Source organism: Faecalibacterium sp. Marseille-P9590 (assembly GCF_017377665.1).
Classification (GTDB): domain Bacteria; phylum Bacillota; class Clostridia; order Oscillospirales; family Ruminococcaceae; genus Faecalibacterium.
This window is the reverse complement of the sequence record NZ_JAFREF010000010.1, coordinates 1-109,636: the sequence shown is the minus strand read 5'-3', so window position 1 is coordinate 109,636 and position 109,636 is coordinate 1. Positions and strand designations below refer to the sequence as shown.

The following is a 109,636-nucleotide window of genomic DNA, read 5'->3' as shown; positions in this document are numbered from 1 at the left end:
TGATGAGCTCAAAACCGAACTCCTCGGTGATGGCGAAGTGGCGGTCATAGCCGGGTACCGGGCAGAGGAACTTGCGCTTCTCTACCTGAGACCAGGGACAGGGAGACTCGGGGAAGCCGAAGCAGTAGCCCATAGAGATGAGGTTGTACATGATCTGCAGGCTGGAGTTGCCGCCCACAAAGACTTCCTCAGGCTTGACACCCATCACGTCGCCGAACAGCTCACGGGCCTCGTGCAGGCCCTCAAGGTCGCCGTAGTTGCGGGCATCGGTGCCGGCGTCGGTGGTGTAATCGGTCATCTGCAGCAGACCCATTGCCAGGTCCATCTGGTGAGGGCCGGGCTTGCCACGGGCCATATTCAGCTTCAGGCCCATTGCCTGAAATTTCTTGTACTTTTCTTCCAGAGCTGCCTTCTCAGCAGTCAGTTCGTCGCGGGTCATCTCAAAATAATTTGCCATAACACACACTCCTTTATCGTACTTTCTGTTTCCCACAAAATGTCCGGCGCTGCCATCCGCAGAGCAGTCCCATGCCAGTGGACCGTCCCGGTATTCCCCTCGCAGTTCCAGACTTTTATAGTTTACTACAAATTGGTCTCGGAAACAAGTCAGATGGCACAAAAAAGCCCCGCCAAAAAGCAAAAAGCTTTCAGCGGGGCTGCTCTTCCCTACTGTGCGCTGACGCTCAGCTCAGGGAAGTCTGACTCTTATAGCGCTTGCGCACCGCACCGTACTCCATGTGCGCTTCGCCGCCCTCCACGGTGTCCTCGTCGATGGTGACGCGGATGATGGTGGGGTCGTTCGGCACATCGTACATGATGGGCATGAGGATGTTCTCCATCACGCTGCGCAGGCCGCGGGCACCAGTCTTGCGCTCAATGGTCTTGCGGGCGATGGCATGGAGAGCCTCGTCGGTGATGTCCAGCTCCACATTGTCCATCGACAGCAGTTCTTTATACTGCTTGACCAGACTGTTGCGGGGCTCCTTCAGCACGCGCACCAATGCATCCTCGTCCAGGTCGTCCAGCACGGTGATGACCGGCAGACGGCCGATAAGCTCGGGGATGAGGCCGAACTTGACGAGGTCGTGGGGTTCGACCTTCCGCAGCAGGGCCTTTTCAGCCTCGCTGGAGTTATCCTTCAGCGCACTGCCAAAGCCCAGTGCGGACTTGTCGGTGCGGCGGAGGATATACTTATCCAGACCGTCGAACGCACCGCCGCAGATGAAGAGGATGTTGGTGGTGTCGATTTGGATGAACTCCTGCTGGGGGTGCTTGCGGCCGCCCTGCGGGGGGACATTGCTGACGGTGCCTTCCAAGATCTTCAACAGAGCCTGCTGCACACCTTCACCGCCCACGTCGCGGGTGATGGAGGGATTCTCACTCTTGCGGGTGATCTTGTCGATCTCATCAATATAGATGATGCCGATCTGAGCCTTCTGGACGTCGAAGTCTGCGGCCTGGATGAGCTTGAGCAGGATGTTCTCGACGTCCTCGCCCACATAGCCGGCCTCCGTCAGGGTGGTAGCGTCTGCGATGGCGAAGGGAACGCCCAGCATCTTGGCCAGCGTCTGGGCCAGCAGGGTCTTGCCGACACCGGAGGGTCCCAGCAGCAGGACGTTGGACTTCTGCAGTTCAACGTCTGCGCCCTTGCCGCTCAGGATGCGCTTATAGTGGTTGTAGACCGAGACAGCCAGCACACGCTTGGCCTCGTCCTGACCGATGACATACTGGTCCAGACCCTCCTTGATCTCTGCGGGGGTCTTGATATTGATGGCGAGATCATCTGCGGGCTGGATACGCGCCCGGCTGGCGCTGCCGCGGCTGGGGCGGGAGCTGTTGCTGCCCGGATGATCCGGCTTGTCCGAGAGCAGGTCGGCGCAGAGGCCGATGCATTCGCTGCAGATGTTCACGCCGGGGCCGATGATCATCCGCTCCACTTCGTCCTGATGTTTGCCGCAGAAGCTGCAGACCAGATCCTTTTCGTTTTTATCTCTGCCGGAATTGTTATTAGCCATAACCGTTTTTCCTTATCCTGGGTGTATTGCTTTCTGCCGCTCAGCGGTGGGTGATGACCTCATCAATGAGGCCGTATTCTTTGGCCTCCTGCGCAGAAAGGAAGTTGTCGCGCTCGGTATCCTGCTCCACCTTTTCCAGCGGCTGGCCGGTGTACTCGCTGAGCAGCCGGTTCATCTTGGCGCGGGTGCGGATGATGTGATCCGCGTGGATCTTGATGTCGGTAGCCTGTCCGGACAGACCGCCGCCCTGACCGCCTGCAATCAGCGGCTGGTGGATCATGATCTCAGCGTTGGGCAGAGCGAAGCGCTTGCCCTTGGTGCCGCTGGCCAGCAGGAATGCGCCCATCGAGGCAGCCATGCCCATGCAGATGGTGGAGACATCGCACTTGATATACTGGATGGTATCGTGGATGGCCATACCTGCGCTGATGGAGCCGCCGGGGCTGTTGATATACAGGCTGATGTCCTTATCGGGATCCTGCCCTTCCAGATACAGCAGCTGTGCCACGACAAGGCTGGCAGAGGTGTCGTTGACATCCTCGCTCAGCACAATGATGCGGTCGTTCAGCAGACGGGAGAAAATATCGTAGGAACGCTCCCCGTGCGCCGACTGCTCGACAACGTAAGGAACAAAACTCATAGGGTTCGCCTCCTGAATGAAAATTATTGTATTTGCAAAATTGACCGATACGGCAAGCGCACATGGGCCGTAGCCGTATCGGTCAATTTCAACAACCTTAGCTTACAGAGCCGGAATTACTCCCTGCCCTGTGTGACCTTGTGCGCCAGAATTACTGAGCGTCCTCGGTCTTCTCGGCCTCAGCGGCCTTCTCCACGACGTTAGCGTGGCTCTTGATGAAGTCAATAGCCTTGTTGATGGCCAGGTCGTGCTTCACCTCATCGACATTGATGAGCTCGCGGACCTTGTCCTCTTCCATCTTGTACTGGTCAGCGATGCGCTTGACCTCTGCGTTCAGCTCGTCCTCAGAAGCCTCGATGTTCTCGGCAGCTGCGACAGCCTCCAGAGCCAGACGGATCTTGACCTGCTTCTCAGCCTGAGGCATGAAGGAAGCACGGAACTGGTCGATGGACTGACCCATATACTTCAGGTAGTCCTCGAGGCGCAGGCCCTGCTGCTCCATGCGGAAAGCAAAGTCGTTGACCAGCTCGTCCATGCGGACATCGTACATAGCCTGGGGGATCTCAGCCTCCATGCCGTCGATGACCTGATCGACCAGAGCGTTCTCGACAGCCAGGTCATCCTGCTTGTCCAGCTGCTCCTGGTTGTTCTTACGGATGGAAGCCTTGAACTCGTCCAGAGTGTCGTACTCGGAGCAGTCCTTAGCCAGCTCGTCGTCCAGAGCGGGCAGCTCCTTGTACTTGACCTCGTGCAGCTTGATCTTGAAGACAGCGGGCTTGCCAGCCAGCTCAGCAGCCTGATACTGCTCGGGGAAGGTGACGTTGACGTCGAACTCCTCGCCAGCAGCGTGGCCGACGATCTGATCCTCGAAGCCGGGGATGAAGCTGCCGCTGCCCAGGGTCAGGCTGTAGTGCTCAGCCTTGCCGCCCTCGAATGCGACGCCATCCACAAAGCCCTCGAAGTCGATGTCCACGATGTCGCCGTTCTCAGCAGCACCCTCGCGGGTCAGCTCACGGGCGTTGCGCTCCTGCACACGCTTCAGCTCGGCCTCAACAGCCTCGTCAGAAACAGTATGGACAGTCTTCTCAACGGTCAGACCATTGTATGCGCCGATCTTGACTTCGGGCTTGACAGCGACCTTGACGGTCAGGGTAGCGCCCTCAGCCTCGCTGGCGGAGTCAACGCTGACCTCAGGACGGCCGACCGGCTCGATGCCGGCAGCCTTGACAGCCTCTTCGTAAGCTGCGGGGAACAGCTCGTTGATGGCGTCGTAGGTAAAGACATCAGCGCCGTACATCTTCTCGATAAGAGCCTTGGGAGCCTTGCCCTTGCGGAAGCCCTGAACAGGGTACTTCTTGCCCTCCTTCTTGAAAACATCGGCAACTGCAGCCTTGAAAGCCTCAGCGTCGATGGAGAACTGCAACTCTGCCATGCTCTTCTCGAGCTTTTCGCACTTGATGAAATTCATTTGTGTATCCTCCACTCAAATATTCTATTGCGTTGGGGCAGCGGGAAAACTGCCGCCTGCAACCGCGCACCGCGTCCTTGCTGTTTGCGAAATGCGGGGACGCGCGCGCTCAAATTGGGTGCAACAATCGCGTCACAACCTATTATAGCACGGTCGTGATAGAATTGCCACCCCAAATTTTGACTTTTTGTCATTTCTGCTATTTTGGTCTCTGCCTCAGTTGATGCGGTAGGGGCAGAACCGCAGACCATCAGCGCTGACAAGCTTGTAGCGGATGCCGTCCACATCGCCCTGCACCGCATAGCGGATGGCATTGCCGTGCAGATGGCCGTAGTAGCAGGTCCTGATGCCGTAGGCTCTCAGCGTCGCCACGATCTCGGGGGCGCTGGTGCCGGTGTAGACCGGCGGGTAATGCAGGAACACCAGCTTTTCCAGCCCGGGTTCTGCGGCGTCGAGGCTCATCTTCAAGCGGCCTATCTCCCGATTCATCACCTTTTCGTCGTGAGGCTCCCCCACATCGAACAGCCAGCCCCGGGTGCCGCAGATGGCGTAGCCCTCCACAGAGTAGGAGTTGTTGTGCAGGATGTGGAGCGTATCGAAGCCCTCGGCTTTCAGGTAGGCGTTCATCTTGTTGGCGGTGGTCCACCAATAGTCGTGATTGCCCTTCATGATGAGCTTCTGGCCGGGCAGCTGCTGCAGAAATCCGAAATCTTTGCGGGTATCGGTGAGACGCATGGCCCAGCTGATGTCGCCTGCAAGGACAATGGTATCCTCGGGCTTTACGAGCTTGCGCCAGTTGGCCTCCAGCCGTTTCACATAGCCGTTCCAGCCGGGGAAAACGTCCATCGGCTTGGAGCCGCCCAGGGAAAGGTGGGTATCGCCAAGCACAAAAAGTGCCATAGTTTATTTACTCCTGTTCTGGTTTTCGTCATGCCTGACAGCCCAGTGCCACCTCTGCGATCTGAGCCGGGTCGATGACGGTGCTGAACCGCTCGGCCTTCTGCCGCAGGACGGCGAGACTTGCGGGAGCGGTGCGGCCGGTAGCCTCTTCCAGCGCCTGCATGGCCTCGAAGTCGTTATCCGGGGCAGTGTGGCCCAGAGCTTCCAGCACGCTGCGCGGGAACTTGAAGGGCGAGGCGGTGGAAAGCACCACCATCGGCACGCCGTCCCGTTTCTTCTGAGCGGCAACATGGAAAGCCACCGCCGTATGGGTATCGCAGAGGTAGCCGTCCTTCTCGTAGCGGGCGCGGATCTCCCCTGCCACCTGTTCCTCACTGCTCCAGCCGCAGTCGAAGCTCTCCTGAATGGCCTTCAGCGTCTCGGGACGGACGGTGTAGCGGCCCGTCTCGTTCAGGCTCTTCATCAGGCCGGCCACTTCGGCATCGCTGCCGGTGACGTGGTAGAGCAGGCGCTCAAGGTTCGAGGACACGAGGATGTCCATGCTGGGCGAAGTAGTCTTATAGAACTCCCGCTTTGCAGTGTAAGTGCCGGTGGAGAGGAAGTCGGTCAGGACGTTGTTCTGGTTGGAGGCGCAGACCAGCTTGCCGACGGGCAGGCCCATCTGCTTTGCATAGTAGCCGGCCAGAATATCGCCGAAGTTGCCGGTGGGGACGCAGAAATCGACCTTGTCGCCAAAGCTGATCTTTCCCGCCTTGAGCAGCTGGGCATAAGCGGCGAAGTAATAGACGATCTGCGGCACGAGGCGGCCCCAGTTGATGGAATTGGCACTGGAAAGGCGGATGTTCCGCTCGGCCAGTCTGGCCGCAATGGCTTTATCACCGAAGACCTTCTTCACGCCGGTCTGGGCGTCGTCGAAATTGCCGCGCACGGCATAAACGGCGACATTTGCACCCTCCTGCGTGGCCATCTGCAGACGCTGGATCTCGCTGGTGCCGCCCGTGGGGTAGAACACGGCGATCTCGACGCCCGGGATGTCATGGTAGCCGTCCAGTGCGGCCTTGCCGGTGTCGCCGCTGGTCGCCACGAGGATGAGGGTCTTTTCGGTGCGGGAGAGGTTCTTCTTTGCTTCCACGAGGAGTTTCGGCATCAGCTGAAGGGCATAATCCTTGAAGGCGCAGGTCGGGCCGTGCCACAGCTCAAGGGCATAGGTATCGCCCTCCACCGGGGCCAGATAACCGGCCTTGCCGCCAAAGGCCTCACCATAAGTCGTGCGAGCAGCCTCAGCGAGGAAGTCTTTCGAGTAGTCGGTCAGATATTCGCTGACGACGGCAGCGGCCAGCTCCGGATAATCCAGCTGGCACAATGCCTCCACGTCCACCTGCGGAAAGCTTTCCGGGACGAACAGGCCGCCCTCATCCGACAGGCCCTGTGCGATCGCCTGAGAGGCGGTCACAATGCGGGAATGGTCTCTCGTGCTGAAAAATTTCATCGTTATCGCTCCTTTTTGCCAGAAGGCCCATCACTTGGCCTCGTCGTGCGGCAGCGGCCCAGAGCCTTTTTCTGCCTTTTCCCACCGGCACTTCCTGCTATTTCGCGCAAAAAGCACCCTTTATAATATGTACCATCCAGCGCCCGCTGTCAAGAGGGACGACTTCGGCCACGTCGAAACGCACCGGCTCGTCGCTCTGATGGGTGCTTTGGAGATACCATGCGGCGGATGCGATGATACGGCGCTGCTTGGCGGCGTTGACCGCCGCAGCGGGGGTATCCAGAGAGTCTTTGGCGCGGGTCTTTACCTCGCAGAACACCAGTGTTCCGTCCGGTTCCCGTAGGATGAGGTCTATCTCCCCCATCCGGGTGTGATAATTGTGGGTGATGAGGGCCGCGCCCTGTTTCTCGTAGAAACGCGCGGCGGCTGCTTCTCCCCTGCGGCCTGTCTCGGCCCGGTCCATCACTTGCCCTCGGGCCAGTAGCCCTGCTTTTTGAGGAAGCTGCGGCGGTAGAACGGCTGAATGCCGTACTGGGCAATGAGCTCGTAGTGGAGCTTGGTGCCGTAGCCCTTGTGCTTTGCCAGCTGATACTGGGGGTACTGCTTGTCCAGCTCCAGCATATAGCGGTCACGGCTGACTTTGGCCAGAATGGACGCTGCGCCGATGCTGGCGCTGGTGGCGTCGCCCTTCACCACCGGCTGTGCGGGCATGGTCAGCCCGGCCGGGATGCGGTTGCCATCCACAAGGACGAGGTTCGGCACGATGTCCAGCCCCTCCACGGCCTGACGCATCCCGCTCATGGTGGCATTCAGGATATTGTCGCGGTCGATGATGTCGGGGCCGACGAAGACGATCTTGTAAGCCAATGCCTTTTCAACGATTTGGTCGAAAAGAGCTTCCCGCTTTTTCTCGCTCAGCTTCTTGGAGTCGTTGATGCCGTAGACCGGAGCCTCCGGGTCAAGGATGCAGGCGGCCACACAGACCGGGCCGCACAGCGGGCCGCGGCCTGCCTCGTCTACGCCCGCAAAACAGCCGTACTGTGCCCGGATGTCGGCATCGTAGGCGTAGAGCGGCGCGGAGATCTCCTCATCCGTCCGGCGCTTCATTCCTCATCCTCCTCGGCAAAGTCGGCCATGTCGTCCCGCTGCGGCGGGCGTTCGAGGGAGATGCGGCCCCACTTGCAGGCGCGGAACTCATCCACCAGCATCACGGCACAGCGCTCGGTGTTCACCTCGCCGCCCCGCACCAGCAGACCGCGCTTGCGGCCGATGGCTTCCATCAGCTCGTAGGGCGGCAGAGCCAGCGTCTCGGCATCCAGCTTGTAGCGCTGGGCCACGAGGTCGGGATAGTTGCGGCGCACCTCATCCAAAAGGTTCATGGCCAGCTCCTCGACATCAAGGATGTCATCCTTGATGGAGCCGATGAAGGCCAGATTCGAGGCGATGGTCTTAGAATCGAACTTCTTCCAGAGCACACCGGGCATATCCAGCAGGTCGAACTTTTCGGTGCTGACCCACTGCTTGCCCTTGGTCACGCCGGGACGGTCAGCCGCCTTGGCGCGGGCAGAGCCTGCGAAGGTATTGATGAAGGTGGATTTGCCCACATTAGGGATGCCGCAGAGCATGACCTGCGTCTTGGCACCGGCCATGCCGCGGTTCTGGCGGCGTGCCAGCAGGCCGGACAGTTCCTTTTCGATCGCGGCCTTGACAGCGTTTGCGCCGCCTTTCTGCTTGGCGCTGATGGCGACACAGCCCGCGTCTGCCTCGTGGAAGTAGCGTATCCACTCTTCCGTCACGGCGGGGTCGGCGAGATCCGCTTTATTCAACGCATAGAGCTTGGGCTTGCGGGCCGTGATGCGCTCGATCTCCGGGTTGAGGCTGGACAGCGGGATGCGGGCGTCCAGCAGTACAAGGCTTGCGTCAACGTGCTGGATCTCCTGCTCCATCATCCGCAGCGTCTTGGCCATATGGCCCGGGAACCACTGGATGGCATATTGGTTTGCAAACCGGGTGTCCTGATTGTTCATTTTACTACTCCAAAATCCGAAAAGGGCAAAAAGCAGAGCAGCACTTTGCCCAGTATATCCTGTTCGTCGATGCAGCCGACATAGCTCGAGCGGCTGTCCAGCGAGGCGTTGCGGTTGTCTCCCATCACGAACACCGTCCCCTCAGGCACAGTGTACGGGAACTCCACATCATAGCCCAGATAGGTCGGCTCTGCGATGTAATCCTCTTCCAGCACCTTTCCATTGACCTCTACCGTTCCGGTGGCATAGTCGATGGAGATGGTGTCGCCGCCTTTGGCGATGACACGTTTGACCAGGGGGCGGCCATAGCTGGTGTAGCTGTCCACGATGACCACATCGCCCCGCTGAGGCTCATAGCCTGCGCCCCAGACGACGAGTTTATCGCCGTTTTCCAGCGTAGGCACCATCGACTCGCCGTCCACCTGAATGATACGGAAGAAAAAGGAAAACACCAGCACCAGCACCAGCGCCGCCGAAATAAGCGCTTCGTACCATTCCAGCAGGCCCTGACCACGGACAGCAGGCTGTGACTGTTCCATATCCGATGCACCTCTTTATCCGGGCTTCTGCCCGTTTTTATTTTCTTTGTCTCTGCTCCAAAAGCGCCGTATAACAGAAAAAAGGGGACAAACGAGTTGTCCCCTTTTCTCCCGCTTTGAAACGGGGAATCATCAAATATCGCTCTTGACCTTGGCAGCCTTGCCGGTACGACCACGCAGGTAGAACAGCTTTGCGCGGCGGACCTTGCCCTTACGGACAACAGTGACCTTCTCGACGAAGGGGCTGTTGATGGGGAAGACACGCTCGATGCCGACGCCGTAGGAAACGCGGCGAACGGTAAAGGTCTCTGCGACGCCGCCGTGCTTCTTAGCAATGACGGTACCCTCGAAAGCCTGGATACGCTCGCGCTCGCCTTCCTTGATACGAACATCAACGCGGACGGTATCGCCGACGTTGAACTGGGGCTTCTCAGCCTTGATGCTGCCTTCAGAAATAATCTTCAGTGCGTCCATTTTGAATTCCTCCATTTGTTTTTAGACGTTCATACACGGCGGACTGCCGTCAGAGGACCGCCCGTTTAATGATATGTGTCATTAACCCCGCTGTGGTCTCAGCGGACACTAACGCCTTAATAGGATAGCACAAACCGCCCGTAAAAGCAAGCGTTTCGGGCAAATTTATGCAAAAATTTTCGCTCTGGCTTTGATAGACCGTTCTTACTCGAACTTCCGCTTATCTGCCGTCAGAAATTCGGTGCGCAGGATAGAGGCGTTCGCCGCCGGGACCCCGAATTTTGCTTCCAGCGCCGCCGTCAGCAGCGAGGGGTTCAGGTTCAGGTCCTGCGAGGCAGGCAGGCAGACCGCAAAGCTTACGTTCTCCCCTTCCGTCTCAAGCTCGAGAGTGGGGACATATTCCTTCATCTCGACCATCCTGACGCCGCGCTTGCTCTTTTTCTCCACCGGCACGCTGTCGAGGGAGTTGTACTGCGCAAGCTTTTCCGCGGCGTATGCCGGGTAGCGGATGCGGTAGCAGGCGTAAGCGATGGCGTCGGCCTTCATCTTCACCGGTTCCACGCGGTAGACCTCGATTCCGGCAGGCATGATGGCGTTCAGCGCCGTCTGCCACTGGGCAAAATCGGGGTTTTCGGCCTCGGTCTTGACATCCACGCACTCGCACTGGCTCTCCTGCCCCAGCGAGAGCGGGCAGGCAAAAGTCATATAGATGTGGGGATTAAAGCCCAGCGTATGCCACACCGGCAGGCCGCTGCGCTTGAGCACCCGCTGCATCACCCGCTGCATATCCAGCAGGGAGATGTAGGAGGCTTCGTTCATCTTCTTAAACGAGATCCTTACTGTAATCAAAGCACGGTCCTCCTAACAGATGGTTTGCGCCGCAGCCGTGGCAGGCACGGTTGCAGGGCTGAGTGGTCTGAGCCGCGAGGGCCTTGTTGTACTCCCGCACCAGATATTCGTGGGTGACGCCGTAGTCCATGTGGCTCCACGGGGTCACTTCGTCCAGACCGATCGCGCGCTGGCAGTAGAACTTGGGGTCAATGCCCATGTCCTCGAAGACCTGCATCCAGGTGTCGTACTTGAAGCACTCTTCCCAGCCGTCAAAATAGCAGCCGCGCTTGTAGGCCTCGAGGATGACGGGAGCCAAGCGGCGGTCGCCCTTGGCAAATACGCCCTCGAGGAAGCTGGTGGTGCTGTCGTGGTAGTTGACCTTGATTTTGCGGCTGTGGACGCTTTCGAGCAGGTGCTTCTGCTTGGCCTGCAGCATCTCTTCGGTATCCATCGGGACGAACTGGAAAGGGGTGTGGGGCTTCGGCACGAAGCAGGCGCAGCTGATGGTCACCTGCACGCCGCGGCCCTTGGCGTGCTTGGGATTGGAGTAGAACAAATCGACCACTTTCTGAGCGGTCTCGGCGATGCCCTCGATGTCCTCCATCGTCTCGGTGGGAAGGCCCATCATGAAGTAGAGCTTGACGGAGGTGTAGCCGTTGGCAAAGGCCAGCGAGCAGGTCTTTTCGATTTCGTCCCAGGTGACGTTCTTATTGATGACGTCGCGCAGGCGCTGGGTCCCGGCCTCAGCGGCAAAGGTCAGGCCGCTCTTGCGCACCTTGGTGGTTTTTTCAATGAGGCTCTGGGAGAAGTTGTCCATCCGCAGAGAGGGCAGCGAAAGGCTGACGTGCTCTTTCGGCGCCCACTCGTTCAAATCGTCCAGCAGCTCTTCGAGCTGGCTGTGGTCAGAGGTGGACAGGCTGGAAAGGCTCAGCTCCTCGTAGCCGGTGTTGGCGCAGAGGTCCTGTGCGGCCTTGTTCAGCAGGCTGGCGTCGCGCTGGCGCATGGGGCGGTAGAGGAAGCCTGCCTGACAGAACCGACAGCCGCGCACACAGCCGCGCAGCACCTCGACGCTGGCGCGGTCCTGGATGGCACCCACCATCGGGACGACGAAGTTGGTCGGGGGCGCAAAGTCGTTCAGGTTCTTGATGATGGCCTTGGTGATGACCGCCGGGATGCCCGGCTCGTTGGGAGTGATGGACTTGACGCGGCCATCGTCGTAGTATTCGATGTCGTAGAAAGCCGGGATATAGACGCCGGGGATCCTTGCAATGCGGAGCAGCAGCTCTTTCTTGGAGACGCCGCCCTCTTTCTTGGCCTTTTCGATTTCGGCGCAGATGCCGGGCAGCTGGTTTTCGCCCTCGCCCAGCTGGACGACGTCGAAGAAGTCGGCGATGGGCTCGGAGTTGCAGGCACAGGGGCCGCCTGCCACGATGAGAGGCCAGCTCTCGTCACGGTCTTTCGAGTAGAACGGGATGCCCGCCAGATCCAGCATGGCGAGGATGTTGGTGTAGGACAGCTCATATTGGAGCGTAAAGCCCACAGCGTCGAAAGCCGTGAGGGGGTCTTTGCTCTCCATCGTGTAGAGGGGCAGGCTCAGGCGCTCCATCTCAGCCTTCATATCCAGCCACGGCATAAAGGCGCGCTCACACCACCAGTTTTCGTGGCTGTTCAGCAGCTCGTAGAGGATTTTTTCGCCCAGAAAGGACATGCCCACTTCGTAGGTGTCCGGGAAGCAGAACGCGAAGCGGACGTCTACCTCGTCTTTATTTTTATAGACGCTGCCCGGTTCGCCGCCGGTGTAACGGCCCGGCTTCTGCACCCGGGACAGCGCTTCTTTCAGTTTCGGATCAAACATCAAGTTCCTCCATTTAACAACACGGATTGTATATTTATATATATTACCCTATTTGGGCGAAGATTGCAACAGACATCGCAGCATTTGAGCTCCATCCAGCGGTGGGACAGGCAGAAGGTTGAACGCCCCGGTGAGCAGATTGGCCGCAAGGAACGCACTGCCCCGGATGGTCGCACACTGCTCCATTCTCATTGCCCAAATGGCGGCCAAGAGGCCATTCATGCCCGGCCCGGCGGCAGCGAGCAGAAAGGTCTGACCCCGGGTGAGGGTCTGACCCCATGTCCGCATACAGAAACCGGTCATGGTCACTTCGATGACGGGAAAACGCCGGAACAGGAGCAGATAGACGAAGATATGCCCCATTTCGTGGAGGATAGCGGCGCACAGACCGATGCGCAGGAAGCCGCTGGCGTCGAACCAGAGCAGCAGATACAGCGCCCCGCAGAGCAGCAGCGGGTCACGGAACACCAGCGGCCCCAGCCGGACGAGCCGCCTCATGGCAGGCCCAGCAGAGCCCCCGCATCATAGCGGACGCCCTGTTCCAGAAGCTCAAAATGAAGGTGCGCCCCGGTGGAGCGGCCCGTCTCCCCCGCTGTCCCCAGCGGCTGACCTGCCTGCACCACCTCTCCGGCCCGAACGAAGAGGTATTGCAGATGGGCGTAAAGCGTCTCCTGCCCGCCGCTGTGGCTCAGGCAGAGGTAGTTGCCGTAGGTCGCGCTCCGCCGGGCGGCAATGACGACGCCGTTCATTGCGGCCAGCACCAGCGTGCCTTCCGAACATGCAAGGTCCGTGCCGCGATGGAACGCCTCTTCGCCGGTGATGGGGTCGGTGCGCCAGCCGTAGGCGTCCGAGACCCGCCATGCCGTCGTACCCAGCGGGAAGCAGGCCGTCTGCGCGGGCCTTACCCGTTTCAGCGAACAGCCCTCAGGCGCGGCTTTTGCGGCACAGGCCCGCAGAGCGGCCACGCAGAACAGGACAGCGCAGAACACCGCAAAAATCACCCATCCCTTTGTTTTATGCTGTCTTGTCCCCATCGGCGTCCCTCCTGTTTCCTGTACTGTATGCGGCAGGACAATATAAAATGCCGCCAGCCTTGCAGGCCAGCGGCATCGGGGATTATTTCAGGAAGTGCTCGAGCAGGCGGCTCAGCAGACCGGTGCGTCGGGGGCGGCTCTCGGTGACGACGATGGGCATCGGGGCGGGAGCGGCCTTTTCCGGCTGTACTGGCTGTTTTTCCGGTTCTACGGGTTGAGGTACTGCCTTTGCCGGTACGGCAGGCTTTTCCGGAGCCTTGACGGGCTGGGGCTTCGGCGTCTCGACGACAGAGGCCGGTGCAGGCGCTTTGTCGCGGGCCGTCCAGTCGTCGCGGAGAAGGTCGTACATTCCCATCTGGCTGTTCACCAGCGGCTCGCCGGGGGCGGGCTTGACTTTCTGGTAGCTGCCGTCCGGCTGCATCTCGCGGGCGTTGACGTTGTCGCTGAGCTGGAGGCGGAGGATGCTGTCGAGTTTCTCCTTCAGCACGGGGTCTTCTACCCGGACGCCGACTTCCACGCGGCACTCGGTGTTGCGGGTGAGAAAGTCGCCGGATGCGATATAGATGCGGGTGTTCACGCCGTCATAGAAGCTGTAGATTCGGCCATGCTCGAGGTAGCGGCCCACGAGGCTGCGGATGTGGAGGTTTTCGGTCTTGCCCGGCACACCGGCACGGACGCAGCAGATGCCGCGGACGATCATGTCGATGCGGACACCGGCACAGCTGGCTTCCTCGAGCTTTAAGATGATGTCACGGTCAGAGATGGAGTTGTTCTTCAAAATCATGGAAGCCGGGCGGCCCAGACGGGCAGCGTTGATGACCCGGTCCATCTCATCCAGCAGCACGCTCTTGAAGCGGAGGGGTGCCACCAGCATTTTTTCGCTTTCTTCCGTCAGTTTCTGCACGGCAAGGTTCTGGAAGACGTTGGACGCTTCCTCGCCGATGCCGAGGTCGGCGGTGATGAAGGAGTAGTCGGTATAAAGCTCACTGGTCTTCTCGTTGTAGTTTCCGGTGCCGATCTGGGTGATGTAGGAGTAGCCGTGGGCGCTCTTTTTGGTGATGAGAGTCAGCTTGGAGTGGACTTTGTAGTCGTCAAAGCCATAGATGACCGTACATCCGGCCTCTTCAAGGTGCTTCGACCAGTCGATGTTGTTCTGTTCGTCAAAGCGGGCGCGCAGCTCCACCAGCGCCACGACTTCCTTGCCGTTCTCGGCGGCTTCCACGAGGGCCTGTACGATTTGAGACTCGCGGGCCATGCGGTAGAGCGTCATCTTGATGGAGATGACGTCGGGGTCCTGCGCGGCCTTTTTCAGCATCGCAATAAAGGGGCGGATGGACTGGTACGGGTAACTCAACAACACATCGTGCTTTTCCACCTCGGCGGCAAGTTCATAGTCCTGCGGGGGCAGCATAGGCCGGGCAGGCGTATAGAACAGCTCGGGGTGGCCGTCGGACTCCATGCGGGAGGTGAGCTTGTAGAAGAAACTCAGGTCAAGAGGACTCTTCTGGACGAAGACCCGCTTGTGGGTCAGCTCGAGACGGCTGCAGAGCAGCTGAGCGACCTGCGGTGCGGCGGGGATGACCTGCAGACGGACGGCGGCCAGCTTGCGGCGGCGCTTGAGCAGATCGGCCATGATCTCGCGGTAGTCGATGTCATGGTCCATCATGCCCTCTTTCACGTCGATGTCGGCGTTGCGGGTGACCCGGAAGAGGCACTTTTCCTGCACGTTCTCCTTTCCGAAGATGAGGGCCGCATAATGGAGCACCAGCTCCTCCGTCAGGGCAAAGCAGGTCTCATTGTCCTTCCGGACGAAATGCATCCGCTCCATCTGGCTTGAGATGGGTACGATGCCGAGGGTATGCTCCGAGGTGTGTTTTTCGTGAAGGAGGACGCCAAGATAGATTTCCTTATTGCGCAGGAACGGGAACGGGTGGCGGCTGTCCACGATCTGGGGGCTGAGGATGGGGAAAAGCTCGCTCTGGAAATACTTTTTCCAGAAGTGCTCGTCCTCTTTGCTCAGCTTGTCGAAATCCACCTTGCGGTAGCCGCAGGCGGCCAGATTTTCCAGCGCTTTGGCGTAGTATTTGTCGCAGTCCTCCTGGAGCTGAGCGGTCTTGGGCATGATGGCGGCAAGCTGCTCTTCCGCCGTCATGTTCGTCTTGTTTTCCCGCTTTTCCTTCTTGCCGCGCATGAGGTTGGCGCGCTCCTGGAGCGAGCCGACGCGCACCATGAAGAACTCGTCCAGATTGGAGCCGTAGATGGCCAGAAACTTGAGCTGTTCGGCCAGCGGGACATTTTTATCCTTGCCCAGCACCAGCACGCGGCGGTTGAAGTCCAGCCAGCTCAATTCCCGGTTGATAAAAATGCTCTCTTCACTCATGATAACTCCTTTTTCCCGAGAAGGTCTCCCCTCTCAGCTCACATAGGCGAGGCCCTGCCATTCGTCTATCATATCCTGCGTAACGCCCGGCACCTGTGCCACCTCATCGAGGCTCTGGAACCGGCCATGGGCAAGACGATGTTCCAGAATGGCTCTCGCCTTCTTCTCCCCGAGGCCGGGCAGTGTGGTCATAGCGTCCACCCCGGCGGTATTGAGATCTACGCGGAAGGACTCCCGCAGAGGCTCGACCACCACTGACGAAGCCTGCGCCGGGGATGGCGGCACGGCATACCAGAACGCCAGACTGACAATGCAGACCGCCGCTGCTGCCGCCAGTGCCAGAAAGCGGCGCTCACCAGGGCTTAACATAGTTTCTCTCATTGTACTCGAAATCCTTCCAAAAAGAAAGTCTCCTGCGGAAAATTTGCAGGAGACTTTACACAATCTTTACGATGCGGCTTCGGCACTTCGCACAAGGCCATAGAAAAACTCTGCGGCTGCGCCGGTGTCGTGGTCGGTCAGGGTCGTCTGGCTGGCAGCAAGGCGCAGCTCCACCGGGGCATCTGCCGGAACGACGCTCTGCTTGGCCTGACGGACCAGCTCGAGCATCTGGCTGCACCCGGCGGCGACGGTGAGCTGGTCAGCCGTGCAGTTGACGGGCAGACAGACCGCGCCCAGCATAGCTTCCGCCGAGACGGCACCCGGTGTCAGCACCATGACATCCATGCCGGTGCGCTCCGAGCGCAGCATGGCGGCATTGTCCCCCAGTGCCTTTTCCAGCAAGGCCTGAATGGGCAGCTGCTGACGGTCCTGATAGAGCAGGATGCGCAGCACGTCCTCGCCCTTGACGTCGGCGGGACTGCACAGCGTAAAGGGGGTGAACTCCCGGCGCAGATGGCGCTCGAGGGCGGTGCTCATCCGCAGCACACGGGTAGAGCCGTCGGCCATCTGCAGCGCAATGCCGAGGCCCACAGCTGCGGGCAGCTTTTTGAAGATGGATTCCTCACAGCCCGCGAAGCTGCACAGCGGCTGGCCGCTGCCCTCCGAGAACCGGTAGGCCAGCGTACCGCCGCAGGTGAGCGCGGGCGCAGCAAGGCGCAGTCCACCCAGCACGGCGCGGACGGCCCGGGGCGAACGCTGGCTGAAGACCGTCAGCCTGCCGCCCCGGCTGGAAAACAGCTGGAGCACATCCCGCACGACCTGCGGCATGTTGCCGTCACCGGCCAAAAGGAGATGGTCCAGATCGCAGAGTACGAGCGTAGAATCGAGAAGTTTCGTCATACAGTCCCCCTCCTGAGCGATGCAATAAAGTGGGTGAAATACTCCGGAAGCTCCGAGTCGAAGCGGAGATGTTCCCCTGTGATGGGGTGGATGAAGCCCAATGTCTTTGCGTGGAGACACTGGCCGTGGAGCTTGGTGATGCAGTTGTGGGGGCCATACACCGGGTCGCCCGCCACGGGATGCTGGATGGACGCCATGTGGACGCGGATCTGATGGGTGCGGCCCGTCTTGAGGCGGCATTCCAGCAGGGTGAAGCCGCCGAAGCGCTCCAGCACCTTATAGCCGGTGTAGGCATACTTGGTGTGGGGCTCGCTGGCCGGGTAGACCGCCATCTTCTTGCGGTCGGTCTTTGAGCGGCCCAGATTTGCTTCCACGAAGCCCTCGTCCTGTGCAAAGCCGCCGTAAACAACGGTCTGGTAGGCGCGTTCCACGCTGTGAACCGCCATCTGCTGGGACAGGCCGATGTGGGTGGCGTCATCTTTCGCCACCACCAGCAGGCCGCTGGTGTCCTTGTCGATGCGGTGGACGATACCGGGGCGTATCTCACCGCCGATGCCCGAGAGGCTGCCCTTGCAGTGCCAGAGCAGGGCGTTCACGAGCGTGCCGTCCGGGTTGCCCGGGGCCGGGTGGACGACCATGCCCTTGGGCTTGTTCACCACCAGAAGGTGGTCGTCCTCGTACACGATGTCCAGCGGGATGTCCTGCGGCACAGCCTCGATAGGCTTTGCGTCAGGAATTTCCAGCAGGATGGTGTCCCCCGCCTTGAGTTTGAGGCTCTTGGCGATGCTTTTGCCGTTGCAGAGCACATGACCGTCAGCCACGAGGCCTTGCAGCGCACTGCGGGAAAGGCCGGTGTCCTCCCCGCTGAGGAAGCGGTCGATGCGCTGGCCTGCGGCCTCCGCTTCCACGATAAATTCACGCTGTTCCATGGTTTACTGCTCCTTCGAGGGCTTATCTTCCACTTCTTCCAGCAGGATGACCAGCACCCAGAGCGCTACACCGACGCAGACGAGAATGTCGGCAAAGTTGAAGACTGCAAAGTCGATGAACAGCGGGTTGATGTAGTCCACGACCTCACCGTTCAGCACACGGTCGATGAGGTTGCCGATGCCGCCGGCCAGCACGAGGATGAAAGCGATCTGCTGCAGGAGCTTGCCGCGGCTGCGGAAGAACAGCAGATAGGCTACGAGCAGCAGCGCGGCGCTGGTGGCGAGGATAAGGAAAAGCTGCTTTCCGCTCAGCAGGCTGAACGCCATGCCCTGATTGAGCACGAAGCGCAGCTCCACCACATGCGGGATGACGGTGATGGCCTCCACAGGGGCCAGATACTGGGTAGCCCAGAGCTTGATGGCCTGGTCGATGCCCACCAGCGCGGCCACACAGACCAGATTCAGAATGACATATGCCATAGTTTCTCCTGATTTTTTGAAAAAGGCGGCGCCCCCTTTTGCGCCGGGTGCGCCGCCAGAGATACAAAATGGTTTAGCCCTCCACAACAGCGGCACAGCGTGCGCACAGGGTGGGATGAGCAGCGTGGGTGCCGATGTCTGCGGAGTACTTCCAGCAGCGCTCGCACTTGTCGCCGGTGGCGTGTGCAGCAGCAACGCCCAGACCCTCGACGGCGCTGGCTGCGCCGCCTTCACCCTTGACCAGCTCCACATGGGAGACGATCATCAGGTCGGCCAGCTCGTCCATCGGGATGCTGTTGAGCAGGTCGTAGACGGCGTCATTGCAGTACAGGGTGACGGAAGCCTCGAGAGAAGCGCCGATCTGCTTATCTGCACGGGCCTGCTCGAGGACCTTCTTGACCTCGTCGCGGACAGCGATGAGCTGCGCCCACTTAGCCTTGAAGGCATCGTCAGCTGCGTACTGGCCAGCCTTCGGCATATCCTCGAAGACGACGTACTTGTTCATAGCCTCGGTCTTGGGCAGGAAGTCCCAGATCTCCTGGCTGGTGAAGCAGAGGATGGGAGCGATGATCTTGTCCAGAGCGACGAGGATCTTGTACATCGCGGTCTGCGCAGCCTTGCGGCCAGTGCCGTTGGTGCAGTACAGGCGATCCTTGGTGACGTCCAGATAGAAGTTGGACATGGCCACGACACAGAAGTTGTAGACAGCGTGGTAGACCTTGTTGAAGTCATACACAGCATAGCCAGCGTTGGTGTTGACGATGAGGTCGTCCAGCGCAGCCAGAGCCCAGCGGTCGATGTCCTGCAGCTGGTCGTCAGCCACACAGTCGGTGTTGGGGTCGAAGCCGTCGAGGTTGCCCAGAATGAAGCGGGCAGTGTTGCGGATCTTGCGGTAGGCCTCGCTCAGCTGCTTGAAGATGTTCTTGCCGGCACGCACATCGACGGTGTAATCGGAAGAAGCCACCCACAGGCGGATGATGTCTGCGCCGTAATCCTTGATGATCTCGCTGGGCTCGACGCCGTTGCCGGCGCTCTTGTGCATCTGCTTGCCCTGCTCGTCCACGACCCAGCCGTGGCACAGAACGGACTTATAGGGTGCGCAGCCCTTGCTTGCGACACTGGTCAGCAGGCTGGACTGGAACCAGCCGCGGAACTGGTCGCCGCCCTCCATATACATATCGGCCGGGAAGCGCAGCTCGGGGCGCTCTTCCAGAACGGCAGCATGGGTGGAGCCGGAGTCAAACCAGACGTCCATGATGTCGGTGTCCTTCGTCCACTCGGAAGCGCCGCACTTCTCGCAGACTTCACCAGCGGGGATGATCTGCTCAGCGTCGTACTTATACCAAGCGTCGGAACCCTCCTTGCGGAACAGGTCGCTGACGGCCTTGATGGTGGCGTCGGTGATGTGGTAAGCGCCGCACTTCTTGCAGTAGAAGGCCGGGATAGGCACGCCCCAGGTGCGCTGACGGCTGATGCACCAGTCGTTGCGGTCGCGCACCATGCCGTGCATACGGTCGTGGCCCCAGTCGGGCATCCAGGTCACGGTGTCGATGGCCTTGTAGACGTCCTCACGGAACTTGGCGATGGAGCAGAACCACTGCTCGGTAGCACGGAAGATGATGGGATTATGGCAGCGCCAGCAGTGCGGATACTGATGCTTGATGTGCAGCTGGCCCATGACAGCGCCGGCGGCGGTCAGGTCGGCCAGAATGGTCTTGTTGGAAGCCCAGACGCGCTGGCCTGCGTACTTGCCGGCCTGCTCGGTCAGATAGCCGCCGTCGTCCACAGGGACGGTGATGGGGATCTGGGGGTACTTCTGGCAGACGTTGAAGTCATCGACGCCGTGGCCGCCGGCGGTGTGAACACAGCCAGAGCCGCTTTCCAGCGTGACGTGGTCGCCGAGGATGACCCAGCCTTCCTTGGGCAGATAGACGTGGTTATAGCGCATCAGCTCGAACTCTGCACCGCTGACAGGCTCACCCACCACCTCATACTCGGTGATGTGGCAGGCATCCATGACGCTCTTGACGAGGTCAGTGGCCATGATGTGGAACTCGTCGCCGATCTTGACGAAGGAGTACTCGAACTGGCCGTTCAGGCAGATAGCCTCGTTGGCGGGCAAGGTCCAGGTGGTGGTGGTCCAGATGACGAAGTAGGTCTTCTCCATCGGGATGCCGTGCTTTGCCAGAACGCCGTTGGGGTCCTGAGAGACGTGGAAGCGGACGAAGATAGAGTCGCACTCGTCCTCGCCGTACTCGATCTCGGCCTCAGCCAGAGCGGTGCGGCAGTCGGGGCACCAGTAGACAGGCTTCAGACCCTTGTAGATATAGCCCTTCTTGGCCATCTCGCCGAAGATCTCGATCTGACGGGCCTCAAACTCGGGCTTGAGGGTCAGATAGGGATGCTCAAAATCGCCGATAACGCCCAGACGCTTGAACTGGTCGCTCATAATGTCGATGTGCTCGGTGGCGAACTTCTCGCAGATCTGGCGCAGCTCGAGCTTGGAGATGTCCTTCTTCTTCTCGCCGACGGAGGACAGGGCCTTCAGCTCAATGGGCAGGCCGTGGGTATCAAAGCCGGGTACATAGGGAGCCTGGAAGCCCTCCATGTTCTTCTCACGGATGATGATGTCCTTGATGATCTTGTTCAGCGCGGTACCCATGTGGATATTGCCGTTGGCATACGGAGGGCCATCGTGCAGGATGAACTGAGGTTTGCCCTCGTTGTGCTTCATGAGCTGGTTGTACAGGTCGTTGTCGTCCCAATCCTTGAGCATGACCGGTTCCTTCTTGGGCAGGCCGGCGCGCATCTCAAACAGGGTCTTGGGCAGGTTCAGAGTACTGTCGTACTGAGACTTATTCTTAGCCACTGGTTTTACACTCTCCTCTATTGGTTTTGCAATCGCAAATAGCGCAGCTACGCGCTTATTTTATCAAAACAGCTTTACGGCACACAAATGATGCCTTGCTGTCGATGCTTAGGGAATTATTCGCTGAAGTTCACGCCCTGAAAGGCAGCGTTGGGGTCTGCCGGGGGCGGGTCGAGCTTGAGCTGAGATTCGTCCTTCTCCCAGAAGTCCTCGCTGGCCTTCTCGGGGGCGGCGTCTTCCGTCTCGGCAGCGTCCGCAGCGGGTGCTGCTTCCTCGGTGGTATCGGCATCCTCGGTTTCGGGCAGCTCAGCCTCGGCATCCTGTGCGGGGGCCTCCTCCTTCTGCTGGAACTCCGGCAGACGGCTCAGGGACTCCACATGGGTGCGGTAAAGGTTCAGCACGTCGGACTTGAAACGGGTGACCTCGAGACGAACGCGGTCATACTCGCGCTCTTCGGCCAGCTTTTTGTCGTTGGCCTCGCTGATGATCTCGTCGGCGCGGTCGCTGGCCTTCTGCAGCAGCTCGTTGGCATCCCGGATGATGTCGTCGCCGCGCAGATTTGCACGGTGCAGGATGTCTTCGGCCTTCTGGTTGGCCTCGCGGATGACGTTTTCGCCCATGCGCTGCGCATTGATGAGGGCGCTCTTGAGCATATCGCCGTCTGCCTCATAGCTCTGCATATTGCGGCGCAGGGTCTCGTTCTCGGCAGTCAGGTCGGCTACCTGCTTGCGCAGGGCCTCCATCTGTTCCGCATCCTGCCCGAGCTGCTGTTCTACCTTATCCAGAAAGTGGTCAACATCCTCGGTACGGTAGCCGCGGAGGTTCTTTTCGAATTGGACAGAGCGCACGTCCTGCGGTGTCAGCATAATGATCTCCTCCATTTTATCCAGTTGTCCTTCTCAATATTGGAAGAACTCAATGATTTGTCGGTCTTTTTTGCTCTTGCCCGGCAGAGCTGTGAGGCGGAAGCGCCCTTTGCCCCGCACTGTGAACACATCAGATTCGTATACCGGCGCATGGGCGCTGGAAACGGGCAGATGGTTGATCTCTACCCTTCCCGCTGCCACAAGCTCTGCGGCCATGCCCCGGCTGCACCGCAGCATAGCGGCAAGTACGGCATCCAGACGCAGCGACGATACGGTCGCGGTCTGTAACCGGCGCTCTGCCTGCGCAAACTCCGGTACTTCGTCCAGCGCCAGCTGCTGAGCCGTCACCTCGGTGCGGCCCACACTGCGCAGCTCCTGACAGATAAGGGCTGCAGCAGGCTCCAGCGCGAACAGATAAGCGGTACCCGGCTCCTCCGGCGGCAGGACGATGTCGCCCAGCGCCTCACGGCGAAGCTCAAGTCCCATCAGACTGCCCAGATAATCCTTATGGACGGGCAGCTGCGCCCCGGCCAGCGCACGACACCTGAGCCGGACGCAGCAGACAGGGCTTGCAGGGTAACAGTCTTCCGGCTCGAGGCAGAGCACCCGGCGCTCGGCGTCGGGCCAGCCGCCCTCGAAGCGGCAACTTTCCTCCGGCGCACCGGCACGGTTGAGTGCCGCCTGCGCCAGCTGCTGTTCCCTGTCGCTCAGAAACGCCGAATAACGGGCGATGCCCCGGCCAAAAGCGGCGCGGGCCAGGTCCTCGACATGACGCATGAGGAAGCGTTCCTCATCGTTCTGCGCCGGGACGAAGCCCCGCACGGCACTTTGCTGGGTATCAATAGAACGCGCCATTGTTCTCCAGCTCGTCCAGCAGGTCGCCCATGATGTCAACATTGTAGGGAGTAATGATGAAGGTGCTGTTGGCCACCCGCTTGATCTGGCCGTTGTTGGCGTAGGCCACACCGGAGAGGAAGTCCACCAGACGGCGGGAAACTTCCTTGTTGGTGGATTCCAGATTCAGCACGACGGTGCGCTTGTTGTTCAGGTGGTCTGCAATCGTGCTGGCATCCTCGAAGTGCTCAGGCTTGACCAGAACGACCTTGAGCTGGGTGGTAGCATGGATGTTGACCACCTTGCCGTTCCGCTTGGGGGCTGCACCCTCTTCGGGCTCGTCCTCTTCCTCGTTGCCTGCGACGCCGAGACCGCTGTTGTTATTCACCATCTGAGGACCGTCGTCCATATACTGATCGTCGTAATCGTCCTCACTGCCGAAAAGCCCTTTTTTCAGGCTGTCCACAAAAGACATAGAAACTTGCTCCTTTCATTCGGGCAGCTCACGCTGCCTGGCACCCCTTTGTGAAAAAGAGTTGCTAATAGCTTTTTCTATTATCTGATTTTTTGCGTCAGATGTCAATAACTACAAAAGCTTTCCATCATACAAATTTTGTCCGGAGACGATGATCTCGTCGTAAAGGCGGACTTCGCTGACGGTTTTTGTCTTATCCGAGCTGCTGGGCATGACGATGCGGTACTCGCCGTCCGTCACCAGCGGATGGTCATTATCCACGGGGTCGATCTTGCAGAAACGGGCAAGATTGCCGTATTTGACATAGACGCCCGGGATGTAGTTCTCGCCCTGCGTCTCAGACTCGGTGCCGTCCTCTTTCAGGTAATGGATAGCGTCGATGGGGACGCGCAGGCCGGTGGTCTCGCCCACGATGATCTGGGCGCTGGCCCGGTTGAGCCGCAGCACATCACCGTTGATGATCTCGCAGGTGATGACGAAGCGGGCCAGACCGGTCGCTTCGTCGATGGTCACCTCGGAGACGGAGGCTTTGAGGGGCGTTTCCATCTGGCCGGGGAACTTTATCTTCACCGAGCGGGTCAGGGGCTTGCCGTTGTCGCCCAGCAGCTTCTCCCCTTCCTTGGCCGAACAGAGGCCGACATACCGCCACGCAAAGCCCGAGACGATCTTGCCCGCGCAGCCGTCCAGCGGCAGTTCGGGGTCAGAATTCAGATATGCCTGCAGGTCGGTGGTGTTCAGCGCGAGGATGTCGTCTGCCCCGGCGTTGAGCCGCCCGGTGGCAGAGCTGCGGATGAAGTAACCCGTCTGAGGGGCGGTGATCTGGGTCGGCTCTCCCAGCTGGGCCTGCACCTGCGCCGACTGCTCAGTGAGGGAGGCGATCTGGGCCGAGAAGTCCGAGACTTCACCCGTGATGACCCAGAGCTTGTTCTGAGCGAGGATGTAGTTTTCTTCGCCCTGGGCTGTCTCGTCGTAGGCAGAGCTGTCCAGCGCATCCATCATATCATAAAGCGCGGAAGCCCGCTCTTTTTTCAGAGAATCCAGCTGGGTGGCGGTGGTATTCTGAGAGCGCTGCAGAAGCTCGACCTGGTCGTTCAGGCTCGTGAGCTGCTGGCGGAGGCCCGCCTGCTCCGGGCTGCTGTAGATCTCCGCTACTGCAGCCCCCGCCGAGACGCGCTCGCCGTCGGCCGCGAGATAGCCCAGCGTTCCGCTGCCGGGAACATAGACCTCATCGAAGAGGAGAACTCCGTCGGCGTCCACCGTATCCGCCACGGTGGCAAGAAGTGCCGTCTCATAGGTGTTGGGCGGGAAGAGCACCTGCAGGGCCTGATAGCCCACATAGATGCCCGCCAGCACCACGACGGCGATGACGAAGCCTGCCAGCTTGCCCAAAGCGCTGGACGCGCCGGGATCAGAGCGTGGTCTATCCATCATAAAAGGTCACCCTTTCGCTAAAAATTCTTGGGTCAGCTGCACAGCCCGGGCTGTAACATCCGGCGCAGAGGCGTCCAGCCAGACCACGCCGTCCATATGGCGGAACCAGGTCAGCTGGCGCTTGGCGTAGTTGCGGGAGGCCTGCTTGAGCTTTTCGGTGCAGGCATCCAGCGGGGCCGTCCCCTCAAAATAGGAGAAGAGCTCCTTGTAGCCGATGGCCTGCGCTGCCGTGCGGTAGGTCTGGCGGTGGTCATAGACCAGCTTTGCCTCATCGAGGAGGCCGGCGTCCAGCATCTTGTCCACCCGCAGGTCGATGCGGCGGTAGAGCTGGGTGCGATCGGGAAAGTCCAGACCCAGCACCAGCGAACGATAGGGCCGCTCCGGCGGGAGTGACTGGGCTTTCTGCTCGCTCAGACGCTTGCCGGTGGCGCGGAAATGTTCCAGCGCCCGCAGGACCCGCACCTGATTGTTCGGATGGATGGCGGCGGCGGCTTCCGGGTCGGCAGCCTGCAGCTCTTTGTACATGGCCTCTGGGCCTTTTTCAGCCAGCTCAGCGGCCAGCTGTTCCCGCAGGCCGTCCGGCGTCTTCTCGGCGGCAAAGCGGACACCGTACAAAAAGCTCTGGACATAGAGGCCCGTGCCGCCCACGAGGATGGGCAGACGGCCCCGGGCGGAAATGTCAGCCTCGAGCGTTCCGGCCAACGTCACGAAATCCGCCACGCTGAAGAGCTCATCCGGCTCCAGAATATCCACCGCATGGTGCGGGACGCCGTGGGTCTCGTCGGGCGCGACCTTCGCCGTACCGACGTCTAATCCTTTATAGATCTGCATCGAGTCGGCGCTGATGACTTCGCCCTCGAAAGCTTCGGCCAGCGCCACGCCGAGAGCGGTCTTGCCGGTGGCAGTGGGGCCGACGACGGCCAGCACCGGATGCTTCTGATTTTTATCACACGATTCGGCCAAACTGCTTTTCCAGCTCCTTTCGGGTAAGTTTGAGAACGCAAGGGCGCCCATGGGGGCAGAAAGGCGGCACTTCGCCGGAAAGAATTTTTTCGGCCAGCGCCATCAGCTCCTGCGGCGAGGTGTGGTCGCCCGCCTTGATGGCGGCGCGGCAGGAGATGGAATGGAGCACCCACTCTGTCCGCTCGTTCAACGCGTCGCGGCTGCCGTGGGCCAGCTTTGCCGCCAGCTCGACCAACAGATCTTCGGCACTGCTCTGCTCCACATCAGCGGGGACCGAGCGCAGGCAGACCGAGCTGCCGCCAAAATCGCTCACCTCGAGGCCGGCGCTTTCCAGCAGATCGAGATTGGCCAGCAGAGCGGTCTTTTCCTCGGCGGAGAGCTCCACCACCAGCGGCTCCAGGAGAAGCTGACTGGGGACATCGCCGTAGTGGGCGGCCAGCTTCTCGAAGAGCTGGCGCTCATGGGCGGCGTGCTTGTCAATGATGCAGATCTCGTCGCCCCGCTCCGCGAGGATATAGGTGCGGAAGATCTCGCCCACATACCGCAGAGGCTCCGGGCCATCCTGAACGTCAAAGCCCAGCTGCTCCGGGGCTGCGCTCTGCTGAGGTTCATCCGAAGCCTCCGGCAGCGGCGGACGCTCCGGTTCTTCCGAGACAGGCTCCCACGCGGCCATGTGATCGCGAGTGACATCCGGCAGGTCGATGTCTGCCTCGATGTCCAGCTGTGACTCACTGGATGCAGCCCGGAAGGGCGGCGGCTCAAGGACACTTTCCTTCTGCGGCGGCTCAGGACTGTGAAGGGCAGCGTTCATCGGAAGAGGCTCGAAGGCCGCAACCGTTGTCCATGTGTGTTCCGATGCCGGCGCAGCCTTTTCCGGGGCTTTTACGGGCAGCGGGAGGATGTCCCGCTCCGGGGCAGAGGGCTGTGTCGTGCGGGGTGTCACAGACGCTGCCGGTGCCGCTGGGCGGAGAGGTTTTTCCTCCGGGTGCGGCAGGCTTCCCGGCTCTGCCTGACCCGAAATCACCGCCGAAAGTCCTGTAAAGTTATTGTTCTTTACAGCATTTTCTTCTTTATTTTCGCTATTTTCATGTTTGTTGGATACATTATTCTCTTTCTCACTGTCAAAGACGAACTGTCTCTCCCCTGTACCAGGCTGGCTCAGCGCCAGCTTGACAGCATGGTAGACGAGGTCGAAGATGTCGTTTTCCCGGGCAAAGCGGACTTCTGTTTTTGCCGGATGGACGTTGACATCCACAAGGTCGGCAGGCATCTCAAGAAGCAAGATCCCTCCAGGAAACTTGCCCTGCATCGTGGTACCCTTGAACGCCATCTCCATGCCCGCCATCATGGTGCGGTTGCGGACATATCGGCCATTGATATAGAAATACTGCATACTGCGGCTGGCGCGGCAGCTGCGGGGCTGGGTGATGAGCCCCCAGACCCGGTAAACACCCTCACGGTTATCAACCTCCACGAGGTCACGGCTGAACTCCCGGCCCAGCACGGCATAAGCCGCGCTGCGGAGCTGGCCGTCACCGGGGGTGACATACTGCAGTTTGCCTTCGCGGATGAACTTGAAGCTCACCTCGGGGTGGCTCAGGGCCACATGGCCCATGATGTCGGCCACGAAAGTACCCTCGCTGGAATCCTTTTTGAGGAATTTCATCCGGGCAGGAGTATTGAAAAAGAGGTCACAGACCCGGATGGTGGTGCCGACGCCTCGCGCACCCGGCTCGATGGGCTGCTCTTCCCCGCCCTCAATACGGTAGAGGGAAGCGCACTCGTCGGCCTCGGTGCGGGTGAGCACTTCGACGCGGGCCACGCTGGCGATAGAGGCCAACGCTTCGCCGCGGAAGCCCAGCGTGTGGATACTGGTGAGGTCGTCTTCCGTCCGAATCTTACTGGTGGCATGGCGGATGAAAGCCGTGGGGATGTATTTTGCCTCGATGCCGGTGCCGTTGTCGCTGATTTCAATCAGACGAACGCCGCCCGACTCGATCGAGACGGTGATTTGAGACGCACCGGCGTCGATGGAGTTTTCCAGAAGCTCCTTGACGACCGATGCGGGCCGCTCAACCACCTCACCGGCGGCAATAAGTTCTGCCGTGTGCTTGTCGAGAACGTGTATCTCTGCCATTCGTTTCCCTCCGTTTCAAATAAAATCAGCCATTCAGGCTGCCGCTCAGGGTCTTTTTCAGCTCATACAGGAAATTCAGTGCCTCGATGGGGGTCAGGGTCTCAACGTCCAATGCCTCGAGCTTTTCCATCATCTCGCTGGGGACGGCAGGCGAAGAATACTCCTGCAGGGCGTCGAAATCCATCTGCTCCACCTTGTTCTTCGGAGCAGACGCTTCCAGAGTGCGCAGCACCTCGTGGGCGCGGCGCGTCACGGTGCCGGGCAGACCGGCCAGCTTCGCCACCTCGATGCCGTAGCTGTCGTCGGCGGGGCCGCGAATGATGCGGCGGAGGAAAGTGATGTCCTCTCCCCTCTTTTTGACCGCGATGTTGTAGTTTTTGACGCCCTCGATGGCCCCTTCCAGGTCAGTCAGCTCGTGGTAATGGGTGGCGAAGAGGGTCTTGCAGCCGAGGCCCTTGGCCGGGTCGGAGATGTGCTCCACGACGGCCCGGGCGATGCTCATGCCGTCGAAAGTAGAGGTGCCGCGGCCAATTTCGTCCAGCACAACGAGGCTCTTGGGGGTGGCGTTCTTGAGAATTTCGGCCACCTCGGTCATCTCGACCATGAAGGTGGACTGGCCGGCGGCAAGGTCGTCCGATGCGCCGATGCGGGTAAAGATGGCATCCACGACGCCCACATGACAGCTGGACGCTGGGACGAAGGAGCCGATCTGTGCCATCAGGGCGATAAGGGCGTTCTGGCGCATATACGTCGATTTGCCTGCCATATTCGGGCCAGTGATGATGAGACAGCGGTCAGTGGTGCAGTTGAGCCTGGTATCGTTGGGGACGAAGAGGCTGCCTTTCAGCATCTGCTCGACCACCGGGTGGCGGCCCTCGGTGATGGTAAGCTCGTCGCTGTCATCCACCACAGGGCGGCAGTAGTTATTTTCAGCGGCCACCTGCGCCAGCGCCGCCAACACGTCCAGCTCGGCCACAGCATTTGCCGTCCGCTGGATGCGGTCGAGCTGACCGCCGATAGTTTCCAGCAGTTCCGAGAAGAGCCGGTGCTCCAGCGCAATGAGACGCTCATGCGCACCTAAAATCTTGCTTTCCAGCTCTTTCAGCTCCTGGGTGATATAGCGCTCACCGGAGGTGAGGGTCTGCTTGCGGATGTAGGTCTCGGGGACCATGGATTTATAGGAGTTGCTGACTTCGATGTAGTAGCCGAAGACGTGATTGTAACCAATTTTCAACTTGGGGATGCCGGTCTCCTGCCGCAGGCGCGTTTCCAGCTGAGCGAGGACGCCCTTGGTGTTGTCCCGGATGGAGCGCAGCTCGTCTACCTCGGGGTGGTAGCCTTTGGCGATGACGCCGCCGTCCTTGAGGGTGGAGGGCGCTTCCGGGTCGATGGCGGCGAGGATGGCCGTCTTCACATCGTCCAGCAGGTCGATTTGTCCCGCAAGCGCAGTCAACTCCGGGCAGCTGCAGCTCTCGGCCTGCGCCCGCAGTTCCGGCAGGCGCTCACAGGTCTGGGCCATCGTGTAGATCTCCTTGGGGGTGGCGGAGCCGTAGACCGCGCGGGTCATCAGGCGCTCGAGGTCGGCGATGTAGTGGAGCTGTTCGATCAAATCGCCCCGCTGCATGGTCTGGTTCACAAGGCTTTCCACCGCGTTGAGGCGGCGGTTGATGGCGGCGCTGGAAATGAGCGGCTGCTCGATCCAGCTGCGGAGCATCCGCTTGCCCATGGCGGTGCTGGTCTTGTCCAGCACCCAGAGCAGCGTTCCCCGCTTTTCGCGGCCCCGCAGCGTCTCGGTGAGCTCGAGGTTGGCCCGGGTGACCTGCGACAGCCGCATGAACTGGGCTTCATTATACGTGATGACCGTTTTCAGGCGCTCGACGCCTTTAATTTGCGTATCATGGAGATATTCCAGCAGCGCGGCCATTGCAAAGCGGACAAGGCCGTCTTCTGTGATACCGGTCTTTGCGGCCCAGTCGCGGCCAAACTGGTTCTCGAGGGAGATGGCCACGAGGCCCGGGGCGTACCGCTCCTCTTCCACCAGCTCGACGGCGCAGTTCATATTCTTTTTGATGTAGGCAGTGATTTCCCGGCAGTCCAGCAGGCCCGGATTCATCAGCACCTCGCTGGGGTTGTAGCGGCAGAGTTCCGCAATGACCGCCGGGGCGATCTTCTCCCGCTTGAGCTCTGTGATATGGGCCGTGCCGGTGGAAACGTCCGCGAAGCAGAGGCCTGCTGCGCCGCCTTTCAGGAAAACACTCGCAATGTAGTTGTTTTTGTCATCCTGAAGCATACTGCTCTCAATGACGGTGCCGGGCGTGACCACGCGGATGATGTCGCGCTTGACGAGGCCCTTGGCCTTTGCCGGGTCTTCCACCTGCTCACAGATGGCGACCTTATAGCCCTTCGAGATGAGGCGGGCCACATAGCCCTCGTAGCTGTGGAATGGTACGCCGCACATGGGCGCACGCTCTTCAAGGCCGCACTGCTTGCCCGTGAGGGTCAGATCCAACTCCCGCGAAGCTGTGAGCGCATCGTCGAAGAACATCTCGTAGAAGTCACCGATGCGGTAGAATAGAATCTCATCCTTATGTTGTTTTTTGATTTCCAGATATTGCTGCATCATGGGCGAAAGCTCTGCCATGACCGTTCACCTTCCTCCCCTAGTTGTCGGTTTGCCATCTAAAACCGCCTGTTGCAAGCAAAACGCGGCCCTGCATTGCACAGCCGCGTTTTGTGTTTCATGGTTTAAGCCTTAGTGGCAGCCGCCGCAGGTGGAGCAGCTACCGGTGCAGGAAGCGGAAGGCTCCTGCACGGTCATGGGGTCGCCGCCGTTCATTGCAGTGTTGATGATGGCGTCGATATAGTTCACGAGGGCCTCACAGTCGCGCTTTGCCTCGTTGTAGGCCACCATGCCGTCATCGGCCATAATCTTGCCGTAGAGGTCGTTCACCTTCTGGTTCAGCTCGGCGATGCGCTCATCGCTGCGCTCGGGCTTGCCGATCTCGTTGTTCAGGTCCATACGGGCCAGATTGAACTCACCGATGAGGTTCTGCAGTTCCTCGTCCTTGTCGTTCATCTTGCGGGCCTGGTCCATAGCCAGATAGCGGGAGTCGGTCTGAAGTGCCATGGCGGCACGCTTGAAAAGGTCGATGCAATCCATTGTAATAGTCTCCTTTTATCGTTCCTGTGTTATATATTAGGATGGTGTATCCAGAATATCATGATTCAACCAATTCGCCCAGCAGGACGGTGGCACGGGCGCCCGTGAGGCGCACCATCGCATAGCTGCCCATGAGGGCGGGGTCAGCCTTGAACTCGACGGTAAGGTTGTTGTCGAGACGGCCCGAGAGGGTGCCTTCATTGCGGCCATAGCCCTCCACGAGGACGCGGACGGTCTGGCCTACCTGAGCCTTCACGAGGGCCATTGCGATGTCGTCCTGAACTTTGAGCAGGCGGGTCATACGGTCGGTCTTCTCCTTGCGAGGGGTGGGGTCGGGCATATCTGCCGCCTTGGTGCCGGTGCGCTTGGAGTAGATGAAGGTGAACAGCTGCATATAGCCCACCTTCTGCACCAGCTCAAGGGTCTTCTGGAAGTCCTCTTCGGTCTCACCGGGGAAGCCCACGATGATGTCGCTGGAGAAGGTAATGCCGGGGACCTTCTTCCGGGCATACTCGATGAGTTCGAGGTAGTGCTCCACGGTATAGTGACGGTTCATCTGGACAAGCAGACGGTCAGATCCGCACTGCACCGGCAGATGCAGATGCTTGCAGATCTTCGGCTGGGCCGCGATGGTGTCGATGAGCTTGAAGCTGGCGTCCTTCGGGTGGCTGGTCATGAAACGGATGTGGTAGTCGCCCGGGACGGTGCAGAGCAGGTTGAGCAGGTCGGAGAAATCCACCTGCTCCTCGAGTCCCTTGCCGTAGCTGTTGACATTCTGGCCCAGAAGGGTGATTTCCTTATATCCTGCCTCCACGAGACTCTTGAACTCGGCGAGGATGTCGCCGGGCTTGCGGCTCTTTTCGCGGCCGCGGACGTAAGGCACGATGCAGTAGGTGCAGAAGTTGTCACAGCCATACATGATGGGCAGCCAGGCACGGAACTCGCTCTCACGGCGGATGGGGATATTCTCCACGATGACGGGGCGCTGAGCCGGCTCCATGAGCACCCGCTTGTGCTTCTGCAATTTCTGAGCGATGAGCTGGGGCAGCGTGTCGATGCCGTCCACACCGAACACGAGGTCCACGTAGGGGTAGCTCTGGCGCAGCTTTTCTACAACGTGCTTCTGGTTGGCCATGCAGCCGCAGAGGCCGATGATAAGGCCGTGCTTCTTCTCTTTCAGGCCCTTGAGAGCGCCCACGTTACCGAAAACACGCTGCTCGGCGTGCTCACGGACGGCGCAGGTGTTGAAAAGGATGAGGTCGGCGTCCTCAGGTTTGTCACACAGGCCGTAGCCGATGTCCATCAGCACACCCTTGATGCGCTCGCCGTCGTTGACATTCTGCTGGCAGCCGTAGCTGTGGACGAAGGCCAGCGGCGGGGTGTCATAGGCCAGCTTGACCAGCTCTGCCGCCGCGTTGTTATGTTCAAATGCTATGTACTCCAATGAAACCATCCTTCTCTGCCGCTGGGGACACACCTCCGGCAGCAGACATACTGATACTATAAAGAAAGCTCTTTATAGTATACCCTTTTTGGCCTTGGAGGGCAAGAGTTTATTTTTACTGAGCCTGCTTGCCGGCGCACGCCTCGCACAGGCCGAACAGCACCACGGCGCAGTCCTGCACGACGCCCTTCTGGTTGCGCACCAGCTTCATCACCTGCTTTTCGTCCACGTCAGCGTCCACGACGCCGCCGCAGCAGTTGCAGTAGAGGTGGCTGTGCCAGCCCAGAGTGTGGTCGAAGCGGTCAGCCTTGCCCGGGATGGAGACGCGGCGGACGCGGCCTGCATCTACGAGACTGTTGAGGTTGCGGTAGACGGTACCAAGGCTCAGGCCGGGACATTCCTTGGCTGCGAGGTCGAAAATCTCCTCGGCAGTAGGGTGGTCGCAGAGCTGCTCCACTTTCTGCAGTACCAGCTCGCGCTGTTTGGAATAACGCATGGTCTTTCTCCTTTTTATGATGGGGTGTGTATCGGGATAAAGGCCGGGTTCAGAGCTTGTCTTCCCCCTTGATCTTCGCCCAGTAGGCCCGGGCGGCCTGTTCGGTGCGGTTGTCGCCGAACGTATAGTATTTCACGTCCTTGAGCAGGTCGGGCAGATATTGCTGGTCCACCCAGTGGTTCTCATAGTCGTGGGCGTACTTGTAGTTCTGGCCCTTGACGGCAGCATCTTCGCCGTCAAAGTGCTTGTTCTGCAGCTGGCGCGGGATGGGGCCGGTACGCCCCGCCTGCACATCGGCGATGGCCGCATTGATGGCGTCGTGGGCGCTGTTGGATTTCGGGCTGGTTGCCACGAGAATGACGGCATCGGCCAGCGGGAGCCGGGCTTCCGGCAGACCCACCATGTTGGCTGCGTCCACTGCCGCCTTGACGATGGGGATGATCTGCGGGTATGCAAGGCCCACGTCCTCACAGGCGCAGACCATCAACCGGCGGCAGGCCGAGGGCAGGTCGCCCGCTTCCAGCAGACGGGCCAGGTAGTGGAGGGCGGCGTTGGGGTCGGAGCCGCGCATGGACTTCTGGTAGGCCGACACGATGTCGTAGTGGTCGTCGCCGTCCCGGTCGTACCGCATGGCCGTGCGGCGGGTGACCTGCTGTATCATCTCGAGGGTGATGTGCTTTCCGGTTCCGTCCACGGGGGCCGCCGTCACCACGAAATCGAGACAACCCAGCGCCTTGCGCAAGTCGCCGCCCGCACTCTCGGCGAGGTAGGCGCAGGCGTCCTCGTCCATCACGACAGGCTGTGATTCCGACTCCGAGAGCTTTTTCAGGGCGTTGCGGATGCCCCGCTCCACATCGGCGGCGGAGAGGGACTTGAACTCGAACACCGTACAGCGGGACAGCAGTGCATTATAGATGTAAAAGTAAGGGTTCTCGGTGGTGGATGCAATGAGGGTGACAGAACCGTCCTCGATGCACTCCAGAAGGCTCTGCTGCTGCTTTTTGTTGAGGTACTGTATCTCGTCGAGGTAGAGCAGGATGCCCCCTGCCCCGGCCAGCGTGCCAATGTCCTTCAGCACTGCTTTGATGTCACCGGTGCCGCAGGAAGTGCCGTTGAGCTTATGGAGGGTCATGCCGCTGTTCTCGGCGATGATGCGGGCAACGGTGGTCTTGCCCGTGCCGGAGGGGCCGTAGAAAATCATGTTGGGGATACGTCCGCTCTCGATGGTGCGGCGGAACACCTGTCCCTCGGCCAGAAGATGCTGCTGGCCGCAGACATCAGCCAGCGTTTTGGGGCGCAGACGCTGCGCCAGCGGTTCGTTCATGGGTCTTCCCTCCAAAAATGATCATGAGAATCCTTCTCTTTTATAGTATAGCGCATTTTGCACGCCGCGGCAAGAGAAATAATGAAAATGATTCTCAGATAAACGGCAAAGCATTTACAAATTTCGCAAAACATGATATGCTTGTGCCATTCCAATCAAGAAACGAGGGGAAACGTATGCGCGGAAAGAACGTCTCCGCCGAAGACCTGACGGCCAAAAAAGAGCTGGCTCTGGAGGTCATCCGGCGGCTCAAGGCGGAGTATCCCGACGCAGGCTGCACGCTGGACTACGACCACGCCTGGCAGCTGCTGGTGAGCGTCCGGCTGGCGGCCCAGTGTACCGACGCCCGGGTGAATATCGTGGTGCAGGACCTGTTTGCAAAATATCCGTCGGTGGCCGCGCTGGCCGAGGCAGAGCCCGAGGACATCGAAGCCATCGTCAAACCCTGCGGGCTGGGCCGCAGCAAGGCCCGGGACATCTCGGCCTGTATGCGGATGCTGCGGGACAAGTATGACTGCAAGGTACCTACGACCTTTGAGGAACTGCTGGCACTGCCCGGCGTGGGCCGCAAGAGTGCAAATCTCATCATGGGCGACGTGTTCGGCAAGCCCGCCATCGTCACCGACACCCACTGCATCCGCCTGTGCAACAAGATCGGCCTTGTGGACGGCATCAAGGAACCGCAGAAGGTGGAGATGGCGCTCTGGAAGATCGTCCCGCCCGAAGAGGGCAGTGATCTGTGCCACCGTTTCGTGATGCATGGCCGGGCCGTCTGCAATGCCCGGAAGCCGGAGTGCGAAAAATGCTGTCTTTCGGACATCTGCCGCTACGCGCGGGAGGAAGCATCCAACGTCTGATTTTACATATTTCAGGAGGTTTTTCTTATGTTTAGTTTTATCTTCAGCCTTCTCATCGGTGCGCTGGCCGGTTCCATTGCAGGCCGCATCATGGGCAGTGAGACCAGCGCCCTGCGCAACATCGTGCTGGGCATCCTGGGCAGCTTTGTGGGCGGCATCCTCTTCGGCCTCGTGGGTCTGTCCGCTACCGGCCTCGTGGGTGAGATCATCGTCTCGGTCATCGGAGCCTGTGTCTGCATCTGGGCTGGCCGCAAGCTGTTCAAGTAAGCAGTCCATCTTGAAAATGCCACAGCTTTCAGGGGTGAAAGCTGTGGTTTTTTCGTTTCAGACCGATGTCATTTTCTCTCGAACTATGCTATAATAGGGTTTGTGTTTGAAATTGGAAAGGAGCTTTTCTCATGGAAACTACGCATGAGTCGTCGAAACAGACTCTCTGCTCCGCACAGCCCGCCAAACCCTACGCTTTCAGCCGCAAAGTGTTCTGTGAGGGGATGCGGGACGGTGTGCCGATCGCGCTGGGGTATTTTGCGGTGTCGTTCTCGCTGGGCATCGCGGCCCGGACAGCGGGCTTTACACCCCTGCAGGGCTTCGTGGCCAGCCTGCTCAACAATGCTTCGGCGGGCGAGTACGCCGCCTTTGCCCTCATTGCCAGCGGCGCGACCTATCTCGAGGTAGCCATCATCACCCTCATCGCCAACGCCCGCTATCTGCTGATGAGCTGTGCGCTGGCCCAGCGGTTCGCCCCCGGTACACCGTTTTTCCACCGGCTCATCATCGGCTATGACGTCACTGACGAGCTGTTCGGCATCACCATCGCCCGGCCGGGTTATCTGAACCCCTTCTACACCTACGGTGCCATCGCGCTGGCCGCGCCGGCGTGGGCTTCGGGTACGGCGCTGGGCATCATCGCGGGCAATCTGCTGCCCCTGCGGGCCGTCAGCGCACTGAGCGTGGCGCTCTACGGCATGTTCCTCGCCATCATCATTCCTCCGGCCCGGAAGGATAAGATTGTGGCCGCGCTGGTGGCCATCAGCTTTGCGCTGAGCTTTGCCTGCACCTATCTGCCGGGCATTTCCGCCCTGTCGGACGGCACCCGCACCATCATCCTGACAGTGGCCATTTCCTGCGCAGGTGCGCTGTTATTCCCCGTCAAGACCCAGAGTGAGGAGGCTGAACAATGATTCGCAGCAACTGGCTTTATATCGCAGTGATGTTCGCCGTATCCTACACCATCCGCATCCTGCCGCTGACCCTCATCCGGAAGCCTATCAAAAACCAGTTCATCCAGTCGTTCTTGTACTACGTCCCTTACGTCACTCTGGCGGTCATGACTTTCCCGGCCATCGTCAACGCCACCCAGAGTCCGGCAGCTGGTGCGGTGGCGCTGGTGGTAGGCATTGCGGCGGCATGGTTCGGAGCCAGCCTGTTCCAGGTGTCGGTGGCCTGCTGCGCCGTCGTCTTCGTGCTGGAACTTTTCCTTGTTCACTGAGGTGACTGCCCTATGAAACGCGTTCTAGTGACCGGCGCAGGCGGCTTTGTGGGCGCGCGCATCCTCGATATGTGGCGGGGGAAGTTTGCGCTCTGTGCCTTCCCGTCCGACGCCCTGCGCACTGCCGATGAGAGCGCGGTGCTGCGCTTCATTTTGAAGGAGCACCCGGACGTCATCGCCCACACGGCGGCCCTCTCCAACACCCAGTACTGCCAGCAGGAGCCGGAGGGCTCCTTCCGCGCCAACGTCCTGCTGCCCGAGTGGGTAGCGAAGGGAGCGGAGGAGGTGGGCGCAAAGCTGCTCTCCTTCAGCTCCGACCAGGTGTATGCAGGCGTGACGCAGCGGGGGGCGCTGGCGGAGACGCTGCCCCTCTCCCCTTCCAACGTCTACGGACAGCACAAGCTCGAGGCCGAGGCCCGGGTTCTGGCCCGCTGCCCGGATGCTGTGGCGCTCCGCCTGCCCTGGATGTACGACCTCCCGGGCTATCATCTGCCCATCCGAGGCAACCTGCCGCTGAACATCCTGAAAGCGGCAAAGACCGGTGAAATGCTGCGCTTTTCGCGCAATGACTACCGGGGCGTGAGCTATGTGCGGGAGGTCATCGAGAACCTCGTCCCTGCGATGGAGCTGCCCGGCGGCGTCTACAACTTCGGCAGCGAGTGCGACGGAGATATGGTCGAGACAGCACGATGCTTCGCCAATTTACTGCAAGTGGATGTAAAGATTGAGGAATCCGATCTCACCCGCAACCTCGCGATGGATACCGGGAAGCTCCGGGCTCAAGGCATCGAGTTCTCCTCAACGTGGGGCGCACTTCGGGTGTGTCTCGGAGATTACCGGCTTGGATATTTGATGTAAAAAAGGGAAGGGACTGCCCAAGGCAGCCTCTTCCCTTTTTATTATTTCCACAGATTTGCCGCGATCAGCTCCAGCACACTTCCCGCAATGCAGCGCGCCTTATCGGAGATGAGGAAGCAGTTTTCCAACTCCTCCCGGCGGGGGTCCACGTCAGCCACCTTGAAGCCGGGCGTGACGGGGTAGCCATCCCGCAGCAGGCCGCGCAGGATGCCCGCAATGCGGGTCGTCACCGGAGTGCGGATGCCGTCCGGCGTTTCGATTTCCGCGATCGTTTCACCCTCCGGCACAATATCTCCGATGGCACACACATTCCGGAAGACACCAGCCTTTTCTGCGTGGATGACACGCTCAGCGCCATAGCCGCCGATGACTCCGGGGACGCCCGTGTTGGGGATGGCCGCACCCTCCCGGATGATACGGCCCAGACGGTGGCCGCGCTTGGTCTCCACCACGAAATCAACATCCACACCGGCGGTAAAACCCGGGCCGAGCGCGATGGTCAGCGGAGCCATATCCCGCGTCGTTCCGAGATTTTTCTTTGCAAGGATGGCATCAACGAGCGCGGCAGGCCGCACCTGCGGGATGAGCTCCCCTTTCGGGTCCACCATCACCGGCACGTCGCCGCGATGCCAGACCACAACGGCCTCATCCAGCGTTTTTACAAGGGCAGCGCGCATTCCCTCCACGACAGCCCCGCCCTCATACACGGCCTCACTCACCGAGACCTGGCGGCGGATGGCGGCAGGATGCTCTGCCTCGAGCACAAGCACTTTCAATCCCGCCGACCACAGCCGATGGATGGTGCCGGTGGCGAGGTCGCCGCCGCCGCGCACCAGGATGACGTCATCACGCTTCATTATTTTCTTCCTCCTTGAGCAGCTGCAGGAACACGTTCATCGAGCCGCCGCAGGCAGCCAGCGCCGCATCGTCCTCTTTTGCGCTGGCCGAATACTCTGCCAGCTGGCAGGGCGCAGCCTCGCCTGCCTGCATTTTTGATGCAAGCTGCTGCACACGGTATTCCATAATGCCGCCGCCCACACTGCCCACGGATCTGCCGTCCGGCAGCACCAACATCTTTGCTCCCACCTCCCGGGGGGTCGAACCGTGGCGGGAAACGATGGTCACAAGGACAGGAGCCTTCCCCTGTCCCGTGCAGGCATCCAGCGCATTCAGCAGCTCGGGCGGGAAGCCTTCCGTCTGCTGACAGCCATTTTTCACTTCAACGATCTCCGCGAGGATGGATAGTGCGATTTCCTGCGCTGTCTGCGCCTTGATGGCAAGACCGATGGGGGCGTGGAGTGACTCAGCCTTTTCCGGGGCAGTTCCGGCCTCGATGAGCTGGCGGCGGACAAGGGCCGACCGGCTTCGGCTGCCCAGCATACCAACGTAGGCAAGTCGTTTCTTGTATATTTCGGTAAGACATTCCACGTCGAAGGAGTGGGCGCGGGTGGCGACAACAAAGTAGGTCTCCGCACTGCCCTCCACCTGCGTGAGATTTTCGGCATAAGGACCGCAGAGGACCTTTTCGGCCCCGGCACGGCGAAGGGCGTCAGCGTACTCCGGCCGCTCCTCGAGGCCGGTGACGGGCAGGCCCAGCATCACGGCCAGCCGGACGACGGACTCGGCCACATGGCCTCCGCCGCAGATGACGAGCCGGGGCGCGCCTCCGAATTTCTCGACGAAGATCCGCTTATTTTCCAGAGTCAGGATGCCGCTTGCACCACATCCGGCCAGCGCCGGGAGATTCCGAGCCAGCAGCCCCTCCGGTCTTGCGGGCCAGACGGGTACGCCTTCACAAAGAAGAAGCCTCGCTCCGCTTTCCGGCCCTTCCAGTACGGAGGCCAGCGTATGCTGCCCCTGTGTGCTGCGCAAAGCGTCCAAAAACTCACGAATCAACATAGAATTTCTCCATTATGGTTTATTGCTCCACCGGTGTGGCAGCATCGTAGCCCGCATCGTTCAACTGAGACTGCCACGCCTGCCAGTCCTCGGGCAGCATCCGCCAGCCGAGCCCGCAGCCTGCCGTGATCTCACTGGGCAGCGGGATGAGCCGCCCCGGGATACCCCGGGCGGCGCACTCTTTCTCCCAGCCCATCGCGCGGGCCGTAGAAGCAAATGAAAGAACGATGTATTGTCTTTTGCGGCGCATATCAGCCCTCCTCGGCCAGCTCACAGACCGCCTCGGTGGCTTTGAGCACCTCGGCCTCTGTGTTCTGATGGGAGAAGCTGAACCGCACCATCCCCTGCTCCACGGTGCCGAGGGCTTTGTGGATGAGGGGCGCACAATGAGCGCCCGCCCGGACACAGATGCCGTAGTCCTCCCAGAGAATGTCGGCGGCACGGGCTGCGTCCTCATCCCCGAAGTTCAGGGAGACGATGGGCGCGCGGTCTGTTTCGGCGAAACTGCCGTAGATTTTCACGTCGGGAGCATGGACGATTTTCTCATAAAACAGGCGTGTCAGAGCCATTTCTTTTTCATGCAGAACCTCGACGCCCTGCGAAAGTATCCACTCCACACCTGCCCCGAGGCCCGCGAGGCCGGGAACATTCAGCGTCCCCGCTTCCAGCGCTGTGGGCATCTGAGAGGGGTGTGTTTCATCAAAACTGTGGATACCGCTGCCGCCCACCACAAGGGGGGCCATGGTCAGCCCGGGGCGGACATACAGCCCGCCGGTCCCCTGCGGACCCAGCAGCGCCTTGTGTCCGGTGAAACAGAGAACATCCACCCCCAGCGCCTGCACGTCGATGGGCCGTGCGCCTGCGGTCTGGGCCGCATCCACGACAAGCGTAAGACCGTGCTTTTTTGCAAAAGCGGAGACGAACGCAAGGTCCGTAAGATTGCCTGTGACGTTGGAAGCATGCGTCACCACGACAAGGCGGGTATTGGGGCGGAGAAATTTTTCGAACTGCTCATACCGCAGCCGCCCGTTGTCGTCCACCTCCACAAAACTCACTTCTGCCCCCTGCTCCCGCAGGCGATAGAGCGGCCGCAGCACTGAGTTGTGCTCGCAGACCGTTGTAATAACATGGTCGCCGGGGCGGACGAGGCCGCAGAGCGCTGTATTGAGCGCCTGGGTCACGTTGGCCGTGAAAGCAATGCAGTCCGGGCTTTCCGCATGGAGAAGTGTTGCAAGTGTCTCACGGGCATGGTAGACGATACGGGCCGCGTGAAGGGTCGGCTCATGCGCCCCGCGGCCCGGATTGCCCGCATGTTCCAGCGCATCCAGCATAGCCTGGCCCACGCAGGGCGGCTTTTGCAGGGTGGTGGCGGCGTTGTCGAGGTAGATCACGGCTTGACCACGTTCCCGGCGTTCAGCATCTTCTCGGCGATAACGTACATATTCGTCACACCGCCCACGGCCAGCTTCTCGGTCAGGCCGTAGAAGTTCAGGCAGGTGCCGCAGGTGAGGATCTCGACGCCCTCAGCCTCCAGCGCCTTGAGGTCGTCCAGCATGGGCGAACCCTCGCAGGTGAGGTGCGCACCGCCGTTATAGAGGAGGATGGTCTTGGGCAGCTTGTCCTGCTGGGTCAGCGAGAAGATAAAAGCCTTCAGCAGGGTCTTGCCCAGCTCCTCAGCACCCTCGCCCATCTTGTCGGACGCGATGACCACCACCGTATCGGTGCGGGCGTCAGGGGTGCAGGCCGGAGCTTCCTCTTCTTCTGCCGCAGGCTCACCCACGGTGAACAGGACGCGGTATTCCCGCTCGGCCAGCTTTTCGGCGGCAGACCGGTAGCCCTTCTGCTGGGCCATTTTGGTGAGGTTCTGGACAGCGATCTCGTTGTCCACGAGCACTTCGACTTCGCCTGCGCCATTTAGTTCCGCAATCGCTTTCTTTGCCTTCACTACAGGCAGCGGGCAGGCGTCCCCTCTGGCATCAACTTTCAGCATAGTTTTCCCTCTCTATCGTATGTTTTATTCAGGATAGGACACAACTATTTCGGTGTCCTGCTTCTCTGTGATTTCTCCCACAATTTGTGCGGGGATGCCGGCTTTTTGCAGCTCGTCCCGGAGGTGTTCAGCCTCTTCCGGAGCCACGGCAAGCAGCAGTCCGCCCGAGGTCTGGGGGTCGAACAAAATTTCCTGCATGGCAAACGGCACATTTTCGAACCGGACGAAAGGCCCGGTGTGGTTTCGGTTGCGCTGACCGGCGGCGGTATAAAGGCAGTCGTCAGCGGCCTGCCACGCACCCGGCAGGACCGGCACAGCGCTGCCGTCGATACGGCAGGACAGCCGCCCGCCCATCATCTCGTGGAGGTGGCCGAGGAAGCTGAACCCGGTCACATCCGTGGCCGCGTGAACATCATAGCTTCGACTTATCTCGGCGGCAGACTTGTTCAGGGTCGTCATGGAGGCCACGGCGGCGTCCATGGCGCCGGGGGCAGCTTCGCCCACGCGGTTGGCCGTGCAGATGAGGCCCACCCCCAGCGCCTTGGTGAGGATGAGCTTGTCGCCGGGCTTTCCCATATCATTGGCAGTGAGGCGGCGGGGGTCCACGAGACCGGTGACCGACAGGCCGTACTTCACACCGGTGTCGGCGATGGAGTGGCCTCCCGCGAGGATGCCCCCCGCCTCGGCCACTTTTTCTGCGCCGCCGCGCAAGATCTCACCGAGGATGTTCAGATCCATGCTCTCAGGGAAGCAGACAAGATTTAGTGCAGTCTTCACCTCGCCGCCCATGGCGTAGACGTCACTGAGGGCGTTTACCGCCGCGATCTGGCCGAAGGTGTAGGGGTCATCCACCATCGGCGGGAAGAAGTCCACCGTTTGCACCAGCGCGATGTCGTCGGTGATGCGGTAGACGGCCGCATCGTCCCGGCTGTCGTAGCCCACGAGAAGGTCAGGGTCTTTCTCACCCCGGGGCAGCTTTTCCAGAATATGGCTCAGCACTCCCGCGCCGAGCTTGGCGGTACAGCCGCCGCCCGTGCAGAAGACGATTTTGTCCTCTTTTGCCATCAGGCTCTCTCCCCTTTCTCAAAGTGTGTCAAATATCCTGTTACATCGTAATTTTCTTTCAAGATGGCAAGTGTCTGTTCCCCTGCTGCACGGCGGGCTGCGTCGTCAGCCTGGTTGAGGACGGTGTAGAATTTCCGCGTGCCTACGCACTTTCTTCCACCTGCTTCACTTGCCAGCAGTTTTGCCAGCAGCGCGGGCGTCAGGGGCGTCTCGGGCGGCACGGCCAGCAAGGTGCAGGCCGCTTCGAGGCGGAAGCAGACGTCTTGCAGTGGTTTCCCCACCGCCGACAGCCCGGCTGCCGCCAGCACGATGTCGCTTGACCGCAGGAGCACCGGCTCATGAGCGGCCGGGGCCTTGCAGGGGTGGTGCTTCGCGCCGTCAGCTTCGAGCAAAACAGTGTCGGCCTCAGCCATCCAGTCGTCCAGATAGGGCGGCATGGTCAGCTTCCCGCCTTCGGCAGGCACCCCCGCCACGGCGTAGGTACAAGCCTGCCAGAGGGCGTCCCGCGCCGCCTCATCGGGGGCGTAGTTCGCGTCCGGACGCTGGATGTGGGTCGTGGTGGAGACGAGCACCCGCTGTCCCTGCGCCGAATACCAGCGGGCCAGCGCATAGAGCAATGTTGTCTTTCCGCCGCCGCCCACGAGGGAGATAACATGTCCAGTTTCTCCGAGGAATGGCAGAGCCTCGAGGCCGGTCATCAGACCGCACCCTCTTTTTCGGCCACTGCCATTGCGATTTTTTCGGGCGTGATGGGCAGCTCGTAGAAACGGGTGCCGATGGCGTTGTAGATGGCATCCGAGATGGCAGGAAGCGGCGTGTTGATGACCACTTCGCCGATGGATTTCGCACCAAACGGGCCGTTGGGCTCATAGCTGTTCTCGAACTCGACCCGGACCCTGCCCACGTCCACACGGGTGGGGATCTTATACTGCATGAGCGAATTCTCCATGGGCCAGCCGCGCTGGTCGTAGGTGACGTTCTCGGTGAGGGTCATGCCGATGCCCTGCAAAATGCCGCCCTCGGCCTGCACCCGGGTGAGGTTCGGGTTGATGGGGGTGCCGCAGTCCACGCAGGCGTCAAATTCCAGCAGCTTTACTTCGCCGGTCTCGGTATCCACTTCCACCTCGGCCGCGCCCACCATGTAGGGCGGAGGCGACAGAGGCGACATGTGGGTCTCGGTGACTTCCAGCGGGATGTCGTGGCCGAACATGGAAGCCGTGGCAATATCACCCAGCGAGACAGATTTAGACGGGTCAGCCGAGGTAAATACCGTTTTACCGTCAAATTCCACGTCATTTTCGCTGCAATCCAGCAGCTGTGCGCCCAGCTTGCAGATCTGGCTCCGCAGCTTCAGCGCGCACTTCTCGACGGCTTTGCCGGTGATGTAGGTGGTGCTGGACGCGTAGGAGCCGGAGTCGTAAGGCGAGGTATCAGTGTCCGCACCGAAGACTGTGATATTGTCGAGGCCGCATTCCAGCACCTCGGCAGCAATTTGGGCCAGCGTGGTGTCGCAGCCGGTACCCATATCAGCGGCACCGATGAGCAGGGTGTAGAATCCCTCGTCGTTGACTTTCAGGGTCGCGCTGCCCACGTCCATGCCCGAGATGCCGGAGCCCTGCATCGCCATGCCCATGCCGACGGCACGGATCTTCCCGTTGCCCATGTCGCGGCGGGGATACTTTTCGTTCCAGTTTATCATCTCGTGGACCTTTGCAAGGCACCGGTCGAGGGTGCAGCTGGTGTTCACCGCACCGTAGTAGGCGGGCATGACGTCACCCTCGTGGACGATGTTCATTTCCCTGATCTTGAAGGGGTCCATATGGAGCTTCGCGGCCAGCTCGTTGACGGCGGATTCCACCGCGAACAGGCCCTGGGTCGCGCCGTAGCCGCGGTATGCGCCCGCCGACATATGGTTGGTATAGACCACATCATAGGTAAAGCGGAAAGCCTCAGCGTTGCTATAGAGCGGGATGGATTTATGTCCCGAAAGGCCCACCGTCGTGGGGCCGTGCTCGCCATAAGCGCCGGTGTTGGAGAGGGTGTAGAGGTCGAGGCCACGGATGCGGCCATCCTTGTTGGCGCCGAGGCGAAGATGGATCTCCATCTCATGGCGGGGCGTGGAGGCGATCTGGCTCTCCTCCCGGGTGAAGATGAGCTTCGAGGGCTTCCTGGTCTTCCAGGTCACGAAGGCCGGGTAGACCTCGCAGACAGCCGTCTGCTTCGCGCCAAAGCCGCCGCCGATGCGGGGCTTCGTCACACGCACCATGGATTTCGGGATGTGAAGCGCGTTTGCAATGATGCGTCGGGCGTGGAAGACGATTTGTGTCGAGCTCAGGACGTTCAGCCGGCCATAGAGGTCGATGCTGCAATAGGTGCGGAAGGTCTCCATCATGGCCTGCTGGCAGGCTTTGGTATGGTAGACATGGTCGATGACCACATCGCAGTCGGCCAGCACGGCATCGATGTCGCCGCTGCCGCACTCGTCGTGGGCGCAGAGGTTGCGCTTATTATCGCCCCCCACGGGGCAGAGGCTCTCCCAGTTGTCTTCCGGATGGACGAGGATGGGGTTATCCTTTGCGGTGTGGTAGTCGAGCACAGGTTCCAGCACCTCATACTCGACCTTTATCATTTTCAGCGCCTTATCGACGCATTTATCGTCTTTGCCTGCCACGATGGCCACCACGTCGCCCACAAAGCGTACGTGGCGGTCGATGAGAAGGCGGTCATAGGGGCTGGCCTCTGGGTAAGTCTGGCCCGCCTGGGTGTAGCGGCGGGCATCCTGCGGCACGTCCTCCCATGTGAAGATGGCCTCAATGCCCGGCACCTTCTTCGCCACAGCAGTATTGATGCTCTTCACGATGGCGTTGGCATGGGGAGAGCGCAGGAGCTTCACGATGAGGCAGTCGGCGGGGACGAGGTCGTCCATATAGACGGGCTGGCCCGTCACCAGCTGCATGGCATCCTTCTTGCGGAAGGGTTTGTTGACTGTGTTCATTCTGCCGCCTCCTTTTTCGCCTTTTTCCACGCGAGGAAGTTCTGGATGCCCCGCAGCTGACCCTCATAACCAGAGCAGCGGCAGAGATTGCCGGAAAGATACTCTTTTATTTCCTCGTCGGTGGGGTACTCCTTTTCCCGGAAGAGGGCGAGGGCGTTCATGATGAAGCCCGGGTTGCAGAAGCCGCACTGCTCTGCACCCTGATCCGCGATGAAAGCCCCGAACTCGGCGGCTTCGTCCTGCAGACCCTCCAGCGTGGTCACTTTATGGCCATCCGCGCGGGCCGCGAGAACGGAGCAGGACAGCACCGGCTTGTCGTCGAGGAAGACCGTGCAGAGGCCGCAGTTGGACGTCTCACAGCCCCTCTTGACGCTCAGACAGCCGTGGCTGCGCACGAAGTCGATGAGCAGAGTGTCGGGGGCCACGTCGGCGGTAAGCTTTTTATCGTTCAATGTAAGTGTTATCTGCATGGTGTCCTCCTCAGCCTTCCAGACGACAGACGGCGCGTTTCGTCAGCACGCCGGCCAGATGGCGGCGGTATTCGGCGCCGCCGCGAAGATTGCTTTCGGTCTTGATGTCGGCCTTTACCTCGGCGGCAAAGCGGGCAGCAAATTCCTCGGCGGTCTCCCCCGCCTCAGGCGCTGCGGTGTAGAGCACAGCCTTGCCCGGACGCGCACCGATGGCGGCGCGGATGCTGCCGTCCGCCAATTTTGCGGCGGCGCAGGTCAGCACCGGGAAGTCCGTCTGGCTGTTGCGCACCGACTGGTAGACAAAGCGGGCGTTTTCCTTCGGCACAAGGACACGCACGAGGATGTCCCGGTCGTAGGGGCGCTGGGCGTACTCAGCAAGCGGCACGACGCCGCCCTTATAAAGCTCTACGGAAGCGTTCAGCGCGAGGAACATGGTGAGTACGTCGGAGAAACCGAAGCGGCTGTAAATGCTGCCGCCCACGGTGGCGAGGTTGCGCAGCTGGACGCCCACGATGTGGCGCACCGACTCCCGCACGGCACCGTCCGTATAGGCGGCGAGGCCGGGGTGCAGCTCGAGCTGGCGCAGCGTCACCATCGCTCCGATGGAAAAGCCCTCGTCCGTCTCCTCGATGGTGTCGAGGCCGAGGCCCGACAGGTCGATGGCCGTGCCGACATTGATATTCTCCATCTTGAGCCATATCATGCCGCCGAGGACACGGTTGGGGCGCTTCTGGTTGAGCTGCCAAGCCTCCTCGAGGCTTTCAGCCCGCTTGTATTCCCGAATGGTCATCATATGCAGTATCCTCTCTTTTTCCTGTGACCTTTTTCTTTTATTTTATCACAAAATCCGCTATAATACTACCGTCAGAAAGTATCAATTCGGCAACGAACAACAACGGAAATTTCGGGAGGTCTGTGGGATGGAGTACACAGAAAACACGGCGGTGGGCTGCGTCATCATGGCGTCGGGGCGGGCGGTGCGGTTCGGCTCCAATAAGCTGCTGGCCGACTTCGACGGCGCGCCCCTCATCGCCCAGGCGCTGGACGCATCAGAGACGCCCGTCCTCGCGGCCCGGGTGGTGGTGACCCGCTCGCCGGAAGTGGCTGAACTCGCTTGTAAGGCGAGCGTGAAAACCATCCTTCACAGCCTGCCGGGCCGGAACGACACGGTGCGCCTCGGCCTCGAAGCGCTGCTTTCGGAGCTGCCCGGCCTTGCGGGATGCATCTTCCTGCCCGGAGATCAGCCGCTCTTGCGGAAAGAAAGCCTCGAGGCGATGGTGCGCGATTTCTCAGCGCTGGACGAAAAAGAACGGGCCATCCTCCGGCTGGGCTTTCGTGCCGAGGACGGCACGGAGCGGCTGGGAAGTCCCGTTCTGTTCGGAAGCAGTTATTTCGGCGCCCTGTGTTCCCTGCCCGAGGGCAAGGGCGGCGGCGTGGTCATCCGCCGGCATCCGGAGTCTGTGCGGGCGGTATATGCGGCACGGCAGGAAGAGCTGGAAGATGCAGATACCGTAGAAGAGCTGGAGCGACTGCGAAAACTTTTGTAAATGCTTTACCACAAAAAAGCCGCCCCGGCAGCAGCTGCAAGCTGCACGCCGGGGCGGCGTATTACAATGACTGGAGTACCCTTGCTCAGACTTCCGTGTTGAAGTAGCGCTTCAGCAGGCCCTCGAAGCCGCGGCCATGACGGGCCTCATCCTTTGCCATCTCGTGGACGGTGTCGTGGATAGCGTCGAGGTTCAGAGCCTTAGCCTTCTTGGCCAGATCCATCTTGCCGGAGCAGGCACCGCACTCGGCCTCTGCACGCATCATCAGGTTCTTCTTGGTGCTGTCGGTGACGACCTCACCCAGCAGCTCGGCGAAACGGGAAGCATGGTCTGCCTCCTCGTAGGCATAGCGCTTGTAAGCCTCGGCGATCTCGGGGTAGCCCTCACGCTCGGCCACGCGGGCCATTGCCAGGTACATGCCGACCTCGCTGCACTCGCCCTCGAAGTTGGCGCGCAGGCCATCGACGATCTCCTGAGGAACGCCCTCAGCCTTGCCGATGCCCACAACGTGCTCGGTGACGTAGGTGTTGCCGGTCTTCTCGACGAATGCGGAAGCGGGAGCCTTGCAGACGGGGCACTGCTCGGGGATGGTGCCTTCAGCGATGTAGCCACAGACGGTGCAAACGTACTTCTTCATAAGATTTATCCTCCATTTGGTTTGTTCTTTTTTTAGGGGTCTGCTCTGGTACAGCAGACCTTGTTTGTGACTCTATTATAGCGAATAATTCCTAGTTAGTCAAGGCTTATTTTAAGAATTATTCTCATTTATTTTGAAGTCTCGCACATTGCCCAAAGAACATTTCAAAAAGCTGTCACTTCTGCCGAAGAAGGGGCTTCCCTGTCGAGGTCAGACCTGCAGGTTGCCGCTGGAAGGAGCGTCGGCACCATCGGCAGAGTCGAACTCGTAATCGTTGCCGGGGAGGATGGCGTTGAGCAGGATGCCCACGATAGCAGCGATGGCCAGACCGGACAGGTTGATGGACACACCGGCGACCACGAAGGTCAGGCCGCCCACCGAGTTGAAGCCCAGAGCAGACACCAGAATGACAGCGGCGATGATGAGGTTGCGGCTGTTGGTGAAGTCCACCCGGTTCTCGACCACGTTGCGGACACCGATGGCGGAGATCATGCCGTAGAGCACGAAGCTGATACCGCCGATAATGCCGGTGGGGATGGTGTTGATGACGGCCTCAAACTTGGGGCTGAAGCTCAGGATAATGGCCAGCACAGCGGCGATGCGGATGACGAGGGGGTCGTAAATTTTGCTCAGCGCGAGGACGCCGGTGTTCTCACCGTAGGTGGTGTTGGCCGGGCCGCCCAGCAGGCCGGCCAGAGTGGTGGCGAGGCCGTCGCCCATCAGGGTGCGGTTCAGGCCGGGGTCGTTGATATAGTTGTGGCCGACGGTGGCGCTGATGGCGGCGATGTCACCGACGTGCTCCATCATGGTAGCCAGAGCGATGGGGATGATGGTGAACAGGGCGCTGATGAACTCGGGGCTGCCGTCGATGGCAAAGAGGCCCATGGCTTCCTTGTGGAGAGGGATGCCGAACCATGCGGCGGAGGCAATGCGCTCAAAGTCCACGGCACCGGTCACAAGGGCGACTGCGTAGGAGACGAGAACGCCAATCAGGATGGGCAGGATCTTGACCATGCCCTTGCCCCAGATGTTGCAGACGATGACCGTACCCAGAGCCACAAAGGCCAGCAGCCAGTTTGCCTGACAGTTGCTGATGGCCGAAGGGGCGAGGATGAGGCCGATGGCGATGATGATGGGGCCTGTGACCACCGGCGGGAAGAAGCGCATGATGCGCCGGATGCCGAAGGTGGAGATGAGCAGGCTGACGGCCAGATAGACCAGACCCGAGAAGGCCACGCCTGCGCAGGCGTAGGGCAGCATCTGGGTGTTGGCGATGGTCAGATTTCCGTCGGCGTCAGCCAGCATGGGGGCCACGATGGAGAAGCCGCCCAGATAGGCAAAGGACGAGCCGAGGAAGGCCGGGACCTTGCCCTTGGTGATAAAGTGGAACAGCAGCGTACCCAGACCTGCGCAGAGCAGGGTGGTCGAAACGCTCAGGCCGGTGAGCAGGGGGACCAGCACGGTGGCACCAAACATGGCGAACATGTGCTGGACGCCCAGGATCAGCATCCGTCCGGCACCCAGCTGGCGGGCATCGTAAATGCCCTTGGAGTAATCAATATTCTGACTCATTATTTCCTCCTTCTATCTGCGGCCCAAAAAAAGAGGCACTACCGCGGGAAAGCGGCAATGCCTCAAAAATCGGGACCAAATCGGAAACGGAAAATACAGCCGATGCGTGCAAAAGACGATTTCTTTTTCAGCATCTCGCTCTCCCCTTTCCTTTCATTCTTCGGCATAGTATAGCATAAAAGAAGGACGCTGACAACCTTTTTCCTGTATTTTGCGGCGATTTTCTGTCGGCGGAGGCCGTACGGCCTTGAAATATGCCGCATTCCGCACTATAATATAACCTATTGCCGCAGTTGGTCACTGGTCCGGCGGCATCCGAAACGACAGCTGTTGTACCACTTAATAGAGGGACACTTATGATATATCTGGATTATTCGGCCAACACCCCCGCAGACTCCCGGGTGCTGGAGCGTTTTTGTGAGGTAGAGCGCAGCTGCCCCGGCAACGCGAACTCCCACCATCAGGCAGGCCGGGACGCAAAACTGGTCATTGACCACGCCACCCAGACCATCGCGGGGCTGCTGAGCGCACAGCCCGCCGAGGTCGTCTATACCTCGGGAGCCAGCGAAGCCAACAACTTTGCTCTCAAGGGGCTGGCAAAACTCTCCCGCCATCTGGGCAAGCACATCATCTCCACCCCGCTGGAACACTCCTCTGTCAGCGGCACCCTGACCGCTCTGCAGGAGCAGGGCTATGAAATCGACCTCGTGGACATCAGGCGGGACGGCACCATCGACCTCGAGCACCTGAAAGAGCTTCTCCGCCCCGACACCATCGCTGTGGCGGTGACGCTGGTGGACAGTGAGCTGGGCGTCGTGCAGCCGGTGAAAGAAATTTCGGAAATTTTGCAGGCATGGCCCAACTGCCATCTGCACGTAGACGCCACCCAGGCCGTGGGCAAGATCCCCGTCTCCTTCGAGGGCGTGGACACCATGAGCCTGACGGCCCACAAGTTCTACGGCCTGAACGGCATCGGCCTGCTGCTCAAGCGGCGGCGGCTGGCGCTTGAGCCTCTCATCCACGGCGGCGAAAGCACCACCATCTACCGCAGCGGCACGCCTACGGTGGCTCTGGCGGCTTCCCTCGAAACGGCTCTGAACTCTGCGGTAAATGAGCTGCCAGAGCGTTCTGCCCGGGTGAAAGAGGCAAACCTGTATCTCCGCACTGCTCTGAGCAAGTACCCAAAAGTCCGCATCAACAGCCCGGAGAGTGCCATCCCCCACATCCTGAACCTGAGCGTTGAGAACGTCAAAGGCACCGTGTTCCAGCGGGAGCTGGACGCGGAGGGCGTCTGTGTCTCGGTCAAGTCGGCCTGCTCGTCGGACGGCCTGCCCTCCCGGGCGGTGTTCGCCGTCAGCCGCGACCGGAAGAATGCCCTCTCCTCGTGGCGCATCAGTCTGAGCCACCTGACCACGCAGGAGGAGCTGGACGGCTTTCTCCGCGCCTTTGACGCCTGCTACACCCGGCTGACCCAACTGTGAGAAAAAAGAAAGGACAGAGCCATGAAACGCGAAATGGAACCTTACCAGCTCATTGAGCGGAGCATCATCAAAAAATACCGCAAGGAGCTGTGGACCCCCTTCATCGTAGCGGTCAAGCGCTACGAGCTCATCAAGGCCGGGGACAAGATTGCCGTCTGCATCTCGGGTGGCAAAGACTCGATGCTGATGGCAAAGCTGATGCAGGAGCTTCAGCGCCACAGCGATGTGCCGTTCGAGCTGGTCTTCCTGGTGATGGACCCCGGCTACAACGAGATAAACCGCCAGAAGATCGAGTCCAACGCCGAGCTGCTCCACATCCCTGTGACCATCTTCGAAAGCAACATCTTCTCTGTGGCCAACAACACCGACAAGAACCCCTGCTATCTCTGCGCCCGAATGCGCCGCGGCCACCTCTACAGCAAGGCCAAGGAGCTGGGCTGCAACAAAATCGCACTGGGCCACCACTTCAACGACGTCATCGAGACGACCGTTATGAGTATGTTCTACGGCTCCCAGCTGCAGGCCATGCCGCCCATGCTCCACAGCACCAGCTTCCCCGGCATGACCCTCATCCGCCCGATGTACTGCATCCGCGAGGAAGATATTCTGGCGTGGAAGCGCTACAATGAGCTGGAATTCATCCAGTGCGCCTGCCGCTTTACCGAGAACTGTACCATGTGCGACAACGGCGGCGGTGGCTCCAAGCGGCAGGAGACGAAAATTCTGCTCCGCCGCCTCAAGCGGGACAACCCCAACATCGAGAACAGCATCTTCCGCAGCATCCACGCAGTGGCTCTGGATACCATGCCCGGCTACAAGTCTGAGGGGGTGGAGCACAGCTTCCTCGAGCGGTTCCATGCGCAGGAGGAAGCATTCAACGAAGAGCAATAAAATACCCCCTTGGATGGAGCGGATACCGGTCGGCAGTATCGTTTTCTTCCCGTTTTATCGCAAGTCAAGAAAATAACGCAGCCTGATAACAGCATATCTGCGATATGCAATTCAACGCTGTTGCTGTTGCATTAAAAAGTTGAATTGCTATAATACACAAAAAAGCCCCGGTAAATGCATTTCTGCACTTACCGGGGCTTTTCCATGCCACCGGCGGGGCTTGAACCCGCACTCTGTCTCCAGAAAGGGATTTTAAGTCCCTCGTGTCTGCCAATTTCACCACAGTGGCTTCTGAATGAGCTGCTGCTCACGATCCTGCAAGCAGCAGCTCATATAATACAATAGAAATGCTGTTTTGTCAAGTTTACACTTTGCCGCCGTGCAGCTCTGCGTACATCTTGGAGCGGCACTCAGCCACAGCAGGGGTCATATTGACGTAGTGCTTGTGAGGCATCTCGATGCGCAGCTCGCTCTCCCAGGTCTCCTCGGTGAGCTGCTTGGCGATATAGGCCTTTTTCTCCGCAATGGAGGGCAGCTCGATGGCCAGCTCACCGTTCAGGATATGCGGCACCAGCAGCTGCTTGACGCGGGTGGGAACGATGGTGACGGTGCGCTCGATGGCATCAGAGTCGAGATTGACCATCGTGACCGGCTTGCCTGCCTCGATGACCTCGCCTTCCATGGCGATGAGGTCGCACTGCGCCTGGCCGTTTTCATCGTAGAGACGCCACGGCATCTTCTTGCCGGGGATGATGGCCTTGCTGGCGGAGTCGGAGCACTTCATCTTGGGCTGATAGCTGCCGTCGGGGCGCTTGACCGCCACCAGCTTGTACACGCCGCCGAACACGGGGTCCGAGGCCGAGGTGATGAGGTTCTCACCCACGCCGTAGGAGTCGAAGTGTGCGTGCTCGTACAGCTCCATGTTGGCGATCTTCTTCTCGTCCAGACCGTTGGAGGCCACCAGCTTGATGTAGGACTTCCCTGCTGCATCCAGTGCCTTGCGCAGGCGCTTGGAGCCTCGGGCCAGGTCACCGGAGTCGATGCGGGCGCTCTTGACGCGGCGGTTGGGGTTATCAGGATATTTCTCAATGAGGTAGTCGTCCAGCTTGATGAGGTTGGGCAGACCGCTCTCCATGATGTTGTAGGTATCCAGCAGCAGGCTGACGGAATCCGGGTAGGTATCGGCGAATGCCTTGAAGGCATCGAACTCGGTCGGGAAGAACTCGATAAAGCTGTGGGCCACAGTACCCACAGCCTTGACCTCAGAGCCGTACTTCATCTCGGCCAGACAGTTGGCCGTGCCGATGCAGCCGCCCAGAACGGCAGCATAAGCGCCGTCGTTGCCTGCGCTCTCGCCCTGTGCGCGGCGGGTTCCGAACTCCATGACGCTGCGGGGGGTGTGAGTGTTGAGGCCGGTGATGCGGGTGGCCTTGGTGGCGATGAGGCTGTGGAAGTTCATGGTCTGGAGCAGGTAGGTCTCGATGAGGATAGCGCCCACGAGGTCGCACTCGATGCGCACCATCTGCACATGGGGGTAGCAGACCGTACCTTCGGGCAGAGCGTACATATCGCCCTTCCAGCGGTACGTGCGCAGATACTCGCAGAACTCCTCACTCATGCCCTTGGTGCGCAGCCAGTGGACATCCTGCTCATTGAAGTGGTAGTTCAGCAGGAAACGGGTCAGCTTGCGCTGGCCGGCGCTGATGGAGTAGCCCTGGTTATCCGGGTTCTTGCGGAAGAACATATCAAACACAAGGGTCGTATCCCTAAAGCCGTTCAGAAACAGGCAGTTGGCCATAGTGAATTCGTAAAAATCAACGACCATTGCCGGATTGTCGTAGTCCTCATCCGGGATATACGGCACAACTTTGATTTCGCTCATGAAAAGTTTCCTCTCTTTTTCCGCGCACCCCTGCGGCGGGTGCAGCCAAACAAACTCTGCGCTGCCGCGCGTTTTGTCCTGTCATGACAGGATGTTTGTACCACTATAGCATCTTTGGCGGACAGACGCAAGAGGTTTTGGTAAAAAATGACGACAGAAAGAAAAAATGTTTTTTACGAAATCTTTACCAGCACCTCCGGCAGTGCTCTTCTGTCCTCGGATAAATCACGGGCATCGATGCCGCCCGGATATGCAAAAACACCCGCAGCGCCTTTTCGTGCTGCGGGTGTTTTGATATTTCAGATTCAGCCGTTCATGATGCTGGGGGTAGCATTCTTCAGCACGACGTCGTGGCTGCCGCCCTCAACGATGGAGGTGGAGGAAACGACAGTCAGCTTGGCCTTCTGCTGCAGTTCGGGGATGGAGAGTGCGCCGCAGTTGCACATGGTGCTCTTGACCTTGTACAGGGTGGTCTGGACGCCGTCGGCCAGCGGACCGGCGTAAGGAACATAGCTGTCCACACCTTCCTCGAAGCTCAGCTTGGTGGAGCCGCCGAGGTCATAGCGCTGCCAGTTGCGGGCGCGGTTGGAGCCTTCGCCCCAATACTCCTTCATATACTGGCCATTGATACGCACCTTGTTCGTGGGGCTCTCGTCGAAGCGGGCGAAGTAGCGGCCCAGCATGACGAAGTCAGCGCCCATAGCCAGTGCAAGGGTGATGTGATAATCGTGAACAATGCCGCCGTCAGAGCAGATAGGCACATAGATGCCGGTCTCCTTGAAGTACTCGTCACGGGCCTTAGCGACCTCGATGACGGCAGTAGCCTGACCACGGCCAATGCCCTTGGTCTCGCGGGTGATGCAGATAGAGCCGCCGCCGATGCCGATCTTCACGAAGTCAGCGCCAGCCTTTGCGAGGAAGCGGAAGCCCTCGGCATCCACGACATTACCTGCGCCCACCTTCACGGTGTCGCCGTAGTGCTCACGGATCCAGCCGATGGTGCGGCTCTGCCACTCGGAGTAGCCCTCAGAGGAGTCGATGCAGAGGACATCCACACCGGCCTCCACCAGAGCAGGCACGCGCTGGGCGTAGTCGCGGGTGTTGATGCCGGCACCGACGACGTAGCTCTTGTTCTTGTCCAGCAGCTCGTTGGCATTCTTCTTGTGGGAATCGTAGTCCTTGCGGAAGACGATATACTTCAGGTTGCCCTCGGCATCCACCAGAGGCAGGGTGTTGATCTTGTTGTCCCAGATGATGTTGTTGCAGTCATGCAGGGAGGTGTTCTCCGGGGCAGTGACCAACTTCTCGATGGGGGTCATGAAGGTGGTAACAGGAGCGTCATCGGGGGTGTGGTTGACGCGGTAATCGCGGGAGGCCACGATGCCCAGCAGCTTGCCGTTAGGAGTGCCGTCGGCGGTGATGGCGATGGTGGAGTGGCCGGTGCGGGCTTTCAGCTCCAGCACATCGTGCAGGGTGGCAGTGGGGGCCAGGTTGGAGTCGGAAACAACGTAACCGGCCTTGAAGCTCTTGACGCGGCGGACCATAGCGGCCTCGTTCTCGATGCTCTGGGAGCCGTAGATGAAGGAGACGCCGCCCTGACGGGCCAGCGCGATGGCCAGCTTATCGCCGGAGACAGACTGCATGATGGCGCTGATCATGGGGATATTCATTTCCAGCGGGCAGTTCTCCTCGCCCTTGCGGTACTTGACCAGCGGGGTCTTGAGGCTGACAGCTGTGGGGACATTCTCAGCAGAAGAGTAACCCGGCACCAGCAGGTACTCGCCAAAGGTACGGGAGGGTTCTTCGTAAAAATAAGCCATATTCAAACTCCTTTTCTCTTAACGCATCCGCAACGGATCATATCAAACAACATCAAAACAATTTCATGTTTTCGACTTAGGAATTGATTGTATATACTTTACCACAAACCCACGCGGAATACAAACCCCTGCCCCGCCAAACTTTATAAATGTCCTTTGCAGAAAAACAGGCAAATTGACCTAAGGTCATACTTTCCCTCGCTGTGGGTCGATTTCTCCGGATTTTTGGACGCAAAAAAGCCCGTCCGAAACCAGACGGGCTCTTTTGCACACGAAGCGGAATATCGCCTGTGCGGTGTCGGCCGACAGCTGTGAAGGAGAACAGCCGGAGGAGGATGGCGGACACCCGATATTCCAAAAAACAAGAAGAAAAAGATTTCATGATCCAGAAGGGTCTTGCCCTCTCTGTAACCATATTGTAACTCTTTTGAAGGACTTTTGCAATAGTTTTTTGTAATTTCTTTGTAATTATTTTTGTAAAGATTCTGTGACAGAGCTTCCGAATTCCAGATAGCACTCAAAGGCTGCGTGCTCTTCCCTCCGGCCCAGCACATACCAGCCGTTTCCTGAGGGGGCATAGAACACCTGCACGGTCTGGCCCATCGGCACTTCACGGTGGTACTTGATGGAAGCGAAGGACAGCGGCGCAGCCTCCACGACCTCCTGCGGCAGAGCGTCGCAGGCGATGTCCAGATAGAGGGAGTTGTTGATATGGCCGTTGAGGTCACACATGGAGTAGCTGGCGCGGCGCTCCCCTGCCGCCGTCAGCGGCTGGCTCTTGTGGACGATCTGGGGCAGTTCTTCGGGCAGGTCGTCGTTCTGGAAGTCCGGCATCGTCCAACCGGGGGTGCGCAGGATGCGCCCTGCCTCGGTGTCCACGATCATCCAGCGGCAGTCCACGAGGGCCAGCTTCTCCCCTGTTTCGCTGGTGATGGTAGTCAGCCGTTTCATCGTGCCTTTCTTGAACACCTCGCAGGCCGTGGTCAGGTTGATCTTCTCCGCACGGCCGGGCATCCGCCAGACCCTGAGGGCCTGCTTGCCCACGAGGAATGCGCTGTGGCGCTCCCTGAAAAAGGCGTGGTCCATGCCGTAAGCCCGGGCATGGTCTGCCGACACCTGCTCCACATACCGGAACAGAGCGCTGGGCTTCAGGCAGCGGCGGAAGTCGCTGTCGCCGTCCAGCACGGTCATCTGCTCCGTATAGCTTCTGTATTCGCTCATATTCTTTCCCTTTCCTTATAAAAAGGGGCTGTACACCTCTGCACAGCCCCCTCAGGTTCAATACATATTGCGCGTTTTCCTGCGCACTTTGCGCCAGATATTGAAGCAGGCCAGAGCCAGCATCGCCGCCAGCAGCATCAGGAACAGATACCCGCTGCCGCCCTCGTCGTAGCTCTTCATCTCGCTCCACTTCACGTCCAGCTCGCTGTTGACCTCATCGCTCAGGGCAGTGAACACCTCTTCTTTGGCCGCAATGTCCTCGGAGGGGTACGCGATCTCGCTGTACTTGAGGTCTTCATCCAGAATCTCCCATACACAGTGCATGGGGGTGGTGTAGCCGATATACTCGATATTGGCCTTGCCGACGTCCGGTGCACACATGAAGTTGATGAACATCTCTGCAGCTTCCTCGTGCTCACTGGTGGCGGGGATGGCCATGCTGTCCACCGACAGCACCGTTCCCTCCTCAGGGAACACCCAGGCCAGGTCGGGGTTGTCGTCGATCATGGTGATGGCGTCGCCGGAGTAGTAGACGCCGACGGCCGCCTCGCCGCCGATCATCTTATCGAAGATCTCGTCCATGACATAGGCCTGCACCAGAGGCTTCTGGGCTTTCAGCTCGTCCACCACAGCATCCACATCCTCCGTGGTCTGGGGGTTGACGCTGCTGCCGCTCTTGAATGCACCGATGGCGTAGGCGTCGCGGCTGTTGTTGAACATCAGGATGTTGCCTGCATACTTCTCGTCCCACAGGTCTGCCCAGCTGGTGGGGGCCTCGTCTACCATCTTTGTATTGTAGATGATGCCAGTGGTGCAGAGGGTGTAAGGCACGGTGTAGGCATTCTCGGGGTCATAGTCCCCGTTGCGGTACTCCTCGTCGATGTTCTGGAAGTTCGGGATGTTGCTGTAGTCCAGCGGCATCAGCATCCCTTCGCTTATCATCTTGGCGACCATGTAGTCCGACGGAATTATGACATCGTAGTTGGCCGCGCCGGACTTCAGCTTGGCGTAGAGGGACTCGTTGGAGTCGAAGGTGGTATAGTTGACCTTGATGCCGGTCAGCTTTTCAAAGGCCGCCACCACGTCCACGCTGTCGTCGGAACCGTTGGAGATATACTCGCCCCAGTTGTAGACGTTCAGGGTGACATTCTGGCCCTTGAAGCGGGTCCAGTCGTAGTCATCTGAAACAGAAATGTCCTCCGTGACCTCGATCTGTCCCGCGGCCAGAGCCGACAGCGGCATGGTCAGCGCCAGCACAGCCGTCAGCAGAAGAATGACGAAACGCTTCATTTGACATCTCCCCCTCTCAGTGCGCGCTGGTCGCGGCGGTAACCGCGGCTCTCCATGGCGTTGGAGATGAGGATGATGCTCAGAATGACCACGAACATGATGGTGGACAGCGCGTAGATCTCCGGGCTGACCTTCTTGCGGGTCATGGAGTAGATGGCGATGGGCAGTGTCTCCACCGTACCGCAGTTGAAGTAGGAGATCATGAAGTCGTCGATGGAGTAGGTCAGGCTGATAAGGAAGCCCGACAGGATGGCCGGGCTGATCTCGGGCAGGATGACCTTGAAAAATGCCTGCCGGGGGTCACAGCCGAGGTCCAGCGCCGCCTCAAACAGCTTGATGTCCAGCTGTTTGAGCTTGGGTGTAACATTGAAGATGACATACGGCACGTTGAACGCGATATGGGCGATGAGCAGCGTGGGAAAGCCCATGATGTTGTCGGGCAGGAAGTCCAGCTCAGACGCAAAGCGCTGGTATGCCACAAAGAGCATCATCAGGGAGATACCGGTGATGATCTCGGGGTTGACCGTGGTGATATAGGTGATATTCGTCACCAGCAGGCGGCTCTTGCGCCCCATGGAGGCGATGCCCAGAGACGCCGCAGTTCCCAGCACGGTGGCGATGACCGCCGAGAACAGTGCCAGATACAGCGACACCCACAGCGCGTGCAGGATGGACTCGTTGTGGAGCAGGCTGGTGTACCACTTAAAGGTAAAGCCGGTAAAGAGGGCGTAGCCCTTGCTCTGGTTGAAGCTGAACACGACCATGTACGCGATGGGCAGGTACATGAAGCAGAAGAACAGGATGACGTAGGCGCGCTGCATCAGACGCAGATGTTTCGTTTTCATCAGGACACACCCTCCATCTCATCCTCGTCGAAGCTGGACGTAAAGCTCATGCAGAGCAGCACGATGACCATCAGCACGAGGCTCATGGCAGAGCCGACATTGAGGTTGTAACTGTTGCCGAGGAACTGCATCTCGATCAAATCGCCGATGAGCAGATTGGAACCGCCGCCCAGCATACGGCTGATGACAAAGGTGGACACCGCCGGGACGAACACCATCGTGATGCCGGTGCTGATGCCGGGGATGCTCATGGGGATGAGCACCCGGAACAGAGTCTTGGTGGTGGAAGCGCCCAGGTCCTGCGCTGCCTCCACGATGCTCTGGTCGATTTTGGTCATGCTGGTGTAGAGGGGCAGGATCATATACGGCACATAGTTGTACACCATGCCCAGCACCACAGCGCCGGAGGTATTCAGCATGTTGTAGGGTCCGAGGCCGAAGACGCCCAGAACGGCATTCACAGGGCCGTTGATGCTCAGCAGACCCATCCATGCGTAGGTACGGAGCAGGAAGTTCATCCACATGGGCAGCATCACCAGCATCAGCATAATGTGCTGCTTGTTGACGCGCAGCCGGGAGAGGAAATAGCCCACCGGGAACGCGATGATGAGGCAGATGACGGTGGAGATGAGAGCCAGCAGCAGGCTGCGGGCGAACACCGAGCCATAGCCGCTGACAGTCACCAGATTGTCCAGCGTAAAGCTGCCGTTGGAGTCGGTGAGGGCGTAATACACCACGATGAATAACGGCACCACCGTGAACAGCACCATCCATACAAAGTACGGATAGGCCAGTTTCTTATCGTAAATCTTCATGCGGCCTCACCCCTCCGAACGCGACATGATATGGATCTCGTTGGGGCCGATGCGCATACCGATGGTCTCACCGGGCGTGCAGGCGCGGGTGGAATGGATGAGCCACTCGCGGCCCTCGCACTCCACATGCATCTCGAAGTGGACGCCCTTGAAGATGACGTCATTGACGACGCCCACCAGCTGGCCTTCCACCGGGGAGACCACTTCAATATCCTCGGGGCGGACGACCACCTGTACGCTCTCCTCCCGGGCAAAGCCGCGGTCCACACAGGGGAACTCGACGCCCGAGAAGGAGACGAGGAAATCACGGTGCATCACGCCGTCCACGATGTTGGAGTCGCCAATGAAGTCAGCAACAAAGGCGTTCTTGGGCTCGTTGTAGATGTCCTCGGGGGTGCCGATCTGCTGCACCTTGCCGCCGTTCATGACGACGACGGTGTCGGACATGGTCAGGGCCTCTTCCTGGTCGTGGGTGACGTAGATGAAGGTGATGTTCATCTCGCGCTGCAGGCGCTTGAGTTCCAGCTGCATCTCTTTGCGCAGCTTGAGGTCCAGGGCGCCCAGAGGCTCGTCGAGAAGCAGGATCTCCGGCTCATTGACCAGGCTGCGGGCGATGGCCACGCGCTGCTGCTGGCCGCCGGACATCTGGCCGATGCTGCGGCGCTCGAAACCCTTCAGGCCCACGACTTCCAGCATATCCCGCACTTTGCGGCGGATGGTCTCTTCGTCCATCTTCTTGAGGCGGAGGCCGAAGGCCACATTCTCAAAGACGTTCAGGTGGGGGAACAGCGCGTATTTCTGGAACACGGTGTTCACCGGACGCTTGTAGGGCGGTACGCCTGTGATGTCCTCTCCTTTCAGCAGCACTTTGCCGGACGTCGGTTCCAGAAAGCCCGCAATGAGGCGGAGGGTGGTGGTTTTGCCGCAGCCGGAGGATCCCAGCAGCGTCACAAACTCTTTGTCATGGATGTCGAGGTTCAGCCCATCCAGGATGCGCTGACCATCAAATTCCACTACGATGTCTCGCAGCGAAACGATCACCGAGTTGTTCATTTCTTTCCTATATCCTCCTTGTAACTCAGATACGAAAAAAGACAGGGGTTTACTCCCCCATCCTTCTATCGCATTAGGGTGACTTTGAGTCTGCTCCCGCAACCATCCCACACCGTCTGAACGGCCTTTTTCGTGTCATACCGCGTCGTTCTCCCTTGCAATCCGTCAGGATTGCTGCGGAAGCCCTCCTTGTCTGACGCAAAAACGCCTCGCCCATCCAATATGTGCTGGCTGTGGGAGCAGACTCATCCCCGCACAACATCCATGACGACCGTAACATTGCGCAGTTATTCTGCCCTGTCTTGTCTATCTTAAACAATCTTTGTCAAAATGTCAATCACTCTGCTGATGTTTACCGGAACTTTGACTCCGAGGGGGCTTTTCCCACCCGGGTTTTACATCAATTTTTCATATAGCGTTTCCTTATACAGCATAAAAGCACCTACAGTGCAGAACTGCGGGTGCTTTTGGGATAAATTCTCAGGTGTCGGCTTTCAGCTGCCGGGCCGTCAGGCAGAGGGCCTGCACGGTCTGGCCGTCCACGGTGTAGACAGAGCTGTCGCCCGACACCATCATATAATAGCCGTCGGTGCCGATGGCATACGTCAGGGTGACAGTGCCGTCAGCTGTCGTCACCTCTGCTGTCACCAGCGGGGCGTCGAAGCCGCAGGCGGAAAGGTCGGCGGCAGTGTTTTGCCCGGTGACATAGCTGGCCAGTGCGGCCAGCAGAGCGTCCGTCTTGTCGGTGTCCAACGCAGCATCCGGCTCATCTGTGAGCTGCCAGACGGTCTGGTAGGTGGTGCTGTCGGCCTCCGTGGGCCGAGATACGGATTGCAGCTTGATCGTCTCGCCGCTTTGGAGGGTGTAGCTCACAGCCTCGATGTCCGAGACTGTGATACCCGCCGGGCTGAACGCCCCAAATAGCTCCGCCTTTGTCTGCTCCATGCAGCGGAACCTGGCCGCGTCCACGGTATAGACAGCATCGCCGCCCTCCCGCCGGACGTACACATCCCCGGTGACGGGGTTCTCTGCTCCCACGGTAAGGGTGGTGCTCTCCCCCGCCGCCGAAACATTTACGACAAGCCGGGGCGCGTCGAAACCGTAGTCCTCGCCGGGCTGCGCCTCGAGCTGGCGCCTGGCCTTCATGCCTGCCAGCGCGGTCCGGATGGTGTTGCAGGCCGAATCATCCAGATGGTAAGCCGGGTCCTCGGTCAGCGTCCAGCCGTCATCAGAGGGCCGGAGCGTCAGCGTATCGCCGCCATACTGGATGGAGACGCTTTCCAGCGTAGCGGTGGTCACATCCAGCAGCGGGATGCTGCCGTCCTCGGCCTCGCTGGCGGCCTGTTCGGCCTTCTGGTTCGCGTGGGTCAGCAGGGCCAGCGCCGCCCCGGCGGCGAGGACGAATACCAGCAAAACGATGAGGGTATGCTGTTTTGCTTTCATGGCGTGCCTCCTTACTTGCGGCGGCGCAGCAGCACCACCACTGCGCCCACGGCCAGCACAGCCGCCGGGAGGATGAGGACGAACAACAGACCCAGCACAGCGGCGGTGTGGCCCGAGATGGTGATGGGCGCAGCTTCCAGTGCCTTGGACTCCACGAGGGTGGTCCCCTCCTGCCCGGCCAGAGAGGCAGCGCAGCCCTGCAGGAAGGTCACGTTGCCGGGAACAGTCTGGTAGACGGCCTCGTTGTCCATGTTGCCGCAGTTGACCCAGATGACCTCTGCGCCGGTGCTGTTATTAGAAGCATAGGCTGCCAGCGCAAAGGGGCCGTCGGGGTCGCCGTCTTCCTGCTCGGCGGTGGTCATCTCATAGCCCGCCGCCTTGCTGTAGGAGCTCTCGGTGCTGACCAGCAGGGCTTCCGAAGTGATGCCCTCCGTCTCGGTGATGGTGATGCCCTGCGCCATCTGCAGCAGGACGCGGCGGCTGGTGTCGATGCCGTCCAGTGTACCGCTCTCAGTGTCGGTGGCGTAATCCGGCAGCAGATAGTAGGGGTAACCGTTCAGGTAATGGCCGCTGTCCCCTTCCACTACGAGTCCGGGCGTCCGGGTCAGGCCAAACTCGGCCATCAGGGCATCAAGATTTGGGGTGGAGTAATAGCTGTCGGTGGTGAGCATCAGATGTCCGCCGTTTTTCAGGTAGGCGCGCAGGGCCGACATCTCATCCACGAGGCCGCCCACCGATGCAAAGTCCTGCTGCGGGTCATTGATGATGAGCAGGTCGCAGTCATCCGGGATGGTGTCCGTCAGCAGGTCGAGGGGGCTGACGGAGAGGTTCTGGCCTTCCAGCGCATCGGTCAGGGTGTCGGTGAGGCGCTGTTCGCCGTGGTTCGTCGTGTAGTAGGCGTGGAGCTCTTCGCCACTGGTGATGCGGTAGATGGCAGCGGTGAGCTTATTTTCGCCGCCAAAGGTCACACTGTAGCTGCCGGTGGTGTAGTAGTCGGAGTAGTCATAATCGTAGAGGTCGGACGCCGCCAGCACGGCGCTCTTCTCCCCCGAGACGAGGATGAGACTGCCGTTCTCAGCCGACTGCACGCCGTACTGGGCGGCGAAGGTCGGGTAGACGGCGGGGTCTTTCGTCTCCCACTTGATGTGGCTGCTCTCGGAGGCGTAGCGGTCCAGCAGCTTTGTGATGATGGCGTCCTCGCTGCCCGTCTCGGCCAGATAGTAGATGGTGACATCCTGCGTCAGGGCGTGGACGATGTCCTTGGAGCTGTCGCTGAGGGTGTAGAGCCCGGCTTCCGAGAGGTCGAACTCGGTGTACTTCGTCGGGATAGCCCGGACGATGAGGTTGAGCAGGACGGCCAGCACGACCACCAGCACCGTGACCGCCGAGGCATAGATGCCGCTGCGCAGCCGCAGCCGTTCCAGCGGACCTGCGCTCTTTTTCTCAAACTTCTTCATAGTCTGCCCCCTCTCAGTTCCAACGGCGCTTCTCGATGCTCTGCGCCGTAAAGAAGAGGAAGAGCACCGGCACCGTCAGATAATAAACCAGCGTCTGGATGGAAAAGCTGTTGTTGACGAACTCCTCAAAGGGCGCAAACAGGCAGAGGGCGCTCAAGACAGCACTGAACGCTTCGGTGAGCCATGCGCTGCGCAGCAGGAACAGGGCGCTCAGCCCGGCACAGAGGGCCGCAAAGCAGAAGCAGCCCAGCGTGAAGCTCCGGGTGCGCAGGCCCACCGCAAGGGAGGCTCCCGCCGACAGAGCCGTAAAGACCACCAGTGCCACGGCACTCCCGGCGTTGAACATACTGCGGAGGCTGGGCATCATATAGGTCAGCAGCAGAGCCGAAAAGCCCATGACTGCTGCGATGATCTGGTTCTCCGTGAGGCCGGAGCAGAACTCGCAGACGGCAATGGCCGCACAGCCCAGCAGGAAATAGCACAGCAGCGCGGCGAAATTTGCCCCGCAGGCCGAGGCCGTGCCGCCCAGCAGCCAGAGCACGACGATCATGATGCCGTCGGCCAGACAGGGCAGCGCGAACACGGTGCAGAGTGCCAGATACTTGCCCACCACGATGCCCCACACGGACACCGGGCTGGTGAGAAGGAGCTGGTCGGTGCGGGCGCGGCGCTCTTCGGCCAGCGAGCGCATGGCCAGCACCGGGAAATAGAGCAGCAGCACGAAGATCGTGCGATAGAGCGTATAGTAGCCAAAATCCGTCAGGCCGTAACCGAGGTTCAGGGCCAGAAAATAGATGCCGGAAGCCGCCAGCAGAAAGGCCGTGAGCACATAGCCCATCATGCCGTGAAAAAAGCTGCGCAGCTCCCGCTTGTAGATGGCAAGCATCGAATCAGTCCTCCTTTTTATCCGAAGTCTCTTCCGGAGCCGTCAGCTCAAGGAAGAGTTCTTCCAAATCGCGCTCTTCGGCGGCAAGGTCCACGACAGCGGCCAGATGCCCCTGCGACAGGATGAGCGCCTTATCACAGACGGCCTTCACTTCACTGAGGATGTGGCTGGACAGGATGACCGTGTGGGTGCGGCCCAGCTCCCGGATGAGGCGGCGCAGCTCGATGACCTGCGCCGGGTCGAGACCCACGGTGGGTTCGTCCAGAATGATGAGCTGCGGACTGCCCAGCAGCGCCTGCGCCACGCCCACCCGCTGGCGGTAGCCCTTCGAGAGGCTGCGGATGAGCCGGGGCAGAACGTCTTCCAGACCGGTACGGCGGGCGGCAGACTGCACCTGCGCCGGGCGGTCTGCTTTCTTGACGCCTTTCAGTTCGGCGGCAAAGTCGAGATATTCGGCCACCGTCATCTCCGGGTAAAGGGGCGGCTGTTCCGGCAGATAGCCCACGCAGGCCTTGGCGGCGTCGGCTTCCTCGGGCAGCGGATGGCCCGCCACCGTCACCTGTCCCTCCGTGGCGGCGAGGTAGCCGGTGAGGATGTTCATGATGGTGGACTTGCCGGCACCGTTCGGCCCCAGCAGGCCGTAAATGACGCCGTCCTCCACCGTGAAAGAGATGTCGTCCACTGCAAGGCGGCTGCCGTATTTCTTGGTGAGGTGGGATACTTCTATCACAAAAAACGCTCCTTCTCTGCGGGTGTCCCCGGGAATATCTGCATCATTTTAGCCCGAAAATGTGTCAGAAATAAGATAAACCTGTGTGCGTTTCCAAATATTGTTTCTTTTGCGCTGGTGCGGCAGTTTTCGCGGCTGGACGCAAAAAGAGCGCCGCTCCCCGCAAAGGGAACGACGCTCTTGGAAGCCTTGTAATTGTTGCAATTACTTACGGCCGAAACGCTTGTTGAAGCGCTCAACACGTCCGCCGGTGTCGACCAGCTTCTGCTTACCAGTGTAGAAAGGATGGCACTTGGAGCAAACTTCGACGTGGATCTCGGGCTTGGTGGAACGAGTCTTGATGACGTTGCCGCATGCGCAGGTGATGGTGCAGTCAACGTAGTTCGGATGGATACCCTGTTTCATTCTTTTCACCTCATTTCTGGTTCTGACTTATTGGGGCCATATTTAATGTATGTGCCCATCACAACCTTCAATATCGGCTACCCCCTCGAGCGGCCTTGGAAACGATTGCCTTAATATTATATCACTCTCCAAAAAAATTGCAAGAGGATATTTTGACTTTTTTGCACTTTTTTCTGGAAAGTCCTTCTCTCCGCCCCGGAAAAACGAACAAGCCCGGCAGAAAACTCTGCCGGGCCGTTTCTGATTCCTCCAGCCTCACCTGGGAATGGGCGTTCCAGCTCCCGCAGGACGGCTGCTTTCCGCAAAAGCAGCCGTCAGAGCCAGAGTTCCAAGACAAGGCTTATCTGCATCGCATCCGAAAGACACGATGAAACGAATTTACTGGACAAAGTAAATGCCGTCGGCACCCTCCACATCCGAGATGGCGACCATGAGCAGCTCGCCCTCGTCCGTCCAGGTAAAGATGCAGGCGTAGCGCAGCTCCTCGCCGTTGTAGTCGAAGATGACGCCCACGCTGCCGTCGTCGAGATACTGGTAAGTGCCGTTCAGCGTGCCGCCGCCCTGGATCATCTTTGCGCCGCCTGCGGCGTCAAAGGTGAACTGCAGCGTGCCGCCGTATGCCGCCAGAGACTCGTCCATCTCGGCCTGGGTCATCTCGCTGCCGTCGATGTAGCCGCCGGCAAACGACCAGACCGTGTTGCTCATGTCCGGCGTATCTGCCTGCGGAAGCTCCCACAAAGAGTTTTCCTCTTCCAGTACAGCTGCCGTAGGGGCTGCATCCACAGAGATGGCCGGCGCGGCCAGCACCGGTGTCGAAAGCGAGGCCAGAAGTGCCGCGCTGAGTGCAAGAGAAGTGATACGTTTCATAAAACTTTTCCTCCTTGTGCGATATTCGGAGAGCACATTTTGTCTGGTTCCAGTATACTCTTTTCTGCCCCTGCGGCGGACAGTTTGACACGATTCGCCCCGAAACTGCGCTCAATCGACCCGGCTCACAGGGAAACGCGGAGGATGAATCTGCCGTCCTGCACCGAGAAATCCGAAAGCCCTTTATATTTTTCCACGATAGCGCAGATGCTGCGCACGCCAATGCCGTGTCCTTCAGCGTGGGTCACCGGCAGGCCGTTTTCAAACTGTATTCCCTCCGGACAGGGATTGACGAACTGCAAAAAGAGATGCCCGTTCTTTTCCCGGGCAGTAACTTCAATGTATGCAGGGCCATTCTCTGCTTTCATCCTGCGGCAGGCCCGGAGCGCATTTTCCAGCGCATTGGAGAGCAGCACGCAGAGGTCTGTCTCAGCCACCGAGATAAGCTGCGGGATATGAGCCTGAATGTTGAGCAGCACACCGCAGCTCTCCGCCCGGCCTGCAAAGGACGAGAAGATGAGGTTCGCAGCCTCGTTCTCGCAGTAGGTCGTCACCTTGCTGGCCTCTATCTCGGAGCAGATGCTTTGGATGTACTCCTGTGCCTGCTCTCCCCTGCCGTTCTCGATGCAGGCGGAGATGTATTGCAGATGGTGGCGCAGGTCGTGGCGGTAGGCGCGAGTCTGCTGCTGCGAGGTGCGCAGGGCCTCGATCTCCCGCACCGCCTGGCCGACCTGCAATTTGAGGTTGTTCCGGGTCTGTTCCAGCTGGCCGCGGGTGCGCTCCTCTGCCGAGACCCGGAGGACAAAGACGATATATGCCACGCTGCACACGAAGGGCATGAATTCCACCGCCGCCTGATTGCCCTGGGCGAGAAGGTCGGTGTAGATGCGGGTCACATAATCGAAAAGGTAGCCTGCCAGCGGCACTACGCCGAACAGAAGCTGCATCGAGCGCGGATACCGGGCAAAGCTGCGGGCCGCCGGTGCAACATAGCGCAGCAATACCGCCAGCAACGGCAGCGTGACCACCATCTCGACGGCGGGCTGCAGCCAGTCGATGCCCGGCACCATCGCAATGACCAGCAGCGCCACCCAGCGCCGGAGCTGACAGCACAGATACGCCGCCAGCACCGAGATGGTGGGCCAGAGCCATTTTCCGCTGAGGACGCTGAGGATGATGGCGAGCGGCAGATGGGTGGTAAGCGGATACGCCTCCTGCATCGCCATCCAGCTACCCTTATAAGTAATAAGCGCCTGCATCAAGAGCATAGCTGCTGAGCCGACCGCCAATATAATGCAGTTTTTCTTCGTCCAGCTGATGTCACAGAACGCCGCCGAGAGTGCGATGCCAAAGAGCGCCACGGCAACACCGTTTGGTACAGTAAGAGCGTTCACTACATGACCACCTGCTTTCGGTCAAAAATATAGCTCAGATAGCGCTCTTTCGTTTCCGAATACTTCCCGTGGGGCAGCGGCACCACGGCTCCGTCCTGCATCGTGATGGAGCGTGCTGCGATGTTGGCGATATACTCCATATTGATAAGGAAGGAGCGGTGGGGACGGAGGAAATTCGGGTATTCCACGAGCTGGTCACAGAGGTCGTCCAGCCGGCCCATGCTTTCCAGCACGACGCCGTTGTTCAGGTGAAACGTGAGCGTCCGCCCCATCACCTCGCAGTAGACCAGCTCTTCCAGCTCCAGGCGGACGATGCCGCTCTTGCTCCGGAGGATGAGGCTGTGCTTCCGCTCCCTGGTGCAGGCCGCACAGGCCGAGTCCATCAGGCGGAAAAAGTCCTCTCTCCGGATGGGCTTGAGCTGGTAATACCATGCATCCACCGCGTAGGATTCCACCGCAAACTCCGTGCTTGAAGTAAGGAAGATGATCTTCACATTCGAGTCATATTCCCGTATCTCCCGGGCCGCAGCCATCCCGTTTTCGCCCGGCATCAGGACATCCAGCAGGATGATGTCGAAGCGCGTTCCCTTCTCCACTTCCGCCATCAGCTCGACCGGGCTTTGATAAGACGTATGGGCAAAGTCCTGCCCGCGGTCAGCAGCATATTCTTCCAGCAGAGCTTCCAGCCGTCTGGTCTCTTGGGTCTCGTCGTCACAAAATGCGATCTTCAGCATAAGGGGATTTATCCATTCCCTTCTTTGTTTATTCTCTTCTATAGTATAGAGATTCTTGCTTTTTTCGTCAAGTTGTGATGGCAGTCCACCGGGCTGATTGCTTGCCGCCTGCAGGCGGCCATGCTGATTCGTCAACGATCACTTTTGCACATAAAACGAGTCTCCTGCATTGGGAAATCGATGCAGGAGACCTGTTATTACCATATTATGAGGGAACCGTAATTTATAATTTCGCACCCGGCAACAAATGAAAAATACCACAGGAAAATGACGCAGAAAATATTCTTTTCAACCCGCCTGCTGCCGCTTATCCAGGCGCATCTTATCCGCAATCATCGCGATGAACTCCGAGTTGGTCGGTTTACCGCGCAGATTGTGGATGGTGTAGCCGAAGTAGCTGTTCAGGGTGTCCACATCGCCACGGTCCCATGCCACCTCGATGGCGTGGCGGATGGCGCGCTCCACACGGCTGGCGGTGGTGCCGTTTTTCTTGGCGATCTCCGGGTACAGGCGCTTGGTGACGGCATTGATGTACTCCGGCTCGTTCATGGTGAGCAGGATGGCATCCCGCAGGAACTGGTAGCCTTTGATGTGGGCAGGGACGCCGATCTGATGCAGAATGTCCGTGACCTTCAGCTCGTCGCTGTCCACGCTGGCCGTGATAAGCCGCTTCTGGTGGCCGTGGGCGACTTTGAGCACCCGGCTGGCAAGGACATTCTCGTCGAATGGTTTGACAAAGTAGTAGGCGAAGCCCTCATCCAGCAGCTCCTGGACCATTTCCTCGCTCTGGAAGGCGCCGGTGACGAAAAACGTGGTGTGCGTTTCGCCGGCGGCGACATATTTCTGCTTGACGGCCAGAGCATCCAGCCCGGGCATGAAGGCATCCAGCAAAACCACCTGCGGCCGCACCACAAGCATCTTCTGCAAAACCTGAAGGCCGTCTTTTTCCACGACGGTCACTTCTACGCCTTTTTGCTCCAGTGCCTCTCGACAGGCTGCCGTAACATCCGCACTGGTATCCGACATCAAAAATCTTACTTTATCCATCGTACTATCCTCCAATGTGTGCAGTTCCCTTTACAGTCTAGATTTTACCATATTTTACCATGGATTGCAACAGGAATTTTTTACATTTTCTGGAATTTTCACAAAAATCTTCTTGTTCATTCTGCGGTCTGCGCTTCGGTACCGTTTTGAGCGGCGTTTTTTGCCTGTTCGAGCATCGTCTGGGCGAAAATCCCGTAGCCTCGGGTGGGGTCATTGACCAGAACATGGGTCACAGCACCCACGAGGCGCCCATTTTGGAGGATGGGGCTTCCGCTCATGCCCTGCACGATGCCGCCGGTCGCAGACAGAAGCGAAGGGTCGGTCACCCGGATGACCAGATTCCGGCGAGGGTCGGCGTCGCTGACCCGCTCGATCTGGATGCGGTAAGCGCGGGGCGCTTCCCCCTCGATGGTAGCCCATATCTCAGCGGGGCCGGTGACGACTTCCTGCGCGAACGCGATCTCCCGCAGCTGGCCCGAGAAGTGGGTGCGCGTCGTGCCGTAGACGCCGTTCTCGCCGTTGATGCGGATGGTGCCGATGGCGTGGGCGCTCAGGAAATGGCCCTTTAACTCACCGGGGCTTCCGGCCGTTCCGGCACTGCAGCCGGTTATCTCGCAGGGAACGATCTCGCCGCTGCGCAGGGCGACGCTTTCGCCGGTGTCGCTGTCGCTGATGGGGTGGCCCAGTCCCGCAAATACGCCGAGCTCCTCGTCAGCAAAGGTCAGTGTACCCACACCGGCAGAGGAGTCCCGCACCCACATTCCGGCCCGCCACTGCCCGGCGGCACCGTCCCACACTGGGGTCAGGGTAGTCAGCTTCTGCTCGCCGCTGCGGATATACACGACCTCCACGGACTGCCCCTCGGCAGCGTCCAGGGCTTCCTTTACGGCTTCATTGCTCTCGGTGCGGGTCTGCCCGATGCAGATGACCCGGTCACCGAGGTGAAGCCCGGCCTCCTTGGCGGGATTCGATGTCCCGCCGCCAGCCTGCCCGATCTCCGAAAATCCCACGATGAGCGCCCCTTCGGAGAACATCTTGACGCCGAACGGTGTACCGCAGACGGTCACTCTGGGCCGCTCTGTCACCACCGCCCGGATGGTTTTGATGGGGAGCCACCCGCCCAGCGTCAGCGTCGTCTGGTAGCTGCCCACCGCCCGGGTGCTGGCAACATTCTGGCTCCCATGGCCACGCTGTGGCTCGACCCATGCAAAGCGGGGGAGATATAAGGCTTGTCCCGGCTCCAGATAGACCCGGTCCGGCAGACAGCTGTACAGCCAGCCCAAAGCTGCCGCAAGAGCCAGCAGCAGATATGCCGCCGCAAGCTTTGCCCGCTGCATTCTCTTCACGCCCATGGCCTCCCTCGCTGTTTTTGGGGTTATTATGCGGAGGCAACGAGGGAATTATCCTTCGGCAGTTGACTTTTGCGGCGAATCTTGCTACTATAAATAAAGTTTCCGTGCGGGAGTGGCGGAATGGCAGACGCGCTGGTTTTAGGCACCAGTTCCAACGGAGTGAGGGTTCGACCCCCTTCTCCCGCATAAAAAATGGCCCCAAGCTCAGGCTTGGGGTCATTTTTTATCTTGCAGAGAAGAGGGGTCGAACAGCACGGCCGCCCGCAGGCGGCAAGCAATCAGCCCGGTGCAACGGCGACGACCGCAGCCAGCGGCTGAAACAGGGAGGAGCTGTTGGGGCCGCGTTCTGATTTTTCAAAGCCCTGCCAAAGGGCTGCGGAAAAATCAGCTAACGCAACCCGTCGCTGTTGCTTAGTGCGCGGGTCCCACGAGTCAGGAATGTCTACGGGGACCGCAGCCGCTGATGGCCCCAAGCTCAGGCTTGGGGTCATTTTTTATCTTGCGGAGAAGAGGGGTCGAACAGCACGGCCGCTCGACAGTTCGTACCATGATATGGACAAATAATCCCCTTAATGAATCAGGCTGCCGTCTCCGTAAAACAGAGACAGCGGCCTGATTTATTATTTTTGACTACTTTTTGTCCCGGGGAAAACCCGGAAAAATCCTGCTATGACCTACTTTTTCTGACTACGATTCTGACTACAAAGTACCCGGCAAAAGCAGGCAGTATCTGATACGCACAGACAACAAAAAAATCCACGAAATATCGATTTTTCATCGACATTCCGTGGATATTTTCTGGTGCGAGTAGTGATACAGAACTTTTCAAAAACCATCGTAGTACAATTCGTTTTTAAGGTCATCGGATAGCAACTTGCTTGTATTGCACCCCGATGGGCAGCCGTGTTTGAAATATAGTTGCCTTTTATATACCACACAACCTAAAAATTATCAAGTACGCGCAGCGTTCACTTCTCCCATCACCGGGAGCAAATGAACGCTGCTTTTTTTGTTTACAACGAAAGGAGGCATCCGTGAAATGGCAGTATTTCGGGTAGAAAAGAACAGCGGCTACACGGTCATGTCAAACCACCACCTGCGGAACCGGGCCTTGTCCCTGAAAGCCAAAGGTCTTTTATCCCAAATGCTCTCCCTGCCGGAAGATTGGGACTACACCCTGCAAGGGCTGGCCCGTATCAACCGGGAAAGCATTGACGCGATACGGCAGGCCATCCGGGAACTGGAACAGGCGGGCTACATCCAGCGTTCCAGAGAACGGGACGAGAAAGGGCGGCTGCGCGGTGCAGACTATGTGATTTTCGAGCTGCCGCAGCCTGTCCCTGCATCGGTTTCACCTACATTGGAAAATCCAACGTTGGAGAATCCCACGCAGGAAAACCCTACGTTGGAAAATCCAATGCAATTAAATAAAGATAAACTAATTACAGAAAAACAAAAGAAAGAGGGATTAAATACCGATTCCATTCCTATCCATTCCCCAAACCCCTTGCCTTTGGACGAGGACGAGGCAGAGGCACCGCCGCCGGAACGGACGGGAAGCCGAAAGGAAACGGCCTATCAAATCTACCGGGGCCTGATTTTGGAGAACATCGAGTATGACACCCTCACCCAGAATCCCCGGATAGACCGGGAACAGCTGGACGAGATCGTGGACATCCTGCTGGAAACGGTCTGCACTTCCCGCAAGTCCATCCGGGTGGCCGGGGACGATTACCCGGCAGAACTGGTCAAGGCGAAATTCTTGAAGCTGGACAGCCATCACATTGAGTTCGTCATGGACTGCCTGCGGGACAACACCACCAAAGTCCGAAACATCAAGCAATACCTGCGGGCCATGCTGTTTAACGCCCCCAGCACCATCAACAGCTACTATGCGTCCCTTGTGGCGCACGACATGGCACAGCCCGATTGGGGCCGCCCGCCCAACAACTGACCGAAAGGAGCGTCCACCCATGAGAACCCTTTACCTGCGGCGGCTGGTGGTTCCACCCTAGCTGCTGTTTTTCCGACTACCTGCCAAGGAGGGATGCTGAATGCAGGAAGAAGTCACCCAGAAAACTATTGCCCTGTCCATGAAAACGGGCAAGCTCACCGCCCAAGCGTTGCAAGCTGCCCTGAAAAAATATTTGCAGCACCGGGCCAAGGGGCCAAAGCTGCACCACGGCAAGCAAAGCCTGAAACAGCTGAAAGCCCATGGTGCGGCCCTGACCAACATTGAAGTCACGGAGGCGAACATCGGGGCGTTCAAGCCCTGCGCCAAGAAGTACGGCGTGGACTTTACCTTGCGCAAGGACAAGACCACCCAGCCGCCCCACTACATCGTGATCTTCAAGGCCAAGGATGCGGATAATCTGGAACAGGCGTTCCGGGAGTTCACGGCCAAAACGCTCACTAAGGAGCAGCGGCCCTCCATCCGCAAGGTGCTGACCGCAGCCAAGCAGAAAGCGGCCCAGCAGCCGAAACGCGCCAAAGAAAAAATCAAGCAAAGGGGGCTGGAACGATGAAGCCTGAATGGAAAAAGCTGCTGGTGCTGAATCTACCGTATCTGCTGTTCGTGTACCTGTTCGCCAAATGCGGGCAGGCGTACCGTCTGGCGGCGGGCGTGGATGCTTCGGCAAAGCTGCTCCACCTGACGAACGGCATCTCTGTCGCCTTTGCAAGCCCGCTGCCCAGCCTGCATCTGTTTGACCTGTGCGTGGGCGTTGCCGGGGCGGTGGCTGTCCGGCTCATCGTGTACAGCAAGGGCAAGAACGCCAAGAAGTACCGCAAGGGCGAGGAATACGGTTCTGCCCGGTGGGGCACCGCTAAAGACATTGCCCCGTACATCGACCTCAAGTTTGAAAACAACATCCTGCTGACCCAGACCGAACGCCTGACCATGACTGGGCGGCCCAAAGACCCCAAAACAGCCCGGAATAAAAATGTGCTTGTGATCGGCGGCTCCGGCAGCGGCAAGACCCGCTTCTATGTGAAGCCCAACCTCATGCAATGTTTCCCCACTTCCGACTATCCCACCTCATTCGTGGTCACAGACCCAAAAGGCACACTGGTTCTGGAAACGGGCCAAATGTTCCAGCGGGCAGGCTACCGGGTGAAAATCCTGAACACGATAAACTTTTCCAAGTCCATGAAGTACAACCCCTTTGTCTACATCCACTCGGAAAAAGACGTGCTGAAGCTAGTGAATACCCTTATCGCTAACACCAAAGGCGAGGGTGAAAAATCAGCAGAAGATTTTTGGGTGAAGTCGGAACGGCTGTTCTACACCGCACTCATTGGCTACATCTGGTACGAGGCCCCGGCAGAGGAAATGAACTTCACCACCCTGCTGGAAATGATAAACGCCAGTGAAGCCCGCGAGGATGACCCGGACTTTCAAAGCCCGGTGGACCTCATGTTTGAACGGCTGGAACAGAAAGACCCGGACCACTTCGCCGTCCGGCAGTACAAAAAGTTTTTGCTGTCGGCCGGCAAGACCCGTTCCTCCATCCTGATAAGCTGTGGTGCCCGTTTAGCCCCATTTGACATCCGGGAGGTGCGGGAGCTGATGGAGGACGATGAAATGGAACTGGACACCATCGGGGATGAAAAGACGGTATTGTTCCTGATTATGAGCGACACGGACACCACCTTCAACTTCATTCTTGCCATGCTTCAAAGCCAGCTTATCAACCTGCTGTGTGACCGTGCGGATGATAAATACGGTGGCCGACTGCCTGTCCATGTACGGCTGATTCTGGACGAGTTCGCCAACATTGGGCAGATTCCCAACTTCGACAAGCTGATCGCCACCATCCGCAGCCGGGAAATCTCGGCATCCATCATTTTGCAGAGCCAGTCGCAGCTGAAAGCCATCTACAAAGATGCGGCCGAAATCATTTCGGACAACTGCGATTCTGTTCTCTTTTTGAGTGGGCGGGGCAAGAATGCCAAAGAGATCTCGGATGCGCTGGGGAAAGAGACCATCGACAGTTTCAACACCAGCGAGAACCGAGGTTCTCAAACCTCCCACGGACTGAACTATCAAAAATTAGGAAAGGCGTTGATGTCAGAGGACGAAATTGCAATCATGGACGGCGGCAAGTGTATTTTGCAGCTGCGGGGTGTGAGGCCGTTCTTCTCGGAGAAGTTCGACACTACCAAACACCCGCACTACAAGTACCTTGCAGATGCGGACAAAAAGAATACCTTTGATGTGGACAGGTTCTTATCCACTCTACGCCGGAAACGGCAGCAGGTGGTCGCACAGGACGAGCCGTTTGACCTGTATGAAATTGACCTGTCGGATGAAGATGCAGCCGCCGAATGAGGCGGCATTTTTTGAAAAAATTTTTGAGTGCCGCAGAACAAGCGGCGGAAAGTGAGGACCTTATGGAATTTTTCAACAGCGCAGTCGATACTTTGCAGACGATCGTGGTCGGTCTGGGCGGTGCCCTGTGTGTCTGGGGCGGCATCAACCTGCTGGAGGGCTATGGACAGGATAACCCCGGCAGCAAGAGCCAGGGCGTGAAGCAGCTGGTCGCGGGCGGTGGCGTTGCCCTGATCGGCGTGACCCTTGTCCCGCTGCTGTCCGGGCTGCTGGGCTAAGCCCTGCATCGCTGCCCACAATTTTCCGAATAACGAACACTTAAAATCCTACTCCGCGCTCTCCCACCGAACCGGGAGGGCGCGGGAAAGGAGGTATCTTTGCTTGATTAGTGAGATCATCGAGAAATGGATAAAGGGCATTTTGATAGATGGCATCACGGGCAACCTCTCCGGCCTGTTCGACAACGTGAACGCCAAGGTGGGCGAAATCGCTTCGGACGTTGGTTCTACCCCGCAGGCATGGAACAGCGGCATTTTCAATATGCTGCGCAGTCTTTCCGAAACGGTAGTACTGCCCATTGCAGCGGCCATCCTTGCCCTTGTGATGTGCCATGAGTTTATCCAGATGATTACCGAAAAGAACAATATGCACGACTTCGATACTTCCATGTTCTTCCGCTGGATTTTCAAGTCTGCCTTTGCCATCCTCATTGTCAGCAACACATGGAATATCGTCATGGGCGTGTTCGATGCGACTCAGAGCGTTGTTAACCAAAGCTCCGGCGTTATCATCGGCGAAACGTCCATCCACTTTGACCGCCTGATACCCGGACTGGAATTTCAGCTGGAAAGCATGACCATCGGCAGTCTGCTCAGCTTATGGTTCCAAACCCTTGTAGTGGGCCTGACCATGAACATCCTGTCTATCTGTATTTTCCTTGTGACCTACGGCCGCATGATTGAAATATATGTGGTCACAGCGTTAGGCCCTATCCCGCTTGCCACCATGGGCAGCAGCGAGTGGCGCAGCACCGGGCAGAACTACTTGAAGTCTTTGCTGGCACTGGGTTTCCAAGCGTTCCTGATTATGATTGTCGTGGGCATCTACGCGGTGCTGATACGCAACATTTCGGGCGCGGCGGACATTGCCGGGGCCATCTGGGGCTGCATGGGCTACACCGTGCTGCTCTGCTTCTGTCTGTTCAAGACCGGCAGCATCAGCAAATCCGTGTTCGGTGCCCATTGAGAAAGGAGCGTTTGAATGGCGTATGTGACCGTTCCCAAAGATTTGACCCATGTAAAATCCAAAGTCTTATTCGGGCTGACCAAGCGGCAGCTGGTCTGCTTCGGCGGTGCGCTCCTCACGGGCGGGCCGCTTTATTTTTTGACCCGGAACTATCTTTCCAACAGCGCGGCGGCTCTGCTGATGATTTTTGCCATGCTGCCGGGACTGCTGTTCGCTCTGTTCGAGCGGCACGGCCAGCCCCTTGAAGTGGTGATTCAGCAAATGATTCAGTGCTGTTTCCTGCGCCCCAAGGAAAGGCCGTATCAGACTAACAATGCTTACGCCGCCCTTGTGCGGCAATACCAAATGGAACAGGAGGTAAAGGCCATTGTCCAGAAAAACGATACCCCGCGAAACCGAAAAGCCCAAAAAACTCACCCGCGCCCAGAAAAAAGAAATTGATGCCGTTATCCGCAAGTACAAGGGCGACGGCAAGCCCCGCACGGCACAGGCTACCATCCCGTATGAGGCCATCTACCCGGACGGTGTGTGCCGCATTGACCGGCGCACGTTCTCCAAGTGCATTGCCTTTGAGGACATCAGCTATCAGCTGGCTCAGCCGGAGACCCGGACCGCCATCTTTGAACACCTGTGCGACCTGTACAACTATGTGGATGCCTCCATCCATGTGCAGCTTTCGTTTCTCAATCGCAAGATTGACCCGGTGCAGTACGCAAAAAGTTTTGAGATCGCACCGCAGGGGGATGATTTTGACGACATCCGCGCCGAGTACACCGCCATCCTGCAAAAGCAGCTTGCCAGCGGCAACAACGGCATTGTCAAAACCAAATATCTGACCTTCACCATCGAGGCCGACAGCCCGAAAACGGCACGAGCACGTCTGACCCGCATTGGCCTTGACCTGCTGGGCTATTTCAAGACTATGGGCTGCGTGGCGCACGTCATGGACGGACAGGCGCGTTTGGAGGTGCTGCACGGCATCTTTCACCCGGACGGCGAACCGTTCCGCTTTGACTGGGACTGGCTGGCTCCCTCCGGCCTCTCCACCAAGGACTTTGTTGCGCCGTCCTCCCTCTGTTTCGGCACGGCCAAGACCTTTGGTTTGGGCGGCAAGTATGGAGCTGTGAGCTTTTTACAAATCCTTGCGCCGGAACTTTCGGACGAAATGCTGGCCGACTTCCTCAAAACGGAAAGCGGGATTCTCGTCAATCTCCATGTGCAGGCCATTGACCAGACCGAGGCTATCAAGACGATTAAAAGGAAGATTACCGACCTTGATGCCATGAAGATTCAGGAACAGAAAAAGGCTGTCCGTTCCGGGTACGACATGGATATACTCCCCAGCGACCTTGCTACCTACGGCGAGGATGCCAAAAAGCTGCTGAACAAACTGCAAACAAGAAATGAGCGATTGTTCATGCTGACTTTTTTAGTGCTGAACGTGGCCGACACCAAGCAAAAACTGGGCAACGATGTGTTCCAAGCGGCGGGTGTGGCGCAGAAGTACAACTGCTCCCTTGTCCGGCTGGACTACCAGCAGGAGCAGGGCCTTGTGTCCAGCCTGCCGCTGGGCATCAACCAAATAAAGATTCAGCGCAGCCTTACCACCTCCAACGTGGCGGTGTTCGTTCCCTTTGTAACGCAGGAGCTTTTCCAGAGCGGTGCGGCCATGTACTACGGCATCAACGCAAAATCCCACAACATGATCATGCTGGACCGCAAGCAGGCCCGGTGTCCCAACGGCCTAAAGCTGGGTACGCCCGGCAGCGGCAAATCCATGAGCTGCAAGTCTGAAATCGTCAGTGTGTTTTTAACGACTGCTGACGATATTTTTATTTCAGACCCAGAAGCCGAGTATTATCCGCTGGTCAAGCGGCTGCATGGGCAGGTCATCAAACTTTCGCCCACCAGCAAGGACTATGTGAATCCTCTGGACATCAACCTCAACTACTCCGAGGATGATAGTCCGCTTGCCCTGAAATCGGATTTTGTGCTGTCGTTCTGTGAGCTGGTCATGGGCGGCAAAACAGGTCTGGAAGCGATTGAACGCACCGTGATAGACCGTGCCGTGAAAGCCATCTATCGCCCCTATCTGGCAAACCCTTGCCCAGAGAATATGCCGATTTTATCCGACCTCCACCAAGCCCTGCTCGACCAGCACTTGCCGGAAGCGGACCGGGTGGCGCAGGCACTCGACCTGTATGTGTCCGGCTCGCTGAATGTGTTTAATCACAAAACGAATGTGGACATCCACAACCGGCTTGTGGCCTTTGACATCAAAGAGTTAGGCAAGCAGTTAAAAAAATTAGGGATGCTCATTATCCAAGACCAGATATGGGGCCGCGTCACCCAGAACCGCAGCCAAGGCCGGGCTACATGGTATTTTGCGGACGAGTTCCATTTGCTCTTGAAAGAAGAACAGACCGCCGCGTACAGTGCCGAGATTTGGAAGCGCTTCCGCAAATGGGGCGGTGTGCCCACGGGCGCCACCCAGAATGTGAAGGACCTTCTTTCTTCGCCGGAGATCGAGAACATTCTGGAAAACAGCGACTTCATCACGCTGCTGAATCAGGCATCCGGCGACCGCAAAATCCTTTCGGAACGGCTGAACCTCTCCGCAGACCAGCAGAAGTACATCGACAATTCCGAACCGGGCGAAGGACTGCTGATTTTCGAGAATGTGGTGCTGCCATTCTCAAACCCCATCCCCAAAAACACCCAGCTCTATAAAATCATGACCACCCGGCTCAGCGAGGTGGTGGAACTATGAGCCTAACGCATTTCAGCTTGTTTTCCGGCATCGGCGGCATCGACCTTGCCGCGGAAGCAGCGGGGTTTACCTCTGTCTGTCAATGCGAGTGGGCGGCATTTCCCGCCGCTGTGCTGGCAAGCCACTGGCCGGAAGTGCCCCGTTTTCAGGACATCACCACTGTAACAAAGGAGGCTTTCTTTGAAAAAACAGGACTTCGCACCGTCACCCTCATTTCAGGTGGCTTCCCGTGCCAGCCGTTCTCCACCGCAGGGCGGCAGCGCGGCTTCCACGATGAACGCTACCTGTGGCCCGAAATGCTGCGGGTCATCCGGGAATTGCAGCCCCGTTGGGTGCTTGGAGAAAATGTTGCTGGCTTCCTCCGTATGGGGCTCGACAAAACGCTCATTGACTTGGAGCTGGCAGGTTACGATGTTCGGGTTTTCGTATTACCTGCTGCTGCCGTTGGCGCGTGGCACGAACGGAAACGGGTATTCATCATCGGCTCCGCTGTTTCCCACGCCCCTTGCCAGCGACACCGGGGATGTGGGCAAGGGGCTGGACATCCAAATTTCTGCAAATGGCAACTACCGCAAGATGAACAAGGATGGCAAAGCATGGACGGCGCGGCTCTCTCATGTGATCTACCGTATGACACCCACCACGCTGGAAAAGCCCTATCTCAACCCGGACTGGGTAGAGTGGCTGATGGGTTTCCCGCGCAAATGGACGGACATTCCCTTTGGGCCGAAGAACCCGCCGACATCCCGCGCCTGACCGAAGATGTGCCGAACCGCAGCAAGCGGATGAAAACACTGGGCAATGCAGTTTCGCCGCCGCAGGTGTTCCCGATTCTCAAATACATTGCGGACATTGAAACGGGCCGCTGTCCGATGGGAGGTGAAGAACTTTGAAAGAATTGCAGGCAAAAGCCAAAGTCACCCAGACCATGACCCGTGACGGTCTAGTGGTGGAAAATCAGGCGGATGGTACTGTGGAGAATGTTTCCAGCCGGGAGGCGGAACAGGATTATTCCACGGATTCCGAGGGCAGGACCGAAAAAATACTGGAACGCACCGAGGACGTAAAGGACAAGCACAAGGCAAAGAAAAAAGCCAAACAAGCTGCGGAAACCGCCGAGAGTGAAGATGGTCTGCACCGTTCCGCCGCCCGTCTGGAACTGACCGAAGAAGAACGGGCAGACCCGGCGTTGCAGCCGTACATCCAAAAGGCGGAAGCGAAAGCCGACAAGCTGGATGCGGCCCGCGCTGCTTTGCCGAAAAAACGTGTCCCGGTCAAGGAAAAAATCTACGATGCCGCCAGCGGCAAGGCGAAATCCACCCTGCGTTTTGAGCAGCAGGACAAAGGCCCGCCCAGCCTGAAACCAAACCCGGCCAGCCGCCCGCTATCAGAAGCGTTGCTGTTCGCTCACGGAAAAATCCATGAAGTCGAACACGAAAATGTGGGTGTGGAGGGTGGCCACAAGGGTGAAGAACTGGTGGAGCATCAGACCGCCAAGGTCATCCGCAGCGGCATCCGGCACCACAAGATGAAGCCCTACAAGGCCGTGGAAAAGGCAGAGCGTCAGCTCATGTCTGCCAATGCAGAATACTTTTACCAGAAATCCTTGCGGAACAATCCGCAAATTGCACAGGCGGCCAGCAACCCCATTTCCCGGATGTGGCAGAAACGGCGTATCAAACAGCAGTATGCCAAAGCTGCACGGCAGGCCGGACAAGCCGCCGCGCAGGGTGCAGCCGCCACCGCAGAGAACGGTTTCCGGGTAACGAAGCTGGCGGCCGAGGGCGGCGAACGGGTAGCCGAATTTGCGGCCCGGAACTGGAAAACCATTCTGATCGTGGCGGTGTTCGGTCTGCTGGCTCTGCTCTTGATAACGGGTTTGCAGTCCTGCACCGTGATGGCAGGCACCGCTGGAACCGGCGTGACGGCATCCTCTTACTTTTCCAAGGACAAGGATATGCTGGGTGCAGAGAAAGCCTACGCCAAGCTGGAACAAAAACTACAACGGTATCTCGACACCTACGAGGCCACCCACAACTACGATGAATACCATTTTTATCTGGACGAAATCGAGCATGACCCCTATGTGCTGATTTCGATTTTGTCCGCGCTGCATGATGGTGTGTTCACACTGGCCGAGGTACAGGGCGAACTTGAAATGCTCTTTGAAAAGCAGTACATCCTGACCGAGACCGTGACCATGCAGATACGTTACCGCACAAAAATGATGGTCATTATTGGCCCGTATGGTGTGCCGCAGGTTATCACCTACCAAGAGCCGTATGAATACTACATCTGTACGGTCAAGCTGAAGAACAAGGATTTATCCCATCTGCCCGTGGAAGTACTGACCGAAGAACAGCTTAGTGCCTATTCGCTCTATATGCGCACACTGGGCAACCGGCCGGATTTGTTCGGGCACACGCAGTACCCCAATGCGTCTACCATCAAGCAGCCCACCTACTACGATATTCCCCCGGAAGCACTAAAGGATGATAGGTTTGCCGCCATGATGGAGGAAGCCACGAAGTACATCGGCTACCCGTATGTGTGGGGCGGCAGTTCGCCCAGCACCAGCTTTGATTGCAGCGGCTACATTTCGTGGGTGCTGAATCACTCCGGCTGGAACGTGGGCCGCCAGACCGCACAGGGCCTTTACAACCTCTGTACTCCTGTTTCGACGGCGCAGGTCAAACCGGGCGACCTTGTTTTTTTCAAGGGAACCTACGATACCCCCGGCGTGAGCCATTGCGGTATCTATGTAGGCAATTCCATCATGCTGCACTGCGGCGACCCTATCTCTTACACAAACCTCAACTCAAAATATTGGCAGGAACATTTTTACAGCTATGGGCGTTTACCGTGACGCCAGAAAGGATTTTGTATGGCAAAAAGACTTTCCCGCATTGAGCGCGATATTGAACGGCTCAAAGAAAAAATCTCTGAATACCAGCAGCAGTTGAAAGAACTGGAAGCTGCAAAGACTGAACAGGAAAACTTGCAGATCATTCAGCTGGTGCGCAGCATGAACATGAAGCCGGACGAGTTCGCGGCCTTCCTGCGCAGCGGTGCGCTGAACGCTGCGCCCACCGCCACCCCGTACCACAAACAGGAGGATGCCGCCAATGAAACCTGATTGGAACCGCCGTTTTGCAGCCGGGCTGCTGGCTGTCCTGCTCTGCCTCTGCTCCTTTTCCATGCCCGCTTTCGCAAGCGGTACTGACCCTGCCCCGGAACCTCTGCCGGAGATTATCGAAGAAGAACCCACCACGGGCGGCATGGAGCCGGAGGGTGTGCCCATCACGCCCAAGGGCAATGCAACACTGGTGGATGATTTTTATGGTGACAAGCAGCTTATTACCGTGACCACCAAAGCCGGGAATTATTTTTACATTCTGATTGACCGCGCCAACGAGGACAAGAAAACGTCCGTTCACTTCCTGAACCAAGTGGACGATGCCGACTTGCTGGCCCTGCTGGATGAAGAACCGCAGACCACCGAGGTCTGCACCTGCACGGTGAAATGTGAGGCAGGAAACGTGAACGAAAACTGCCCCTTGTGTGAAAAGAGCCTGCGGAGCTGCACGGCCCCGGAAACTGTGAAAACCGACACCGAAACGCCGCAGGAAAAGCCGAAATCCAACATGGGCAGTCTGATGATTCTGCTGGCGCTGGCTCTGGCGGGCGGTGGCGCGGCACTCTATTATTTCAAGTTCCGCAAGCCCAAGGCCGATACCACCGGGCACGATGATCTGGACGAATACGATTTTGGCGAGGACGAGGATGCAGACGAGCAACCGGCTGAAATCGAGATTCATTCGGAGAACGGACAGGAGGACGAAACATGAGCTTTCAGCTGGTAATTACCGAAAAGCCCAGTGTGGCCCGCAGCATCGCCGCCGTGATCGGGGCCACTGAAAAGCGAAACGGCTACTGGCAGGGCGGCGGGTATCTGGTCAGCTGGTGCATCGGGCATCTGGTGTCTTTTGCAGAGGCGGGCCAGTACGATGAAAAATACTGCAAGTGGCGGTATGAGGATTTGCCCATCCTGCCCCAGCCGTGGCAGTTCATTGTCCCGGACGAAAAGAAACAGCAGTTTGAAATCGTCCGCGCCCTGCTCAACCGCCCGGACGTGGACAGTGTGACCGCCGCGACCGACGCAGGCCGGGAGGGAGAACTTATCTTCCGTTTCGTCTACCAAATGGCCGGCTGCACAAAACCTGTGAAGCGGCTCTGGGTTTCCAGCATGGAGGATGCAGCCATCCGGGAGGGCTTTGCAAACCTGCGCCCGGATTCGGACTACGATGCGCTGTATCAATCGGCCCTCTGCCGTGCAAAGGCGGATTGGCTGGTGGGCATCAACGCAACACGGCTGTTTTCGGTGCTGTACCACAAGACCCTGACGGTGGGCCGTGTGCAGACCCCGACACTGAAAATGCTAGTGGACCGGGATGCAAAAATCCTGCGCTTCCAGAAAGAAAAGTATTATACGGTCGGCATCCAGTCCGGCAGCCTGAAAGCGGACAGTGTGCGTATTTCGGAGGCTGAAACCGCAAATTCTCTCAAAGAAAAATGCACGGGTGCAACCGCCGTCTGTACCTCTGTCAAACGAGAGAAAAAGACGGAACAGCCGCCCAAGCTCTATGACCTGACCACCTTGCAGCGGGAGGCAAACCGTTTATTTAGTTTTACCGCCAAGCAGACCCTTGACTATGCCCAGCAGCTTTACGAAAAGAAACTGCTGACCTATCCCCGCACGGACAGTCAATATCTGACCGAGGACATGGGCCAAACAGCACAACATCTTGTGGCTGACCTGCTGGGGCTGCTGCCCTTTGCCCAAGGGCTTGCGCTGACCCCGGATGTAGGCCGAGTGCTAAACAGCAAAAAGGTATCGGACCACCACGCCATCCTTCCCACCGCCGAATTTGCAAAGCAGGGGTTCACTGGCCTTGCCGAGAGTGAATGTATGTTGATGAACCTTGTCTGCTCCAAGCTGCTCTGCGCGGTGGCTGCACCCTATGAATATGAAACCGTGACCGCTGTGTTCTCCTGCGCCGGGAACGAGTTCACCGCCAAAGGAAAGACAATGCTTGTCCCCGGCTGGAAAGAGATCGACCAGCGGTTCCGCTCCACTCTAAAAGCCGATACCGAGGAAGAAGTTTTGAACACCCTGCCGGAACTGGCCGAGGGGCAGAGCTTCCGTGTAACTTCTGCTGTGTCGGAACATTTCACGTCCCCGCCGAAAGCCTACACCGAAGATACACTCCTGTCAGCAATGGAGCGGGCAGGGGCCGAGGATATGCCGGAAAACGCAGAACGCAAGGGGCTGGGCACACCCGCCACCCGCGCCGCGATTCTGGAAAAGCTGGTGCAAATGGGCTTTGTGCAGCGCAAAGGCAAGCAACTTGTCCCCACCAAGGACGGCATCAATCTGGCGGTGGTTCTGCCGGAAAGTCTGACCTCTCCCGCTCTGACCGCCGAATGGGAAAATCGTCTGACCGAGATCGCCAAAGGCAGCGCAGACCCGGACGATTTCATGGCCGAAATTGAAGCGCAGGTGCGCCAGCTGGTCAAGACCTATTCTTGTATCAGTGCAGATAAGCAAAACCTGTTCCAGTCGGAACGGGTTATTATCGGCAAGTGTCCCCGGTGCAGTGAAAACGTCTATGAGGGCAAGAAAAACTTCTACTGCGGGAATCGTAGCTGTCAGTTCGTGATGTGGAAGAATGACCGCTTCTTTGAGCAGCGTAAAAAGGCGTTCACCCCGAAAATCGCCGCTGCTCTGCTCAAAAACGGTAAGGCAAAGGTCAAGGGCCTCTACTCCGAAAAGACAGGCAAAACCTATGATGCAACGGTGCTTCTGGCAGATACGGGAGGTAAGTACGTCAATTACCGGATAGAGCGCAAAGAGTAAGGCAAAAATACGAGGGCCGGTTATGGTAAGGTGAAGCATTCATTTTGCCATAACCGGCTCTCTCTATCCGTAGGATAGCAAAAAAAGGAGTGTGACCAAATGAGCGAATTATTTTCCATCCAGCTGCAAAATCGGCAGCAGCAAGGCAGGGATGGCGTCTGGCTGGACCTGCCCACTACAACCGACCAGGTACAAGCGGCCCTGCGGCAAATCGGCATTTCGTCCGATAATCCGCAGGGCCTTTTCATTTCCGGCTACTTTGCCGAGGAAGAAAAGCGTTTTGCGATTCCCTACAACATGGTACTGGCATCCAATGTGGACGAACTGAACTTTCTGGCATCACGACTGGAAACACTCTCTACCGGGGAACGCGCAGAGCTGAACGCCGCCCTGCAAGCCCCGCAGAGTGAGCTTTTCAGCATCGGGAGAATCACCGACTTTCCCGAAAACGTGGACTACTATGTGCATCTGCCGGATGTGCACGGGCCTGCCCAGCTAGGAGATTACTACCTGAATCGCTCCGGCATGGTGGATATGCCGGAAGAATGGAAAGGCGGCATCGACACGGCGCAGTTTGGCCGGTATGTGGCCCAGCAGGAGCAGGGCGCATTCACCCAGTACGGCTACCTTGTCAAAAGCGGGGACGAATGGCAGAAAGTCTACGAGGGCCAGCCTGTGCCAGAGGAATACCGGGTGCTGTCTTTTCCTGCATCGGAAATCCTGCGGGATGCGGCCAACATCCCACCGCCGGTGCAGCCTGAAACGGAACCGCAGAAAGTTCTCCCCATTATCCTGAATGGTAAGGACAGCGCAGAGCGGATGAAAGAAATTACGGACCGACTGGAAACAGGGATTCAGCAGTTGTTCGACAGCGACCGCTACAAAGCCTACCTCACCACGATGGCGAAATTCCACAATTACAGCTTCAACAACACCTTGCTGATCGCCATGCAGGGCGGGCAGCTGGTGGCCGGCTTCAACAAGTGGAAAGACACGTTCCACCGCACCGTAAAGAAAGGCGAAAAAGGCATCAAAATCCTTGCCCCTGCGCCGTACAAGGTCAAGCAGAAGATGGAAAAGCTGGACGAACAGGGCAAGCCGATTCTGGACAAGGACGGCAAGCCGCTGACCGAGGAAAAAACGGTACAGATTCCGGCTTTCAAGGTGGTGTCCGTGTTCGATGTCAGCCAGACCGAGGGCGAACCTCTGCCCTCTATCGCGGTGAATGAACTGTCCGGCAGCGTGCAGGACTACCAAGATTTTTTCAAGGCATTGGAGCAGGCATCCCCGGTACCCATCGGGTTTGAGGACATCGAGGGCGGGGCGCATGGTTACTTTCATCTTCTCGACAACCGCATTGCCATCCAAGAGGGCATGAGCCAGTTACAGACCATCAAGACGGCCATCCACGAGATTGCCCATGCCAAGCTCCACGCCATCGACCCCAACGACCCGGAACAGACCAACCGCCCGGACAGCCGCACCCGCGAGGTGCAGGCCGAAAGCGTGGCCTATGCCGTCTGCCAGCATTACGGGCTGGACACGTCCGAGTATTCCTTTGGTTATGTGGCTGGGTGGAGTTCCGGCCGGGAACTGGCGGAACTAAAAGCATCTCTGGAAATTATCCGCAGCGCGGCCCATGAGCTGATCTCTGCGCTGGACGAACATCTGGCAGAACTGCGCCAGCAGCGGGAAGCAGACCTTTCCGCTGCACAGGAGGCCGCATTTGCGCTGGACGACGGCAGCACCCTGTTCATCCAGACCTGTGATTCCGGCTATGACTACACTCTGTATGACCCGGACAACAAGGCTCTGGACGGCGGCCAGCTGGACGCGCCCGGTCTGACCCTGTCGGATGCCGGGCAGGAAGCGCTTAACCTGCTGGGGCAGACAGCCAAGGTGTCGGAAGTTTTGTTGGGTTACAAGCTGGCGGTGTTCCAAGAGGCGGCAGAAAAAGCGAATGAAATTCCCGAACCTGTTAAAATTCCAGACCCAGCCGAAGAACCTACGGTCACGATTCTATGGAGCGAAAGTGACAAGCTGCAGGACGGCGAAATCATGCCGCTGTCCGTGGCGAATCGTGTTTTTGAAGAACTGGACACCGCCCAGCACACGGACCGGGAAAAGGACGGCTACACGGGCGGCTGGTACGACAAGACCGCATTCCGTATTGATTTTGCCCTGAACGGCCAGCTGGACAACTACGAGGGGCGGCAGGATTTCGGGGACGGGGACGGCTCCCTGATTCAGCACATCCAGAACTACCATGAATATTACACCAAAGATGAAAACTGGAAAAATTTTGTGCTGCACAACAAAGGCCCGGAAGCGTGGGAACAGGACAAGGCAGAGCGCGAAATGGTTCTGACCGAGTTTATCCCGTACCTCAAACAGCATTGCAACCTTTCGGCTATGGAGCAGACCGCTACCGCTGCTTTGCGGGAGGGACAGAACGCTTCGCCGGAACAGACGGCCTATTACAATGCTGTTGTTACCTATGTGCAGGACTGCCGCCCACTTCTCAACCAAGGCCAGTACAACTTGCCGGAACCGCCCAAGCTGGCCGACTTTGACCAGACCTTGCAGGACTATAAGGCACAGGTACAGGCCGAGATCGCGCAGGAAGCTGCCGATGCTGGAATGACCGTAGAGGAATACGCAGCGGCAGGCTTTGAAGCACCGCAGCAGGACAGCTTTTCCATCTACCAGCTGCGCAATGAAGATTCCACCCGCGATTACCGTTTTGAGCCCTACGACCGCCTGCAGGCCGCTGGTTTGTCCGTGGACAAGGCCAACTATACGGAGGTTTACGCCGCGCCGCTGGCTGCTGGCACCACGTTGGAGGACCTCTACCGCACGTTCAACGTGGACCATCCGGCAGATTTCAAGGGACACTCACTGTCTGTTTCGGATGTGGTGGTACTGCACCAGAATGGGCAGGACACCGCCCACTACTGCGACAGTGTGGGCTTCCAGCAGGTGCCGGAGTTCTTGCGGGAAAATCCGCTGCGTACCGCAGAACTTTCCACCGAACAAAACGAAAATATGATTGATGGCGTGCTGAACAATACGCCCTCTCTGGGCGAATTGGAGGCCAAAGCAAAAGCCGGAGAACAAATCTCTCTGACGGACCTTGCCGCCGCAGTCAAGGCCGAAGAAAAGGCACCAAAAGCCAAGAAGTCCCACACGGCCAAGCCGAAAAAGCCATCCATCCGGGCACAGCTGGATGCCGCAAAAAAGGAGCAGAGCAAGCAAACACCGCCACGGGAAAAGACAAAGGAATTGGAGGTATAAGCCGTGCAAAAATTTGAAAATATGGATGTGATCGCTGCGCTGGAAGCCATTATGCACCAGAACACCGCATACTATCAGAGCGATTTTGCCTATGACATCAAGATGCTGCGGGAGGCCGCCCGCAGCGACCAGCCGGAAGATAAGCTGCTGTTGTGGCTGTCCCGGCCTTCTGGAACATTCTGCTTCCGGGAACGGGACGTGCTGCTCAAAGACACGCAAGCCTACAACACATGGAAATTCTGCGGCGAACAGACCCATGACAGGATTCTTGCCTATGCGGTGGAGCTGACCGGCGCGGCCAACGGAACCGTGCAAGGCAATCTGTATGAACTGGACTATCAGCAGCACTTCCAGCACATCCGGGAAGTCGCCCTGCCCGTGGGTGCCAATCGTCTGATCTACGAAAGCGGGATGCGGGAGATTGGCCCGAAAAAGCATTTCGACAGCCGCCCGGACAAATATTTCGGGGAGTTCGTGCGGTATGAAATGCAGCCCCGTGACCCGGAACTTCTGCAAGCGGCCATCCGGCAGGAGCAGCGCAGCCGGGAACCGGCACGGCCCGGTGATTTCAAAGAACATCTTGCGGCACTGCACACCGGGCTGATTGAGGCCGAGGCCCAGCGCATTGCGGCAGACATGAAACGGCTGGCTGCTCCCAACAGCCCGGACAAGAATCATTTTATGGTGGAGGTATCGCCCTATTTTACCAAACTGGCATCCAGCCGGGACACGGACCAGCTGCTTGCCATGCTGCCGTACAAATCCATGCACCTTTCCAGCGTGAAAGACCGTTTCGGCATCTATGCGCTGGTTGACAAAAAGGAGAACCGGGACAGGGGCATCCGCAAGCCCCGTGCTTCCGTCCGCAAGCAACTTTCCGAAACAAAACAGGCCGCCAGCCCGAAAAAGGCAGCGGCCCGCAGCAAACAACATGAAATGGAGGTCTGACCATGAATTTCAGCGTGGAAGAAGAAAATTTGATCTGTATGTACCACACCTCTGACCGCCGCCGAACGATGGCGCGGATGCTGACCGCCCTGCCGGACATGGACACGGAAATGCGGCGGCTGGCAAACGGCACCATTGCAAAGTTGGAGCACATGACCGATGCTGACTTTGACGGACAGAGGTTTGATTTTACGGGTGAATAATACCGCCAGCTTAACAATGGCACATTATTTTCAGTGAAAGTAATGTGCCATTGTCAACACAGAAATAGCCGGACACGGTGGCCTTGTGGCTGCTGTGTCCGGCTATTTTCATGTATCAGTCTTTATCTTTTTTCTCGGTGGGATTTTCTGGCAGTTCGGCGGCATCTTCTACAATGTCGGTCACAAGCTGCTGGAAGTCAAACGCATTCTTTTCTGTGATAACGGGCTTGCCGGTTTCCGCTTCAAGAGCCTGCCGCGCAATGCCGGCCACTTTGCCGCCGCGTTTAGCAACCTGCTTGTTTTCTTCAAAGGTCTGCGGCTTTGCAGTCTTGGAAATATCCGTGGTAGATGCTTCCGCCAGCATGGTCAGCACAAGTTCCAAATCGGTCATGTTGTCCCGGAGATTTTCTTTTGTCAGACCTTTCAGCCGCTTGTACTGCCCCGTGGTCATGCCGGACCATGCGCGGGAGATTTCATCGGTCAGGATGGCGTACTCCTTGCCCTTTTGCACTCCGCGCTTCTTCCATTCGTCCGTTAGTTCGTTGCGGATGCGGATTGCCAAAAGCCGCTGGTGAATCCATTCTTCGGAGTAGCCTTTCTTCAAATAGGTATCAAGCGCACGGTCAATAGCTTGCTCCGGGTCGATGGTTTCTTCGATGCGTTCCTTGCCCACCATTGCCAGCCATGCCTTGAACGGTTCAGCTTTCGGGGACGGGATGGACTGGATGATACGCAAAAGCTGTTCGGTGTTGGCGACATCTGTCTTGTACCGTTTTCCATCAGAGGACAACATTTTCAGTTGTACGATTTTTTCGTACAACTCATTTGCCCCCTCAGCTTTCAGCTTACGCTTCAGGTCACTCCAATATCGCCGTGGATTGGCTGTTCCAGTTAAAACAGAAATAACATCAATAATCGAAAAATACCATTCTTCCTTTTCTGCATCCCATGCAGTACGGATTTTCTGATCTTCAAAAAGCTGGATAGAGCCGTTATCGTTCACTTCTGCCATAGAGGGTTCCTCGCTTTCGTTGTCTAAGTCTATTTTACATGATTTCGGGCGGAAACGCCACCCGGTCTAAGCGTTTGGGATTCAAAAATCCGAACAATATTTTGTGCAGATTTACCGTTCCTGCATCTGCTCCTTTCCCGGTGCTGTCCGCAGAATGCCGTCCACATTCTGCTTTATGATGCCATACTCCTGCATCTGGCGTTTGGCATCATTGTACTGCCGCTGCATCTGGTCTTTCTGCTCGGCCAGTTGCTTATACTCGTTTTTCAGGGCGTAGAGGTCGGGCAGCTTTTGGAGGCCCTGATTTTTCAGTGCCTTGGCCGCCGCTTCGTAGAGAATCAGAGCACCTTCGTGCTTGCGCCGGAACTGCTTTTTATCAGCGGCCCGCTGATATTCCTGCACCAGTGGGCGCAGTTCCTTACAGGTGGTGACATCCTTTATCAGCACGGCCATTTCAGCAAGTCGGCGCTCTGCTGCTTTCAATGCGGCGGCAGCTTCGGTGCTGGCGGCGGTGATCTCGGCCACCCGGCTTTCCAAATCCGGGTAACTATCAATTTCATGCTCCGTCAGAAAGTTCAGCGTCCGGGCAGCCTGTTTCAGATTGTGGAGTTTTGCCCACTTCTCATACCCTGCGGACTGCTGGGCCTTGATGCTGTTCTCCAAATCAATCCGCAGCGAAATTTTGCGGTTTTCTTTGGGCTTCCGCTCCGCAAACCGCCCTTTGATGCGTTCGATGATGGCTTCCTCGGTGTAGGCTTCGCCCAGCGTTTTGCAGCGGGTAAACCGTTCCTGTCCGGGCGCACGGAACGACACATACTTGCCCCGCTTGACCTCGTAGCCCTGCTCCTGCAGGAGCCGCAGAAAATCGTCAAAATCCTTGGCCTGCGGGATGGCTGCATCTATGGCGGTTTTCAGCTTCGCCTTCCAGCTCGTGCCCTTGCGGTGTGCATCCCACTCGGCATAGCTTTTGCCCCGGTCTTGACCGGGCATTACCACGGACAGGCCATGTTCCTTACACAGCCGGTCGCTGGTGCGCCGGATGTAGGCATAACTCTGTCGGTTAGAAACATATTTGCGCTGATTCACCATGTCCACAGCGCAAAAGATGATGTGGTTGTGGATGTGCCCTTTGTCAATGTGCGTTGTCAGCACATAGGGATATTTTCCTTGCAGGACTTCATCTGCAAGCTGCCGGCCAATCTCGTGGGCCTGCTCCGGCGTGGTTTCGCCCGGCGCAAAAGACTGTATCAGGTGGTGGGCCAGATTGTTGCCTTTCTGCATGGCTTGTGATAGCAGCAGTTCAAATTCGATGTCGGCGGTTTCATAGGAGCAGGCAAAGGAGGACACCAGCATTTTTTCATCCGTCTTGGCTGGATTCTCGATGTAATCCAGTGCCTTTTTCAGCGTTGACTTGATAGGATGTATCTTTGTAACTGCCATATCTGTGCCAGCGCTCCTTTGATGTCCGCAACGTCTTGTGTGTACAACGGCCCCATGCTGTTCAGCCGCCGCGCAATCTGATTGACGTTGACACCAATCTTTTGCAGTTCGGCGGTTTGCGCCCGGATGTCGGTGGTGTCGATGTGGACAACATATCCGTCTATCAGCATCTTCCGGGCGTATGCAGAAAAATTTCGTGTGTGCAGCAGTGCCATCTTCTGCCGGATAAGTTCCCGTTCCGCCGGCGTCACGGGAACACGCAGAACAATTTTTCGGGTTCGGTTCGTCATAGTTTCACCTCGTTTCTTGGGGGTCTGGGGTACTCCCCAGCAAGCATTTTTGTCGGGAGTGGCTACACTCCCTATGCTTGCTATCTACTCCATACCCCCACCGAAAGGCGGTATTTGTTGCGCGTTCCTTTAATTTTGGACGCAAAAAAAGATTGCAGCCGCCATGCGCTCACTGCAATCTCCTGTTTCCCATATTGTGAGGTTAGTCCTCTGCTTTTTCGACTTCCGTTATCTCCCTTGCTGTTGCGGTTACAATCCGTATGCCTTTATCGCTCATACCGTCCAGCAGTGCGTCAAGTTGCCGCCGCCCGGTAGATTTCTCCGCGTTGCTGTTCGGAAAGAAAAATTGATCGACGGAAATATGATACCGGGTTACAAGGTCATAGAATACCTGTAAACTCGGCTGTTGTCCCTTGTTCTCGATATTCGCAAGGTAGCGCGGGGAAATATATAACTCGTCGCTTACCTTTTTGCGGCTCTCGCCGTATTCATTTCTCGCGGCTTTTATAGCTGCCCCGAAAGCCTTAAAGTCGTACAATGGTACGGGTCTTTTTGCCATTTTCATTCACCCTGTTACATTTTACAGTTCACCTTTCTTTTTGGATATGTCCACACAATTCATATCATTAGGTTAAATACTTCCTGTTGTGTATTGACAGTAGACTGATTTTCTGATAAAATAAAATTTATGTAAAAGGAGGCGGCGTTTATGTTGCATAGCATGCGTATTAGATAAGCATTGAAAAAAAGGATTTTCCCATTTTCAACATGGGCTTTTTTGTCATGCTTATTTTGCGGATGCTATACAAAAAACTAACGACGTATAGATATAGTATAGACATGGTGCAAGCTATGCCTTAGTTTTGTTGTACTGCTCTGTGCATTATAAATGCAGGTCAATGCTCATGTTGAGGATTGACCTGCATTTTTTTGTGTAAAAAGGACGAGTGAAATATAATGCTTAAAAAATATTGGATAAAATGTCCGATTTGTAACGGAAAGACGAGAGTTCAAGTATTTCATAATACTGTATTAAAAGATTTTCCTCTTTTCTGCCCTAAATGCAAATTGACGCATATCATTGATGTAGAAAAATTAGAGATTGTAATCAAAAATACAGAAAAACAAACTTTTATTATTTAGAAGAAAGGATATAAAAATGAAACGTTTACCTAAATATACGCCTGCGGAAGTACGGAATGATCCATACGGATTTACTTACAAAGAAATGTCGGAAGTTATTGGCGAGAATGAAGCAAAAGCCTTATATGAAGAATTATATAAGCAATTACCACGCAAAAAAAATCTATCAATGTTGGTAAAAAATATTTGCAAAAGCAGTGATACTGAAAAGTATGTTTACGAACTGAAAGACAACAAATACATTGAAACGGTTTTTATCAAGCGGCGAGATGGTGGAACTGTTTGCGTGAGCACACAAGTCGGTTGTCCTGTTGGTTGTATTTTTTGTGAGTCCGGGCGAAATGGCTTTGTTCGTAATCTAACATCGTCAGAAATCGTACAACAGATTATATTGTTGCGTCGAAAAGTAAACCGTATCGTTTTTATGGGTATGGGAGAGCCTTTATTCAATTATGACAACTTGATAAAAGCAATCCATATTCTCCGAGATAGATATGGGCTCAACTTTCCAACCGACGGCATTACCATATCAACAGTTGGTCCGGTCGATCAATTAAAAAAATTGCGCGAGGAACATCTTAAAATTCAGTTGACAATATCTTTACACGCAGCAACACAATCTGCAAGAAATCGTATTATTCCTCACATGCGCATATATGCTATTGAAGATGTTGTTAAGCAAGCCTTATCCTATTCTGAAAGGCATAATCGCAAAATTGTCTTTGCGTATTTGCTTTTACCGGGTATAAATGACCGGCCCTCAGATGTAAGACAACTTGCAAAATGGTTTCGGGGCAAAAAAGTTATGATTAACGTGTTACAATACAACCCAACAAGCAATTCAAGAATTAAAGCACCACAGAAACGGGAAATAGTTGCATTCAAACATCAATTAGAGCAAGCAGGACTTGAAGTTACTATGAGAGTTTCTCATGGCAGAGAGATTAACGCGGCTTGTGGACAGTTAGCTAACACATATAATAAATTCAAAAAAAAATGATTAAAAGTGCCAGACGCATAGACGCAGAGCCGATAACGCATTAGGTCAAAAAACCTATGTGTTATCGGCTTTTTTATTTAATATTGCGCAAAAGCCGCTGTTCCCTATTATAGAATGGATTGCGGGTAGTGTATTAAAGTCGCCCTTTTTTAAGGATACGGCGGTATCGGGGAGGTATCGCCGTGTCCATTTTTATTTACTGTAACCCGCCTAATGCTTTGCGGTCAAAAAAAGCTATGCTCCGCAAGCGGGATATTCCGGCTATGAATGTGAACTGTCAATACATTTAGCTACTGCTTACATTTCCTTTGCGCCCGTCCGCGTCTTGCGGACGGGCGCATTTTGCTTTTTTCAACTTTTTTCTGAAAAGCGCACTCAAGAGCCATCTCCCGAACGGGTACGGAGCGAAAGGGGCAGAGAGGACAAGCCCTTAACTCCCGTCCTCTACTCCACGCGGGAAGGAGGTGAACTCTATGGAGCTATCTTCTTCCGACAAGGAAAGAATACAACATCAGTACGACGCATTAGCAAAGAAAACTTTGGTCGGCGAAGCGAAAAGCCACCGCCGCACTCTTGCGAAACGCGCAGCACGCGAAGTTACTTTTTCGGATTTGAGCGAAAGCGAACTCGCGCAGCTTTTCACAACGGACGAATACGAAAGCGATTATTTCCGTTTTCAAGTGTCCGGCTTTGATGTACTCGTCAAAAATGAACTGCTTGCCGAAGCCCTTAACGCTTTGCCCGAAAGGAAACGCGACATTATCCTTTTGTCCTACTTCTTGGATATGAGCGACGCGGAAATTGGCGAACTGCTGAATGTTGTACGCACGACGGTTTTCCGGCACAGGAAATCCGCGCTTGCGAAAATCAAACAGTATTTGGAGGGAAAAGCAGATGATGAATACCGTTAGGAAGTCTGAAAATCTGTTGCCGTTCCCTGTCATTTCCGCAGCGGCAAACGGCGACACAACCGCCATGTGCGCGATCTTGAAGCACTACGAGGGTTACATAGCGAAACTTTGTACCCGCACGCTGAAAGACGACGCGGGCAATACCTATTCCTATGTGGACGAGGAAATGCGTAACAGGCTGCAAGTGCGCCTTATTACCCGCACCCTTGCTTTTCATGTAGGCTAACTCTTTAAGCCCATGCGGGGAGCGTGTCCCCCTTTCCACGCTTCCCGTTATGGGCTGTTTGTCGTTCCGTAAAAGCATATCAGAAACGGTATGCTTTTACAGGCTGACAAAACCTTATTGTTCCTTGATAAAGAAAGCCCGCAAGATAACGGCGGTGCATCATAGGGCAAACGGATACGTTGCTGTCTGTATCGAGCCGGACGGCGGGTGCGCCAAGATGCTTTTCTCTGAAAAGTGGAGCGATCGCCACCACGCCGCAATGCAAGCGTGGCTGCTTGCGGGCCATGACATATAGACAGGTTGATACTCCCTTACCGTCAAAGTCCGAGCGTTCAGAGCGTCGCAGGCAATGAGTAGGGCTGCATGAGGAATGCAGGGGTGAGATTCCCGTGGGTTGCTGCCAGCAGCCATCCGTTGCTCATTTTTTGATTTTTAAGAAAGGGGATTTTACGATGCAAGCGAAAAAGACAAACCCTGAAAAAGAAAAAAATCCAGAGATTCTTACTCTGGATTCGACTTATCGTATTGGCAATCGCTCCTTTATCGTTGAGCCGGTGTTCAAAGAAGAAAGCTCCCAGACCTTAGGAGAAGTTCTTCTCCGGCTGATGAAATCCGAAAGCGAAAAATTATAATGACCTTTCGGGAGGCAGCGGACAGAGAAAGCGGATTGTGTTATAATATAGGTGTACAAGTGAATTTGCTATTCGACTGTCCCAAGAAAGGAGCCAGTATGAAACAGTCGAGTAACAAGAAATCCCGTGAAGCAACCGCTTTTCTCTATGAGCGTCTTTCCCGTGATGATAATTTGGAAGGCGAGAGTTACAGCATCGGCAACCAAAAGAAACTGCTCACCAAAGTTGCAAAGGAAAAAGGCTACACCAATCTGGTTCACTTTTTGGATGATGGCATTTCCGGCGTGACCATGAACCGTCCCGGCTTCGTTGAAATGATGCAGCAGCTCGAACAAGGGAAAGCCTCCGCTGTGTTCGTCAAAGACCTTTCCCGTCTGGGCCGAAACTACATTGAGGTCGGACGGCTGACAGAAGAATTTTTCCCAGACCATGACATCCGACTTGTTGCCGTTTCGGACAACATCGACACAGCCGAGGGAGAAAACGAACTGGCACCCATCCGAAACCTGTTCAATGAGTGGTATGCCCGTGACATCAGCAAGAAACGCCGTATCAGCAACAAAATCAAGGGCAATGCCGGCGAACCGATGGGACTTCCTCCCTATGGGTATATCAAGGACCCTAACAATCCCAAGCATTGGGTCATTGATGAAGAAGCTGCACAAGTTGTCCGGCGCATTTTTGATATGACGTTGGAGGGCTTTGGCACGGAACAGATTGCCACCCAGTTTGAAAAGGAAGGCATCCTGACGCCGCAGACCTACTGGATTCAGAAAGGCATCGGCCGTCCCGGAAAGACCAAGACGCGCCCCGCCACCAAGTGGAATGGCTCCACGATTACCCATCTTCTGTACCAGCAGGAGTATTGTGGTGATGTTCTGAACTTCAAAACCTACTCCAAGTCCTACAAGAACAAGAAGCGGATTCATAACGACCCGGAAAATTGGGTAGTGTTTCAAAATGTTCACGAGCCAATTATTGAACGAGCCGTGTTTGAACAGGTACAGCAGAAACGCGGAAAAATGCGCAAACGCCGTACCAGCAACGGAGAACACAATATGTTCTCTGGCCTGCTTGTCTGCGCAGACTGCGGCTGCAATCTGCACTTCCACTTCAATCAGGGCAACCCGGAAATCAAGTATTTCAACTGCTCCAACTACAAGGGCAACCGTGGCACCTGTCAATCCACCCACTACATCCGGGTAGACTTTCTGGAAGAAGTGGTGTTGGGCGAGATTCGGCGGCTGACCAAGTTTGCCAGCCTCTACGAGGACGACTTTCTGAAAGCTGTTATCGGGCACTCCCAGCAGGCGGACGAAGCCGACCGCAAGCTGAAAGAGAAAGAGTTGAAAGCTCTCCTTGCCCGTGATGAAGAACTGGACGGCCTCTTTGAGCGCATCTATGAGGACAATGTTTCCGGCAAAATCTCTGATGAACGCTTTTCCAGAATGTCCCGGAGATATGAGGACGAGCAAAAGGAGCTGACCGAGAAAATCAAACAGCTCCGCTCCGAAATCGAAAAGCAGAGCAGCCGCACCATGACAACGGATATGTTCATCAGCCTGGTTCGCAAGTACACCAGAGCAAAAAAGCTGACACCCCGGATGCTGAATGAACTGGTGGAAAAAATCGAAGTGTTCAATGCAGAAAAGGTCAATGGTGTATGGGAGCAGCGGCTCCGCATTCACTACAACTGCGTGGGCACCATCGAGATTCCAAGCGCACTTCCTTTGCCGACACCTGATGTGTCGGTGAATACAAGAAAAGGCGTAGTTGTGAACTACGCCCCCTGTGATGTCGCTATTTAGCAAATAAAAAATGACGAATGTTCTTTGACAGCTAAATGCTGTAAGAACATTCGTCATGGTGCGAGGGAGGGGATTTGAACCCCCAAGGATAAACCACACGCACCTCAAACGTGCGCGTCTGCCAGTTCCGCCACCCTCGCATATGAAGTTTTGATGCAGTCCGTGTTTTCTAACAGCTCTGAGGTCCAAGCCGTATCGCTGACTGCTCAAGTATAATACCATACTCCCCCGGCGATGTCAAGCGTTTTCATAGATTTTTTTGCCATTCATATCTTGTAAATGGAGTTTCCGTGCAGAAATGACTTAAGAAGGAGGTTTTTGGAAATGACTTTTTTCAAATCCAGCAAACATCAAAGATTGTTGTGGAGCCTTTTGCTGCTTTCTGTCGGGGCGGCGGCGGGGTTCGGACTGGGGATATTCTGCGGTGCAGAGCCGCCCATAGGCTGCCGGGAGAGCGACCTGACCCCGGTGCCGGACGAAAGCTTCGTCTCCCCTGCCTCGGCGTCCTCCGTAGAAACGTCCCCGGAGCCGGAGCCGATGCCCGAGAAGTGGGTCTGTCTGACCTTCGACGACGGCCCCAGCAAGACGACGCCGGACGTTCTGTCCGCGCTGAACAGTGCCGGAGTAAAGGCGACCTTCTTTGTAGTCGCCACCGGCAACAACGACAAATATCTTTCCCTCATCTCTGAGGCTGCTGCCGCCGGACATCAGATCGCGCTCCACTCCGCCTCCCACGAGTACAGCGACATCTACCAGAGTGCGGACGCTTACTGGAAGGACATCGACCTGTTAAAGGAGCGTCTCTCCCCTTACGTCCGGGCCGACGGTCTGCGGTATCTGCGCTTCCCGGGCGGCAGTACCAACACCGTGAGCCGCCGCTACGGCGGGCGCGGGCTGATGCAGCAGCTCAAAGAAGAAGTCACTGCAAAAGGCTACGCCTATGTAGACTGGAACGTCTGCGCTGAGGACGCTGTGGGCGGCAAGCCCAGTGCAGGCACCATCTTCCGCAACATCGTGCGGGAGACCGGCGAGCAGACCCAGTGCATCGTGCTGATGCACGACTCGGCCACCACCCGCACCACTGCCGAAGCCCTGCCCGACATCATCCAGTGGTACAAGGACAACGGTTTCGCCTTCCTCACGGTAGAGCAGGCCGTCCCCCTGCCCACGACATAGCAAAAAGCCCCGGAGGGCCTGCCAGACGGCAGACTTTCCGGGGCTTTGGTGCGTAGAAGCAGCTTACTCAGCGGCCTGATTGAACAGGACGAAGGCACGATAAGCCATGTACAGGTCGGTCTTGTGGATGACCTCGAAGGGAGAGTGCATGGACAGCACAGGCACACCGATGTCGATGACGGGGATGCCGCGGTTGGCAACATACTTTGCGATGGTGCCGCCGCCGCCCAGGTCGAGGCGGCCCAGCTCACCGATCTGCCATGCAACGTCGTCGGCGTCCATCATGCGGGTGACATAGCCCACCAGCTCGGCAGAAGCGTCGTTTGCAGCGCTCTTGCCGCGGCTGCCGGTGTACTTGAACAGCGCGATGCCGCGGCCTGCGTAGGTGCCGTTCATCGGCTCGAAAGCGCTGGCCCAGCTCGGGTCGTAAGCAGCGGTGACGTCGGCGGACAGGCAGACACTGTTGCGGAATGCAATGATGTCGTCCTGACCAGCGGTACGGCAGAGCTCCTGCATGAAGTGGAAGACGTACATGCTCTGCATACCGGTGACGCCGTCAGAGCCGATCTCTTCCTTATCGGTCAGGACGCAGACGGTAGTGAAGGCGGGATTCTTGGTGGCGATCTCGGCCATCAGAGCGGGATATGCATCGACGCGGTCATCGTGGCCGTAGGCGCCGATCATGGAGCGGTCGAAGCCGACGTCGCGGGACTTATAAGCGGGGACGATCTCGATTTCAGCGCGTGCAAAATCCTTCTCGGTGATGCCGTACTTCTCATTGAGGAGGATCATAGTATTCAGCTTGACAGCTTCCTTCACTTCCTCGTCGTCCACAGCGTCGGAGCCGATGAGGATGTTCAGTTCCTCGGCGCGGATGCCGTCGCTCAGCTTGCGCTCGCTTTGCTCAGCGCTCAGATGGGGCAGCAGGTCGGTGATGCAGAAGACGGGGTCGTTCTCGTCCTCGCCCACGTTCACAGAGACGGTGGTGCCGTCAGCGCGGGAGAACACGCCGTGGATGGCCAGCGGCATAGTACCCCACTGATACTTGCGGATGCCGCCGTAGTAGTGGGTCTTGAAGTAGCTGAAGTGGTCGGACTCGTACAGCGGGGTCGGGCGCAGGTCCAGACGGGGGCTGTCGGTGTGAGCGATGACCAGATGGAAGCCGTCCTCGAAGCTGCGGGTGCCGATGGTGGAAGCCACGATGGCCTTGCCCAGCTGGCTGAAATAGACCTTGTCGCCGGGGGTGTAGGTCTTTTTCGGGTCGAACTGCTGGTAGCCTGCGTCCTTGAGCATCTGCTCGCTCTCAGCGGCCACCTCGCGCTCGGTCTTGCCTGCGTCGAGGAATTTCTTGTAGCCCTCAGCGAATGCGTGGGCCTCCTGCTTGACGGCGGCGGACTTGTCGCCGACGTAAGCGGGCTTAAACAGCAGCTTTTCAGCCAGCTGCTGGTTCGGAGTTTTTTCTGCCATAGGATCTCTCCTGCCTTTCTGTTTTCTTACACTTGTTATCTATCAAAGACCCGCAGGTTTTTGGCCTGTCGGTTCTTCTTCATTGGTTGAGATTCAGCCGCCGTAGAGACGGGTATAGACGGCGTAGCTGGCGGTTATCTTTTCGACGTAATGGTGCATCTGGTTATAAGGGAAGCCTTTCAGGGTCTGCCCGTCGGAGGAATGCTCTTCCATCCGCAGCAGATTATCTACTGTCCCCCATCCGCTGTGGTAGGCGGCGGCAGCGGTAGCCACATCGCCGCCGTACCGCTCCATGCAGAGATGGATGTAGTAGCAGCCGAAGCGGATGCTGACGTCAGGGTCGTAGAGTTCATCGAAGGTCAGGCCCTCATCCGGCGCAATTTTGCTGCGCAGCCAGATAAAGGTCTCCTCGGTCATCTGCATCAGCCCCCGGGCCTCCACGCTGGAAGTGGCGGCGGGGTCGAAGCCGCTCTCCGTGCGGATGAACGCATAGACCAGCAGCGGGTCGAGCTCGTATTCTGCGGCCCACTGCTCCACCTGCCGGCTGTATTTGCGGGGGTAGAGCAGCCGGTCGGCCTCCCGGGCGAGGGGTGGCAGAGCCGTCAGGAGCACTGCCGCGATGCAGACCAGCACCACCAGTCTGCGCAGCAGTCGGAACAGCGTTTTCAAGCGCGGCATCCCTCCCCGATGAGAGCGTCACAGAACCCGTTTGCTGCCTTCGCCAGCGCCTCACGGGTGGAGGTGTTGGGCAGGATGTAGTCTGCCCTGGCGGTCAGCACAGCCTCCGGCGTCTGGGCGTTGAGGCGGCGGGCGGCCATCTCAGGCGAGATGCCGTCCCGGGCCGCGATGCGCTCCACGCTGACTTCAAACGGTGCCCTGACCACGCAGAGCTTGTCGCACTCGGCCTCTGCCGCCGTGCCGATGATGACCGCGCCGTCCAGCACAAAGAGCTTCGCCCCCGCCTGCTGCGCGGCCTGTTTGGCGGCGCGGATGCGGCGGACGATCTCCGGGTGGGTCAGCGCGTCGAGCGCAGCTTTCCCCTCGGGCGTTGCAAAGGCGCGGTCGGCCAGCAGGCGGCGGTCAAGGGTGCCATCTTCCTTTATAATATCTGCCCCGAAGCGCTCAGCCAGCTGGGGCAGCAGCGGTGAACCCGGAAGCAGGATCTCTCGGGAGAGCTGGTCGGCGTCTGCCAGCGGGATGCCCCGCGCCGCGAACACCGCCGTGACCGTCGATTTGCCGCAGCCGCTGCGGCCGGTGATGCCCAGCGTCATCATAGCTTTATCACCCGGAACGCGGCCGCACGGATGAGGCGGTTATAGACGGCCATGGACAGGCCGTCTTTCTGGGGGCAGCGGGCGTAGACCACAGCATCGCCCTGCTCGTCCAGCGCACGCAGGGAGCGGAAGATGTGTTTTGCCTGGTCGGCTCCGTCGCCCTCCCGGCCATACTCCACACAGGGTACGCCCAGCTTTTCGGCCTCGCCGGTAAAGCAGAGGCAGCTGGGATTCTCAGCGGCGTGGGCATCCACATAGGCTTTAAACTGCTCGAAGGTGCCATCCAGAAGGGTCACATCTGCCTTGGGGGCGTAGTGCTTATACTTCATGCCGGGGCTGCGGACGACCGCACCCTCCGGCAGCTTCTCGAGGATGGCCTTGGAGACTTCCACTTCCTCGCCCAGCGCACGCTCGAGGTCTTCCAGCGTGATGTGGCCGGGGCGGAAGAGGGTGGGCTTTTCGCCCACCACCGACACGACGGTAGACTCCACGCCCCAGTCGCACTCACCGCCGTCCAGAATGAGGGGTAGCCGGCCGTCCATATCGGTAAAGACGTCCTGTGCGTTGGTGGGGCTGGGCTTGCCGGAGAGGTTGGCCGACGGGGCCGCAAAGGCGCAGCCGCTGGCCTCGATGACAGCCCGTGCCACCGGGTGGCTGGGCATCCGGATGCCCACGGTGTCCAGACCGGCACAGCACTCCGCTGCCACCTCGGGGCCGCGGGGCATGATGATGGTCAGCGGGCCGGGACAGAACGCCGCCATCAGCAGCTGGGCGCGTTCCGGCACTTCGCTGACGAGGCCGTGCAACATCTCAGGGCCTGTGACGTGGACGATGAGGGGATTGTCCTGCGGACGTCCCTTCGCCACAAAGATCTTGCTCACGGCCTCGCCGTTGCGGGCATCGGCCGCGATGCCGTAGACTGTCTCGGTAGGCAAGGCTACCAGCTCGCCCTGCCGCAGAAGCTCGGCTGCGCGGGCAATACCCTCTGCGTCAGCCGGGCGGACTTCAGTATTGATACTCATACGAATCATCGCTCTTTTCTTCTGTAAAGCAATTATTCTTTACAGCTTTTCGTGCGCATTTCACGCATATTTATGTGTTTAACTTCTGCAGTTTCTCGGCCTGCTCACGGGTGGCGAGGGCGTCGATGATGTCGTCCAGATTGCCGTCCATGATCTTGTCGAGATTGTGTACCGTCAGACCAATCCGGTGGTCGGTGCAGCGGTCCTGCGGGAAGTTATAGGTGCGTATCTTCTCGCTGCGGTCCCCTGTTCCCACCTGACCGGCGCGGTCGGCGTTGATGGCGTCCTGCTGCTCCTTCTGCTTCTGGGCCAGCAGGCGGCTGCGCAGGATCTCCAGAGCCTTGTCCTTGTTCTGGAACTGGCTGCGCTCGTTCTGGCACTCAACCACGGCTCCGGTGGGGATGTGGGTGACGCGGATGGCGCTGGACGTCTTGTTGATGTGCTGACCGCCCGCACCCGAAGAGCGGAAGGTGTCGATGCGCAGATCCTTCATGTCCAGCGCAAAGTCAACCTCTTCGGCCTGCGGCATCACGGCCACGGTGGCCGTCGAAGTATGGATGCGGCCCTGCGTCTCCGTTTCCGGTACACGCTGCACCCGGTGGACACCGCTCTCGTACTTGAGGCGGTTGTAGGCGCCCCGGCCATTGACCGCAAAGACGGCTTCTTTGGTTCCGCCGAGCTCCGTCTCGTTGAGGTTCAGCAGCTCCATCTCCCAGCCCCGGCTCTGGACGTACATGGTGTACATCCGCACGAGGCTGTGGGCGAACAGCGCAGCTTCCTCGCCGCCGGCACCGGCGCGTATCTCCATGATGACGCTTTTCTCGTCGTTTACGTCCTTCGGCAGCAGCAAAATTTTGAGATTATTTTCCAGCTCTGCCACATCCTGACTTTTTTCGCTCAGTTCCTGCTGTACCATAGCCTTAAAGTCCGCGTCGAGGGGCTCGTCCCCTTCCAGCAGGGCTTTTGCCTGTGCCAGGTGGTCCTGCGCAGTGGTGAGAGCGTGGTAAGCGTCCACCACCGGCTGTGCTTCATGGTACTCCTGCATCAGGCGGCGGAACTGCGCCGGGTCGGCGGCAGTTTCGGGCTGATTGAGACGGATAGAAAGTTCTTCGAACCGGCGGCAGACGGCCTCCATTTGGGAAGTCAGATTCGGCATATCAGGCAGTTCTCCTTACAAAACAGTTTCTGAATGTGCTGTGCCGCCGGGCTATTCCTGGCCCGGTTTGATGACCTTTTTGATGTTCTTCTCGATCTTCGCCCGGGGCAGCATGACCTCGCGGCCACAGCCCGTGCAGCGGATCTTGAAATCCATGCCCACCCGCAGCACCTCGAAGCTTGCTGCTCCGCAAGGGTGCTGTTTGCGGGTGAGGATGGTATCGCCGACCGCAATATCCATATTGAATCCCTCCTGTCTGCACATTTATAGTACAGGCCGTGTGTCCCAAAGAGGAACACACAACTATAGTATAATCCAAACTCGTATAAAATGCAAATGCAGCTGCATATGGTTTTATAGCTGCAATGCTACCCAAAAATCAGAGAAAGAGGAATGAAAGATGATGCAAGCGTTTCGTACCGAAAACAACTACCGCAATGCTTCCCGCCTGAGCGCCGCCGAACTGCGGGCCGCGATGGCCAGCCGCGAGATCTTGCAGAGCACGGCGCTGGCCTTCGACACCCAGCGTCAGCTCCGGTTCGAGCTGGGCGGCTGCCGGGCTGTAATGCCCTTCGGGCAGTGCGCCGACGGAGCCGACACCGGCAGCGTACGGGACATCGCCGTACTGACGCGGGTAGGCCGACCCACCTGCTTTGTCATCGAGGGCATCGACACTGACGAAAACGGACAGCCTGTCTACCGCCTCTCCCGCGCTGAAGCACAGCGGATGTGCAAGGCCGAATACCTCGACCAGCTCCAGCCCGGCGACATCCTGCCCTGCATCGTGACCCACATCGAGCCCTTCGGCGCGTTCTGTGACGTCGGCTGCGGCATCAGCGCCCTTCTGCCCATCGACTGTATGTCGGTGAGCCGTATCTCCTCCCCTGCCGACCGGGTCAGCGTGGGGCAGCAGATACTCTGCGCCATCAAGAGCCGGGACGCACAGGGACGGTTCGTGCTGACCATCCGGGAGCTGCTGGGTACCTGGGCCGAGAATGCTGCCGCCTTTACGGTGGGCGAAACGGTGGTGGGCATCGTGCGGAGCGTGGAAGAGTACGGCACCTTCATCGAGATCGCGCCCAACCTCGCGGGCCTCGCCGAGAGCTGCCCCGACCTGCGGCCCGGGCAGGCTGTGAGCGTCTACATCAAGAACATCCTGCCCGAGAAGATGAAGATAAAGCTCGTCATCGTCAACCACGCCCTCAGCCAGAGCCACCGCTTCGAGCTGCGGTACTTCATCACCGAGGGCCACCTCGATCACTGGCTCTACTCCACCCCCGAAAGCCACAAGCGCATCGAGACGGATTTTTCGGTCATGGCTTGCAATCCGGCGTGAAACCCTTTATACTATAGTTAATACTATAGAACACGGGAGATGGGAGTAACAATGGCCGCCAACGATGCTTTTACCGCCGGTGTGCGTCCCGGTGGGCTGACCAACAGCACCGAGATACGATTGCTGCTGTGTTATCTTGTCAAGAACGCCGGGCCTATCACACGGACGGAGATCGAAAACGCCCTGATGGAAGAGGCACTGGTGAATTATTTTGAGATCGGCTCCTGCCTGGACGACATCGCCAGGCAGCAGCTCGTGACGGTGGACGGCGACCGGTACACCATCACCGACAAGGGCCGGAAAGTGGCGCAGGAGCTGGCCTACGACCTGCCCCGCAGTGTGCGGGAAAAGGCGGTCGCCGCCGTGCTGCGCAGCCAGACCTGGGCGCGCAAGGAAGCCGAGTACAGCGCCCGCATCAGCGAAAAGGCCGACGGCCATTGCTCCGTGCGCTGTCAGGTGAAGGCTCTGGACAGCGAGCTGTTCTGTTTGGACATCGGCACACCCGACCGGCTGAGCGCTGAGATGGTAAAAAAGCAGTTCATTTTGAAGGGCAATGAAATTTACCAGATGCTCATTACCAAATTGACCGAAGAAGAGAAATAGCATAAAAGCCCGCTGCACATTGGTTTCGTGCAGCGGGCTTTTTGTTAGATCAAGATACAGATGAGTCCGGTACAGCCCTCGTTGATGACCCGTTCCAGCGTCTCCTGCAAACGGCCCCGGGCCTCCTGCGGCATATGGAGCAGCTTGTTCTGCAGGCCGTCGTTGACCAGCTCGTGGAGGCTCTTGCCGAAGATGTTCGACTCCCACAGGCGGACGGGGTCGTCCTCGAAATCCTTCAAAAGGCTCTGCACGAGGTCTTCGCTCTGCTTTTCCGTCCCGACGATGGGACTCAGCTCGGTGTGGATGACAGCTTTCATCATGTGGATAGACGGCGCGCTGGCCTCGAGACGGACGCCGTACCGCCCGCCCTGCCGGACAATCTCGGGCTGTTCCAGCGAAAGCTCATCGATGGACGGCATCACGATGCCGTAGCCGGTAGCCTCCACCTGCTCCATCGCACTGCGTATCTTCTCGTAGGCACGCTTGGCTTTGGCCAGCTCGATGATGCAGGGCATCAACCCGGCTTCGTCGCCGATTTCGAGGCCCGTCTGCTCGCTGAGCACCTTATAAAACACCTCGGGCTTGAGCAGCACCGTGATGCGGACCACGCCGTCGGCGAGGTTCATCCCACTGAGGGCGGCGTTTTCCACGGCCTCGCAGTCCAACGCCGCCCGGCCGGAGTCGGAGACGTCCTTCATCCGGGAAATTTTCTCGGAGAGCTGCATAGCCGCTGTGTATACTTCGGTCTGGAGCCAGTGGCCTTTGTCCAACATCGTCACCCAGCGGGGCAGGGCGAAATCCAGCTCCCTCACCGGGAACTCGTAGAGCACTTTTTGCAAAATCTCGCCCAGCTGCGTCTCGTCGAGGTCGAGGCAGCTCACAGCCAGAACGGTCCGGCCATAGCTCTCTTCCATTTCCGCCGCCATCGCTCTTGTCTCGGGGGCATCGGGGTGGGTGCTGTTGAGCAGGATGACGAAGGGCTTGCCCAGCGCTTCCAGCTCGTCGATGACCCGCTTTTCTGCCGGGATGTAGTTTTCGCGGGGTATCTCGCTGATGGTTCCGTCGGTGGTGACGACGATGCCGATGGTGGAGTGGTCTCGGATGACCTTGCGGGTGCCGGTCTCGGCGGCGAGGTCGAAGGGGATCTCCTCGTCGAACCAGGGACTTTTGACCATTCGGGGCTTGTCATTCTCCTCGTGGCCCATGGCTCCCTCCACCATGTAGCCCACGCAGTCGATGAGCCGGATGCTGCACTCTCCCCCGCCCTCCAGCGCCAGCGGCACCGCCGACTCCGGGATGAACTTGGGCTCGGTGGTCATGATGGTGCGCCCCGCTGCCGACTGGGGCAGCTCATCGCGGGCGCGGAGCTTCGCGTCCTCCGGGCCGATGGCTGGCAGCACCAGCTTTTCCATAAACTGCTTGATGAGGGTGCTCTTGCCCGTGCGCACCGGCCCCACCACGCCAATGAGGATGTCGCCGCCGGTGCGGGCTCCTATCTCGCGGCAGACTGCCGCCTGCTCGATTCGTTCCTGCTTTGCCAAAATGCTCTCCCCTCTCTTCCCATTTGAAAGCCATCTGGAAGAAATTTATGCGACGGCGGGAGGAATTAGTACGATGCAAAGCAGCGCATCACCGTCAAAATCATACTTTCTTCAAAAAAATCCAAAAAAATTGCAAAAATCTGTTGACAAGACTGCCTCATCCGAGTATAATATCTCATGTCGCCGGTGCTTTGGTAGGGAGGCAACGGATGATGACCGGGTGTAGCGCAGTTTTGGTAGCGCGCTTGAATGGGGTTCAAGAGGCCGTGAGTTCGATTCTCGCCACTCGGACCAAACAAAAATAATCCGAACTTGTTTCCGATAGGAGATGGGTTCGGATTATTTGTTTTCTTCGGAAAACTCAATATGGGTGTCCGTGGAAGATGAAATCCGAAATCATAGATTGACCGACATAAGCCACAACATGATTTCAGGAGGACACGAGTATGAAGTACGATGCAAGAGCTTGCAAATTCAACATGGACACCGGCTGCGTGGAGCTGCTGCTCCGGGATGGAAGAAAAATTTCCATCAATTGCACCGGAGTCGAGGATGCGTTGGATGTGACCATAGCGCAGAGGGCAGAATTGGACTACCTCATCTACAATGACCCACTGGCGTATGCAGATTTGATTCTGAATGGTGACCCGGAGAAATATCTGAAACAAATTTTGTGAAATGAATATTCTGCGATTTTACTGAAGAATTGACAATGTAGCGAAAACTAGATATCATAGCAACAGGCTTTATTTTGTTTCAGAAGAGGTATTAGCATATGGAAGCGTATGAATTAGATAAAATAAAAGTTTTGGCAACTTCTTTCCGTGGTGCAATTGAGATAGCAAAAGATGCTGGTGAATTTGATAATGACTTTGCATTTCCTCGATTTCCCAAAGGATGCTGTGGAGATACAAGCGATCTTTTAGCTGAGTATTTGGCACAGCATGATATTTACACATATTATGTCTGTGGTCAAAAAGGTACCCAATCACACGCATGGCTGGTTCTTGTAAACACTGTAACAGTGACAACTGATAATTCAGATGCTGACAGAAAGTATAAAAGTCTGATAAGTGTTTATAATGAAGATAATGATGTAATGCTACTGCGAAAATACTATAACTTAAAAGATTCTATTATTATTGACATAACCGGAGATCAGTTCACAAATCAAAAATGTTTTTTGTATTATAACATTCCTGTTTATGTTGGTTTTTTAGATGACTTTCATAAACTTTTTAGGGTGGATCAATGCTCTATCCATGAACCTGCTAGATTGTGGGATGCTCGCTGCAAAAGTCTGTATCGAGCAATAACTAAATATATAAAGTGATTTGCAGTATGAAACGAAGTTTTTTTCAATTAAGGTATAAAACAAAAACAGGGTGCGCCCACCCGGACGCACCCTGCCAAAAGCCACAGACAAGAATGATATGTACAGCAGGGAGTTCCCCAGAGCAGAGTTCCCATAAAACAGTATTTGCAAAAGTTCCCTAAATGGGGAAGATTTGGCGTGACTTCGGTCACGCCTTTTCTTTTGCTTCCAGTTCATCCAGAGG

At 57.9% G+C, this 109,636-nt stretch carries 104 protein-coding genes, 4 tRNA genes and 2 pseudogenes; 36 read left to right on the top strand and 74 right to left on the bottom strand.

The features are described from left to right. The 32 genes and pseudogenes from J3349_RS11180 to J3349_RS11025 form a co-directional block, all read right to left on the bottom strand. A pseudogene (locus tag J3349_RS11180) lies at positions 1-457 on the bottom strand (aminotransferase); the annotation flags it as partial. 226 nt (positions 458-683) lie between these two features. Beyond that, positions 684-2,015: an ATP-dependent Clp protease ATP-binding subunit ClpX gene (clpX, locus tag J3349_RS11175; protein ID WP_149793333.1), complete on the bottom strand. Its 1,332-nt coding sequence runs from the start codon at positions 2,013-2,015 to the stop codon at positions 684-686. 40 nt (positions 2,016-2,055) lie between these two features. Then, on the bottom strand, positions 2,056-2,655 hold the full coding sequence (gene clpP, locus J3349_RS11170) for an ATP-dependent Clp endopeptidase proteolytic subunit ClpP (protein WP_015564088.1): 600 nt from the start codon (positions 2,653-2,655) through the stop codon (positions 2,056-2,058). 151 nt (positions 2,656-2,806) lie between these two features. Then, positions 2,807-4,123: a trigger factor gene (tig, locus tag J3349_RS11165; RefSeq protein ID WP_158394469.1), complete on the bottom strand. Its 1,317-nt coding sequence runs from the start codon at positions 4,121-4,123 to the stop codon at positions 2,807-2,809. Between the two features lie 216 nt (positions 4,124-4,339). Continuing rightward, entirely contained in the window at positions 4,340-5,023 is a 684-nt protein-coding gene (locus J3349_RS11160) for a metallophosphoesterase (protein ID WP_207677460.1), read from the bottom strand. Between the two features lie 28 nt (positions 5,024-5,051). Further along, a complete protein-coding gene (thrC, locus tag J3349_RS11155; protein ID WP_207677459.1) occupies positions 5,052-6,512 on the bottom strand; it encodes a threonine synthase in 1,461 nt (486 codons plus the stop codon). 97 nt (positions 6,513-6,609) lie between these two features. Then, positions 6,610-6,975, bottom strand: a complete 366-nt coding sequence (locus tag J3349_RS11150) for a YraN family protein (RefSeq protein WP_158394466.1) — start codon at positions 6,973-6,975, stop codon at positions 6,610-6,612. Further along, positions 6,975-7,619: a ribonuclease HII gene (locus tag J3349_RS11145; protein ID WP_207677458.1), complete on the bottom strand. Its 645-nt coding sequence runs from the start codon at positions 7,617-7,619 to the stop codon at positions 6,975-6,977. The genes J3349_RS11150 and J3349_RS11145 overlap by 1 nt, the downstream gene beginning before the upstream one ends. Then, positions 7,616-8,539 (bottom strand): ribosome biogenesis GTPase YlqF, encoded by a 924-nt coding sequence (ylqF, locus tag J3349_RS11140; protein WP_149793328.1) that lies wholly within the window; start codon positions 8,537-8,539, stop codon positions 7,616-7,618. The genes J3349_RS11145 and ylqF overlap by 4 nt, the downstream gene beginning before the upstream one ends. Beyond that, complete coding sequence (lepB, locus tag J3349_RS11135) at positions 8,536-9,078, bottom strand: signal peptidase I (protein ID WP_149793327.1); 543 nt, start codon at positions 9,076-9,078, stop codon at positions 8,536-8,538. Before lepB ends, ylqF begins: the two co-directional genes overlap by 4 nt. A gap of 132 nt (positions 9,079-9,210) precedes the next feature. Next, entirely contained in the window at positions 9,211-9,552 is a 342-nt protein-coding gene (gene rplS, locus J3349_RS11130) for a 50S ribosomal protein L19 (RefSeq protein WP_149793326.1), read from the bottom strand. A 204-nt stretch (positions 9,553-9,756) separates the two neighbouring features. After that, positions 9,757-10,401, bottom strand: a complete 645-nt coding sequence (locus tag J3349_RS11125) for a TIGR03936 family radical SAM-associated protein (RefSeq protein WP_207677457.1) — start codon at positions 10,399-10,401, stop codon at positions 9,757-9,759. Next, on the bottom strand, positions 10,376-12,238 hold the full coding sequence (locus J3349_RS11120; RefSeq protein ID WP_158394461.1) for a TIGR03960 family B12-binding radical SAM protein: 1,863 nt from the start codon (positions 12,236-12,238) through the stop codon (positions 10,376-10,378). Before J3349_RS11120 ends, J3349_RS11125 begins: the two co-directional genes overlap by 26 nt. Positions 12,239-12,286: 48 nt before the next feature. After that, complete coding sequence (locus J3349_RS11115; RefSeq protein ID WP_207677456.1) at positions 12,287-12,736, bottom strand: peptidase; 450 nt, start codon at positions 12,734-12,736, stop codon at positions 12,287-12,289. Then, complete coding sequence (locus J3349_RS11110; RefSeq protein ID WP_207677455.1) at positions 12,733-13,272, bottom strand: M23 family metallopeptidase; 540 nt, start codon at positions 13,270-13,272, stop codon at positions 12,733-12,735. The genes J3349_RS11115 and J3349_RS11110 overlap by 4 nt, the downstream gene beginning before the upstream one ends. A gap of 82 nt (positions 13,273-13,354) precedes the next feature. Then, entirely contained in the window at positions 13,355-15,652 is a 2,298-nt protein-coding gene (ppk1, locus tag J3349_RS11105; RefSeq protein ID WP_207677454.1) for a polyphosphate kinase 1, read from the bottom strand. A 33-nt stretch (positions 15,653-15,685) separates the two neighbouring features. Then, positions 15,686-16,021: a helix-hairpin-helix domain-containing protein gene (locus J3349_RS11100; RefSeq protein ID WP_207677453.1), complete on the bottom strand. Its 336-nt coding sequence runs from the start codon at positions 16,019-16,021 to the stop codon at positions 15,686-15,688. A 78-nt stretch (positions 16,022-16,099) separates the two neighbouring features. After that, complete coding sequence (locus J3349_RS11095; protein WP_158403132.1) at positions 16,100-16,933, bottom strand: HAD hydrolase family protein; 834 nt, start codon at positions 16,931-16,933, stop codon at positions 16,100-16,102. Next, on the bottom strand, positions 16,930-17,862 hold the full coding sequence (locus J3349_RS11090; protein ID WP_207677452.1) for an RluA family pseudouridine synthase: 933 nt from the start codon (positions 17,860-17,862) through the stop codon (positions 16,930-16,932). The genes J3349_RS11095 and J3349_RS11090 overlap by 4 nt, the downstream gene beginning before the upstream one ends. Positions 17,863-17,865: 3 nt before the next feature. Beyond that, positions 17,866-18,342, bottom strand: coding sequence for a signal peptidase II (lspA, locus tag J3349_RS11085; protein ID WP_149793317.1), 477 nt, complete (start codon positions 18,340-18,342; stop codon positions 17,866-17,868). Positions 18,343-18,415: 73 nt separating this feature from the next. Beyond that, complete coding sequence (gene ileS / locus J3349_RS11080) at positions 18,416-21,211, bottom strand: isoleucine--tRNA ligase (protein ID WP_158394454.1); 2,796 nt, start codon at positions 21,209-21,211, stop codon at positions 18,416-18,418. A 116-nt stretch (positions 21,212-21,327) separates the two neighbouring features. Beyond that, on the bottom strand, positions 21,328-22,077 hold the full coding sequence (locus tag J3349_RS11075; protein WP_242699629.1) for a DivIVA domain-containing protein: 750 nt from the start codon (positions 22,075-22,077) through the stop codon (positions 21,328-21,330). Between the two features lie 33 nt (positions 22,078-22,110). Beyond that, entirely contained in the window at positions 22,111-22,932 is an 822-nt protein-coding gene (locus tag J3349_RS11070; RefSeq protein WP_158386948.1) for a YlmH/Sll1252 family protein, read from the bottom strand. Further along, on the bottom strand, positions 22,916-23,386 hold the full coding sequence (locus tag J3349_RS11065; protein ID WP_158394452.1) for a cell division protein SepF: 471 nt from the start codon (positions 23,384-23,386) through the stop codon (positions 22,916-22,918). Before J3349_RS11065 ends, J3349_RS11070 begins: the two co-directional genes overlap by 17 nt. 111 nt (positions 23,387-23,497) lie before the next feature. Further along, on the bottom strand, positions 23,498-24,817 hold the full coding sequence (locus J3349_RS11060) for an HlyD family efflux transporter periplasmic adaptor subunit (protein ID WP_207677450.1): 1,320 nt from the start codon (positions 24,815-24,817) through the stop codon (positions 23,498-23,500). 6 nt (positions 24,818-24,823) lie between these two features. Continuing rightward, positions 24,824-25,780: a tRNA (adenosine(37)-N6)-dimethylallyltransferase MiaA gene (gene miaA, locus J3349_RS11055; RefSeq protein ID WP_242699628.1), complete on the bottom strand. Its 957-nt coding sequence runs from the start codon at positions 25,778-25,780 to the stop codon at positions 24,824-24,826. Next, the gene (mutL, locus tag J3349_RS11050) at positions 25,764-27,917 is read right to left on the bottom strand and encodes a DNA mismatch repair endonuclease MutL (protein ID WP_207677449.1); all 2,154 of its coding nucleotides are present in this window, start codon (positions 27,915-27,917) and stop codon (positions 25,764-25,766) included. The genes miaA and mutL overlap by 17 nt, the downstream gene beginning before the upstream one ends. Positions 27,918-27,942: 25 nt before the next feature. After that, entirely contained in the window at positions 27,943-30,558 is a 2,616-nt protein-coding gene (gene mutS, locus J3349_RS11045) for a DNA mismatch repair protein MutS (protein WP_207677448.1), read from the bottom strand. Between the two features lie 111 nt (positions 30,559-30,669). Continuing rightward, complete coding sequence (locus J3349_RS11040) at positions 30,670-31,077, bottom strand: YlbF family regulator (protein WP_015564067.1); 408 nt, start codon at positions 31,075-31,077, stop codon at positions 30,670-30,672. Between the two features lie 58 nt (positions 31,078-31,135). Then, complete coding sequence (miaB, locus tag J3349_RS11035; protein ID WP_207677447.1) at positions 31,136-32,530, bottom strand: tRNA (N6-isopentenyl adenosine(37)-C2)-methylthiotransferase MiaB; 1,395 nt, start codon at positions 32,528-32,530, stop codon at positions 31,136-31,138. A 106-nt stretch (positions 32,531-32,636) separates the two neighbouring features. Continuing rightward, positions 32,637-33,017: a transcriptional repressor gene (locus tag J3349_RS11030; protein WP_158394447.1), complete on the bottom strand. Its 381-nt coding sequence runs from the start codon at positions 33,015-33,017 to the stop codon at positions 32,637-32,639. Positions 33,018-33,066: 49 nt separating this feature from the next. Further along, on the bottom strand, positions 33,067-34,341 hold the full coding sequence (locus J3349_RS11025; RefSeq protein ID WP_158394446.1) for a replication-associated recombination protein A: 1,275 nt from the start codon (positions 34,339-34,341) through the stop codon (positions 33,067-33,069). Positions 34,342-34,517: 176 nt separating this feature from the next. Between J3349_RS11025 and nth the strand changes: the two genes are divergently transcribed. The 5 genes from nth (at position 34,518) to J3349_RS11000 (ending at position 37,545) form a co-directional block, all read left to right on the top strand. Continuing rightward, on the top strand, positions 34,518-35,198 hold the full coding sequence (nth, locus tag J3349_RS11020) for an endonuclease III (RefSeq protein WP_207677446.1): 681 nt from the start codon (positions 34,518-34,520) through the stop codon (positions 35,196-35,198). A 27-nt stretch (positions 35,199-35,225) separates the two neighbouring features. Further along, on the top strand, positions 35,226-35,465 hold the full coding sequence (locus tag J3349_RS11015; protein ID WP_158394444.1) for a GlsB/YeaQ/YmgE family stress response membrane protein: 240 nt from the start codon (positions 35,226-35,228) through the stop codon (positions 35,463-35,465). Positions 35,466-35,596: 131 nt separating this feature from the next. Next, entirely contained in the window at positions 35,597-36,379 is a 783-nt protein-coding gene (locus tag J3349_RS11010; protein WP_207677445.1) for an AzlC family ABC transporter permease, read from the top strand. After that, positions 36,376-36,687 (top strand): AzlD domain-containing protein, encoded by a 312-nt coding sequence (locus tag J3349_RS11005; RefSeq protein ID WP_158394442.1) that lies wholly within the window; start codon positions 36,376-36,378, stop codon positions 36,685-36,687. The genes J3349_RS11010 and J3349_RS11005 overlap by 4 nt, the downstream gene beginning before the upstream one ends. A 12-nt stretch (positions 36,688-36,699) precedes the next feature. After that, positions 36,700-37,545 (top strand): sugar nucleotide-binding protein, encoded by an 846-nt coding sequence (locus J3349_RS11000; RefSeq protein ID WP_207677444.1) that lies wholly within the window; start codon positions 36,700-36,702, stop codon positions 37,543-37,545. A 41-nt stretch (positions 37,546-37,586) separates the two neighbouring features. On the opposite strand, the gene yqeB is transcribed toward J3349_RS11000, so the two are convergent. From yqeB to J3349_RS10950, 10 genes are read right to left on the bottom strand one after another with little or no spacing between them, the layout of a single operon-like run. Beyond that, positions 37,587-38,402, bottom strand: a complete 816-nt coding sequence (yqeB, locus tag J3349_RS10995; protein WP_207677443.1) for a selenium-dependent molybdenum cofactor biosynthesis protein YqeB — start codon at positions 38,400-38,402, stop codon at positions 37,587-37,589. Further along, positions 38,392-39,444, bottom strand: a complete 1,053-nt coding sequence (locus J3349_RS10990) for an XdhC family protein (RefSeq protein WP_207677442.1) — start codon at positions 39,442-39,444, stop codon at positions 38,392-38,394. The genes yqeB and J3349_RS10990 overlap by 11 nt, the downstream gene beginning before the upstream one ends. Positions 39,445-39,463: 19 nt before the next feature. Then, positions 39,464-39,694 (bottom strand): DUF3343 domain-containing protein, encoded by a 231-nt coding sequence (locus J3349_RS10985; protein ID WP_207677441.1) that lies wholly within the window; start codon positions 39,692-39,694, stop codon positions 39,464-39,466. A gap of 1 nt (position 39,695) precedes the next feature. After that, positions 39,696-40,835 (bottom strand): aminotransferase class V-fold PLP-dependent enzyme, encoded by a 1,140-nt coding sequence (locus tag J3349_RS10980; protein WP_207677440.1) that lies wholly within the window; start codon positions 40,833-40,835, stop codon positions 39,696-39,698. Further along, positions 40,832-41,434 carry a sulfurtransferase-like selenium metabolism protein YedF gene (yedF, locus tag J3349_RS10975; RefSeq protein WP_207677439.1) on the bottom strand — a complete coding sequence of 201 codons (603 nt, stop codon included), beginning with the start codon at positions 41,432-41,434 and terminating at the stop codon, positions 40,832-40,834. Before yedF ends, J3349_RS10980 begins: the two co-directional genes overlap by 4 nt. 24 nt (positions 41,435-41,458) lie before the next feature. Continuing rightward, positions 41,459-42,499 (bottom strand): selenide, water dikinase SelD, encoded by a 1,041-nt coding sequence (selD, locus tag J3349_RS10970; protein WP_207677438.1) that lies wholly within the window; start codon positions 42,497-42,499, stop codon positions 41,459-41,461. Then, the gene (gene yqeC, locus J3349_RS10965; protein ID WP_207677437.1) at positions 42,499-43,197 is read right to left on the bottom strand and encodes a selenium cofactor biosynthesis protein YqeC; all 699 of its coding nucleotides are present in this window, start codon (positions 43,195-43,197) and stop codon (positions 42,499-42,501) included. Before yqeC ends, selD begins: the two co-directional genes overlap by 1 nt. Next, positions 43,197-45,494 (bottom strand): molybdopterin cofactor-binding domain-containing protein, encoded by a 2,298-nt coding sequence (locus J3349_RS10960; RefSeq protein ID WP_207677436.1) that lies wholly within the window; start codon positions 45,492-45,494, stop codon positions 43,197-43,199. Before J3349_RS10960 ends, yqeC begins: the two co-directional genes overlap by 1 nt. Continuing rightward, positions 45,491-45,964, bottom strand: coding sequence for a (2Fe-2S)-binding protein (locus J3349_RS10955; protein ID WP_149793295.1), 474 nt, complete (start codon positions 45,962-45,964; stop codon positions 45,491-45,493). Before J3349_RS10955 ends, J3349_RS10960 begins: the two co-directional genes overlap by 4 nt. 10 nt (positions 45,965-45,974) lie before the next feature. Beyond that, positions 45,975-46,757, bottom strand: coding sequence for an FAD binding domain-containing protein (locus J3349_RS10950; RefSeq protein WP_207677435.1), 783 nt, complete (start codon positions 46,755-46,757; stop codon positions 45,975-45,977). Between the two features lie 127 nt (positions 46,758-46,884). Here J3349_RS10950 and J3349_RS10945 point away from each other — a divergent pair, with 127 nt between their 5' ends. Further along, positions 46,885-47,511 carry a nucleotidyltransferase family protein gene (locus J3349_RS10945; RefSeq protein WP_207677434.1) on the top strand — a complete coding sequence of 209 codons (627 nt, stop codon included), beginning with the start codon at positions 46,885-46,887 and terminating at the stop codon, positions 47,509-47,511. Between the two features lie 85 nt (positions 47,512-47,596). Here J3349_RS10945 and J3349_RS10940 read toward each other — a convergent pair whose 3' ends face one another. Next, a complete protein-coding gene (locus J3349_RS10940) occupies positions 47,597-48,148 on the bottom strand; it encodes an NADH peroxidase (protein WP_015564049.1) in 552 nt (183 codons plus the stop codon). Positions 48,149-48,358: 210 nt separating this feature from the next. After that, positions 48,359-49,720, bottom strand: coding sequence for a uracil-xanthine permease family protein (locus J3349_RS10935; protein ID WP_207677433.1), 1,362 nt, complete (start codon positions 49,718-49,720; stop codon positions 48,359-48,361). A 356-nt stretch (positions 49,721-50,076) separates the two neighbouring features. Here J3349_RS10935 and J3349_RS10930 point away from each other — a divergent pair, with 356 nt between their 5' ends. Both J3349_RS10930 and J3349_RS10925 read left to right on the top strand, forming a co-directional pair. After that, on the top strand, positions 50,077-51,201 hold the full coding sequence (locus J3349_RS10930) for a cysteine desulfurase family protein (protein WP_207677432.1): 1,125 nt from the start codon (positions 50,077-50,079) through the stop codon (positions 51,199-51,201). 21 nt (positions 51,202-51,222) lie between these two features. Beyond that, positions 51,223-52,092 carry an ATP-binding protein gene (locus tag J3349_RS10925; protein ID WP_158394428.1) on the top strand — a complete coding sequence of 290 codons (870 nt, stop codon included), beginning with the start codon at positions 51,223-51,225 and terminating at the stop codon, positions 52,090-52,092. Positions 52,093-52,297: 205 nt separating this feature from the next. Here the strand turns inward: J3349_RS10925 and J3349_RS10920 are convergent. The 18 genes and pseudogenes from J3349_RS10920 to spoIVB form a co-directional block, all read right to left on the bottom strand. Continuing rightward, a tRNA-Leu gene (locus J3349_RS10920) sits at positions 52,298-52,381 on the bottom strand. 75 nt (positions 52,382-52,456) lie between these two features. Next, complete coding sequence (locus tag J3349_RS10915; RefSeq protein WP_207677431.1) at positions 52,457-53,974, bottom strand: nicotinate phosphoribosyltransferase; 1,518 nt, start codon at positions 53,972-53,974, stop codon at positions 52,457-52,459. 305 nt (positions 53,975-54,279) lie between these two features. Then, positions 54,280-55,794 (bottom strand): IMP dehydrogenase, encoded by a 1,515-nt coding sequence (locus tag J3349_RS10910; protein WP_158394426.1) that lies wholly within the window; start codon positions 55,792-55,794, stop codon positions 54,280-54,282. Between the two features lie 468 nt (positions 55,795-56,262). Continuing rightward, positions 56,263-57,015, bottom strand: a complete 753-nt coding sequence (locus J3349_RS10905) for an acyl-ACP thioesterase domain-containing protein (protein ID WP_207677430.1) — start codon at positions 57,013-57,015, stop codon at positions 56,263-56,265. A 57-nt stretch (positions 57,016-57,072) separates the two neighbouring features. Beyond that, positions 57,073-58,305: a spermidine/putrescine ABC transporter substrate-binding protein gene (locus tag J3349_RS10900; RefSeq protein WP_207677429.1), complete on the bottom strand. Its 1,233-nt coding sequence runs from the start codon at positions 58,303-58,305 to the stop codon at positions 57,073-57,075. Next, complete coding sequence (locus J3349_RS10895; RefSeq protein ID WP_015564141.1) at positions 58,302-59,150, bottom strand: ABC transporter permease; 849 nt, start codon at positions 59,148-59,150, stop codon at positions 58,302-58,304. Before J3349_RS10895 ends, J3349_RS10900 begins: the two co-directional genes overlap by 4 nt. Beyond that, positions 59,150-59,965 (bottom strand): ABC transporter permease, encoded by an 816-nt coding sequence (locus J3349_RS10890; protein WP_207677428.1) that lies wholly within the window; start codon positions 59,963-59,965, stop codon positions 59,150-59,152. The genes J3349_RS10895 and J3349_RS10890 overlap by 1 nt, the downstream gene beginning before the upstream one ends. Before the next feature lie 6 nt (positions 59,966-59,971). Next, positions 59,972-61,018: a spermidine/putrescine ABC transporter ATP-binding protein gene (gene potA, locus J3349_RS10885; RefSeq protein ID WP_015564143.1), complete on the bottom strand. Its 1,047-nt coding sequence runs from the start codon at positions 61,016-61,018 to the stop codon at positions 59,972-59,974. A 480-nt stretch (positions 61,019-61,498) separates the two neighbouring features. Continuing rightward, a complete protein-coding gene (locus tag J3349_RS10880; protein ID WP_207677427.1) occupies positions 61,499-62,461 on the bottom strand; it encodes a DUF4340 domain-containing protein in 963 nt (320 codons plus the stop codon). 11 nt (positions 62,462-62,472) lie between these two features. Beyond that, positions 62,473-63,918, bottom strand: a complete 1,446-nt coding sequence (locus tag J3349_RS10875) for a GldG family protein (RefSeq protein WP_207677426.1) — start codon at positions 63,916-63,918, stop codon at positions 62,473-62,475. Between the two features lie 13 nt (positions 63,919-63,931). After that, positions 63,932-64,804, bottom strand: coding sequence for an ABC transporter permease (locus J3349_RS10870; RefSeq protein WP_207677425.1), 873 nt, complete (start codon positions 64,802-64,804; stop codon positions 63,932-63,934). A 109-nt stretch (positions 64,805-64,913) separates the two neighbouring features. Next, positions 64,914-65,534 (bottom strand): annotated as a pseudogene (locus tag J3349_RS10865) (ABC transporter ATP-binding protein); the annotation flags it as partial. A 204-nt stretch (positions 65,535-65,738) separates the two neighbouring features. After that, positions 65,739-65,939, bottom strand: coding sequence for a 50S ribosomal protein L31 (gene rpmE, locus J3349_RS10860; RefSeq protein WP_005926533.1), 201 nt, complete (start codon positions 65,937-65,939; stop codon positions 65,739-65,741). A 378-nt stretch (positions 65,940-66,317) separates the two neighbouring features. Further along, positions 66,318-66,806 (bottom strand): hypothetical protein, encoded by a 489-nt coding sequence (locus tag J3349_RS10855; RefSeq protein WP_207677424.1) that lies wholly within the window; start codon positions 66,804-66,806, stop codon positions 66,318-66,320. A gap of 125 nt (positions 66,807-66,931) precedes the next feature. After that, positions 66,932-68,200 (bottom strand): sensor histidine kinase, encoded by a 1,269-nt coding sequence (locus J3349_RS10850; protein WP_207677423.1) that lies wholly within the window; start codon positions 68,198-68,200, stop codon positions 66,932-66,934. After that, positions 68,200-68,934, bottom strand: coding sequence for a LytTR family DNA-binding domain-containing protein (locus tag J3349_RS10845; RefSeq protein WP_207677422.1), 735 nt, complete (start codon positions 68,932-68,934; stop codon positions 68,200-68,202). The genes J3349_RS10850 and J3349_RS10845 overlap by 1 nt, the downstream gene beginning before the upstream one ends. Before the next feature lie 288 nt (positions 68,935-69,222). Continuing rightward, complete coding sequence (spo0A, locus tag J3349_RS10840) at positions 69,223-69,981, bottom strand: sporulation transcription factor Spo0A (RefSeq protein ID WP_158394418.1); 759 nt, start codon at positions 69,979-69,981, stop codon at positions 69,223-69,225. Positions 69,982-70,097: 116 nt separating this feature from the next. Beyond that, positions 70,098-71,333, bottom strand: coding sequence for a SpoIVB peptidase (spoIVB, locus tag J3349_RS10835; RefSeq protein ID WP_207677421.1), 1,236 nt, complete (start codon positions 71,331-71,333; stop codon positions 70,098-70,100). Between the two features lie 106 nt (positions 71,334-71,439). Between spoIVB and J3349_RS10830 the strand changes: the two genes are divergently transcribed. The 16 genes from J3349_RS10830 to J3349_RS10755 all read left to right on the top strand — a co-directional run bounded on the left by J3349_RS10830 (position 71,440) and on the right by J3349_RS10755 (position 90,040). Then, positions 71,440-71,519 (top strand) — tRNA-Leu (locus J3349_RS10830). Positions 71,520-72,372: 853 nt separating this feature from the next. Continuing rightward, positions 72,373-73,287, top strand: coding sequence for a DUF6017 domain-containing protein (locus J3349_RS10825; protein WP_005928058.1), 915 nt, complete (start codon positions 72,373-72,375; stop codon positions 73,285-73,287). A 100-nt stretch (positions 73,288-73,387) separates the two neighbouring features. Further along, the gene (locus J3349_RS10820; RefSeq protein WP_005928054.1) at positions 73,388-73,858 is read left to right on the top strand and encodes a PcfB family protein; all 471 of its coding nucleotides are present in this window, start codon (positions 73,388-73,390) and stop codon (positions 73,856-73,858) included. Continuing rightward, complete coding sequence (locus tag J3349_RS10815) at positions 73,855-75,663, top strand: VirD4-like conjugal transfer protein, CD1115 family (protein WP_207677420.1); 1,809 nt, start codon at positions 73,855-73,857, stop codon at positions 75,661-75,663. Before J3349_RS10820 ends, J3349_RS10815 begins: the two co-directional genes overlap by 4 nt. 62 nt (positions 75,664-75,725) lie before the next feature. Then, a complete protein-coding gene (locus J3349_RS10810) occupies positions 75,726-75,941 on the top strand; it encodes a Maff2 family mobile element protein (RefSeq protein ID WP_005922889.1) in 216 nt (71 codons plus the stop codon). A 103-nt stretch (positions 75,942-76,044) separates the two neighbouring features. After that, on the top strand, positions 76,045-76,908 hold the full coding sequence (locus J3349_RS10805; protein ID WP_097785410.1) for a VirB6/TrbL-like conjugal transfer protein, CD1112 family: 864 nt from the start codon (positions 76,045-76,047) through the stop codon (positions 76,906-76,908). A gap of 15 nt (positions 76,909-76,923) precedes the next feature. After that, positions 76,924-77,349, top strand: coding sequence for a PrgI family protein (locus J3349_RS10800; RefSeq protein ID WP_154277769.1), 426 nt, complete (start codon positions 76,924-76,926; stop codon positions 77,347-77,349). Beyond that, the gene (locus J3349_RS10795) at positions 77,276-79,678 is read left to right on the top strand and encodes a VirB4-like conjugal transfer ATPase, CD1110 family (protein ID WP_207677419.1); all 2,403 of its coding nucleotides are present in this window, start codon (positions 77,276-77,278) and stop codon (positions 79,676-79,678) included. Before J3349_RS10800 ends, J3349_RS10795 begins: the two co-directional genes overlap by 74 nt. Next, positions 79,675-80,571, top strand: coding sequence for a DNA (cytosine-5-)-methyltransferase (dcm, locus tag J3349_RS10790; RefSeq protein ID WP_207677418.1), 897 nt, complete (start codon positions 79,675-79,677; stop codon positions 80,569-80,571). Before J3349_RS10795 ends, dcm begins: the two co-directional genes overlap by 4 nt. Next, positions 80,568-82,544 carry a C40 family peptidase gene (locus J3349_RS10785; protein WP_207677417.1) on the top strand — a complete coding sequence of 659 codons (1,977 nt, stop codon included), beginning with the start codon at positions 80,568-80,570 and terminating at the stop codon, positions 82,542-82,544. Before dcm ends, J3349_RS10785 begins: the two co-directional genes overlap by 4 nt. An 18-nt stretch (positions 82,545-82,562) precedes the next feature. Beyond that, positions 82,563-82,814 (top strand): DUF4315 family protein, encoded by a 252-nt coding sequence (locus J3349_RS10780; RefSeq protein WP_117554029.1) that lies wholly within the window; start codon positions 82,563-82,565, stop codon positions 82,812-82,814. After that, positions 82,804-83,526 (top strand): DUF4366 domain-containing protein, encoded by a 723-nt coding sequence (locus J3349_RS10775; protein ID WP_207677416.1) that lies wholly within the window; start codon positions 82,804-82,806, stop codon positions 83,524-83,526. Before J3349_RS10780 ends, J3349_RS10775 begins: the two co-directional genes overlap by 11 nt. Continuing rightward, positions 83,523-85,595, top strand: coding sequence for a DNA topoisomerase 3 (locus J3349_RS10770; protein ID WP_207677415.1), 2,073 nt, complete (start codon positions 83,523-83,525; stop codon positions 85,593-85,595). Before J3349_RS10775 ends, J3349_RS10770 begins: the two co-directional genes overlap by 4 nt. Positions 85,596-85,694: 99 nt before the next feature. After that, positions 85,695-88,889: a YodL domain-containing protein gene (locus J3349_RS10765; protein WP_207677414.1), complete on the top strand. Its 3,195-nt coding sequence runs from the start codon at positions 85,695-85,697 to the stop codon at positions 88,887-88,889. A gap of 21 nt (positions 88,890-88,910) precedes the next feature. Next, positions 88,911-89,837 carry a hypothetical protein gene (locus tag J3349_RS10760; RefSeq protein ID WP_156071446.1) on the top strand — a complete coding sequence of 309 codons (927 nt, stop codon included), beginning with the start codon at positions 88,911-88,913 and terminating at the stop codon, positions 89,835-89,837. Between the two features lie 2 nt (positions 89,838-89,839). Then, positions 89,840-90,040, top strand: a complete 201-nt coding sequence (locus J3349_RS10755; RefSeq protein WP_005922868.1) for a transposon-transfer assisting family protein — start codon at positions 89,840-89,842, stop codon at positions 90,038-90,040. A 115-nt stretch (positions 90,041-90,155) separates the two neighbouring features. On the opposite strand, the gene J3349_RS10750 is transcribed toward J3349_RS10755, so the two are convergent. The 4 genes from J3349_RS10750 to J3349_RS10735 all read right to left on the bottom strand — a co-directional run bounded on the left by J3349_RS10750 (position 90,156) and on the right by J3349_RS10735 (position 93,341). Further along, complete coding sequence (locus tag J3349_RS10750) at positions 90,156-91,052, bottom strand: Bro-N domain-containing protein (RefSeq protein ID WP_005922866.1); 897 nt, start codon at positions 91,050-91,052, stop codon at positions 90,156-90,158. Between the two features lie 111 nt (positions 91,053-91,163). Continuing rightward, the gene (locus tag J3349_RS10745; RefSeq protein ID WP_156072390.1) at positions 91,164-92,492 is read right to left on the bottom strand and encodes a relaxase/mobilization nuclease domain-containing protein; all 1,329 of its coding nucleotides are present in this window, start codon (positions 92,490-92,492) and stop codon (positions 91,164-91,166) included. Further along, on the bottom strand, positions 92,453-92,782 hold the full coding sequence (mobC, locus tag J3349_RS10740; protein WP_156072394.1) for a plasmid mobilization relaxosome protein MobC: 330 nt from the start codon (positions 92,780-92,782) through the stop codon (positions 92,453-92,455). The genes J3349_RS10745 and mobC overlap by 40 nt, the downstream gene beginning before the upstream one ends. 202 nt (positions 92,783-92,984) lie before the next feature. Then, positions 92,985-93,341, bottom strand: a complete 357-nt coding sequence (locus tag J3349_RS10735) for a helix-turn-helix transcriptional regulator (protein WP_002584957.1) — start codon at positions 93,339-93,341, stop codon at positions 92,985-92,987. Positions 93,342-93,739: 398 nt separating this feature from the next. Between J3349_RS10735 and J3349_RS10730 the strand changes: the two genes are divergently transcribed. From J3349_RS10730 to J3349_RS10705, 6 genes are all read left to right on the top strand, one after another. Beyond that, a complete protein-coding gene (locus tag J3349_RS10730; protein WP_003431289.1) occupies positions 93,740-93,925 on the top strand; it encodes a cysteine-rich KTR domain-containing protein in 186 nt (61 codons plus the stop codon). 16 nt (positions 93,926-93,941) lie between these two features. After that, positions 93,942-94,925: a 23S rRNA (adenine(2503)-C(2))-methyltransferase RlmN gene (gene rlmN, locus J3349_RS10725; protein ID WP_002584956.1), complete on the top strand. Its 984-nt coding sequence runs from the start codon at positions 93,942-93,944 to the stop codon at positions 94,923-94,925. 473 nt (positions 94,926-95,398) lie between these two features. Continuing rightward, positions 95,399-95,836 carry a sigma-70 family RNA polymerase sigma factor gene (locus J3349_RS10720; RefSeq protein WP_002604474.1) on the top strand — a complete coding sequence of 146 codons (438 nt, stop codon included), beginning with the start codon at positions 95,399-95,401 and terminating at the stop codon, positions 95,834-95,836. Beyond that, on the top strand, positions 95,820-96,062 hold the full coding sequence (locus J3349_RS10715) for a helix-turn-helix domain-containing protein (protein WP_002604473.1): 243 nt from the start codon (positions 95,820-95,822) through the stop codon (positions 96,060-96,062). Before J3349_RS10720 ends, J3349_RS10715 begins: the two co-directional genes overlap by 17 nt. Positions 96,063-96,514: 452 nt before the next feature. After that, positions 96,515-96,694 carry a hypothetical protein gene (locus J3349_RS10710; protein ID WP_207677413.1) on the top strand — a complete coding sequence of 60 codons (180 nt, stop codon included), beginning with the start codon at positions 96,515-96,517 and terminating at the stop codon, positions 96,692-96,694. Between the two features lie 98 nt (positions 96,695-96,792). Next, on the top strand, positions 96,793-98,502 hold the full coding sequence (locus J3349_RS10705) for a recombinase family protein (protein WP_242699627.1): 1,710 nt from the start codon (positions 96,793-96,795) through the stop codon (positions 98,500-98,502). Between the two features lie 56 nt (positions 98,503-98,558). On the opposite strand, the gene J3349_RS10700 is transcribed toward J3349_RS10705, so the two are convergent. Further along, positions 98,559-98,642: transfer RNA gene (locus J3349_RS10700), tRNA-Leu, on the bottom strand. A 184-nt stretch (positions 98,643-98,826) separates the two neighbouring features. Here J3349_RS10700 and J3349_RS10695 point away from each other — a divergent pair. Next, positions 98,827-99,678 (top strand): polysaccharide deacetylase family protein, encoded by an 852-nt coding sequence (locus J3349_RS10695; protein WP_207677411.1) that lies wholly within the window; start codon positions 98,827-98,829, stop codon positions 99,676-99,678. A 63-nt stretch (positions 99,679-99,741) separates the two neighbouring features. Here the strand turns inward: J3349_RS10695 and J3349_RS10690 are convergent, their stop codons facing one another. The 6 genes from J3349_RS10690 to J3349_RS10665 all read right to left on the bottom strand — a co-directional run bounded on the left by J3349_RS10690 (position 99,742) and on the right by J3349_RS10665 (position 104,837). Further along, entirely contained in the window at positions 99,742-101,145 is a 1,404-nt protein-coding gene (locus tag J3349_RS10690; RefSeq protein WP_207677410.1) for an aminopeptidase, read from the bottom strand. 93 nt (positions 101,146-101,238) lie between these two features. Further along, positions 101,239-101,823: a lytic transglycosylase domain-containing protein gene (locus J3349_RS10685; RefSeq protein WP_207677409.1), complete on the bottom strand. Its 585-nt coding sequence runs from the start codon at positions 101,821-101,823 to the stop codon at positions 101,239-101,241. Then, positions 101,811-102,419 (bottom strand): dephospho-CoA kinase, encoded by a 609-nt coding sequence (gene coaE, locus J3349_RS10680; protein ID WP_207677408.1) that lies wholly within the window; start codon positions 102,417-102,419, stop codon positions 101,811-101,813. The genes J3349_RS10685 and coaE overlap by 13 nt, the downstream gene beginning before the upstream one ends. Next, a complete protein-coding gene (locus J3349_RS10675; RefSeq protein ID WP_149793269.1) occupies positions 102,416-103,441 on the bottom strand; it encodes an L-threonylcarbamoyladenylate synthase in 1,026 nt (341 codons plus the stop codon). Before J3349_RS10675 ends, coaE begins: the two co-directional genes overlap by 4 nt. Before the next feature lie 70 nt (positions 103,442-103,511). Further along, on the bottom strand, positions 103,512-104,597 hold the full coding sequence (prfA, locus tag J3349_RS10670) for a peptide chain release factor 1 (protein ID WP_207677407.1): 1,086 nt from the start codon (positions 104,595-104,597) through the stop codon (positions 103,512-103,514). Between the two features lie 51 nt (positions 104,598-104,648). Further along, positions 104,649-104,837: a DUF951 domain-containing protein gene (locus J3349_RS10665; protein WP_149793267.1), complete on the bottom strand. Its 189-nt coding sequence runs from the start codon at positions 104,835-104,837 to the stop codon at positions 104,649-104,651. A 160-nt stretch (positions 104,838-104,997) separates the two neighbouring features. On the opposite strand from J3349_RS10665, the gene J3349_RS10660 reads away from it, so the two are divergent. Together J3349_RS10660 and J3349_RS10655 are read left to right on the top strand one after the other, a co-directional pair. Beyond that, positions 104,998-105,933, top strand: a complete 936-nt coding sequence (locus J3349_RS10660) for a S1 RNA-binding domain-containing protein (protein ID WP_158394410.1) — start codon at positions 104,998-105,000, stop codon at positions 105,931-105,933. A 39-nt stretch (positions 105,934-105,972) separates the two neighbouring features. Continuing rightward, entirely contained in the window at positions 105,973-106,536 is a 564-nt protein-coding gene (locus tag J3349_RS10655) for a DUF4364 family protein (RefSeq protein ID WP_242699626.1), read from the top strand. 44 nt (positions 106,537-106,580) lie between these two features. Here the strand turns inward: J3349_RS10655 and spoIVA are convergent, their stop codons facing one another. Further along, complete coding sequence (gene spoIVA, locus J3349_RS10650; RefSeq protein WP_207677406.1) at positions 106,581-108,077, bottom strand: stage IV sporulation protein A; 1,497 nt, start codon at positions 108,075-108,077, stop codon at positions 106,581-106,583. Positions 108,078-108,293: 216 nt separating this feature from the next. Between spoIVA and J3349_RS10645 the strand changes: the two genes are divergently transcribed. The 3 genes from J3349_RS10645 (at position 108,294) to J3349_RS10635 (ending at position 109,410) form a co-directional block, all read left to right on the top strand. After that, positions 108,294-108,371: transfer RNA gene (locus J3349_RS10645), tRNA-Pro, on the top strand. Positions 108,372-108,523: 152 nt separating this feature from the next. Continuing rightward, positions 108,524-108,754 carry a DUF6061 family protein gene (locus tag J3349_RS10640; protein ID WP_097800178.1) on the top strand — a complete coding sequence of 77 codons (231 nt, stop codon included), beginning with the start codon at positions 108,524-108,526 and terminating at the stop codon, positions 108,752-108,754. Positions 108,755-108,852: 98 nt separating this feature from the next. Next, complete coding sequence (locus tag J3349_RS10635; RefSeq protein ID WP_149793264.1) at positions 108,853-109,410, top strand: hypothetical protein; 558 nt, start codon at positions 108,853-108,855, stop codon at positions 109,408-109,410. Positions 109,411-109,636 lie beyond the last annotated feature (226 nt).

Coding starts and splice junctions, on each gene's coding strand:
- lspA (WP_149793317.1), bottom strand. CDS start 18,342: ATGGCATATGTCATTCTGAATCTGGTCTGTGTGGCCGCGCTGGTGGGC.
- J3349_RS10665 (WP_149793267.1), bottom strand. CDS start 104,837: ATGGATATTGCGGTCGGCGATACCATCCTCACCCGCAAACAGCACCCT.
- selD (WP_207677438.1), bottom strand. CDS start 42,499: ATGGCAAAAGAGGACAAAATCGTCTTCTGCACGGGCGGCGGCTGTACC.
- thrC (WP_207677459.1), bottom strand. CDS start 6,512: ATGAAATTTTTCAGCACGAGAGACCATTCCCGCATTGTGACCGCCTCT.
- miaB (WP_207677447.1), bottom strand. CDS start 32,530: ATGGTTTCATTGGAGTACATAGCATTTGAACATAACAACGCGGCGGCA.
- clpX (WP_149793333.1), bottom strand. CDS start 2,015: ATGGCTAATAACAATTCCGGCAGAGATAAAAACGAAAAGGATCTGGTC.
- J3349_RS10910 (WP_158394426.1), bottom strand. CDS start 55,794: ATGGCTTATTTTTACGAAGAACCCTCCCGTACCTTTGGCGAGTACCTG.
- J3349_RS11090 (WP_207677452.1), bottom strand. CDS start 17,862: ATGGAACAGCGTGAATTTATCGTGGAAGCGGAGGCCGCAGGCCAGCGC.
- ppk1 (WP_207677454.1), bottom strand. CDS start 15,652: ATGAGTGAAGAGAGCATTTTTATCAACCGGGAATTGAGCTGGCTGGAC.
- J3349_RS10765 (WP_207677414.1), top strand. CDS start 85,695: ATGAGCGAATTATTTTCCATCCAGCTGCAAAATCGGCAGCAGCAAGGC.
- J3349_RS10950 (WP_207677435.1), bottom strand. CDS start 46,757: ATGATGACCATTCGGGAATACAAGCGGGCTGAAAGCCTCGAGGAGGCT.
- J3349_RS10955 (WP_149793295.1), bottom strand. CDS start 45,964: ATGCAGATAACACTTACATTGAACGATAAAAAGCTTACCGCCGACGTG.
- J3349_RS11145 (WP_207677458.1), bottom strand. CDS start 7,619: ATGAAGCGCCGGACGGATGAGGAGATCTCCGCGCCGCTCTACGCCTAC.
- J3349_RS11120 (WP_158394461.1), bottom strand. CDS start 12,238: ATGTTTGATCCGAAACTGAAAGAAGCGCTGTCCCGGGTGCAGAAGCCG.
- J3349_RS11075 (WP_242699629.1), bottom strand. CDS start 22,077: ATGCTGACACCGCAGGACGTGCGCTCTGTCCAATTCGAAAAGAACCTC.
- J3349_RS11025 (WP_158394446.1), bottom strand. CDS start 34,341: ATGAACGAACCGCTGGCGCAGCGTCTGCGCCCCAAAACGCTGGCTGAT.
- J3349_RS10720 (WP_002604474.1), top strand. CDS start 95,399: ATGGAGCTATCTTCTTCCGACAAGGAAAGAATACAACATCAGTACGAC.
- J3349_RS11110 (WP_207677455.1), bottom strand. CDS start 13,272: ATGGGGACAAGACAGCATAAAACAAAGGGATGGGTGATTTTTGCGGTG.
- J3349_RS11095 (WP_158403132.1), bottom strand. CDS start 16,933: ATGACGAAACTTCTCGATTCTACGCTCGTACTCTGCGATCTGGACCAT.
- lepB (WP_149793327.1), bottom strand. CDS start 9,078: ATGGAACAGTCACAGCCTGCTGTCCGTGGTCAGGGCCTGCTGGAATGG.
- potA (WP_015564143.1), bottom strand. CDS start 61,018: ATGAACAACTCGGTGATCGTTTCGCTGCGAGACATCGTAGTGGAATTT.
- mutS (WP_207677448.1), bottom strand. CDS start 30,558: ATGGCAGAGCTTTCGCCCATGATGCAGCAATATCTGGAAATCAAAAAA.
- J3349_RS10710 (WP_207677413.1), top strand. CDS start 96,515: ATGCAAGCGAAAAAGACAAACCCTGAAAAAGAAAAAAATCCAGAGATT.
- J3349_RS10675 (WP_149793269.1), bottom strand. CDS start 103,441: ATGAGTATCAATACTGAAGTCCGCCCGGCTGACGCAGAGGGTATTGCC.
- J3349_RS11005 (WP_158394442.1), top strand. CDS start 36,376: ATGATTCGCAGCAACTGGCTTTATATCGCAGTGATGTTCGCCGTATCC.
- J3349_RS11160 (WP_207677460.1), bottom strand. CDS start 5,023: ATGGCACTTTTTGTGCTTGGCGATACCCACCTTTCCCTGGGCGGCTCC.
- J3349_RS10810 (WP_005922889.1), top strand. CDS start 75,726: ATGGAATTTTTCAACAGCGCAGTCGATACTTTGCAGACGATCGTGGTC.
- J3349_RS10640 (WP_097800178.1), top strand. CDS start 108,524: ATGAAGTACGATGCAAGAGCTTGCAAATTCAACATGGACACCGGCTGC.
- J3349_RS10655 (WP_242699626.1), top strand. CDS start 105,973: ATGGGAGTAACAATGGCCGCCAACGATGCTTTTACCGCCGGTGTGCGT.
- J3349_RS10745 (WP_156072390.1), bottom strand. CDS start 92,492: ATGGCAGTTACAAAGATACATCCTATCAAGTCAACGCTGAAAAAGGCA.
- J3349_RS10800 (WP_154277769.1), top strand. CDS start 76,924: ATGGCGTATGTGACCGTTCCCAAAGATTTGACCCATGTAAAATCCAAA.
- J3349_RS11100 (WP_207677453.1), bottom strand. CDS start 16,021: ATGTTAAGCCCTGGTGAGCGCCGCTTTCTGGCACTGGCGGCAGCAGCG.
- J3349_RS11000 (WP_207677444.1), top strand. CDS start 36,700: ATGAAACGCGTTCTAGTGACCGGCGCAGGCGGCTTTGTGGGCGCGCGC.
- spo0A (WP_158394418.1), bottom strand. CDS start 69,981: ATGGATAAAGTAAGATTTTTGATGTCGGATACCAGTGCGGATGTTACG.
- J3349_RS10775 (WP_207677416.1), top strand. CDS start 82,804: ATGAAACCTGATTGGAACCGCCGTTTTGCAGCCGGGCTGCTGGCTGTC.
- J3349_RS10755 (WP_005922868.1), top strand. CDS start 89,840: ATGAATTTCAGCGTGGAAGAAGAAAATTTGATCTGTATGTACCACACC.
- J3349_RS10760 (WP_156071446.1), top strand. CDS start 88,911: ATGGATGTGATCGCTGCGCTGGAAGCCATTATGCACCAGAACACCGCA.
- J3349_RS10770 (WP_207677415.1), top strand. CDS start 83,523: ATGAGCTTTCAGCTGGTAATTACCGAAAAGCCCAGTGTGGCCCGCAGC.
- J3349_RS11040 (WP_015564067.1), bottom strand. CDS start 31,077: ATGGATTGCATCGACCTTTTCAAGCGTGCCGCCATGGCACTTCAGACC.
- ylqF (WP_149793328.1), bottom strand. CDS start 8,539: ATGAACAATCAGGACACCCGGTTTGCAAACCAATATGCCATCCAGTGG.
- J3349_RS10750 (WP_005922866.1), bottom strand. CDS start 91,052: ATGGCAGAAGTGAACGATAACGGCTCTATCCAGCTTTTTGAAGATCAG.
- J3349_RS10845 (WP_207677422.1), bottom strand. CDS start 68,934: ATGCTGAAGATCGCATTTTGTGACGACGAGACCCAAGAGACCAGACGG.
- J3349_RS10985 (WP_207677441.1), bottom strand. CDS start 39,694: ATGCGCCGCAAAAGACAATACATCGTTCTTTCATTTGCTTCTACGGCC.
- dcm (WP_207677418.1), top strand. CDS start 79,675: ATGAGCCTAACGCATTTCAGCTTGTTTTCCGGCATCGGCGGCATCGAC.
- rplS (WP_149793326.1), bottom strand. CDS start 9,552: ATGGACGCACTGAAGATTATTTCTGAAGGCAGCATCAAGGCTGAGAAG.
- yedF (WP_207677439.1), bottom strand. CDS start 41,434: ATGCTGAAAGTTGATGCCAGAGGGGACGCCTGCCCGCTGCCTGTAGTG.
- J3349_RS10900 (WP_207677429.1), bottom strand. CDS start 58,305: ATGAAGCGTTTCGTCATTCTTCTGCTGACGGCTGTGCTGGCGCTGACC.
- yqeB (WP_207677443.1), bottom strand. CDS start 38,402: ATGAAGCGTGATGACGTCATCCTGGTGCGCGGCGGCGGCGACCTCGCC.
- coaE (WP_207677408.1), bottom strand. CDS start 102,419: ATGATGACGCTGGGCATCACCGGCCGCAGCGGCTGCGGCAAATCGACG.
- mobC (WP_156072394.1), bottom strand. CDS start 92,782: ATGACGAACCGAACCCGAAAAATTGTTCTGCGTGTTCCCGTGACGCCG.
- J3349_RS10815 (WP_207677420.1), top strand. CDS start 73,855: ATGAAGCCTGAATGGAAAAAGCTGCTGGTGCTGAATCTACCGTATCTG.
- J3349_RS10690 (WP_207677410.1), bottom strand. CDS start 101,145: ATGGCAGAAAAAACTCCGAACCAGCAGCTGGCTGAAAAGCTGCTGTTT.
- J3349_RS10905 (WP_207677430.1), bottom strand. CDS start 57,015: ATGAGCGAATACAGAAGCTATACGGAGCAGATGACCGTGCTGGACGGC.
- J3349_RS10780 (WP_117554029.1), top strand. CDS start 82,563: ATGGCAAAAAGACTTTCCCGCATTGAGCGCGATATTGAACGGCTCAAA.
- J3349_RS10925 (WP_158394428.1), top strand. CDS start 51,223: ATGAAACGCGAAATGGAACCTTACCAGCTCATTGAGCGGAGCATCATC.
- J3349_RS10820 (WP_005928054.1), top strand. CDS start 73,388: ATGCAGGAAGAAGTCACCCAGAAAACTATTGCCCTGTCCATGAAAACG.
- J3349_RS11015 (WP_158394444.1), top strand. CDS start 35,226: ATGTTTAGTTTTATCTTCAGCCTTCTCATCGGTGCGCTGGCCGGTTCC.
- nth (WP_207677446.1), top strand. CDS start 34,518: ATGCGCGGAAAGAACGTCTCCGCCGAAGACCTGACGGCCAAAAAAGAG.
- J3349_RS11030 (WP_158394447.1), bottom strand. CDS start 33,017: ATGCGTTATTCCAAACAGCGCGAGCTGGTACTGCAGAAAGTGGAGCAG.
- J3349_RS10930 (WP_207677432.1), top strand. CDS start 50,077: ATGATATATCTGGATTATTCGGCCAACACCCCCGCAGACTCCCGGGTG.
- J3349_RS10945 (WP_207677434.1), top strand. CDS start 46,885: ATGGAGTACACAGAAAACACGGCGGTGGGCTGCGTCATCATGGCGTCG.
- J3349_RS10890 (WP_207677428.1), bottom strand. CDS start 59,965: ATGAAGATTTACGATAAGAAACTGGCCTATCCGTACTTTGTATGGATG.
- J3349_RS10705 (WP_242699627.1), top strand. CDS start 96,793: ATGAAACAGTCGAGTAACAAGAAATCCCGTGAAGCAACCGCTTTTCTC.
- J3349_RS11010 (WP_207677445.1), top strand. CDS start 35,597: ATGGAAACTACGCATGAGTCGTCGAAACAGACTCTCTGCTCCGCACAG.
- J3349_RS10735 (WP_002584957.1), bottom strand. CDS start 93,341: ATGGCAAAAAGACCCGTACCATTGTACGACTTTAAGGCTTTCGGGGCA.
- J3349_RS10880 (WP_207677427.1), bottom strand. CDS start 62,461: ATGAAAGCAAAACAGCATACCCTCATCGTTTTGCTGGTATTCGTCCTC.
- J3349_RS10870 (WP_207677425.1), bottom strand. CDS start 64,804: ATGCTTGCCATCTACAAGCGGGAGCTGCGCAGCTTTTTTCACGGCATG.
- rlmN (WP_002584956.1), top strand. CDS start 93,942: ATGAAACGTTTACCTAAATATACGCCTGCGGAAGTACGGAATGATCCA.
- J3349_RS11115 (WP_207677456.1), bottom strand. CDS start 12,736: ATGAGGCGGCTCGTCCGGCTGGGGCCGCTGGTGTTCCGTGACCCGCTG.
- J3349_RS10635 (WP_149793264.1), top strand. CDS start 108,853: ATGGAAGCGTATGAATTAGATAAAATAAAAGTTTTGGCAACTTCTTTC.
- rpmE (WP_005926533.1), bottom strand. CDS start 65,939: ATGAAACAGGGTATCCATCCGAACTACGTTGACTGCACCATCACCTGC.
- J3349_RS10695 (WP_207677411.1), top strand. CDS start 98,827: ATGACTTTTTTCAAATCCAGCAAACATCAAAGATTGTTGTGGAGCCTT.
- yqeC (WP_207677437.1), bottom strand. CDS start 43,197: ATGACCGGCCTCGAGGCTCTGCCATTCCTCGGAGAAACTGGACATGTT.
- J3349_RS11065 (WP_158394452.1), bottom strand. CDS start 23,386: ATGTCTTTTGTGGACAGCCTGAAAAAAGGGCTTTTCGGCAGTGAGGAC.
- J3349_RS10825 (WP_005928058.1), top strand. CDS start 72,373: ATGGCAGTATTTCGGGTAGAAAAGAACAGCGGCTACACGGTCATGTCA.
- J3349_RS10685 (WP_207677409.1), bottom strand. CDS start 101,823: ATGCCGCGCTTGAAAACGCTGTTCCGACTGCTGCGCAGACTGGTGGTG.
- J3349_RS10990 (WP_207677442.1), bottom strand. CDS start 39,444: ATGTTGATTCGTGAGTTTTTGGACGCTTTGCGCAGCACACAGGGGCAG.
- J3349_RS10895 (WP_015564141.1), bottom strand. CDS start 59,150: ATGAAAACGAAACATCTGCGTCTGATGCAGCGCGCCTACGTCATCCTG.
- J3349_RS10935 (WP_207677433.1), bottom strand. CDS start 49,720: ATGAGTCAGAATATTGATTACTCCAAGGGCATTTACGATGCCCGCCAG.
- J3349_RS10940 (WP_015564049.1), bottom strand. CDS start 48,148: ATGAAGAAGTACGTTTGCACCGTCTGTGGCTACATCGCTGAAGGCACC.
- J3349_RS11070 (WP_158386948.1), bottom strand. CDS start 22,932: ATGGCGCGTTCTATTGATACCCAGCAAAGTGCCGTGCGGGGCTTCGTC.
- prfA (WP_207677407.1), bottom strand. CDS start 104,597: ATGCCGAATCTGACTTCCCAAATGGAGGCCGTCTGCCGCCGGTTCGAA.
- J3349_RS10715 (WP_002604473.1), top strand. CDS start 95,820: ATGATGAATACCGTTAGGAAGTCTGAAAATCTGTTGCCGTTCCCTGTC.
- spoIVB (WP_207677421.1), bottom strand. CDS start 71,333: ATGGGCGTGAAGAGAATGCAGCGGGCAAAGCTTGCGGCGGCATATCTG.
- J3349_RS10730 (WP_003431289.1), top strand. CDS start 93,740: ATGCTTAAAAAATATTGGATAAAATGTCCGATTTGTAACGGAAAGACG.
- J3349_RS10960 (WP_207677436.1), bottom strand. CDS start 45,494: ATGAACACAGTCAACAAACCCTTCCGCAAGAAGGATGCCATGCAGCTG.
- mutL (WP_207677449.1), bottom strand. CDS start 27,917: ATGGCAGAGATACACGTTCTCGACAAGCACACGGCAGAACTTATTGCC.
- J3349_RS11150 (WP_158394466.1), bottom strand. CDS start 6,975: ATGGACCGGGCCGAGACAGGCCGCAGGGGAGAAGCAGCCGCCGCGCGT.
- clpP (WP_015564088.1), bottom strand. CDS start 2,655: ATGAGTTTTGTTCCTTACGTTGTCGAGCAGTCGGCGCACGGGGAGCGT.
- J3349_RS11060 (WP_207677450.1), bottom strand. CDS start 24,817: ATGATGGATAGACCACGCTCTGATCCCGGCGCGTCCAGCGCTTTGGGC.
- J3349_RS10855 (WP_207677424.1), bottom strand. CDS start 66,806: ATGAAACGTATCACTTCTCTTGCACTCAGCGCGGCACTTCTGGCCTCG.
- J3349_RS10915 (WP_207677431.1), bottom strand. CDS start 53,974: ATGAGCGAAATCAAAGTTGTGCCGTATATCCCGGATGAGGACTACGAC.
- J3349_RS10660 (WP_158394410.1), top strand. CDS start 104,998: ATGATGCAAGCGTTTCGTACCGAAAACAACTACCGCAATGCTTCCCGC.
- J3349_RS10875 (WP_207677426.1), bottom strand. CDS start 63,918: ATGAAGAAGTTTGAGAAAAAGAGCGCAGGTCCGCTGGAACGGCTGCGG.
- tig (WP_158394469.1), bottom strand. CDS start 4,123: ATGAATTTCATCAAGTGCGAAAAGCTCGAGAAGAGCATGGCAGAGTTG.